Below are 115,343 nucleotides of genomic sequence, written 5' to 3' on the forward strand. Positions count from 1 at the left end.
AACAAACTTTTGTCCAAAAGCTTCTCAGGTTGAATTTTTACCCGTGGCACTTTCTAGCTCGAAAGTATCCCATTAATAGTTTCGCCAAAACACTTACGCTCTATGTTGGCGGAATTTTGATCAAATATAACTAATCTGACGTCCAACACTTACAAAGTTTAAACTTACCTATAAGCCAATACTTCTCAGCTAGCCACAATATTGCGGACTACGTTGCGCAATACACGTAACAAATCCATCAAACATCTCCCCCCTTCGGGGTTTAGACTCGTAAAATGCTCGATTTTTCATCTTGTTAATGTTTCAAAAGTCAGCTGCCTAGCCGAGCATAAACCAAGCTTTCATGGCTTGGTTCGTGTGTCAAATCGCTCTTTCTCTTGAACTCCTTCTTTCTTCTTCCCCCATTAAAGTCAAATGAGTCCTAAAAACACAATATTGCAACCTTAAGACCTATTTCTCACCACCATAGTCTCTACACTCAAGTCTCCAGGCTAGAAAGCACATTAAATGAGGAGAGGGAAGTATGAATTGGAATGTGGCACCAATAATGGCTTTGGTCATTTTTCTGCAAGGATGTGGCGCACAAAATAGCTCGCAAGCCATTGAACAGAAATACACAAATCACGCTTCTAAATTTGCCACTGTTGAAGGCAAACGAGTGCATTATCGAGATGAAGGACAGGGTGAGGTGGTGATTTTATTGCATGGCACTTCGTCATCACTTCACGCGTGGGAGCAATGGACTCAAATCCTCAAACAAGACTATCGCGTCGTACGTATGGACTTACCGGGTTTTGGCTTAACTGGGCATCTGCCTCAAAACCAGTACGAAATCGCTGACGATATTGCCTTTTTAAGTGCCTTTATGAGAGAGATCGACATCGAACAAGCACATTTTGTCGGTAGCTCTTTAGGAGGACGCATAGTTTGGGAATACGGTTTACAACATCCAGAGCAGGTTATAACCCTTACGTTGATAAATGCCTTAGGGTATCCACAAAAATCGTGGCCACCAGGCATTGCGATGGCCCAGTGGCCAGTCATCGACAAAATAATGGAACATGTCACTCCAAGGTTTATGTTCGAAGATGGGCTTAAAGAAGTTTACTTCGACCCGCTACTTGTGGATGCGGCGTTGATTGATCGATACTACGAACTGACTACCTACCAACAAAATCGACAGGGATTCACACGTCGCGTCAAGGCATCGCTGGATCAGGACTCGGATAAGATAACACAAATTGCCAAGCCGACTCTTATTCTGTGGGGGAAGGAAGACCGTTATTTTCCAGCTGAAAATGCGAGAAAGTTTGAGCGTGATATTCGAGGCTCTTATGCTGTAGTGTATGACGACGTTGGACACTTACCGATGGAAGAGGTCCCAGAGCGATCCGCAGAGGCGTTTAAACAGTTTATCTCGAAAGGTAAGCCTTAGGACTAACCTGGTGCCAGCGCTTGAACGCTTTGTAGAAGCTGCTGGTATCTTTAAAACCAAGACGATAGCTCAACTCGGTAACGCTTGGAGGCGGGGTTTGAGTCAGCCAACGGACTGCTAACTGCTTTCTTGTATCATCAAGAATACTCTGGAAAGAGGTATGCTCTCTTTCCAGTTTCCGGTAGAGCGTTTGTCGGCTGAAGTGTAATTGCTGTGCAACCTTGTCTATGCTAAGTAGTTCTCCATTTTCTAGTCCGTTTACTACTATGGTCCTGACTTGCTGCTGGAGAGGCTGGGTTTGCGTTAATGTCTCAAGGTGGCTTTGTGCGGTTTTTGCCATCATCGTTTTCAGATACTCACTACTTGTCGCAATGGGAAGGTTAAGCCATTTCGATTCAAATATCAGCTGGTGATAAGCACTGTTAAATTCAATGGTTTCTCCAAAAACTGGTTGATATTTATCCACATAGTGCGGAGCTAAATACCCAAACTTAGCTATGGTTAGCGGGAAGGAATGGGCACTCAGCATTCTTGCCCACATCACCACTGCACTCATGCTGCGTTCAATGGCGGCTCTAGGGTAATCATGGCGTGATTCAATGGAGAGGGTTAAGCGGCACTGCTGTCCATCGTCATCCACTTGCCAACATTCCGAAGAATTCATCAGAAAAATATTACTTTGGAACGTGTTGAATGCGTCCCTTAACGTCGCGCATTGGCTCACCCAACTCGCGAGCACACCTTTTGATTCATGGGATATAGTTCGCCCAATGATGAGTCCAATTTCGGGCGACGGATGGTGCTGTTCGAGCAGTGACCATAAGGCAACCATTTGGCTTTCTGGAAGCCGATTCGATAGCGATAGCTTAGCGCTATTTTTAATGGCCTCAAGGATTATACCGTTAAGGTGATTAGATGCTTCGACCTGTTTACGCAAAGCGGCAGGCAACAGTGAATAGGCATTTACTAAATCAATGACAGAGGCGAATGAAACGGATTTTTCGATAGTGTTATCTGCCATGAGTGTTACCAAAATCTTAAGTCATAGCTAACTAATATCGCAATTTTCATCGTCTATCAATCTAGAGTGCTTCTAAAAAGTGGTCAGTTCACAACATGTTAGCTGATTGAGGTTATCAACCATTCTCTCAAAGATCGAACTATGTCCGATATTCAAGTTGGGCTAGGGGCGCATTTGCCCCACAAAAGGTTAGGTAAGAGTCACATCATCACAGGTGTCATTTGGGTTTGTAAAACAACGAATCAGAATACGTGCTAAAGGTTTGCTGTTCGGTATTTTTTTGTGTCTGATTAAACAATTTCTTAAATGCCTGTACATAAGCGGAATCAGAAGAATATCCCGATTTGATAGCAATTTCTTGAATGCTCATTTTCGAGCTTAACAACTGCAAAGATAAAACTAGCCTAATGTTTTGTCGCCATTGTGAAAAAGATTGAGAAAACTCTTTCGAGCATAATCGAGACAGCGTGCGTTCAGATGCACCGACTGTTGTCGCCCATTCTTTTAATGTAAACGGTAAATCAGGCTGTTTTTGAAGTTGTGAGAGGCGCGTTTCGGCTTGCCTTTTTAATCGTCGGGTAAAATAAATACAGAACAAGCATAAAACACAGGCGTGACGTTCGGTTTTTAATGGAAGACATTGAAGTCATAGAGAGATAATTAAATTTTTAATTGAATAATTCATTTGCAAATAGAATTAATACTCTAAATAATTCTGTTTATACATGACTCTTTCCCATGAATAAATTGTGACTTTAATTCAAAATAAAAATAAAACCCAACTTGAAGTTGTTACTGTTATTTTAATTTAAACGTCATATTAAAATTTGTTATTTAGATGGGAGTTAGTGTTCGATGAACCTTTTTTAGCGAAATAGACTTCATGGTTAGTATGAGAATTGTTCTTTTTATAGATGCTTTTAGATGAGTGGTTTTGTTTAACTTATTGTAATATTTGGGTTTGTGCGTGGTTTCTTTGTCTGCTAGTTATGCTGACAAGACCTTTTCTTATCCAGCTTAATTTAATCACTCCTCCCTTTTATAAATTAGTTCAACCTAATTTAGTTCATTCTAAGTGCATGGTTTAAAGGGGCCTTACATAATTGTATTTTCCGAAATTTTGGGCTTTATCTCATAATTAAATAAACTTTGATATTTATTCAATAAGTAAAAGTTAAATTCCTTGCTGGTTAATTTCTTGTATAAATTAAGTGTGCTTGCAAGGGTGGGATTAATTTCAAATTGAAGGTTTATTGCAGAAATAAAATAATTAATATAAAACTAAGGAATCAAGTATGTATCTAAGAAAGAGCAGTGCTAAACAGATTCACTCTATTGGATATCGCGCGTTAGGGCTAATAATGCTTTGCTCTGGCTTATTGTTGAATCCAATTTCACAAGCCATGGCTAGTGAGTTCAGTACTGATGCAGTAGCTCAGTCAGAAAGTGAATACTGGAGCACCTATAAGCTAGATATCACAAATACAGGCTCAGATAGCGCAGATATGCGTGAAGCCGTGATCGAATTTTTATTGCCAGTAGCGATTAACGAGATCAACTGGGCGTCGAACCATCTTTCTTACCCATCATGGGAAATCTCTCATACGACGCAAGTGGATGGGGTATTGAACGCCGTGACGTTGACGTTCCCAGAAGGCTCTTGGGTTGATAGTGAGCTGGCCTTAGGTGAATCTGCGGCATTGACTATCTCTTTCGGTGGCGAACTGACAGATCTGAATGCGTTTGAGAATTCTGTTGTGGTGAAAGTGGATGGCGAAGTGGTTCCTCCACCAGAATTTTCACTGGATATTTTAGCGCCTGCTCAAAACTCAGTGGTTTACACAGGTACGAATGTTGACATCATTACGGGTGTCGAAGGTGAGGGTGCAAGCAAACTCGAGTTCTGGGCAAACAGTACCAAATTAGGTGAGCAAAACGTTGTAGAAGGTACAACAGAATACCAACAAGCTTGGCTTCCAAGCGAAGTTGGTGCAGCATCGATCACTGTGATGGCTTTCAATGACAGTGGCGATAAACTCACAGAAAAAGCAGTTCAAGTGACGGTAGAGTCAGAATCGACGGCGCCAAATCCACCTGTGATTGAGTTTATCTCGCCAGACGCAGGCTCTTCTCACCAAAAAGGTGACAGCATCACAATTTCAGCGCATGTAACAGATGCAGATGATGACTTAGCGACGGTTAAGTTCTTCGCTAACGATTCAGAAGTGTGTTCTCTTGATGCGAAAACGACCCAAGATTTCTCTTGTGACTGGACAACGCAAACGGCAGGCTCTACTACGCTTCGTGCGGAAGCAAAAGATGACGAGCAACATGTCTCTAGTAAGAATTTAACCATCACGGTGACAGGTACAAGCACCAGCTGTGGTGACATACCTCAGTACCAAGATGGTGTGGCCTATAAAGTCGGTGATGAAGTCACTAACATTGGCAATATCTACTCATGTACGGTAGCGGGTTGGTGTGGTAACCCTGTATGGACACCTGGAACCGGTCATCCAAGTTATCCTGATGCGTGGAAAGATGCCTGGGATGAAGCGGGTGAGTGTGATCCGAACCCTGTGCCAGTGGTGGACGTTCAATCACCGCAAGATGGACAGAAAATCGCACCTAACCAAGCATTCGAAGTTGTAGTCGATGCATCGGATGATACTGAAGTTGCCCGCGTTGATGTTCAATTGAATGGTCAAGTGGTTGCGACATCAAACACGCCTTCACAAGGCGATACTTACACCATCACGGTGCCTGCCCAAGTTGAAGGCCAATACACATTGACGGTTGTTGCCTACGATGACCAAGGTGCGAGTGCGGAGGCGGCGCCAATTTCTTTAGCGATTACCGATAAAGACTTGGTTGTTTCTTTGGCATCTCCTGTTGACGGCTCAAGCTACTTCGAAGGTCGTGCGATTTCGATCAAAGCAGACGCGAAGAGTTACGAAGGCGATATTTCCTCGGTAAGCTTCATCGCGAATGGTAACGAGCTGTTTAAAGACACGGAAGCACCTTATGAATATGAGTGGCTAGGTGCTCAGCAGGGTACATATGCTGTAACGGCGAAAGCGGTAAATACGGACAACCAAGAGCAAACCTCTGCAACGTCTAACATTACGGTCAAAGAAAGCACAGGCGGTGGTGACTTAGTCGATAACCCTGATCGCTCTATCAGTTACCTAACGTCTTGGGGTTTGAATGACTACCAAGAGCTGTTCAACTCAGAAGGTGATGGCTATCTATTGTCATTTGGTAAGTGGGACGCAAGCGGTAACATCACGATCTCTGATGGCATGCTAACACCACCGAATTACAATCCGGACTGGATGCCAACACAGTACCTAGCATGGTCAACGCTCAAGCATGACAATGAAAATGTCACCATGATGGTTGCGTTTGGTGGTCAAACTTACGAAAGCATTTGGTCGGCGATCAGTACGCCTGAAAGCCGTGAATCGGTTGCGAACGGGTTAGTTGATTTGGTACATACACCATTCCCTGTGTACAAAAAGAACCTAAACGCTGAAGAGGTGGAAGGCGAGTGTCTTGCAACACATTCAGACGGCAGCTGTGATTACAGCAAGTACCAGTTAGCGGGTTATGTGCACATTGATGGCCTGGACTTCGACTTTGAGAAAGCGGCGCGAATCACAGACAAAGAGAACCAAGACTTGACGGCTTTGATCAAGCTTATCCGTGAGAAGGTGGGCAATACGAAGGTTCTTTCTCTGACGACTTACCACGTAGGCGCGGATCCTGTTGAATGTATGGATGCAAGCGTGTTTGAAAACTGTTCTTACATTGAAGAGTCTGGCCGTTCATCTCACCACGGTGAAGTGATTGATCTGTTGAAAGCAACCAAGAACGACTTCGATTTCTTTAACGTGATGACATACGACGCGGGTCGAAACTTCTTATATGAAGTCGCGATGGCAAACTACGCTGAGTACATTGGAGACAAGTCGAAGATTGTTTTAGGTAATACGATAAACAGTCAGTGGTCACCAGAGCCAGGTGGTAACTTTGTCGAAACGCGCCAGAACAACCTAGACCGTGCTAAATGGCAGAAAGATAACGGCTACGGTGGCTTTTTTATGTGGGCGCTAGGCTATAACAACCAAAGTGTGAGCATGGCAGAGCAAGTGGATTACTTTAACGACATGATCAGCGTAAGTAAGTAGTACTTACCTTATCACCTACTTGAACGACGGAAGGCGCTTATGCCTTCCGTTATTTGTTCCCCAATCATTCAGAGCCCCAGATTCCCCTTGTGATAAAGGGGTTTAGCCAAAAGCGGTGAATAGTGCTTCATAACACTTCACATCGCATGCCCCCAAAGTGCGTCAGCACGATTTTCCTCGTTGATTTGGATACATGGTTTTCATTACTTGAACTCATGGCCGGAAAAAGTAAAGGGCGTGGACAAATTTAAAAATAAATTAATATAGTTGAAAATCATTGCTTTACATCGCATTTAATCTAAAAAATATATATTCAGGTTTGACCATTATTAGGTTCTATACTTATATAATAATTTCAGTTCTAACTCTAAAGGAGTATTGATGGATATGTTGGGTAAAGATTGCTTATTGCAATTAGTACTTGAACACTTTCAAGAAGATATAGCAAAGTCCGTTAACTTTGTGACTGGTGAAGTTGGAGTGGCATATTCAGACTTACCACATAATCTTGTTTTTTGTGTGAATTTATCGCTTGTCGAAAAAATTTATCCCACTAGCTAACTCGCCTCTTTTTAAATCGAGTAAAACAAAACCTCAAGGTTTAAATATGGTAACTGACAACTTTTTCTATAACGCTGAATTATATAGAGACTACAGTGAGCTTGTGATCGAAAGGCAGATACGGGGGAGTGATTTACTTATTTGTTGTTTAGATACAGGTCAATATTACGATAGTTTTTCATTGGCAATGTTACATTCTTATTACGAACAAAAGACAGAGATGATCTCATCTGGTTTTTGTCGGATTATGTCTTTGGTTGACAACAATAGTTTTAGAAAAATCAACTGTAAAGGGAACTTCAAAGAAAGGTTATTTAGTAACACCCGAGGTGAATTAGCTGAATATCTAGAGTCTAACAAAGTTAAAATGAAGAATAGTCATTTTTCCATCAATCGAAAAATAGAAAATAAAATCACATTTAATAACTTCGACCACGTTAATTTTAATCAGTACAATAGTAGGTTAGATGCGATTGTTATCGCATCATTAACCAATGAGTATCACGATATTGTCCGTAAGTATGCTCAAGACATCCTCATACCCGGAGGGCATGTTTTTATCTGTGATAACTCCCATGCACTAGAACTTAAAGGGATGCGGTGTTTGAAAAAAGGGGTTTATGTTCGTGTTTAGACTGATTCTCCTGTGGAAGCTGTCTTTGCAATCAATGGAAGAAATCAGTTCTAGCAGTAGCTGCGTGAGCTACTGCTATTCGTTTTTACGCGTAGGAAACTTCCGCTTTTCAAAGCAAATTCTTGCATCATGCAAGTTTGAATCGGTTAATTGTACACATGAGATTTTCCGAGATACCTCTGAGTTCCCGGCTCGAATTAGCCATTTCGGTAGATTCACTCGACACTAAAGTCGCCATATCACTCAAGCTGGCTACGTTACGGTTTATTTCGTTCACGGTGAGTGTTTGCTCTTCAGCAGCAGTTGCAATGTGTTGCGCCATACCTTCGATCTTATTAACTTGCTTGTTACTCTCGTCAATCTTGCATCCTGCCTGCGCTGATAGCTCTGAGGCTTTATTCGCTTTATCAACCCCTTGATGCATTACTGTAACGACATTTTCAGCGCCAACTTGCAACTTTTCTATAATATTTTGAATCTCAAGTGTGGACTCCTGAGTACGTTGAGACAGGGTTCTTACTTCATCTGCTACCACAGCAAAGCCCCGACCATGATCACCAGCCCTAGCGGCTTCAATGGCGGCGTTGAGTGCTAAGAGGTTTGTCTGTTCTGCGACTCCTCGAATAACTTCTAGAACCGTATCCACATTTTTTGCATCAAGCGCCAGCTTCTGGACTGCTTGTCCTGCAGAGGTAATGACTTCCGCCATTTCGTTAGCTTCTATCACATTATTTTGAATAATTGAGGAACTCTTCTGTGTCTCCTGCGCTGCAAACCGACTTGCTTCATTTGCTTCAACGGTTCGCCCAGCAACTTCCTCAACGGTAGCAAGCATTTCTGTCATGGCTGTCGCAAGCATATCCACGTCGTTTCTTTGCTGGTTAAGGCTATTATCTATTTGGTGTACCGAATCAGTGAGTTGCGTTGCCGACGCTGATACTTGAGTCCCAATTCCCTGAATCCCGAGCATCATTGATTGAATAGACTCTACAAACTGATTGAAATAACGAGCCAAGAAAATCAGTTCTTTGCTCCCTTCTTCGGGAATACGTTGCGTTAGATCGCCTTCACCTTTTGATAATGCTTTCATCGCAGCCAAAGTACGATTTATTGGGAGAGTGATGGTTTTGATGAAGTAACCAACGATCAGTGAGAGAACCGTTAAAATGCCTATTGCATAACCTATCGATGTCATCTCAGCTCGGTGAGTCGTCGCTTGTAAGGCCACCATATTTACACCAGAACCAACCATCCATCCCCAAGGCTCTAACATTATTGCATAACTGGTTTTTGGCTCTAGCGTTTGTTTGTTCGGGTTTTTCCAATGATAATCAATGAATCCACCACCATTTTTCGAAATGCTGTACATCTCTCTGACAAAATATTTACCCTTACTATCTTGAAGGTCCATAATATTTTTTCCTAAAAGAGAGGGGACGCCTGTAGCTATTTGCTTTCCTTCTCGATCACCTACGAAGATATAATTCCCACCATCAAATCGCATATTTGAGATGGTTTCCAATGCGCGTGCACGTGCTTCCTCTTCACTTAATTTCCCTATTGCACTTTGATTTTCATAATGCTTAATAACGCTAACGGCGCTTTGAACTAGAATTTTCACCCCTTTTTGATAACTCTCACGTACATGTTGGCGTGAGCCGTCTATATTTAAAATGGTATTTGCAAGTAAAGCGATTGCAAACAAAGCGAGAATCGCCCAAACTCTAATAGCAATCGATACGTTTTTAACTTCTTTAATTATCATGGATTTATCCCCTAACCAAAAATTCACCAACGCAAGACAAAGGTTTTATGTTAAATTAGAACCAGAATATCTTAATTTTTATATTGTAAAATTAGCACATAAAAATCATTTAGTTTGGGGTAGGATGTAAATTAAAGAGTTTTTTTGATTGATGATAGATTGAATAATTAAACTGGCTGATTATTAAGTTAATAAAATATATTTAAAAATAGAAGTTATTTAAATTGAAATATATGATTATTAGCTTCATCATAGCCGAATGTGCTTTGGTAGGTTGATATAAATCCCCTATATTTTCAGTGATTTAAATTTGTTTTACTTAATCAAACTAGATTTTTAAACCCATGCGTCACACAAATGGCTACGGCGCTATTTCTCCTTACAAAATCTCTCTTAGCATCCAATTCAACAAACACCTTTCTCATACATGTAATTGTCACCTTCAAGATGGCCCTGAGCTGTCGCAGTTTTAGAGTGGGCCAATCAATGCATTTTTAATATGTGTAATGTTTCATTTCTCGCATGTAACTCACAGACAAATCTCAAAGAAAAGGTACTCTAGTAAGTCCATGTGTTCGGCGAGTATTTTTGCATGCGTAAGCTCAAAATGGACACTTATTGCTTTGAAACTAGTGAGCTAAAGGACAGCTTGGTGGTTCCTTTAGGCTTGGCAAAGTTGGTTGTGACACTCTTACCCAAGAACATATCGTCTAAATTTGACGAAAACGGGGAGTAATTAGAAGCATTAGTTAACGCATTAAAAGACGCAAAGGCCGAAGGCATTTTACTTGAGTTGAAAGATGATGAAAGCCAAGAGCGCATTGTGTTTTCAGTGGCTTGATTGGCTAATCAATAATAAGCAATTCGACACGCTTGGTATGTGAAGTATGTATATGTTAAGTGTTGTGTTCAGTTGGTTTCAGAGGAATAAATGAAAGAGTTTAAGGTTAAGGGGGAGCAACGCGATACTCAGGTATCATGATCTTCCCGGTTCGGAAGTGCCTATTATTTTTATACATGGTATTGGCTGTGCTTCCTCGTTTGATTATCCGGCCGTTGCGGCTAGTGATTGGTTGCTTCCTCATCGGCGCATTCTTGTTGATTTGTTAGGTTCTGGGTTTAGTGATAAACCTGAGGACTTCGATTATTCCATCTGTAGCCACGCGGCTTATCTTGAGGCGTTTATTCAATCTTTGTGTTTGGATAAGTTTGTTATCTACGGTCACAGCATGGGTGGCGCTGTGTCGGTTGTGTTGGCTGAAAAAGTTCAACCACAACTGCAGGCCTTGGTGTTGAGTGAGGCCAATCTTGATTCCGGTGGCGGGTTCTTTAGCAAGAAGATTGCGAGCTACACCGAGCTTGAATATGCCAATCACGGTCACGCCCAGATAGTGCAACACAGCATCGATGACCAAAATACTCAATGGGCTGCCAGTTTAGCCGTGAATTCAGCGATAGGTACACACAGGCAAGCCGTGTCCTTGATAGAAGGGCAACTCCCGAGTTGGCGTGATAGGTTGTATTCTCTGAACGTAAACAGAACTTATATATTTGGTAGTGAATCTTTACCTGACCGCGATACAGAAGAGCTGAGTAACCACGATATAGCGATCAGCGTTGTTTCTGATGCTGGGCATTCAATGGCGTGGGAAAACGCCGATGGGCTAGCTGAAGCTATTAAGCGAGCGATACTAATAACCTAATCAGTAATTCAAGTAGACATGGTGTGTCCGGTGTGATTGAGCACCACATAAGTGTGGCAGATCCTCGGTAGGGGGAATCCATGTCATTCGTTAGATTACTTTCAAGCATCATAGTAAGGATTATATTTTGGAAGAAGTACAAGAAAAATGGATTTGTGGTTTCTGGACGAGAATCGGAGCCTTGTTTATTGACACAATATTTTTAGGTGTATTGGGGTATGTTGTCGGCTTATTTCTAGAAGATGTTTTCGTCCAGCTTGGTGAGTGGGGAAGGTTGATTGGCTTTGTTGTGTCAATTACATATTTTGGTGTAATGAATAGCTCTTTATTAAATGGCCAGACAATAGGGAAAAAGCTTCTAAATATAAGAGTTGTTGACTCATGCAATTCAACTATCAGCCTACCGAAGTCCTTTTTGAGGTATAGCTTCCTTGCCGTTCCATTTTCTCTGAATGGAACACAAATTACTAACGAAGCAGTAATCCCATATTTAATGTACCTCTTATCGTTTATCGTATTTGGTGGCTTATGCTCAATTACTTACTTATATATTTTTAATCGCGTAACCCGACAGTCATTACATGATCTTGCCGTAGGCACTTATGTCGTAAATGCAGAGGCTAGTTCTGAAGAGTTGCCATCAGTCTGGAGACCTCACTTAGTGGTGGTTACCGGCTTATTTGTTACTGCGATCCTTGTCCCCGCTCTTACTTCTGACTTAACTGAATCAGAATCGTTCAAGGGACTGTTAGTAACACAGAAAGCAATCAATAATAATGAGTCAGTAAAATATGCAGGGGTCACAGAAGGTTCAACAACTTTTGCTTCATCAAAGTCTGGCAGTAAAACAACGACATATGTGAAAGCTCAAGCTTTTCTTTATAAAGATAGTGTTCGAGATTCAGAGATCGCAAAGCAACTAGTCCAAACTATAATTTATACTTACCCAGAGTCACTAAATAAAAACTTGATTAAAGTAACTCTTACCTACGGTTATGATATTGGTATTGCTTCAAAGTGGAATAGTTATAACTACAAGTTTAATCCGCAAGAACTCAAAAGTTCGGAGTAATCGTCATCTAACAAGGCTTTAAATTTTGTTCAAATGATAGCTTCGGTGCAATTAGGTACTGCACAATTGTGGAAGATCCTCCGAAAGGGGATCCCTGTCATTCGTTATAGCTCAACGATAGTCTAAGGAATCAGATGCACAAAATGCAAATAGGTTTAGTCATGGCCTGCATGACCACCCTTGGTTATATGATGGGGAGTGGTTTTAGTTCAGTAGAACAACACACAACCTCTCAAGGTGAAGGTTTCCCTATATTTGAAGTTGAAGTAGCTAAACCTTTTCCAGTCGTACCTTTGAAAAACTTCAATATTGCTACTGATAGTCCAGTTACTAATTTTCGAGTGCCTTTAGAGATAGATACTGACTCAAAGCTTAGTTTTGTATCAGACTACGAAGTTACAATAGACAATGGCTCTGGATTGGTGGGTCGAGTTAAAGTCGAGCGAGGTTTTATCAGTAAGAGTGAATGCATTTCAGCTTTAGGCTATTTGGTTGACAAGTTTCAGGAGTATTATCCAGCATTTCAGATTGAAGCTGGTAAATCGAGCTACTCTAAAACCGTTGGAGATTTGCGAGTCGGTGCTTCATGTTTAGTTTATGAAAGCTCCCCATACGTTTCGTTAGAGTATTACTTCGAAAGTAACTCTGTTGCAGATAACATTCTTAAAGCTTTTACCCGAGGATAAAGAGCTATAACAAACGTTTAATAATCAAGCTAAACACAAAGGTCGCCAGTAACAGGCGCCCTTTGTGTTAGTTGGCAACGCTGTAAGTGTCGTAGTCGCGCAGTAAGAATAGTGCGATACAGGCTGCGAGCATTGGCCAAGAGGCAAAGAACAGTAGGTTGTTGAACGGGTCCATGTATTTTCCAAAAGAGGCGAAAGTTGAGCCTGCGTGCAGGACCAAAACCGCACCGTAGGTGTACTTTTTCCACATGCCGACGACGAATGCGCCTAAAAATCCAAGCTGAGCGACACCCAGCGCCATCATCGCATTGTTCGACACGTCGATGCCGTAAAAGCCGAACAGTACTTTTGTCGCGTGTTCAGGCACAAGGATCTTATCCAAGCCCCAGAACAAGAAGACTATAAAAATGCCGATTCTCAGCAGTAGTAGGCTGGTCGCCAGTTTGGTTTGAAGTGTCTTTTCCATGGTATTCCTTTTAATGTACTCAAGATGCGATGAAGTTAAATGTCCATCAAAGGAGACCCATGGTCGTTGGTTTTTCTTTCGCTATTTTTCAATGCTTTATGTAACAAGGAATGTCTTGTTGACTCCTTAGTATATGACATGCTGTTTTTATTTTATGGTACTATTCACCCAAATAATCATTAATGGATATGTAACGTGAAAAAATACCTACTATTATCGCTTTCGGTTTTAATTTTGGCTGGTTGTGGAGCCCCTCGTTACACAGGGAGCGCGATTCCAGAACCTACGACTGAAGTGGATGTTGTGATTGTTAAAGACGCTGAAACACGTGAAGGGTTCTTAAATACCATGGAAACGTGGCTGCAAGATAACGATTATACTTACACCGTCGTACCAGATAAGTCGCAGCACGATCTTGATAAGCTAACATTGGAGTATGAAGGCCATTGGGGCTGGGACTTAGCCTTGTTCTTAAAGCAAGCGGAGATCAATGCTTATCAGAACGGGCAAAGAGTAGGTGAAGTAGAGTTTAAAGTTCCATATACGGCTAACCCGAATAAGTTCGGTAATGCATCTAAGCGTATTGGTTTTATGATGGATACGGTGTTTGGTAAGAAAACCGCTGAAGAAGCGACGAAAGCGGCCAATTCATCAGATTCAAAAGCGACGAACTAGCCTAATTAGCTGACTAACTCACCCCTTTGTTCGCTTTCTATTTCTCTTTAAGCTCTGTTCGAACAGACGAAGCCGTTGCTTTTACAGTTACGGCTTCACATTGTTCGTATTAATTAAAGCTTTTGTCTGAAGTGATATCTTACTCATTTCGCTTGGTATTCAGGGCCTGGTATCAATAAACTTTGTTAGCTTTGCTTCTTCTCATTTCGAGCCAGCCAGATGAGTGGCAGTATGATCATCGCTGTGCCAATCGCCATTGCAATATCAGGCATTTCACCAAACCAGACCAACCCAACTCCCACCGCTCCGAGTAAGCCGCTGTATTCAGCACTGGCGATTTTATTGCTTTCTGCCGACCGGTAAGTGACGACACATATCGCCGCGTAGATGAGGATAAAACCGCTTGAACCTGCGGCAGTGATAAGTGGTGACCAATTCCATTCACGGCCTTCCCAAATGGCGAGCCCAAGTGATGCCGGAACGCCCGCTAAGTTGGTTAACAGCAACGTTTGTGCGACGGTTTGGTGCTTGGGAAGTTTGCGGATTAATAAGTTATTGCTGGCAATGGTTAACGCCACGATAAGCGCAGCAATGGCCGCCCAATCGATCTCTGTCGGGCGAATGATGACCAGAACGCCCATAAAGCCGAATATTCCAGCAGCAACAGAGTAGCGGTTGAGTTGTTCTTTGAAAAAGACCAAGGCTAACGGAAGCATCATCAAAGGTGCGGCGTAGAAAATCGCGTTAGCGGTAGCCAATGGCATGGCATTGATGGCAAACACCATAAAGATTGCACCCAGTAACCAGATGTGCGCGCGCAAGGCATGCCATTTTAGCCCGTCGGTGAAGCTCTTTTTACTCACGCCAAAACAAAAAGGCAGAAGGATTAACACGGCAGTTAGTTGTCTGAAGAAGACAAATTGAAAAACAGCAGTGTCTTCGCCTAAGGTTTTAATTAAGGCATCAGAGAAAACCGCAATTAGATTGCCGACAATGAGTAAACTCATTGCCATTCCAACAGACATTGTAGGCATGAAGAAGCTCCTATCATTGACTGACGCGTGTTCAGTGTGAGTTAAAAAGAAAGTGAAGAAGTGTGATGGCGTAATCTTAATGCATAAAATGGTTTCATATATAATGATAAAAATTCACTTAGTATGAGCTGAGCTAATAATGAAATTACCACCATTGAGAGCAGTACAATGTTTCGAGTCAGTCGCTCGTTTTAATAGCTTTTCTCAGGCGGCTATAGCGCTTCATGTTACTCAAAGTGCGGTGAGTCATCAGGTTCGCTTGCTGGAGGAATACTTAGGTGAAACCTTGTTTGTGCGTCAGGGAAGGCGTTTATCGCTCACCCCGATAGGAGAGCGTTACTACGAAGATGTGTCTCATTCATTACAGAATATCGCGCAAGCCAGCTACCAAATCCGCGAAGGTGACAGTGGCAAAATTCGGATTGCAATGTACAGTTCTCTGGCCGTGAAATGGTTGGTACCTAGGCTCGAAAACTTACGCCAACAGCATCCAGAAATCGACTTAACGTTAAGTATGGTAGCCGATGAGCCTGAGTTTTCAGATCAAGTTGCCGACTGCTTTATCACTGCCTACCCGCCTAAGAAAAACTACGTTAGTGACTTCCTATACAAAGAGCAGTTATATCCGTTCTGTAGCCAAAAGGTGTGGCAGAGGATCGAAGATAAACCTTTGCCAGAGGCTCTGTGGGATCAGCAATTACTTTCAGTAAGTTCAATCTTCAAGGATGGCGGTGAAGCGAAAGACTGGATTCAGTGGTGTGAACGCGGTGGCTTCAGCTTGCCAAAGGATGTGAAAATTAGCCAGTTCAGCCACATGGTACTGGCCGCCGAGGCCGTGAAATACCATCAAGGTATTGCGTTCCTGAACGACTACTTTCTTAACGACCAAGATCTTCAACAAAACTTGGTTCGTATCCCAATGCACGATTTGCCGACTGGCGACAACATGTATTTTGTCTACAAAAAATCGAGAGCTAAGCAGTTTGAAATCAAAACGTTAGGCCATTGGCTTAAACAGCAATGTTTTGATTATGAGTAAGCCGTAAACAAGACCCTTATGCTCGCGGTAAGCGTAGACTCGTAGTAAAAAGAGTCTACGCAGGCTGCAATTATCAAACAGTTTAAATTTGCTCACACTCCTGCGTTGATGCCGAAGGCTTCTCAATGCTATCAGACTCAAAATGCTTTTGCTTAAGCAAGCTTAGCGTCAGGTTTATCGGCATCGGCTTATAAAAATAAAAGCCTTGGATATAGTCGACACCTAGCTTAGACAAGATTTTTACTTGTGATTCGTACTCGACACCTTCGACGATGACTTGCATACCTAAGGTTCGTGATAGTTGAAGCATGGATTCGAGTAAAGGGAGACCAAAGCTGGATTCGTCGGAGATGTTTTTCACGAACACCCGGTCGATTTTGAGAATGCTAAACGGGAACTGTCTTACAAAGTCTAATCCGGCGTAGCCTGTACCAAAATCATCAATCGCGATTCTAACGCCCATGTTCGATAGCTTGGTAAGGTTGTCTCTAATTTTGACCATATCGGCATCAGAACATTCACCATCTTCTGTTACTTCAAATACCACCTGCTTGAGGATCTCAGGGTGTCTTTTAAAGATACTGATTACCTTGTTAGAGAAGTTACTGTTGGACACAACGTTGCGACTGATGTTGACGCTGATGTACTTTGATTCGAACTCGTCTTGATTGCTTTTCAGCGTCATTAATACTTTGCGTAGCACGAAGTAAGTTAGCTCCTCAATCAGCCCTAAGCTTTCAGCTAGTGGGATGAAAATAGCAGGGGATACGTTACCTTCAATTGGGTCGTTCCATCGTAATAATGACTCACAGCCAACGATCTCGTTGGTGTTTTGGTTAACGATGGGCTGCATGTGAACATGTAGATGTTTGTTTTTTAGTGCACTTGAAAGCGAATACTCTAAGCTACGTTGGCTCTGTTTCTTATGTTTGACGGAAAGGAGAATAATGGTCGTAATTCCGGCCATCAAAAAGCCAAACCATAAATAGCTCAACATGAAGTGAAGATAATACTGATACCCAATGTATGAGGTGATGGTCAGCGGGTAAATGTTTGATTGTATACGCACCTTGGCTAATGATGAGTCAATGTTAGTAGGGTGGATGTCTCTTTTGATCACTTCAACTTTAGCCTGTATTCCATGGCTGTTAAGGTTTGTTTCGACAATGTCATAGATAAAGTGCGGCGGAATCATCAGGCTCACCCCGGCATCTTCCTTATTCGAGAAAATAAGCATGATGGATTGCACTTGGGTGATGGCCGAATTGGAATACGATAGGGTGGTTAAATTCGGATCGTCATTGAGCCTTTCTCTGATAGTGCTGTAAAGGTGAAACGAAACCTCACCATCGGTGGTCGAACAGTAAAAACGGTTCTGTTTGTTGAATACGGCTGCTTCTTTTACCCAATCGGCATCAAAAACGGTTTGTCGCATCTGTCTAACAATTACATCGCAAGATTGGTCAGGGGTGATGCCTGATAAAAAACGGTCGAACCTCGATTGGATACCTTCAAGTTGTGTTTCGACGAGCTTTGATGTGTCTTGGGTTAAATTCTGATAGTGAGTTGGTGTAAACGGGATAAGCAATGCCATAGAGAAGAAGAAAGAAATGGCAAAGTAGAGCGAAGTCTTGGCAAAATGTTGGTACTTGATATCCATAGTTGGAGAAGCGTTACCGATTGGGTGAGCATTCAATTTAATTTATAAATTTAACGATTGCGTAGCAATAGTAATAATAAATATTGTGAATGCGCGCATGAATTATTGATAAAGATAATATATTTTCCATTTTTACCAGCGAAATCTTGATGTTATCTCGTTTTTTTATTGGTGGGATTGGTGATATTTTGCATTATTCACACGTATAACAAACGCTTATATCCCGATAAATTTTGATGTTATTTGCTTAAAGATCGAAAGAGATTTAAATATAGAGCCATGTTTAATCTAATTAGCTGATATGGTCACAAGTTAAACAAGGTTATAAGGAAATATCATCGAACCGTTCAGGGGTGACAATATTTAGGATGTTTATGAAAAAACTTATATTAGCATTCATAGTCGTGTGCTTCTCATTCTCTGCGTTGGCTGATCAAAGTGCTATCGATTGTGAGAATGCGATGAATACCATCGAGATCAATCAGTGTGCCGCAATTGAGTTGGAATCTGCACAAGCGGAACTGGATAAATACCTTGCAGCCAGCTTTGAGCACAATGCTTATGATGCTGAGCTGGTGGCTTCAATGAAGGAGGCTCAGGAGAGCTGGCAGACGTACATGTTGGCTCATTGTGACTCTGTGTATACCCAATGGCGCGATGGTTCCATTCGAGGGGTTATGACGCTTTCTTGCAAAACCAAACTCACTAAGCAGAGAACACATGAGGTATGGGAAAACTTCTTAACCTATATGGATAGCACGCCCCCCGTTTTACCAGAGCCCAAGCTGATGAAGTAGTTGAGCTGAGATGCTTATGAGAGTGTGCGCTTGCTTCAACCGTTGGCGTTCGCGTAGGCAAGTGAGAGGGGATCAAACGAAATTCGACAAAGAGTACTTTTCTAGAGGAAGTGAACTACTGACATTTAATTTTAAAGGATTGAAGTTCGGTGTCGCGATTTGCTTTGATATTTGGTTCCCAGAAATCATGAGGGCATATCAGTCGGTAGACGTTATTCTCCATCCAGCGAATTTTGGTGGTCATCATAGCTTTGCCATTGCTCAAGCGAGAGCTTTAGAAGAGGGGTGTAATGTCGTGACGTGTAATCGCGTTGGGCAGGATGTGGTAGATGCGTTTTCCGCGACATATTGTGGTGGCAGTAGAGTTTATTCACCAAAAGGTGAGTTAGTGACTCAACTCAGCGACAAGCAATCTTTAGAAAGTGTGAGTATTCAGGATCTGTCTATTGCGCCTCAATACAATGGTGTTGATGTGTTCGATGAAATGCAAGAGATAGCTTCAGTGTTGAGTCGTTAGAATTTCTCGTCTAATGGCGTTTGATCGAAAAGGGCAAGGTTAGATAACCTTGCCCTTTGGTTTAGGAATGACATTTTCTTAAGTCTTATCGTTCATTTGATTAAGACGTTCTAATGAATTGCCGGTTTTCATCCGCTGAGCTTGATGGATATTGACCATGAGGCGATTGAGCAACTTTTGTAGCAGTTCAATATCAGGCAGCTGTTGATTTTTTGCTTGTACTTCTAGCTCCAGTGCTTGTTTAGAAAGCATCTTAAGACCTAAATTTAGAGACATACCTTTAATGGAGTGCAGGGTGCGGCACAATAGCTTCAACTCTTTCGCCAAATAATATTCGATGACTCGATCAACAGACTGTTCAAACTCAATAATGGTTGAATCGATAAGCAAGTTGAACCCTTCTGTGTCGTCTTTCAGTATGTGTATTACCCCTGAATGGCTTATTTCTTCTTCCGTTAATCTCAACGTTTCAATTGGTTTTCGGTGAAGCTCAACGATATTTTCATCATAATTTGAGTCTTTAGTTTCAGTTTGCTTAGGTAATCGATTTGAAAACTGTTGTAGGGCGTCAAAGAAACTCTCTTGCTGCAATGGCTTAGTAAGAATATGGTCAACACCGGCCTGAATAAAATTGTCATGAGCTTCACGAAACACATCTGCTGTGTAGGCGAAAATTAAGGTGTCGAGCTTTAGTTTCTCGCGGATGTATTGAGTTGTCTCGACCCCGTTCATCTCGGGCATGTGATTGTCCATCAAGATAAGGTCATATTGAGTGGTTTTGAGGCGCTCAATCGCAAGCTTACCATTTTTAGCAAGATCGACATGGTGACCTAAGTTTTCACAGAAGCCTTGCGCAACAATGGCATTGATACGGTTATCTTCGACCAATAGGATGTTCATTGAATTACAGGTGAGGTTTTCTGTATTCGTCATCTGTGTCGTACTCTCACCGGTTTTGCCTTCTTGCCACGCAATAGATATAGAGACTTGGAATTTTGTTCCAAGGCCAACTGCGCTGGTTAAGATGATTTCCCCATTCATTAGATTGACAAGGTTCTTAACGATCGCGAGGCCAAGCCCTGTGCCGCCAAACTGTCTAGTTGTTGATGTATCTGCTTGTTCAAATGAGTTAAAAACTTGTTCGTGCTTGTCTTTAGGAATACCAATACCCGTGTCTGTCACGCTGATAATGAGCTGGTTATTTGGTCTATTGAGGTCCGCTTGAATGGACACGTGACCTTCTTTGGTGAACTTAGTCGCGTTCCCCCCCAAGTTGTACATAATTTGGCGCAGCCGAGCACAGTCTCCGATAAGTTGAATATGGGTTGGGATGTTATTTTCGATTAACAAGCGAATGCCTTTCTCGTCTGCTAATGGATTAAGTGCGCTACAGACGGGTTGCATAACTTGGGTAAAATGAAAGGGTGCAAAGTCTAACTCAAGCTTGTTTTCTTGTACTTTAGAGAAGTCGAGAATGTCGTTGAGTATGGTCATTAAGTGGTGGCCAGATTCAAGAATGATGTTGATGTTCTCTTTTGTTTCCGGCTCTTGGGTTTGGCTTGCAATGATCTGAGATATGCCAAGCACTCCATTCATGGGCGTTCGAATCTCGTGACTCATGGTCGACAGAAAATCGCCCTTAGCTTTTACTGCGGCTTCTGCTTTGGTTCGTTCGGCGATTAGCTCCTGATTTTTCGCTCGCATTTCACTGTTATTACTGATCAAATTGGCTGTCATTTTTTGAAAGCTTTGTTTGAGGTGAGCGATTTCGTCTTGGGTGTTTATATTTGAACCCAACTCCAGAGTCGCAGCGCCTTGATCCAAATGGCCAGCGGCAACTTGGTTAGTGGCTTCAAGTAGGGTGTGTAATCTTTGATTAATACGGTTTGACGCCCACGCAGCAACAATCAGAGAAATTAATGTCGAAAAGAGCGTTCCGACTAATAGAGCGTAATCGGTTTGCTTGGCGGAGTTATCAGATTTAACAACACGAACACTGATTAATTGTTCTTCTATTTCGATAAATCGAGCGATTTCACGTCGTATTTGGTCAATCAGTTGCTTTTCCGTTTGCTGCTTGGTGAGTTCTACGACACTCTGCATGTCTGCTTCACCTTTATTAACGAGGTTGCGCTGTAAGATTTCCTCCTCTCCGGATTCTTTGAGCCAAGTTTTATGGATATCGTCAATTCTGTTTAGGCGATCAACTTGAGGTGGATTATCGCTAACTTGAGTAGCAAGGGTTTGAATTTTTTGACGCCACACATCGAGTGCGAGGTGGTAGGGCTCTAAAAAGACAGGGTCTCCTGTGATTAGGTAACCACGTTGTCCTGTTTCCATATCTACGACTAGGTTTAGTAACTCCTGAGCTCGAGCAATGGCTTTGTGAGTATGGACAACCAAGTGGTTGTCTTCGACCATAGATTGGCTGTTTTCATGAACAGAAAAGGAAACAGCAACCATTAAGGTGATAGGAATCAAAAAGCTGACTAATAGCTTTTTCTGTAGGGATATCTTGTCAAACCAACCCGCAATCATAAAACGGCACTCTCCATGTCCATATCGATGTCATGTATTGATAGTGTAGATGACAATTAGTCGTAATGTGTGTAATTAGTAGCTTATTCCGTAATTGCATATTCTAGAGTGTAAGTTTTTGAATATTTGCGGCATTTTAGGGACGAGTAAGTGGCGTTATTATGTTCCAAAAAACAAATAAGCTAGCTTTCAACGGTGTAATGTGTATGGCGAGTACTAAATCGCTTTTACACTGCTTCGTTCAACAAGAGTCGGTTCCAGTTCAACGACTTGCGGGTAAGCGTCTGGAGTTTGTAATCTACTCAAAAGCGTATCCACAGCCGCTTTACCTAAACGATGTTTTGGCTGGTGGACAGTGCTTAACGCGGGTGTCATGTACTTCGACAGGTGGATGTCATCGTAGCCAATGATAGATAGGTCATTTGGAATCGATGTACCATCTTGAGCCGCTGCGTGAATCACGCCCATGGCCATCATGTCGTTACTGACAAACAAGGCTGACGGCATTTCGCCACGAGTTTTCAGTGTCTGATAAGAGTCAAAACCGCCATCACATTCAAAGTTGGATTCAACAATCCAATTTGGGTTGATCTCTAAATTGGCTTCTTCCATCGCTTGCTTGAAGCCTTGATAACGAGAAGAGGCTTGATTGCGGTGAAGTGGGCCGGTGATACAACCAATCTGAGCATGACCGTTATCGATCAAGTGCTTGGTTGCCATGTAGCCACCTTGATGCGAGTTATCTTGGATCTTATCGCTGGCGAACAACATTGGGCCCCAGTCCATAACCACAACTGGTAGCTCTGGGTATCGTTCAAACACATCGATATGTTCACCTTCAAGGGTCGAACACATCAGCATTAAGCCATCGACACGCTTCTGCAGCAAGGTATCGATAGATGACTTCATGCGTTCGCTGTCGCCTTCGGTGTTACACAAGATAAGGTTGTAGCCTTTTTCGTAGCAACGACGTTCTACACCTTTTACTACCTCGCCAAAGAATGGGTTGGTAGAGGTCGTCACGAGCATCCCAAGGGTTTTGGTTTGCTTCATTTTCAAGCTACGAGCCAATGCTGACGGCGCGTAGTTGAGTTCTTTAGCCGCACTGTTAACACGCTCAGCAATCTCTTCACTGACAAAACGTGACTTGTTGATCACATGGCTGACGGTTGAAGTTGAAACCTTTGCTAGCCGAGCGACGTCTTTCATTGTTGCCATAAAAAATCCTTGTGGGAGTAACTTGCCACGTTGCGCGATATTCTGCCCGAAAACAGGGGCTTATGCTTGTTATTTGTTGTTACCGAAATTGAAGGCTAACACCCGTTAACTACGGTTTAGCTCAGGAGTTAAGCCTTCAAATAGGTGTCAAGCTAAGCAGATAATTGCTCTGCTAAAAACGCATCCGTTTCAGCTCTGCTTGGGATTGACGTCTGAGCGCCAAAGCGAGTCACTGAAATTGCAGCCGCAGCGTGAGCAAACTTAATTGCGCGTTCTAATGGCATGTCTTCAAGCAAGCCCGTCACTAATGCGCCATTGAAGGTATCACCAGCAGCCGTGGTATCTGTCGCTTCAACGCGGAAGCCTGCAATTAACTCACCTTCTCCGTTTTTACTCACCCAAACGCCTTTAGCGCCAAGTGTGATCATCACAGTCTTGATGCCTTTAGCATGCAGAGCCAAAGCCGCCTGATGAGCAGATGCGCTGTCGGTTACGGTAACGCCTGTCAATACTTCTGCTTCGGTTTCGTTTGGTGTAATCACATCAACACATGCTAGTAAGGTATCCGACAATGGACGAGCAGGGGCAGGGTTTAGAATCACGCGAGTTTCGCTCTCTTTCGCTACTTTTGCTGCGTATTCAATGCCTTCAATCGGTGTTTCAAGTTGAGTCAGCAGGTACTTGGCTCCGCGAATCTTCTTTAGATGTGGTTCGATTTGGTCGCAAGTCAGCTTGTCATTAGCTTCTGCAGAAAGACAAATGCTGTTTTCGCCCGTTGCAGATACTTGGATCATCGCAATGCCAGTTGGGGTGTTGTTTGCAACGATAACACCGTCGATGTTGATGCCGTCTTTAGCGAAATCTTGACGAATGTTGATGCCAAATGGGTCGTCGCCAACACAGGCGATAAAGCCGATATCTGCGTTTAATCGCGCAGCAGCGACCGCTTGGTTAGCGCCTTTACCGCCAGGGATGACCTGATAGTTACCGCCAATCAAGGTTTCACCCGGACGAGGGAACGAAGGAACTTGCAGTACGTGGTCAGCGTTAACGCTACCTAAAACAATCAGTTGAGTCATGATACGAGCCTTATGATATATCGTATTTGAAAATGCATGGGTCTTTCTCATTACGTTGATTGCTCGCCTTGTTAGCGGCTTATGAGAAACAGCGATGCACTGTCGGTTTTTTTGTATTGAGTCAGTGAGCTAATGAGTTAAGCAAAGCAGGGGATAGGGGCTCCCTGCTTTATATCGTGTTATCTAGTAACTATTACTTAGCGATGATTTTTAGAGGTACTGGTACGTACTCTTCTACTGTTTCGCCTTTCAGTACTTTGTCTGCCATTTCGATACCTAGAGAACCGATTAGGTCAGGCTGTTGTGCAACCGTTGCGCCTAGTAGGCCGCGGTTAACTGCAGCGATGCCGTCGTCTGTGCCATCAAAGCCAACGATCATTACTTCTTTACCTGAAGCTTGAACTGCACGAAGTGCACCCAGTGCCATTTCATCGTTTTGAGCGAATACAGCTTGTACGTCTGGGTTTGCAGCAAGCAAGTTTTCCATTACGTTCAGACCTTTAGTACGGTCGAAATCAGCAGGTTGGCTTGCAAGAAGCTCAAGGTCGCTGCCGTTTACTGCGTTCATGAAGCCTTCACCACGTTCACGAGCTGCTGAAGTACCTGCGATACCTTCAAGTTGGATTACTTTCGCTTTTTCGCCCACTTTTTCCATGATGAAGTGGCCTGCCATTTCGCCACCGATTACGTTATCAGAAGCGATGTGGCTCACTACGTCACCACGGCTTGCGCCACGGTCTAGCGTTAGTACAGGAATGTCTGAGCGGTTAGCAATACGAATAGCGTTAGACACAGCGTCTGAATCCGTTGGGTTAATCAGGATTGCCTTAACACCACGAATGGTTAGATCTTCAATGTTCGAAAGCTCTTTGCTTGGGTCGTTTTGAGAATCCAGAACGATAAGCTTGTAGCCCAGTTCTTCAGCTTTCGCTTCTGCGCCATCTTTCATGGTTACGAAGAATGGGTTGTTCAATGTAGACAGAACGATTGCCATTGTATCTTGCGCCTGTGCAGACACAGATACCGTTGTAGAAAGAAGAGCAGCAGAAATAAGAGTCGCTAATTTTTTCATGGTGTAAGTCCTTTGTGTAGGGTGAGCTAGGAGGTGAGTCCTAGCTCGTAGTTACATTATTTATAGATTCTAATATTTTAAGGTAAAACAAACTGTTACTTTTATTAAACTAGAGTGTTACTGGTATTAACCTAGGATGTGAATAGGTTTTATTTGTTTTTGTTGTCGACCAATACCGCCAGAAGAATAACCACTGCTTTTGCAATCATCTGGTAGTAAGAAGATACGTCTAATAGGTTTAGGGCGTTGTTTAGGAAGCCGATGATCAGTGCACCTATTAATGTGCCCATGATGCGGCCACGACCGCCGGCTAAGCTTGTGCCACCAAGAACCACGGCTGCGATAGCATCTAGCTCATAACCCATACCTGCGGTTGGTTGAGCTGACGACAAACGAGATGCCACGATGATGCCTGCCACTGCTGCTAGCAGACCACAGATTGCGTAAACGCCGATTTTTACTTTGTCTACGTCGATGCCTGATAGGCGAGTTGCTGATTCGTTGCCACCCAGTGCGTAAACGTAGCGACCAAAGCGTGTGTGGTTAAGTAGGTACCATACCGCTGCGAATACCACGACCATGATCCATACTGGAACTGGGATACCCATTGCGTAGCCTGTACCGAACCAAGCGAATGCGTCTGCTGTGTCTGTGAAGCCAGTTGAGATAGGGCGACCATCGGTATAAACCATGGTTACGCCGCGAAGTAGTGTCATGGTTACAAGCGTTGCGATGAAGGCTTGAACCTTACCCTTAGCGATAATCACACCACTGATAGCGCCCAATGCTGCACCAGCTACAAGAGCAGTTGGCACTGCGATCATCACAGGGATTTCCATGCCAATCATGCTGGCTGCGAATGCACCACAAAGTGCCAGTACAGAGCCGACACTTAAGTCGATACCCGCGGTTAGGATAACCAACGTCATACCCACAGCGATGATTGCGTTAACCGAGGTTTGGCGCAGAATGTTTAGGATGTTGTCGACAGTAAAGAAGTTCGGGTTTAAGAAAGAAACGACAACAATCAGGAAGATTAAAGCAATCAATGACTTTTGATCAATCAGCCACTCTTTGCTGATTAACGGTTTCTTCTTTGGCGCTTCAGTTTCAGTTGTTTTGCTCATGGTTTTAGTACTCATGCTGCGTCCTCGTTGATCTTTTTACCGACCGCACACGCCAGTAATAATTCTTGGTTTGCTTCTTTAGCATCAAATTCACCGCTTACACGGCCTTCATGCATCACCATGATGCGGTCACTCATTCCTAACACTTCTGGCATTTCAGATGAGACCAAAATAATGCTCATGCCGTCGGCTTTAAATTTATTAATGAGTTGGTAAATCTCTTTCTTAGCACCGACATCGACACCACGCGTTGGCTCATCGAGAATCAGTACTTTTGGTTTGGTCATCAATCCTTTAGCGATAGCCACTTTCTGTTGGTTACCACCAGAAAGGTTGCCAATGATCTGCTCGCGAGTCGGTGTTTTGATGTTGAATAGCTTGATGAAGTCATCAACTGCAATCACTTCGTCTTTATGTTGGATTTGACCGCTCTTAGTCAGCAGATCCAGTGAACATAGAGACATGTTTTCTTTAACAGAAAGCCCAAGTACTAAGCCATCGCCTTTACGGTCTTCTGAGATGTAAGCAATGCCATTGGCCAAGCCATCTCTCGGGCTTACAGGGTTGATGGTTTTGTTTTCTAGGTTGATGACGCCGCGTTCACTTGGAAGGGCACCGTAAATCACTTTCATCAGTTCGGTACGACCTGCGCCCATCAGCCCAGATACACCCAGGATTTCACCGCGTTTTAGGGTAAAGCTCACGTCATGAACACCAGAACCAGTCAAGCCGATCACTTCAAGGCAGGTTTCACCGTGGCTTTGGCCGATACGTGGATATTGCTCGTCTAACTTACGACCAACCATCATTTCGATTAAGCCATCTTCGTCGGTGTCTTTTACTTCACACTGACCAATGAATTTGCCGTCGCGAAGTACGGTGATGTCGTCGCAAATCTCAAAGATCTCTTTAAGTCGGTGAGATATGTAAACAATGCCGCAGCCTTCATCACGCAGTTCGTTGATCACCTTAAACAGAGACTCAGTTTCAGTATCGGTTAGCGCGTCAGTTGGCTCATCCATGATGATGACCTTTGATTCAAACGAAAGGGCTTTCGCGATCTCTACCATTTGTTGCTCACCAAGGCTCAACTGGCCTAAAAGTGTTTTTGAGCTGTGCTTTACGTTCAGGCGTTTAAGTAGCTTGTCCGCTTCTTGGTACATCTCGCTCCACAAGATGCGACCCATGGTGCCGGTGATTTCACGACCTAAGAAGATGTTTTCGGCGATGGTTAACTCAGGAATCAGATTCAGTTCTTGGTGAATGATGCTAATGCCTGCTTGTTGAGAATCACGCGGCCCTTTAAATGCGGCAGCTTTTCCTTGGTAGGCGATAGTACCGCCGTCCAAGTGATAAATACCTGTCAGCACTTTCATGAGGGTTGATTTACCTGCACCGTTTTCGCCCATTAACGCCATTACGCGTCCTGGGTAAACGTTGAGGCTTGCCTTATCCAGTGCTTTCACACCAGGGAAGGCTTTCTCAATTGAGCTAAGTTCTAAAATGGCTTGAGTCATGTCGGTTCCTTTACTCGGGGCCAGTTATATTTGGTTGTGTCTGTGTATGGTTTAGCTTTTATTAAAAAGTCACGCCAGCTTGGAAAATAACATTTGCGTATGGTGTGCATTCACCAGTACGAATCACTGCGCGGCTGTTATGAGTTCGTTGTTTAAATTCTTCATGAGTGATGTAAGTAATCGAAAGCGGTTTACCGCAACGCGCTTCTTCTGTTTTGATTAAATCAATCAGTGCTGCGTGGTGTTCTGGGCTTACTTTCGCAAACTCTTCCGCAATCACAACGCCTTCGATTTGAGATTCATCCAGCATGGTTTTTACGGTTTGCTGAAAGCTTGGGACACCGTGAGTCAGTGCAAGGTCTATGCGTGTTACGTGGTCTGGAATCGGCAAGCCTGCGTCACAAATCGTGATTTCATCTGTGTGGCCAAGAGTCGCCACTAGGTAAGAGAGTTCAGAGTTTATTAGAGTACTTTTTTTCATATCACGACCTATCGAAAAATAACGTTTGATGGGTTGAGAACAACTCAAGAAAAGTCATCGAAACGTTTCGATAGTGATAATAGTGTTTGATTTATCATTTGCACTATTCACTTTCTTAGAGTGTGATAACGATCATCGAAACGTTTCGATGAGGTGTTTTTTGGTGATCTCAGTCACCGACATTGATTGCATAAACCCTTTTACGTGGCTTCAATTGATAGCGCATATCCAAACTTACTGATGGTAATGATCTGGACGTTTGGCGTTCTCAATCGCGCGAAGACATTGCGTAAGTTATAGACGACGTTTGCAAGGGCATGCGGTGACGAGAGTTGTCCGCCCCAGCACACATCAACAATATGTTCTCTCGAAATCGGCTTTCCCACATTTTCTATCAGTAAGCAGAGCACTGCTAATAGGTGAGGGCGCAAGGTGATTTTATTCCCTTGCTCGTTGGTAATAGTGCGAGCGTCGATATCAATGATTAAGCCGTTGAAGTCTATTGTGTGGTTCATCGTGTTTTTTGATCGTCTTATTCTGAATTGTGGAGATTGAGCGAAATTGGCTGCTTTTGGATCGGATAACTATTTAAGTGTGGTTATTTAAGTGTACGAATGGTCAAAGCGCGCGAATTATGCAGAATCGCATCACTCTTGAAAGTAAGCGTTCGTAAGTCTGCGTGAATAAAATCTAAAAATGGGATGGTTTGAAAATTGAGTGGAAGGTTTTATCTAGAAAAGATGTGTTTTTATTTCTTTATTATTCATGTGTTTATTTTGTTATTACTGATTATGTTGGCTGAAGTTACAAAGTGATTATATTTTTATTTATTTTTTTGTTTTCAGTGAGATTAACCTGCTTGCCAATTCGACGGGGTGTCGGATAACTCTAACAAGATTGTGTAGCAGGGGAAGACGTAGCAATCTTGATTTGAAATAAGTAAGGTCAAGCAGTAATGAACAACAAATATATTTTAAGCATCGCGATGATGTCTGCACTTGTGGCAAATAGTGTAATGGCAGAGGACAATGGTTTCTACTTAGGTGGTGCAATTGGTACAACTGGTATTGATGATGGTGGGCTTTATGAGGGCTCTTCAAGGCCCATTACTGTTGATGCAGAAGATCGAACATACAAGATAATTGCTGGATACCAATTCAATCGCATCGTCGCACTAGAGGCGCAATATACGAATTATGGCGACGTTGTTGCAAAAGATGCATTAACCAAAGATTCTTATACTTGGTCTCCAACTGCATTTTCGATCGTTGCTAATCTAGGTTACACGTTTGACAACGGAATTCGCCCTTTTGGCGTCGTAGGTTTGTCGACGATTGATTTAGACCAGTCGGCTCCGTTGCTTGATGATGATCGTGGTGACGCTATTCGCTATGGTTTCGGAGTTGAGTACACACCAAAACAGGCTGAAAACTTTAGCTTTAGGTTAGGTTATGAAGCGGATGCATTTGCGATTGAGAGCGATTCAGGTTTTGAAAATGATAAAGATCTCGTGATTGATTCATTTTATCTAGGCGCAACATACAACTTTTAAGTTTCACACTTTGTTAAACGGTAAATCGATTTCTAAATGGGGCGTCGGTTGGCTCAATCCGTTTGTCTGAAGTGGAAAAGCCGCAGTGTTTGCTGCGGCTTTTTTATGTCTAACTTAGGCCTCGCGGATATGAGCGGTGACGGAAACGACAGCGTGATCGGTACTGAATTGGTCGTGTTCGAAGCTTGGGTTAATCAGGTGGTGATCGAGCACGGTGTAGTGTGATATTTCCATCAAACTTGAGGAGTTCTGGCAGTCAAATTCGTTCGACATCAATATGTAGTCCAAGACTGAGCCTGATGCGCCGTAATAGTGAGTTGGTTTACGTTGTTCGAGCAAGTCTTCTTCGTGTAATTGATGGTAGAGATCCCAACTGTCTCTCAATCTAAAGTGTGAAAGCCAATGTTGGCTGGTTTCATCTCGATTCAACGAATAGCTCAACAGCCCTCTGAACTCATCGTTAAATAGGGGCTTGTTAAAGTCGCCCATCAATACAACGGGCTGGTTGGTGAGATAGCGTTGATTGGTAATGTATTGGTGTAGCAGTTGAGCTTCTAAACCGCGTTGAACACTCGATAGCCAAGAACCTAGTTGTTCCTGGTGAAGTTTAATCAGTGTATCGCTTTGTGGCTTTTGCTCTGCTGAACTGTCGCTGGGTTCTGCTGGCTCAACTTTTGGCTCAGTTGGGCGTTGTGATTTAAAGTGTACGACATAACAATCGGTTGAGCTTAAGTGAGGTAATTCAATGGTGGCGTGCACTGGCGTGCGGTTGAATGAAAAATTGTCGCTAAGGTTAAAGGCGGCAAGTAGGCTCGAATCCGGTGTGACAGGCTGAACATTTTCAATCGGGTAACGGGAAGCAATACCCACTACAGGGGAGGTGTATAGGTAATCATCTTCAACGTGTGCACTATCGACCACGGCAAAGTAGGGGTAACCGAGCTCATTCATTAGCTGCTGTAAAGATTCTGGGCTGAAGATCTCTTGAAAGCCAATCACATCGCAATCTGTTGAGCGAATCGCCTCAGCAATCCAATGTTGTTTCTTTTGCCATTCATCGAGGCTGTAGATGTTCTCAAAATCATAATAAGCATTCGGCGGCTCAAGGTAGTTCAAAAGGTTGAACGTTGAGAATGTTACTTGGTTTGGTTTGTTCAAGGTTGAATCCTATTGAAATTACTCTTTTAAGGATATCTAAAATATGGAGATATTGTTCGGAATTAGTCAGTTATTTTCATTTGATCTAGCGAAGGTCGTCGCTTTCTGCTTAAATTCTCTCCATTCGACGCGGTTAAGGTGTCGAGTTTAATTTTCTCTACGATCAGTCGGTCGTTTTCTTATGGTTTCACTATGAAAAAATATACCTCTCTCGCTCTTGTATTGTTGAGCACCTTTTTCTCTACATCGTCATTGAGTCAATCCCTTACGCCTGAATCGATTGAGCAAATTGAATCTCGTGTATCGGGACGCATTGGTATTGCTGTTTATGATTCTGCAACTAAGCAAACATGGAGTTATAAGGGCGACGAACGCTTTCCGATGATGAGTACCTTTAAAACCCTGGCTTGTGCGAATCTTCTCTATGACCATGAGAATGAAGGATTAGATTTAGAGTCTAAGGTTGGGGTTAATTCTGATGAGCTTATTGCTTGGTCTCCGGTGACTAAAGCGTTTGTCGGTAAAGAAATCTCACTCAGAGGCGCATGTGCTGCAACCATGGCAATGAGCGACAACACGGCCGCTAATATAGTGTTAGCTAGTATTGGTGGACCTAACGGGTTAACTGAGTTTTTGCGTTCCACGGGAGACAGAAAAACACGCCTTGATCATATCGAACCTGACTTGAACCATGCTCGTCCGGGAGATGAGCGTGATACCACAACACCAAACACTATGGTGAAAACGTTAAATAAATTGTTGTATGGCAGCGCCTTATCAGAAGAATCCAAAGCTCAACTCAAGACTTGGATGATAGATAACAAAGTCTCTGATGGGATGATCCGTTCGATTCTGCCTGATGGTTGGAAGGTTGCCGATAGATCAGGTGCGGGCGCTTATGGCTCACGTGCTATCACGGCTATCGTGTGGAGTGAAAATCGCGCTCCGTTGATCATCAGTATCTCTCTTACGGAAACCGAGTTAACCATTCCAGAGCGTGACACGGTGATTAACGAAATTGGTGAACTTATCTTTGATGAGTACCGCGTTAAATAGTTAGGGCGTGTCGTATTTCTCTAGACTGAACCCGAGTAATTTGTAAATAAACCGTCAGAGATGAAGTGCTGATGGTTTTATTAGTTATTACATGATGTTAGATTTGAACCTATACTTGTTTTAGCGGTGTGCATTCAAAGCCGATTAATCAAGTTGAATATCGAATTCATAACATTTGAAGGGAGAGTCAAATGGGAACAGTTTTCCTAAGCAAAGCCTCGCAGCGCACTCAGTTTTTCAGGTTAAATTTAACTTCATGTGCAGTCATGCTGCCGCTTATTGCTCTATATCCCTCCGTTACACAAGCTTCTGATACCGAAACACCTGCCGTCACCGTAATTGAGACCACTCAACTGGTTGGTTTTGGTGAAGCGAAATATCCAGTCGATTTCACTCACTTTGATTACGTTAATCCCGATGCGCCAAAACTAGGCAAAGTGACCTATGGAAGCATTGGCACCTACGATAGCTTTAATCGATTCGGTTCTCGCGGCGTTGCTGCAAGTTATACCGGAGAGATTTACGATACCTTGATGTTTTCTCCGAGCGACGAGATCGATGCCTATTATCCATTGATCGCCTCAAAGGTTCGCTACGCCAGTGACTTCACTTGGATGGAAATCGATATCAATCCAAAAGCTAAGTTTAATGATGGCGAGCCTATTACGGCTCATGATGTGGCATTCACCTTTAATAAGTTTTCAACCGAGGGTGTGCCTCAATACCGTGTCTATTACAAAGAAATTAAGTCAGTCACCGCGGTTTCTGATTTAGTGGTACGTATTGAGATGGAGAAGCCAAACCGCGAGAAGTTGTTTAGCTTTGCCCAAAGCACTCGTGTATTGCCAGAGCATTATTGGAAAGACAAGAAGCTATCTGAACCTCTAAGTGAACCGCCGGTAGGAAGCGGCCCTTATAAGATCATCAGCTACAAATCTGGTCAAAGCGTGACTTACGGTTTAGATGAAAATTACTGGGCAGCCGACCTGCCTGTTAACGTCGGTCGTAATAACTTCAAAGAAGTACAATACGATTACTACCGTGACGACACAGTAATGCTAGAAGCCTTCAAAGCAGGGGAGTTCGATCTTCGAACCGAAAACTCAGCTAAGTTTTGGGCCAATTCATACACGGGCGCGAACTTCGATAAAGGCTACATCATCAAAGAAGAGATCAACCATGAGAAGCCAGAAACGACGCAAGGCTTCGTCTTCAACATTCAATCTCCTGTGTTCTCTGATCCTAAAGTTCGTGAAGCGTTAACCTACGCGATGGACTTTGAGTGGATGAATAAGAACATGTTCTACGGTCAGTACAAGCGAACTCGTAGTTATTTCCAAAACACCGACTATGAGGCGAAAGGCTTACCAAGCGAAGCTGAAGTAGCGTTGCTGTCTCAGTACAAAGATCAGATTCCTCCGCGAGTGTTTACCGAAGAATTCCAGCCTCCAGTCACCGATGGTAGCGGCCGTATTCGTAGCCAAATGCGTACAGCTTTCAAATTATTGAAGGAAGCGGGTTGGGTTCTGAAAGACAAAGTGATGACCAACGAAAAGACTGGCAAGCCGATGTCGTTTGAGTTGCTGATTTACAGTCCAACCACGGAGCGTATCGCAACACCTGTTCAGAAGAACTTGAAGCGCATGGGTATCGAGATGAAGATCCGTACCATCGATACGACTCAGTATATCAAGCGTCTTCGTGATCGTGATTTCGACATGGTGTCTTCGTCATTTTCTGCCAACCCTTATCCTAGCCCGAACTTAATGATTGTTTGGAACTCTAACTACATTGATTCTACTTACAATACTGCAGGTGTAATGGATCCAGTGGTTGACGCGTTAACAGAACAAATCGCGAGCAACCAACAGAATCCTGAAAAGCTTCTTACTTTAGGTCGTTCACTAGACCGAGTATTACAGTGGAACTTCTACAACATCCCGCAATGGCACGTTGGCGAGTACCGCGTAGCAATGTGGGACAAGTTTGAGCGTCCGGATGTATTGCCTAAATACGATTTAGGCATTGATACATGGTGGATTTCAGAAGAGAAGGCGGTATTGCTTCCTGAAAAACGTCGCTAGGAGTTAGTTAGCATGGCCGCGTATATATTTCGGCGTTTACTATTGGTGATCCCCACGCTGTGGGCGATCATCACCATCAACTTTTTCATCATTCAGATTGCGCCCGGAGGCCCAGTAGAGCAAGCCGTTGCTCAATTAGAAGGGCACAACTCTGGCATCATGGAACGCTTTTCTGGTGGTGGACAAGAAGTTGATTTGAGCGAAAGTGATCAAGCGTCTGCCAGTGGCTATAAAGGCTCACGAGGGCTTGATCCGGAAGTGGTTGAAGAGATCAAAAAGCAGTTTGGTTTTGATAAGCCGATTCATGTTCGCTACTTCGACATGTTGAAAAATTACGCGACCTTTAACTTTGGTGAAAGCCTGTTTAAGGGCGGTAACGTGATTGATTTGATCATTGAGCGTTTACCTGTCTCCATTTCCTTGGGGTTGTGGAGTACGTTAATCATCTATGTGATTTCGATACCCTTAGGCATTATGAAGGCGATACATCACGGTTCTCGCTTTGATATTTGGTCGAGTGCGGTAGTGATTGTCGGTTATGCGGTGCCGGGCTTCCTATTTGCAATAATCCTGATTATTTTGTTCGCGAGTGGTAACTACTTCAGTTGGTTCCCATTGCGTGGCTTGGTGTCGAGTAACTTTGATCAGCTCAACTGGTATCAACAAATTGGCGACTACTTTTGGCACTTAGCCTTACCTATTTTTGCGATGGTCATCGGCGGCTTTGCCACACTCAGTATGCTGACCAAAAACTCCTTCCTTGATGAAATCAATAAGCAATATGTGGTGACCGCAAGAGCGAAAGGTTTGGACGAGAGCAGTATTCTATACAAGCACGTTTTCCGTAACGCGATGTTGATCATTATTGCCGGTTTCCCAAGCGCGTTTATTAGTATTTTCTTCACGGGTTCTATGTTGATTGAAGTGATGTTCTCACTCGAAGGTATCGGTCTGCTTGGTTTTGAATCGACCATTCAACGCGACTATCCCGTGGTGTTCAGCTCTCTCTATATCATGACCTTACTTGGCTTGGTGCTGAGCATTATCTCCGACCTGACGTATACCTGGGTTGATCCTCGAATTGATTTTGAAGCGCGTTAATGGCGAACGAATAACAAGGTATTGATAATAAATGTTTAACAACCCTTTAGCTGAAGCTCGTTGGTTACGTTTTAAAGCAAACAAGCGTGGTTTTATCTCCCTTTGGATATTTACCATTTTGTTTGGACTGAGCCTGTTCGCTGAGATCATCGCTAACGATAAGCCTTTATTGGTTTCTTATGATAATCAGTGGTTTGTGCCTGTTATCAATGAATATGCCGAGACTGAGTTTGGTGGCGAGTTTGAAACTGAAGCCGACTACAAAGACCCGTATGTTATCGAACTCATTGAAGACAGCGGTTACATCGTGTGGCCAATCATTCCGTTTAGCTACGACACGATAAACTTCGATATTTCAGGTGCGGTGCCATCTGAACCTGATTCTGTGAATTGGCTCGGAACCGATGATAAAGGGCGAGATGTATTAGCTCGCATCATTTATGGGTTCCGTATTTCCGTTTTATTTGGTTTTATTCTGACGATTGTATCGAGCGTGATAGGTGTCGTCGTTGGGGCAACCCAAGGCTATTACGGTGGTTGGGTTGATCTATTCGGACAACGCTTCATTGAAGTGTGGTCTGGTATGCCGACCCTGTTCTTGTTGATCATTCTGTCGAGTTTTATAGAGCCGAACTTCTGGTGGCTGCTCGGAATTATGGTGCTGTTCAGTTGGATGAGTTTAGTAGGTATCGTACGAGCGGAATTTTTACGCTGTCGAAACTTTGATTATGTGCGCGCCGCGCAGGCTATGGGCGTTGATGATAAACGCATTATGCTTCGTCACATGCTACCCAACGCGATGGTTGCATCGTTAACCATGATGCCATTTATTCTTTCTGGCTCAGTGACCACATTAACCTCATTAGACTTCTTGGGCTTTGGTCTTCCTGCAGGTTCGCCTTCGTTAGGTGAGCTATTGGCGCAAGGTAAAGCGAACTTACAAGCGCCTTGGCTTGGTATCTCTGCTTTCGTCGTACTTTCACTGATGCTCACGTTACTGGTCTTCGTTGGTGAAGCGGTACGTGATGCCTTCGACCCACATCAACAGAAGTAAGGATAGGTTATGACTTCAAATACAGTTCCTACTTCAGGGTCAACAGCAGAGGCTGCTAATGCATCTCCAGTTCTGACCATAGATAAACTGTCTGTCGGTTTCGGGCGAAAAAACTCGATAGAACAAGTGACACAAGATGTCTCTTTAGAAATATACAAAGGTGAAACGCTCGCGCTAGTGGGTGAGAGTGGTTCCGGTAAATCGGTCACGGCTAATTCGATTTTAAAGCTGTTACCTAAAGGCTCGTCCCACTACCTAAACGGTAAGATCAATTTCTCTGGCACCGATATTCTGAGTTGTTCAGAAAGGCAATTGCGCGGGATTCGTGGTGGTCGCATTGGGATGATCTTCCAAGAACCTATGGTTTCGCTTAATCCACTTCATCGAGTCGGAAAACAATTGGTTGAAACCCTCGCCATTCACCGAGGTATGCGAACCAACAAAGCGCAAGCCTTGGCGATAGAGTGGCTTTCAAAGGTGGGTATTCGTTACCCAGAGCAAAAAATTTCAGCCTATCCACATGAGTTGTCTGGTGGAGAGCGCCAACGCGTGATGATCGCAATGGCACTAATCAACGAACCTGAGCTGCTTATCGCTGACGAGCCGACAACCGCATTGGATGTATCGGTGCAAGCGCAGATCCTCGACCTTCTAAAAGACTTGCAGCAAGAGCTGGGTATGGCGATGCTTTTCATTACTCATGATTTAAGTATCGTTCGTAAGATTGCCGACAGAGTTGCAGTAATGAAAGATGGTCGCTTAGTCGAAAGTAACGACTGTCATACCCTGTTTAATGCGCCAGCTCACCCTTATACGCAAAAGCTGATCAACTCTGACCCGAAAGGTTTGCCTGTTCCTGTATCACCAGATAGCGAGCCTCTACTTAATGTTGACCAACTTCGAGTTTGGTTCCCGATCACGGGTGGCTTATTCAAGCGTACGATTTCGCATGTTAAAGCGGTCACTGATATGGAGTTCACCTTGAAGAAAGGACACTCCATCGGCCTCGTCGGTGAGAGTGGTTCGGGCAAATCGACAACGGGTATGGCGATATTGAAGCTGGTAGAAAGTGAGGGTTCAATTACCTACGCTGACGAACAAATTCAAGGCTTAAATCGACAACAGATGTTGCCGTTTCGAAGCCGTATGCAAGTGGTGTTTCAAGATCCGTTTTCGGCATTGAACCCAAGGATGTCAGTTGCTCAAGTGATTGGCGAAGGTTTGTTAGTGCATCAACAATTGGATGAGAGCGAACTCGACCAACGTATCTGTGACGTTATGAAAGAGGTCGACCTAGACCCTGAGACTCGCCACCGTTACCCAAACGAGTTTTCTGGCGGACAAAGGCAGCGTATTGCAATTGCGCGCGCTCTGATTTTAAAGCCAGAGTTTATCTTGTTAGATGAACCGACGTCGTCACTCGACAGAACGGTTCAAGCTCAAGTGTTGGATTTGCTGAAGTCACTTCAAGAAAAGTATGGCCTGACCTATTTGTTTATTAGCCATGATTTGAATGTCGTGAAATCCCTCTGTCATTACACCATCGTGATGAAAGCGGGTGAGGTGATAGAGAAGGGCGACACTGAGACTTTGTTTGGTAATCCGCAACATGAATATACCAAGCAGTTGGTGAATCTCTCGAACGTTGGTGGTGCTCTATAGCGTAGGTATTAGCACTAAAGCAAATGATGCCCTGATCAATTCAACATGGTCATTTAGTTGTTTTAAGATTACACTGCGACCAATATTCCAGAAGTACATATTTAGGTAGAGGTCACCATGGACCAAGAACATTACGAAGACGCTGATTACGAAGGCCAAGAGCTGGGCGAAGAAGGCGAAGAGATTGAAATTGAAGCCATTGGTATTGATGTTTCATCACAGCCAATTGAGCTCTACAAAGTGTTTAAAATTGCTAACCTAGTGAGTGGTGGCGGTGAAGCTAAACACATCATCTCTGAAGGATACGTAGCGGTAAATGGTGAGCTGGAAACGCGTAAGCGTCGTAAAATGTACGATGGCGACTTCTTTGAATTCAACCAAGAATACTATGTAGTGGTGTGTGATCAGCCAGTACAAGAAGAATCAGACAAGCCGAAAAAGAAAGAAGCGCCTAAAAAAGATAACAAGGCGAAGAAAGGTCAGTCTAAAAAGGATTCTAAGAAGAAAGAGTCTAAGAAAAGCAAAGCTGAAATGCTAAGCGCAAAGGCTGAACCAAAGAAAGAGAAAAAAGAGAAGAAACCGAAAAAGAAAGCGGATACGCCTAAGCCAACACGTGACGATAAAAGCGGCCGTAATTCGATTGAATTCTTCTAAACTATAGTTCTAAGCGACGGCTCTAAACTGCTTTTCTAAAACGAATCTTTTAAAACTATTCGTTTGAACATCAAGCAACGTTAGACCTCGGTTTTACGTTAAGCAGATATCAAAAGGCTCACTAGTTAGTGAGCCTTTTTTGTTGGTGTAATTTAGCTTCCGGCCTAATTTTCTTTTTGATTAGCCACAAACTCCACAAACTCCACAAACTCCACAAACCTATCCCTGAGTGGATTTTCACTCTTCCCATTCCATATCAACCCCACTGGCCAAGTGGCGTATTCACCTTCTAACGCAATGAATTCCACATCGGTGTTACTAATGAACTGAGCACTGTTAGGAACAATGGTGAAGCCGATATTGGCAGAAACCAAGGCAAGCAGGGTGAGAATATCATCGGCTTCTTGCGTTTTTGATAAGTCGATTTTATTCGCAAGACAATATTGTTGAATCTGTCTGTCTAATCCGGGGCCACGATGTTGGGTCAGCTTTAGATAAGGCCATTTCGATAACTCAGAGACGACGAGATTTTTGCTTGGCGCTTGCTTGAGAAGATCTTTGTGTATCGCGACCACAAGTGAATCATTGAACAGCGTTAGGCTTTCTAAATCCGATGATTCTGGTATCCGATTGAAGCTGATATCGAGATCATGGCTCAATAACTCATCTGTTTGTTGCTTGGAAGGTGTGTCATTTAAGGTGACATGAACGTCTGAGTACCGTTGTTTATAAGCTGCAATAAGCTTGGGTGCTTTATGATAAGTAGACACGCCAAAGCCAATGTTCAAATGTCCCTGAGTCCCGTTCACCACAGAGCCTGACAGCTGCTCAAACGCTTGCATTGAATGAACCAAACGTTGGGCTTCTGCCAGTAACGTTTTTCCTGCGTGCGTGAGCTCTGCGCCATTCCTGCCACGAGAAAACAGAGATGCCCCAATGTTGGATTCAAGTCGTTGAATCTTTTTAGTGAGTGCCGATTGAGTGATGTAGAGCTGCTCTGACGCCAAACGGTAATTTCCCGATTTAGCGAGCTGACAAAATGCCTTCAGTAGATCAAATTCCATTCCAAATGCTCATTGAATTGAGAATATGTTTCATTATATGGAATTGAATTGATTTTTTATACTAGGTTCATACCAATCAGATAAAGCAAAGCTTGAGGACGAATCATGAAGAAAGACATCAAAGTAGCGTCGGTTCAATTTAACCACCACGCAGGTGATAAGGCGTATAACTTATCCATTATAGAGCAATATGTTCAAAAGGCTGCGGACAGTGGCGTGGAGATCGTCAGTTTTCCTGAGATGTGCATCACTGGCTACTGGCATGTGTCTGCTTTATCTCGCGATGAAATTGAAGTGCTAGCGGAACCTGTACCGAGCGGTGAATCCACTCAAAAGTTAGTTTCACTGGCAACGCAATTTGGCATGAGCGTTGGCGCGGGCTTGATAGAGCAGGGTACTGATGGCGAGTTATACAACAGCTACGTATTCGCCATGCCAAATGGAGAAGTTCAGAAACATCGAAAACTGCACACCTTTGTTAGCTCTCACATGAGCAGCGGAGACCAATACACGGTGTTCGATACGCCGCATGGTTGCAAAGTTGGTATCTTGATTTGTTGGGATAACAACTTGGTCGAAAATGTCAGGATCACTGCTTTGAAAGGGGCCGATATATTGATTGCGCCACACCAAACGGGCGGTTGTCATTCACGAAGCCCGAATGCGATGAAGCGTATTGACCCAGAGTTATGGTTTAACCGAGATGAAAACCTAGATGCGATTCGTGCTGAAATGCAGGGCAAGAATGGCCGCGAGTGGTTAATGCGTTGGTTGCCTGCAAGAGCGCACGACAACGGTATGTTTGTTGTGTTTAGTAATGGTGTCGGCGTTGATATGGATGAAGTAAGAACAGGCAATGCGATGGTCCTCAGCCCTTATGGTGAAATCATTGCTGAGACCGATAGTGTTGATAACGATATGGTGATTGCTGAGCTAAAAGCAGAAGAGTTAGACATGTGTACTGGTAGACGCTGGATTCGTGGCCGTAAGCCAGAGTTATATCATTCACTCACACAACCTCTTGGTCATGAACTTGATCCGCACCAAGCGCGTTTTGCTGAGAAATAATGGTGTAAACGTTGGTGGAAAAGGATGTACTAGGGACGGTTGAAAGGGAGGGGAAGCTGGAAAGGAGAGGAGGGTTCCTGATGTAGTCTACCCACTTAAATCATGTTTAAGTGGGTAGACTATTTACACATCAAGCATCAAACGTCTGAGTTCTATTCTCAGTGTCGAGTGCGAGAAGAAGTCAGTTCTGATGCGCGAAGCTGAGCAACGGCTTTCGCCAATTCAAGCTGAGCTTGTGCGAAGTTAATGTCTATGTTGCCCTTGTTGATGTTCTCTAGAGCCGCATATTTCGCCTCTTCTGCACGAGCGCGGTCAATGTCTTTACCATGCAAGGCAGTGTCGGCTAACACCGTAACCACATCCGGTTGAACTTCCAGCATCCCACCAGAGACATACAGCACTTGGCCTTCTGATTTAGGGTCCGTGACAAACACGGTTACGCCCGGTTTGATCTTACTGAGAAGCGGAGAGTGACCGGGGCGAATCCCCAGTTCACCGTCAGCGCCAGAAACAGCTAGGGCATACGCTGGACCTGAAAACAGCGTACCTTCCGCACTTACAATATTAAGTTGAAATGTATTATCTGTGATTCCGATAGCCATTGTGCACCTACCTGTTAGAGTGATTTCGCTTTGTTAAGCACTTCGTCGATAGAACCACAGTACAAGAACGCTTGCTCTGGGATATCGTCATATTCACCGCTTAACAGGCCTTTAAAGCCTCTTAGTGTTTCGCTTAGCGGTACAAAGACACCTTTCTGACCAGTAAACACTTCGGCTACGTGGTAAGGCTGAGTTAAGAAACGTTCAATCTTACGAGCGCGAGATACGGTCTGTTTGTCTTCAGTAGACAGCTCATCCATACCAAGAATCGCGATGATGTCTTTTAGCTCTTTGTAGCGTTGCAGTGTTGTTTGTACTTTTTGTGCAATGTCGTAGTGCTCTTGGCCAACCACAAGTGGGTCTAACTGGCGAGAGGTTGAATCCAATGGATCAATCGCAGGGTAGAGGCCCAATGCCGCGATATTACGAGACAGTACAACGGTCGCATCTAAGTGAGCAAAGGTTGTTGCTGGTGATGGATCGGTCAAGTCATCTGCAGGTACGTATACCGCTTGGATAGACGTGATAGAGCCTTGTCTAGTTGAAGTGATACGCTCTTGAAGCACGCCCATCTCTTCAGCTAGTGTTGGTTGGTAACCTACTGCTGAAGGCATACGACCTAGCAGAGCTGATACCTCAGTCCCGGCAAGTGTGTAACGATAAATGTTATCAATGAACAACAGTACATCACGACCTTCATCACGGAAGCGCTCAGCCATAGTCAGGCCCGTAAGTGCTACACGTAGACGGTTTCCCGGTGGCTCGTTCATTTGGCCGTAAACCATGGCTACTTTGTCTAGTACACCCGCTTCTTTCATCTCGTAGTAGAAGTCGTTACCTTCACGAGTACGCTCACCTACACCGGTAAATACAGAAAGACCTGAGTGGGCTTTGGCGATGTTGTTGATAAGCTCCATCATGTTGACGGTTTTACCTACACCAGCACCACCGAACAGACCAATTTTACCACCCTTAGCGAATGGGCAGATAAGGTCGATTACCTTAACGCCTGTTTCTAAAAGCTCAGTGCTGTTTGCTTGTTCTTCATAAGAAGGGGCTTCACGGTGAATCTCGTAGTTCTCTTTCTGACCGATTTCACCACACTCATCGATAGGTTGACCAAGCACGTTCATGATACGGCCTAATGTTTCTTCACCCACAGGAACCGTGATTGGAGAGCCTGTGTTTTCAACCGTTAGGCCACGACGTAAGCCATCTGAAGTACCCATTGCAATACAACGAACGATATTGCTACCCAGTTGTTGCTGTACTTCCAATACTAACGAGCTTGCTTCGTCGCTAGTCACTTTCAATGCATCATAAACGCGTGGGCTGTTGCCGCCGCTGAACTCGACGTCAACCACCGCGCCGATTACTTTAACTATTTTTCCAACACTCATTCTTAAATCCTCAAATTCTGTTCTTAACCCAGTTTTTTCTAGCCCTAGACAGCTTGGGCACCTGAGACTATTTCACTCAGCTCTTGGGTAATGGCAGCCTGACGCGCCTTGTTGTAGACCAACTGCAAGTCATCAATGAGTTGGCCTGCGTTATCAGTCGCCGCTTTCATAGCGACCATTCGGGCTGCTTGCTCACAGGCAATGCTCTCAACAATGCCTTGATACACTTGCGATTCGATGTATCGATGTAACAGTTCTGAGAGTATGTCTTTGGGTGCTTGCTCATAGATGTAGTCCCAACGACGTGCTTTTTTAGGCTCACTACCTTCCCCTGTGTCTGAAGGGTGGGGGAGCAACTGCAAGGTCGTTGGCGCTTGAACCATGGTGTTGACGAACTGGTTGTAAACGAGATACAAGCTATCGATCTTGCCTTCGTTGTAATGCCCCAGCATCGCGTTCACCGTACCTAAGATGTCTTCTAACTTAGGTGTGTCGCCAAGACCTGACGTTTGTGCAATAACGTTGCCGCCGCGGTGGAAGAACGAGATAGCCTTAGATCCCACTAAGGTTGTTTCTACCTCGACTCCCTTGGTGCGCCATTGCTCCATTTCTTCTAACACTTTCTTGAACAAGTTTGAGTTCAAGCCACCACACAAGCCGCGATCGGACGAGATAATGATGTAAGCAACACGCTTAGGTTCACGCTGTTGCAGGTAAGGGTGCTGGTATTCCAGCGAACCCGATGCAACATGAGAGATAACTTTTCGCATGTTCTCGGCGTAGGGGCGAGTTAGCGTCATGTTGTCTTGAACCTTGCGCATCTTACTTGCTGCAACCATTTCCATTGCGCTAGTGATTTTCTGAGTGTTACTAACACTGGCTATCTTGGTGCGAATTTCTTTAGTACTTGCCATAATCTGCTCCTATTTGTTTTGATTTCCAGCTAACAAACCGGAGCACTTACCAAGCTTTCATCCCAACAAAACCTTCTAGGATCTCTTTAAGAGCGCCATCGATTTTGTCGTTGTAATCGCCTGTCGCGTTGATTTTTTCGAACAACGCAGGGTTTTGACCTTTGGCGTAAGCAATCAGCTCTTCTTCAAAACGGGCAATGTTGCTTAGCTCAACACCGACCAAGTAGCCTTTCTCTGCCGCGTAGATAACCGTTGCTTGCTCAGCGACTGACATAGGAGAGTATTGTTTTTGCTTCATTAATTCGGTAACACGCTCACCGTGGTCTAGCTGTTTGCGCGTCATCTCATCTAAGTCAGAAGAGAACTGAGCAAAGGCCGCCAGCTCGCGGTATTGAGCCAATGAAGTACGGATACCACCAGACAGTTTCTTGATGATCTTGCACTGCGCCGCACCACCCACACGAGATACCGAGATACCTGGATCTACTGCAGGACGTAAGCCTGAGTTAAACAATTGGGTTTGAAGGAAAACCTGACCGTCGGTGATTGAGATTACGTTGGTTGGTACAAACGCTGATACGTCACCCGCTTGAGTTTCAATGATAGGAAGCGCCGTTAATGAGCCTGTTTGGCCTTTCACTTCACCGTTAGTGAACTTCTCTACATACTCTGCATTCACTCGTGCTGCACGTTCTAGTAGGCGTGAGTGAAGGTAGAATACGTCGCCAGGGAAGGCTTCACGACCCGGTGGGCGTTTCAATAGCAATGAGATTTGACGGTAAGCAACGGCTTGTTTTGATAGGTCATCATAGATGATCAGTGCATCTTCACCGCGGTCACGGAAGTATTCACCCATGGTGCAACCCGCATAAGGGGCTAGGTATTGAAGCGCTGCAGACTCTGATGCTGACGCCACAACGACGATGGTGTTTTTAAGCGCATCGTGGTCTTCGAGTTTACGAACCACGTTAGCGATAGTGGAGGCTTTTTGGCCAATCGCTACATACACACATTTGATGCCAGAATCTTTCTGATTGATGATCGCATCGATAGCTAACGCTGTTTTACCCGTCTGACGGTCACCGATGATAAGTTCACGTTGACCACGACCGATTGGCACCATGGTATCAACCGCTTTGTAGCCAGTTTGAATAGGTTGATCAACAGACTTACGTTCGATTACACCGGGTGCAATCACTTCTACAGGGTCGAGTCGGTCACAACTCACTGGGCCTTTGCCATCGATTGGCTCGCCTAATGTGTTCACGACACGGCCAAGAAGTCCATTGCCGACGGGTACTTCCAAGATACGACCTGTACCTTTCACTTTCATACCTTCAGAGAGGTCAGTGTAGGGGCCCATAACCACGGCACCTACTGAGTGGGTATCGAGGTTAAGTGCGAGTGCGTATTTACCACCTGGTAGCTCAATCATCTCACCTTGCATAACATCAGCAAGGCCATTGATTGTGATGATGCCATCACGAACTGATACGATAGTGCCTTCATTGCGAGCCTCGGTGCTCACATTAAATTTCGAGATGCGCTCTTTGATTAGATCGCTGATTTCATTTGAATTTAATTGCATAATTGTTACCTATCTCGCGTGAAGTTGATGAGCCAATCGGTCAATTGATGTGTTTAAAGAACCATCGATAACGGTTTCACCCGCTTTGATGACCATTCCACCTACTAACGTGTCATCAATAACCTGCTTCATTTCAACCTGACGCTCTAATTTCTTCTCAAGTGCAGCTGTTAATGACGTAACTTGATCCTGTGTCAGCATTTCAGAACTGGTGACAGTGACAGGCACTACACGTTCATGTTCGTCCTTTAGCTCGCAGAACAATTCAAACAGGTCTCTTACAACAGAAAGACGGCCGTTCTCGGCCAAGACTCTAATAAGATTAATGACGTGGTCATCAACGAGTCCTTGGCAAATATGAATGATGAGGTTTGCCAGCTCTTCTGTTTGGTGTGTAGAAGCCCCTTCAGCTGAAGAAATCTGACTAGCGATCGTTTCTTCTTCCGCGACAGCCACAAGAATGGACAGCATTGAGTGCCACTCTTGTAACTGGTTTTCACCTAAAGCAAATTCAAACGATGCTTTGGCGTAGGGATGAGCAATATTGGTGTAATCTGACATATTGCCTCTCCTTAGAGTTCGCTAATCATTTGGTCAACTAGCGCTCGGTTCGTTGCGGAATCTAGGTTTTTGATAATCAGTTTCTGTGCACTTTGAATCACTGCATCTGCCATATCCGCCTGAAGTTCACGGCGTATCTTTTGGCGTTCGCCTTCTAGCTCAGCTCTACCTTGTTCTAAGATGCGTGCCTTTTCTTGCTCGGCTTCTTGTTGCGCTAAGCTGATGATTTCGTTACGGCGTTTTCGGCCTTGCTCAACCAGTTCAGTCACATCTTTTCTTGCATCTTCGATGAGTTGCGCGCCATTTGATTTTGCTAGTTCTAGCTCTTTCGCAGCGTTCTCTGAGTGGCGTAAACCATCAGCGATTTCTTTTTGGCGCTCGTCTAACATCGCGGTGAGAGGGGGCCATACATATTTCATGCACAGCCAAACAAAAATCACGAATGAGATTGCTTGTCCAAACATGCTTGCATTTAAGTTCATACCTTCCTCACTAAATCTTGATTATGTATAAATCGATCTTTCAAAGCGGTTTGATTAAGCCACGGCGAAGATGATGTATAGACCGATACCAACACCGATCATCGGTACTGCATCCACAAGACCCATCATGATGAAGAATTGAGTACGAAGCATTGGAGTAAGGTCTGGTTGACGCGCAACACCTTCAAGGTATTTACCTGCTAAGTTACCAATACCAGATGCTGCACCTGCTGCACCTAAACCGATCAGTAATGCACCTGCTACATATAAAACTGCGCTTACGATATCCATTTGTATCTCCGAAAATAATTTGTTAGTTAATTTTTTAGTTATTAATTAGTGGTGTTCTTCTGTTGCCATTCCTAAATAAACAACGGTCAGTACCATAAATATAAATGCTTGTAAGAATACGATTAATATGTGGAATAAGGCCCAAGGTACACTCAGTGCCCACTGCATCCACCAAGGCATTAGTGCAATAAGGATGAATATCATCTCGCCTGCATACATATTTCCGAATAATCGTAAGCCTAGTGATATTGGCTTTGAAATTAATGTTATTAATTCAAGAACTAAGTTAACAGGATATAAAAGAGGGTTATCAAATGGCTGAGTAGTTAGCTCTTTGATAAAGCCTTTCAAACCTTTATTTTTAAATGTATAGGTTAACAGTAGAATAAACACACCGAGTGCCATCGACATTGGTATATTTACGTCTGCCGTTGGTAGGTCTCTAAAGTGCTCTAGACCCACAGCTCGAGTTAACCCCGGGATTAAATCAATGGGTAATAGGTCGACTGCATTCATTAACAGCACCCAAACAAAAGTGGTTAATGCCAGTGGTCCTATTAATTTATCTTCCGCTTGAAAAATCTCTTTGACGAGATTATTGACGAAGTCAAAGACAAGCTCGATAAAACATTGAAAACGACCTGGAACGCCGCTAGTGCCACGAGTGGCTACATACCGAAATGCACCGATGAAAAGTAAACCTGTAATCCAAGATACCAACATCGAGTCAATGTTAAACGCCCAGAAACCATCACCTGTAGTTAAGAAGGTTAAGTGATGCTCTATGTATTCGTGAGCGGTAGTTACTTGATCCATACTACGCGTACTCCGATCTATTAGAGGCGGTAATAAACGGTGTTAAGAAGTATCCAACCATAGTAAAGATGTACGCATATAATATTACTGGGTTATCCAATTTGAAAAACTGGAACGCCAAGATAAACATTAAAAACGTATATGTTATTTTTACGACACGACTCATTTGCATTAAGTCACGTAAACTATAATTAGGATTCTTACGCACCTTTAGGCTTGCATATATAAATCCAAACAGCGGTGGCAACATCGCAATTACGATGCCCAAAGCTGATGATTCCATATCTACTTTATTACCAAAAAACACTTCATATAAAACTACACCGATGGCTAATACTATTTGGCAGAGAACAACTCTTTTAGCGGCAACAAGGATGTCGCTACTAATCCCATTAAGCCTCATAATAAAACCTTATGTTAAACAGTGTAAGTTAATATAAAACACAGTTTAAATTTAACTTGTTACTACATTTCACTTGTTAATAACACTTGATTTGCTTTAAAGAAAAACCCTTGCTGGTTTTATATCTCCTGACGAAATTAAACGGATTAAGCTAATTCGCTATCGTTTCGACAAAATATAAATTACGCCTAAAATTATGTGATCAAAACGACAAATATCGACATCAATAATTCCATTTTTGAAAGATATATTTTTCATTTATGAAAGTAATAGTTTTATTACTTTATTCATGAATATTTAAGATGCTTTATCCTCATGAAAAAGAGGGGATTTTTAGGAGGGTTCAGCGAGCGAAATTATCAATTTATGATCTTATCAATTAAGACTATTCAAACACTTAGGTTCATTTTCAAGTTGAACTGCGAAGTGTGGTTTTGGCCATGGTTACGCTTGTTTGAGCCAATGATGGAAGAGCTCTTTGTTCTGGGAAATTAAACGTACGTCGCTCCTTATCAATAAGCGAATAATTTTTATATTGTTGTCAGCTTGTCACTATTTGCGTGCGAGAGAGTGAAAATTCAGCGCCTAAATGTTGATGATATAGGAGTGAAGTGGGGGGATTGGGTTTATGAGAAGCATGGTGCGGAGAAGAAACACCGAGTTTTGAGGAAGTAAATGGCAGCAAAACGCTGCCTAATTTACTCAATCTAGGCTCAGTTATTACTCTTCATAACTGAGGTATTGAATACATAAGTCATGGAAAGCCTGTGCTTGTGGTGAGATCGTACGATCAGACAATCTGAAAATACCAATTTGTCGTTGCAAGGGCGGGTCAATTAACGGAATCCACACCAAGCGGGTTTCATTCGTTGGGAAAGCCAGCTTAGGTAGCGTGGTCACGCCTATCCCGAGCTCTAACACCGAAAACAGCGAGGTAATGTTCTCGACTGAGTATAGGGCTTGTTCGCTGAGCATGCGCGCAGGCGTTGGGTCTAGTAGGGTGCAAGTCCCGTTCCGAATGAAGGGCTGTTTTAACAAAGTTTGCCATTCGATTCCTTCCCGTTGAGAGGCAATAGGGTTGTCTTTGAGGCACACCACACCGATAGGATCAGAAAGTAAAGGCGTGAAGTCGATGCTCTCTTCTTCTAAATGGGAGCTATTGCCGAGGGCAACATCCACCTCGCCAGAGAGTAACCTTGCTTCTACACCTGCCGCATTATCATCAATCAAACTCACTTCTACATTAGGGTACTGCTCACAAAAAGCCCCTAAAACACTGGGGATTAGTTTTGCGGCTACCGAAGGCACGCTCGCTATTCGAACTCTTCCTTGTTGTCCTGCTGCCGCTGCGCGTAGGTCATTGTCTAATGCTTTGTAAACATTCAGGAATTGAATGATTTTTGGCAGGCATATTTCCCCGAAAGGTGTCAGGGTTGATTTGTTGCCTGTTTCAAACAGTGGCTGACCAAGTATTTTTTCTAGCTCTTTTATCGACGTAGAAAGTGCCGCTTGCGAGCGATTTGCGCGGTGAGATGCTGCTCGAAATCCGCCTTCTTCGACCACTAAAACAAAATGTTTTAACTGTTGTAGCTTAATACTCATGGCACTGATCCTTCTCTAGCCCTTGCTATACCTTACTTTTCATAAGGTGATAGATTTTATTTATCAAATGCACAAAATTTACCGTTAGATTTATCATTCGTCAAGGTGCAGTATTTAACCATCTTGAAACATAGTTGTTACAAAGTTGGATGGAATCGTGAACGCACAAACTAAAAAACACCCAGTAAAAACCGAGCTTTTCGCCTCAAAAGCACCACTAGAGTGGGCAATCGTTAATAACGGCACTCTATACACAGCGCAGATTCCAATTGATGAAACTGGCGCAGTAGTAGAGGGCGGTATTGAAGCGCAAACGCGTCAGACTTTTAACAACCTTGTTCATACATTGGAGTGTGCTGGCGAATCTATGGATTCAGTGCTGCAAGTTCTGATCTACGTGACAGACCGTGAATACCTAAAAACGGTAAACAGCGTATACGGAGAATACTTCAATGCACCTTATCCAAACCGTGCTGCGGTCGTCGTTGCAGGGTTAGCAAGAGAAGAAATGTTGGTTGAGTTCGTGGTTTATGCATCAGCATCTCAACCTGAATAATTCGACTGTGAACTAAGGCTATTTGCGGATCAAAACTCTTTTGAATTAAAGCGGTTTATTGATACAAGCGGTCGGGTTCATTTCAGATACAAAATGTACGACTTATTTTAGCAATTAATTACCTGAATATTAACAGTTTATTAATTAACCAAATGGTTGCCAGACTCAACCGCAACCTAACCGTTACAAGGACAGAATGATGACTCAATTACAGAATGTTCAAGCAGAAAGCGCACTTTACATTGGCGGCGAATGGCAAGCTGGTGTAAGCACCGTTGCGAACATTAACCCATCAGATATTTCTGAAAACATCGGTAACTTTGCACAAGCAAGCGCAGAGCAAGTTCAACAAGCGATTTCAGCGGCAAAACACGCTCAACCAGAGTGGGAAAAAACGCCGATTGAACGCAAGCAAGCGGTACTTCAAGCGATTGGTGATGAGCTGATTGCACGTTGTGATGAACTAGGCACACTACTTTCGCGTGAAGAGGGTAAGCCTTTTGCTGAAGGTCGTGGTGAGATTTACCGTGCAGGACAGTTCTTCCAATACTTTGCGGCTGAAGTGCTTCGTCAAATTGGTGACAACGCGGACTCAGTACGCCCTGGCGTTTCTGTTGAAGTGACTCGTGAAGCGGTTGGTGTTATCGGCATCATCTCTCCTTGGAACTTCCCGACAGCAACGGCTGCTTGGAAAATCGCTCCAGCACTGGCTTTCGGTAACAGCGTTATCTGGAAACCAGCAAACCTAACACCAGCAAGTGCGGTTGCGCTTACTGAGATAATCCACCGTCAAGGTATCCCTGCAGGTACGTTCAACCTTGTTTTGGGTAGCGGTTCAACAGTGGGTGATGCACTGATCAACTCTAAAGAAGTGAACGGTGTGAGCTTTACTGGTTCGGTTGATACGGGGCGTAAAGTAGCAGCCGCTACCGCACCAAACTTCGTTCGTTGCCAACTAGAAATGGGCAGTAAGAACGCACTTGTTGTTGCTGACGATGCTGATATCCAAACAGCAGTTGATGCAACTATCGCAGGTTCATTCTCTGGCGCAGGTCAAAAATGTACAGCATCTTCTCGTCTAGTGGTTATGGACGGCATTCACGACCAATACGTTGAAGCACTGATTAAGCGTATGAGCGAGCTGAAAGTGGGTCACGCACTAGAAGAAGGCGTGTTCATGGGGCCGGTAGTTGACGGTAACCAACTTGAAGCAAACCTAGGCTGGGTTGAGAAAGCGCGTCAAAGTGGCGGTGAGCTGGCATTTGGTGGTGAACGCTTGAGCATGCAACACGAAGGTTTTTACATGTCTCCAACGCTGTTCTTAAACACTAAGAACGATTGGGAAGTGAACCAAGAGGAAGTGTTCGCACCAATGGCAAGCGTGATTCGTGTGGCTGACCTAGAAGAAGCTATCGCGACGACCAACGATACTCGCTTTGGTCTAACAGGCGGCATCATTACTCAGAGCCTACGTACTAGCGCAATGTTCAAGCAACAAGCGCAAACAGGTTGTGTGATGGTGAACCTACCAACAGCAGGCACGGATTACCACGTACCGTTTGGCGGCCGTAAAGAGTCTAGCTTCGGTCCTCGTGAGCAAGGTCAATACGCGAAAGAGTTCTACACAGTGGTTAAGACGGCTTACCAGCGTCCTTACTAGATAGATCTCTATTAATTGACGTTCTATTAATGAAAAGTGGCCTGATTCACAGAGTCAGGCCAACATTCAAACCAAAACAGCAAACGAACTTAGACAAGTGATTTAACCCATTTTTGAAAACATGTTACTTGAGCGTGTTTTCAAAACCGAGCTAGAACACTGAGCTTTCAATAGGAGTGGTTATGTACCAGCAACGGATTGTTATAGATGGATTGCAATACTGCAATTGGAATAGAGAATACTTCCAAACACTAAAGGCGAGCGGCATTACAGCAGTTCACGCTACCGCGGTTTACCATGAGACAGCTCGTGAAACCTTATCTCGCTTTGCAGAGTGGAACTTAAGATTCGAGCAGAACGCAGACCTTATTATGCCGATTCACTCAATGGCTGATGTTGAGACTGCAAAAGCGACCGGTAAAGTCGGTATTTTCCTTGGTGCTCAAAACTGTTCTCCAATCGACGATGAGATCGGTCTTATCGAAGTGATGCGTAAGCAAGGTCTTTTGATCATGCAACTGACGTACAACAACCAGAGCTTACTGGCGACAGGTTGCTACGAGAAGAACGACACTGGTATTACTCGCTTTGGTAAACAAGCCATCGAAGAGATGAACCGAGTGGGCATGATCATCGATATGTCTCACAGTGCCGAGCGCTCAACACTTGAAGCGATTGACTTGTCTTCTCGTCCTATTTGTATCAGTCACGCGAACCCGACGTTCGCTCATGATGCATTACGAAACAAATCAAACGATGTGATTAAAGCCCTAACCGCACGCGGTGGCTTAATCGGATTCAGCTTATACCCATTCCACCTACCAAATGGCAGCCAATGTACATTGGAAGACTTTTGCCAGATGGTTGCGACTACCGCTGACATGGTCGGCGTAGAGCACCTTGGTATTGGCAGTGACCTATGCTTAAACCAACCTCAAGCCGTTCTTGAGTGGATGAGAAATGGTCGTTGGTCTAAAGCTATGGACTACGGTGAAGGCTCTGCGAACAACTCAGGTTGGCCAGATGCGTTGCGTTGGTTCTGTGGTAGTGCGGGTATGGAAAATATTTATAACGGATTGATGCGTCATGGTTTCAGCGAGTCTGAAGCTGGGCAAGTCTTGGGAGAAAACTGGTTTAACTTCTTGAAAGATGGCCTAGAGCCTCAAACCAAGGGTTAACGATTTCTCGCAAGCCATCATCGAATTAGCAGCCTTCTCACAAACGTTCAATTAGCAAGTGCTGCTTAAACCAATTTCACTATTCAAAAGGAACAACGGTCTATTTCGCAACGCGGTAACCCAAACATGGATTAGCCTGCCCAACACAAAAAACAATAGGGCAGGTGTTAAATACACCCTTGTAGTCATCATTCAAATGACAGCTGCAAAGAAACCTCTGGAGTCAGAGTATGTCTGATTTAACCAATAGCGTGAAATCTTCAAGCTTAAATGCGGGTCAAGCACACACAACAAGCAACACAAACGGGTCTGAGTCTACATCAGATAAATTAGGTCTATCCAACCCAGCACTTTGGTACAGCGGCGGCTTTATCGCTCTGTTCGTGGCACTTGCTCTATTTGATGGCGAGCTGTTATCAAGCCTAGTAAACGCTGGCTTTGCATGGTCTGTTAAAGTATTCGGTCCTTACTGGCAAATGCTTCTTCTTCTGACTTTTCTTATTGGTCTTGGCCTTGCGGCAGGGCGAACAGGCAAGGTTATCCTAGGCGGCATCGCTAAACCTGAAATGGATGGTTTCCGTTGGATGGCGATCATCTTCTGTACGCTACTGGCAGGCGGCGGCGTATTTTGGGCAGCAGCAGAGCCTATTGCTCACTACGTTAGCCCGCCACCATTGTACGGCGCACAAGAAAACGCACAGCAAGGCGCGGTGAATGCGTTATCGCAATCCTTCATGCACTGGGGTTTCTTAGCATGGGCTATCGTCGGCAGCTTAACGTCTATCGTGGTTATGCACCTTCACTACGACAAAGGCTTGCCGCTTAAACCTCGTATTTTGCTTTACCCAGTATTGGGTGAGCGTGCACTGAAAGGCCACACAGGCGCATTGATTGATGCATGTTGTATTGTCGCAGTAGCGGCGGGCACCATTGGTCCTATCGGCTTCTTAGGCTTGCAAGTGAGCTACGCACTGAACGCACTGTTTGATATTCCAGATGGTTTCACAACACAGCTGATCATCATTCTGTTCGCTATCGTTTTATACACATTATCGGCATTAAGTGGTCTTAACCGCGGGATGCAAATGCTAAGCCGTTACAACGTAATCTTGGCAATGGCATTGATGGTCTACATCCTGATCTTTGGTCCAACGAACTTTATCTTCAATGGCTACATTCAAGGTGTAGGCAGCATGATTGATAACTTCATCCCAATGGCGACTTACCGTGGTGACGAAGGTTGGTTGAGCTGGTGGACAGTATTCTTCTGGGGCTGGTTTCTAGGTTACGGCCCAATGATGGCAATCTTCATCGCTCGTATCTCACGCGGTCGTAGTATACGCCAATTGGTATCAACCATTAGCCTTATCGCACCGTTTGTTACTTGCTTCTGGTTCACGATTGTTGGTGGCTCTGGTCTTGCGTTCGAAATCGCAGATCCGGGTAGCGTAAGTAAGGCATTTGAAGGCTTTAACTTACCAGGCGCACTACTAGCTGTGACTCAGCAATTACCAATGCCAATGCTGATATCTATTTTGTTCTTGATCTTAACAACGATCTTCATCGTAACGACTGGTGACTCAATGACTTACACCATCAGTGTAGTTATCAGTGGTGAGACAGAACCCAATGCAATTATTCGTACCTTCTGGGGTGTGATGATGGGGGTAACAGCGTTAATTCTGATTTCCCTAGGTTCTGGCGGTATTTCAGCGCTGCAATCCTTCATTGTTATCACCGCGGTACCGGTTTCCTTAATCTTGCTGCCATCACTTTGGAACGCGCCTCAAATCGCAATCAAGATGGCAAAAGAGCAGGGGCTGTAATAATAAGGCTCTGTAAGAAACTGATTAAATAAGAACAAATCAGCCTTTGAAAGAAGGCTGATGCAAAATTCCGAAAGGAACAAAAAACCGTACTGGTGAAGATACATCGGGCGGCACGTATTTAGGTCAATTGATCTAGTCAGGACAAAATAATAAGGGGTGAGCTCGCTTGCCCCAAATAACGTGAAAGCTAACCAACACACTGTAAAAACGAATGCTTCAAATGATGGCAACGATCGGTTCTGAATGGCTAGCAAAATCCTATAACTATAAGGTGGTGAGCAAATGGATGCACATCGTTCTACCTACACTGAATCAGCACTACGTGACGCGACTGTCGTCATGGCACCGGAAAGGCTAGGTGCGATGCACCAAACACGCATCAGCTTCGTTAGAACTCTGATTCGTAAAATGGCTCAGCAAGAATGGAAAGTGACGAAACATGAGTGGCAATTAGACGCTCAAGGTTTTGGTCATGTTATCTATAAGCTTGCGACGCCAAACCATGTTTATCATTTGGTTGTTTTCTGCGATGAGATTGCAGATGACGAACGAAATGACCGTGTAATTGCTGAAAAGTGGGACGTAACGTTTGCGCTTGTTCTTGGTGATGTTGATGTCGCCCTACTTGAAAGACTTCGTGCGAACGTACCGCTTCAAGAAGCAGGCCGTAATCCAAATAACGTGCTTGTGTTGGCGCGTGCAAACAAAAGTGTACGTGTGTTTGAACACATCGTGAGTCACTTGGCTAAAGGTGTTCAACCAACGCCAAAAGAGCTGGCTGAAGTGGGTTACATCCTGCGAACGACAGCGGTATACGGTAATGGCAAATTTGGCATTGCTGACTTTAAAATCTTAGAGAAAAATGAAGATTTTAATCAGTCGTTTAGTGCGCAAATGTGTGCGGTTTATATGCTGCGTGAGTTCAGCCTAGATTGGGTTCATTACCTAGCCGAGCAACAGGGCGGTGAACAAGCGATTACCTTGCATAGAGGATTACAGCGTTACCTTGGTGTTGGTAATGCGACTGGTTTAGGCATGGCGCCATACCTTATTAACCACCCGAGTATTGTCGATCAGTGGATGACAACACGTGAGCATGCATTGGCTGACGTGTTAGCTAGTCACACGGATACAGCACTGATTGAACCGTTACGCGCTTTGATGAACAAAGCTGTGTGTCATTTAGAACAAGTCGTTACCATCAATGAAAACCAGCAAGAGTTGAACAAAGTAGCGGTTGATGAATTAAAACACGCAGAGCAATCGCTAGAAGTGTTTGTCAGCCAATGTGATACGTGGGCACAGTTAGTTGAACAATCTAAGCACATGAGTATGGAAGCCCAAGAAATCCTTATCTCATGCTTGATGGAATTGTACCCAGAATTAGTGGACGCCCATCAAGAGCAAATGAATTGCAGCGAAACACTGTCGCTTCCAAGTGGTAAAAAGATTCAAGACCTTTTGGTTGTGTTAGAAGAAAAGTACCGTTGGGCTATCACGACCGACTTTACTAAAGCCGAAAACAACTACTGGTTCTGGTACCGCTCTCAAGATAAAGAAGAACCAAGACTCGGTGTTCGAGGTGAAGAGCTAGGCGAAGAGCGTGAACTGCCGTTGGATATAGGCCGTCAAGCTTACCGTTTGTACCATGCTTTATTGCAGTTTGCGCCAGAGCTTTCATTGGCTGAGTTCCTTGTTAAGCAGCCACAGCATCGTGCTATTGCACGTCGTGTATGGACGCTAGGCAACAAAGCGATGGGCGACATTCAAATGAATGTGCTGCACCAAGATTCGCCACCAATGCACTTGCTGCGTTGCAAGCTTGCGATGTTTGGTGCGACTAAGTTTGATCCTCGCTCAGACCGTTGGGTACGAGTGACGTTTTTCCAAGGTGCGCCACTGCTTGATGAAATTCATCAGGACGAATGGGTGTTCCCAGTATTACCTAGTGAAGCGGAGCTCGCTGATTCACAAAAAGCTACTACACATATCAATGCTCAACATGGAGGTAAATCGTTATGATCGTTTCTCACAATGAACTGGTAGCGGCCGTCAATAAAGCCTTTCTGGGTATGCGCCGTACATGTGGTGAAGCCGATGTGATAGCGAACATGGTGGCAGATTTACAAATGGTGGGGTTGGATGGTGTTCGTCATTTTAACAATGCGAGCAACTTCATTGGGTTAGAAGACGATTGCCCAGTGGACATTCAAGTGCTTAGTGATAACACGGTTGAAGTTGACCTGCACAAGGCAAGTTTAGCGTGCCACCTACCTGTGGTGATGGATTACGCGATTGAAAAAATGGTCGGCAAGAAGACGCTGAAAATTGAGTTAAACAACTGTCATAACCGCTGGCTAGCGTACAGCGAGCTTGTGAAACTGGCGGCGAAGGGCATCGCGTGTACTGCACGTTGGGATAATGGCTCCAACCCTAAGAGCACTTTGTATGTGCTTAACCGTGGTTGCGTTGCACCAGAATTGTTTTTATCAGATTTGCCTCTGGCATCGGACGATCATATCCACAATATGACCATCGAGCTTTCCGTCCAGGATTTCGATATCGAACGTTTGTCAGATGGCTACCAAACACACATTGAATCGGAAGCGCTTTTTAAAACTCAAGAGAAGGCGTGGAACGAGGGCATTGAAGTTGACGATGGAGAGTGGGGCGCGTTGAAAGAAACGGCCACGGCGATCCTTGTTGAAAACAGCCAACGTTCAATTCAAGGTGCAGGTGAGCTAGAAGCTTCTTAGCTTTATTTTATAGAGCTTTAGTTTATAGATATTTAGCTTATAGAAACTGAGCCTATAAATCCTGAGCTTATTGAATTTATAAACCTCATTTACAACAGATAAAACCAAAGAGCTTAACGTATCCTCACCTCGTTAAGCTCTTTTTATTTGTGTTCTACTTTTGTTCTTCCTCTCAATAGGTCACACCTTAAACTCTCAGTTTTGACACAAGTTGTCACGCGTTGAAGGTTAATTGAACGATTAGATGAAGTACCTTCACAATCATGTTAAACAAACGGTTTCTTTTACAAGCCACTATGCGTATCTTGCTAACTAAAGGTGCCATCGGGCGCCGTTTTTATTCGTACCGATGACATTAGAATCAGATAAAAAGGAATGAAGCGTGCAAGCTAACTTTATTGATGGAACCACCCTGTATCGTCAGCACTCTTTTGAGTTGCCACTCGATTACCAAGCAAAAGATGGACAACAGATCCAAGTCTTCGCACGTGAGCTGGTTGATCTCGCTAAGGATTCGCAAGAACTGCCGTGGTTGATCTACTTTCAAGGTGGACCGGGCTTCCCGTCGCCACGAGTCAGCGGTCAATCGGGTTGGCTAAAGCGTGCATTGCAAAACTACCGTGTGCTGCTTCTTGACCAACGTGGTACAGGCAACAGCACGGTGATCAGCCACGAAACATTGGCTCATTTGTCTCCTGAACAACAAGCTGAATACCTATCGCATTTCAGAGCAGACAACATCGTGCGTGACGCGGAAGCGATTCGTGAGCAGTTCGGTGTTAAACAATGGTCGACGATTGGCCAGAGCTTTGGTGGTTTCTGTACACTTAGCTACTTGTCGCTGTTCCCACAAAGCTTACAGCGTTGTTATGTCACGGGCGGTATTCCGTCTATCGAGCGCGAAGCTGATGATGTGTATCGAGCAACCTACAAGCGTGTAGAAGACAAAAACAGAGCCTTCTTTGCTCAGTTCCCACAAGTGCAAGCTATGTGTCGTGAGATCTCTGATTACCTGCTTAACAACGACGTGAGACTGCCAAACGGTCAGGTGTTTACGGTTGAACAGTTCCAATTGATTGGTATTAACCTTGGTGGCGGTGAAGCAAACCTTCCTATGTACTTCACACTAGAGAGTGCGTTTGTTGAAGTGAACGGTAACAAGCAGCTGAGCTACAGCTTCCTAAATCAAATGCAGCAAGAGCAGGGCTACCTAACAAACCCTATTTACGCGATTCTGCATGAATCGATTTACTGCCAAGGCACAGCGTCTAACTGGTCGGCACATCGCGTGCGTGAGCAGTATCCGCATTTCAACTATCAATCGGGCAGTGAATTTTGGTTTACTGGCGAAATGGTTTATCCATGGATGTTCGACCAATTAGAAACACTGAAGCCACTGCGTGAAGCGGCGAACATGCTGGCTGAAAAGTCGGACTGGGGCACTTTGTACAACGCAGAACAGCTAAGTAAGAATACGGTTCCAATGGCGTGTGCGGTTTACGCGGATGACATGTACGTTGAGTTGGATTACAGCCGTGAAACACTGGCGAATATTCCAAATTCGAAAGCGTGGATTACTAATGAATATGAACACAATGGTTTGCGAGTGGATGGTGAACGAATCGTCGATAAGCTAATGACGATGGTTGATGCATTAGAAAACTTGCCAAAATAATCAAATTCTCTGCGTAGGTCATCTACGTTAGAAGTTATCTAAGTTAGAAACAAGGCACGCCAGAAACAAGAAAACGCTGCATCCGTGCAGCGTTTTTTTTATGTCATCAAACTCTGTTTTTACTTTGTATCGTATTGATTACTAAAGCGAGTAAAACAGAGAATTTAAGAACCGGGAGGGATAGTTCCTAAACTCATTATGGTTGGATGACGATATCTTGATTTTCAGTAGTCGATAAGCTGGCGCGGTTCTGTTCGATGAGCTGCGCCGCATAAGAGGGAGTCACAGCTTGAATTTCGCCTTTTGAACGAATCGTTAATGCTTCCCACGCATGATCACGATATTTGCCTGTCTGTGTATATTCAATAAGTACTCTCATGATTCTTCCGTCCGATGTGTGGTTAACGTGCTACTAACATTAGCGCCATTATTGAGGTTACACACCTGTTAAAAATGGAACATAAGATTAACCAAATGAGAATGCGAGCAACTTGAAAATTGCAGCGACTTGGACTTATTGTAAAGAGCCATACTTATCGTAAACAGCTGCATTTATCGTTAATAGCCATACTTATCGTAAACAGCTGCATTTATCGTTAATAGCCGTACTTATCGTAAATAGCGTGTATAAAAAAACGCTGCACAACGGCAGCGTTAAAATGGAGATAGGTTGAAGCTAGGTTAGCTGTTTTCTAAACCAACAATCTTGCGTGCAGACATGACTGCACTATCCAAATCGGTCAATCTACCAGCACTTGCTGGACCTAGAACTGATGAATACAAAGCCAACTGCTTCTCAAATGATAAATCTAATTGGTTATATAGATTTTGGCGGATTTGAGCGTGTTGCTGTGGCTTTGCGCTCGACAGGCCTTCCAACGTATCGTAGATGAGTGTAGTTGTATCCATATCTGTCCTTCGTACATCTTTGAAAAATTTTGCACATTATGCACTTGGTGTCATCTTTGTTCTGCGAGATTGATCGCATTATGTGCAGATCTGCTTAATTGTGTAATCAGTTAGTTATAATTGTGTTGTCTGACGCCACTGCGTACAAGAGGACCGAAAATGAAAAGGAGGCACATTGGCCTCCTTTGGTTTATTGCAATTCACTGTCTAAATGATATGTCCACTATCGGATGTTGATGGTGTTATCTCTGCGGTCATACATGTCCGGCGTGGTATGTAAGCCACCTGCGTAACCTGCAGCTTCAAGTGTTTCTCTTACCTCACGAACATGCTCTGCGGTGACTGGTTCTTGCCTATCTCCAAGATGCAATCGCACGAAGGTAATCAACTCAGCCAGTCTCTGATCCGACAATACATCCTCAAAACTTGCCATCGGCATGAAGTTTCGATCTTTGTCGAGATAGGTGGGTTGTAGGCCACGTACGGTTACCGCAATGGTGTTGAATGGGTCGCTGTGCATGATAATACCGTTATTCAATAGAGTAGGGGCGATAGGGTCGCGACCCTTGCCATCATCACCATGACACGCCCCACAGGTTTGACGATACGTGGTGTAAATTTCAGCTGCGTAAGACTCTTCATCAAAGCCTTGAGGCTGTAACGGCACGGCATCGCTGCTAATGGTGTTGTTGATATCACCGCTCAGCAAGTAGTAGGACATAGACTCAATATCTTCACGTGTCATCAAGCTTAGGCTGTTTTTCACTACATCAGCCATACCCGCAAAAGCCGTACCTTTATCTGAGTGACCTGTGTGTAAGAAATCGGTGAGTGTTTTCTCATCCCAGCCGTCGATATAGAGCTCATTTGCGGTGATGTCAGGTGCGTTCCAACCGTCGATTAAGTTACCTTGGAAAATACGTTCTGGTATCAGTGCTTGGGCAATGTTTCGTGGCGTATGGCACTCCGAACAGTGACCAAGCCCTGCGACCCAATATTTGCCTTGTTGCCACTTATCGACATCCTCAATTTCTCCTTTAAGTTCCTCTGGTACTTCGTAATCAATAGGGTCGGTATCCATGAATACGATGTTCCAGCCAAGCAAACCTAAGCGAATATTGGATGGAAACATCATGCTGTTGTCATCATTGCGTCGTGGCACGGCGGTGATTGACTGCATGTATTCCCATAAATCGACCATGTCTTGATCGGTGAGGTATTGATAAGAGGTGTAAGGCATTGCAGGGTACAAGTAACCGTTCTTACCTTTACCCGCAACTAACGCGGCTCGGAAATCATCGAAGTCATAAGTCCCAATACCTTCGGTGGTGTGTGGGGTTATGTTGGTTGAATACACGGTGCCGAAAGGTGTCACGAACGGTAAGCCGCCAGCAAAGGGTTCACCACCTTCTGCACTGTGACAAGCCACACAGTCACCGGCATAAGCGAGATATTCTCCGCGCTCAACAGATGATGCTTTCAAACTCGCGAGCCTTTGTTGCTCTACTTCACCAGCGTGTCGGATATAAGCCCCAAGCGCGAGTATTTCGTTCTCGCTGAGCTGATCATCAAACGCAGGCATTAGATTATTCAAACCGTAATTGATGGTGTGCTGAATCTCTTCAATACTGCCCCCGTGCAGCCAAGTATCATCGGAAAGGTCAGGTACTCCAATCGCTGGGTTGGCGACCGTACCATCGGCATGGCAAGACGAACAATATTTGACGAATAAGGTCTTACCGAGTTCGACCTTAACCTCAGGCACATCGGTATGACGCTGGTTAAGAGACGCTAGATAGTAAGATACCTTTGCCACTTCATCCGGGCGCATGATTTCGCTCCAACCTGGCATCGCACCATTTCGCCCTTTGGCAATGGAATGGATCACAGCCTCATCACTACCGCCATATAACCAATCTTGGTCGATAAGGTTAGGGAAGTGTTTCTGGCCTTGTGCATTGTCTCGGTGACACGCCGCACAGTGAGTTTGGAATAGTATCTGACCGCTGTTCACGATCTCAGGAACTGCAGCTAATCCCTCTAACGTGGTTTCACTGGTTTGTGCAAATTGCTCATTGAGAGTGGTGGATGGTGAACTGAGCTTGTCATCGCTCTGCTCCCAATCGACTAAGCCTTTCCACTCACCAAGCCCAGGGTAGAGCAACAAGTAGCCTGCAGAGAGTAAGAAGGCTACCGCATAACTGACAAACAGCAGTTTAGGTGGCGGCGCGTCTTTCTCTTCAATGCCATCAAAGGTGCCAATGGTGTGGTCGTGATCGGCCTTGTGATTGCTACGCCAGTATTTAACGACAACAGACACCATCAGAACAAAGAAAATTAAGGTTAATAATACCGCCCATAGATTCCAAAATGTGCTCATTGTGATACCTCCTGTGACGTATCTTTACCAAGGCTTTGAAGGTAACGAATTAGCGCTTCACCTTTGGTTTTGCCTCTTACTTGCAATCTCGCATCGCCAATCTCTTTGTCGGTATAAGGCACACCCAGCGTGCGCAAGGCTTCCATTTTGGCGCTGATATCATCTCCAGTCAGAGTTTGCTCAAACAGCCACGGGTAAGAGGGCATGATAGAGGTAGGGACAACTCTGCGAGGGTTCACGAGGTGAATGACATGCCATTGGTCAGAATACTTTCTACCTAAATTGGTTAAGTCTGGGCCTGTACGCTTTGAACCCCATAAGTTTGGAAACTCATAGATATCATCCGCTTCTTTATTCGGGCGACCATTACGTTTCACTTCTGGTTCTAGAGGGCGAACCATCTGAGTGTGACAAACATGGCAGCCTTCGCTGATGTAGATATCTCGACCTGCTAACTCAATAGGTGTCAGAGGCATCGCTAAGCTGCCTTTGGCAATATCATCTCCACGGACAATGCTTGGTACTACCCAAACTAATAAAGAGAAGGAGGCGACAACAACGGTGGTCAAAATTAAAATGACGATTGAATGTGTAAAGTCTTTACTCATCACTTAAGCCCCCTCATTAATGGTGTGTTTAGCGTCATGTACGGTTGGCATACGAGCCGTTTTGTACAAGTTGAATGCCATTAAGAACAATCCAAGTACAAACAGCGCACCGCCAAAGAAACGCATGAATAGCCAAGGTGCTTTAAAGTCCATAGCTTCTACAAAACTGTAAATCAGTTCGCCATTTTCATTTTGAGCGAGCCACATATAACCCTCACCGATGCCTGCGATCCAAAGTGCTATTGCATAGATGGCGACGCCAGCATGAGCGAGCCAAAAGTGCCATTTAATCAGTCGTCGCGACCAAAGGTCGGTTTGGCCCCATAAGCGTGGAATGAAATAGTAAAAAACCGCTATCCCTGACATCCCAACCCATCCAAGAGCTGCGGAATGTACGTGTCCTATGATCCACTCGGTGTTGTGTGCCACCATGTTGAACCAACGAATGGCAAGCAGTGGACCTTCGAATGTCGCCAAACAGTAGTAAAGAATCGCTGAGAAAAAGAATAAAAGAATGTAGTCGGATTTCAGCTTTTCCTTGTTTTGTAAAAGGGTCATTGCGCTATTGAACGCACCGGCCCAAGAAGGGAGCCATAGGATTAATGACATCACGATACCGATGTTCTGAATCCATATAGGAACGGAAGAATAAACTAAATGGTGCGTTCCGGCCCATGTGTAGAAGCCAACCAAGCCCCAGAAATGGATCACAGACAAACGGTACGAATAGATAGGTCGATCCGCCGCTTTGGGTATGAAATAGTAATTCATACCAATCACACCAGCGGTCAGTAAGAAACCGACGGCATTATGTCCCCACCACCACTGAACAATTGCATCTTGAGCCCCAGCAAATACAGAGTAGGACTTCATCGCCAACACTGGTATCGCGAGGTTGTTGACGATGAAAATCATGGCAACGACGATAATGAAAGCAGCAAAGAACCAGTTTGCCACAAAGATATGGCTGACCTTCCGCTTAGCAAGGGTGCCAAAGAACAACACCGCATAAAGCACCCAAACCAGCACAATCATTAAGTCGATTGGCCATTCAAGCTCCGCATACTCTTTTGAAGTAGTGTGGCCTGCGGGTAAGGAAATGACTGCAAGCAACAGGATGAATTGCCAGCCCCAAAATACCATCCATGAAAGGCTTTTATTGAACAAGTCACAATGGCCCGTTCGTTGGGCAATGTACAATGAGGTCCCCATCAAGATATTCACGACGAAGCCGTAAATCACTCCTGATGTATGTAGCGGACGCAGTCGACCAAATTGGAAGTATTGAGAATCAAAGTTTAAGACTGGCCAATATAATTGCGCGGCGAGGATCACGCCGATGATCATACCTACAATCGCCCACACTAAGGATGCGACGATGAAGTACTTCACGACCTTAATGCTGTATTGCGTTGTCACTTGTTCCATAACAAGGCTCCTTGCCTAGGGGTTTTGAACCGCTGACTTAATTTGAATCGCCGATTTCGCTCGAATCGTTACCAAGCATTGAATAGAAATAGGAAATGTCGCGGATATCTTGGTCTGAAAGCGTGTCGGCTTGTTGCTGCATGAGAATCGCTAAACCACTGGTTCTTTCTCGAGTCTGGTAATCTTTCAGTGAAGAGATTAGGTAACCCACTTTTTGGCCGCGGAGGTTGGGGTAAGGGTCTTGTGTAGAAACACCATCAACGCCATGACAGGTCATACACACTTTGGCTTTTTGCTTACCCAATTCGAATTGCTCTTGATCAACTTCAGCAGAAACAGGAAACATGACCAGCGTCATTACTAAGGTAGAAAGTGTCGTCATGGGGTTAAATTTTCGCTTGTATAAACTCATTATCGATTCCCTTGATTAAGAAGTGAGTAAGCTTTCTAAGAGCGACGCTCGATATCGGCTGGCGTAATATGAAGCGACAGATACCAGTTAAACAGGCTCTTAAAACTGCTTACGTTCGATTAAAGGTTATGCAGCGACAGGCATTCTCGCTACTTGCTGACTCATTTTTATTGTCAATTTTATTGGTCACTACGTATTCAGTGGCTGGATTGGATTACTCAAGGTGTTTAAAAAGCAGAGATTTCTACTAAATAAACGTGAGCCAATGATTATCTGGGAAGGAGCAAAGGTTGTGTTCGCGCTGGATTATAAGGTTGAAATGTTATTTAGTCAGGGTTGAGTTGTACGAATGAAAAATAAGGCAATGTCTAAGCAAGTCAAATGCCTAATATGGACTAAACTCAGATGAGTGACCTTTTTAAAACGGAGTTTAAAATGAGAACTGCACTGTTGTTCATGCTTTCATTGTGTTCATTTTCTATTTTCGCTACATCGCAACTCACCGTATTTGACCATCTAGGTCAAAAGCACCAGTTAAGCCGAGAGCAACTGTTACAACTTCCCCAACAAGAGATTATTACATCATTACCTTGGGTGGATGGAGAGCTAGTCTATAGCGGAGTGACCTTGCAAACAGTACTTGAAACCATGGACTTACCTATTGCATCTCAGGTAACTTTCGTAGCATTGAATGACTATAAAATTGCGGTGCCCAAGGAAGATTTTTACGATTACCAACCGATCATTGCGATAAAACAAAATGGTCAATTTATGTCGGTTAGAGATAAAGGGCCCTATTGGTTGATATATCCATTGTCTTCGACGCCTGATATTGATAATACAGACTTCCATGCCAAGATGATCTGGCAGATACGCGATATCCACCTATAGAGGTTCTCTATGAAAAAGCTGTTGTCGTTGACTGCCATTAAGGTCGTCGTGTTATCTTTGGCTGCGGTGGTGCTCACCGTTAATATTTACAGTGTCACTCGCATTAACGACATCAACAAAAGCTTTTCGACTCGACAAAATGAAGCCACCTGGTTTGTTTTCCAGTTAGTAAAGGAATATGCCAATTTTCTGATGGTAAGTCGTTCCGAAACTATCGATTACGATGAGTTATGGCTAGCGTACGATATTACGTGGAGTCGTTTTGATATATTGATTAACAGCACTGAATCTTCCAACTTCATTAAGTCAGCAAACTTTAAGCCTTATTTCACTTCGGAGTTTGATAAATTTAAGAGCTTGGAATCCTCGATAAAATTGGTCAGTGAAGGATTATTACCCAAGGAGTCATTACAGAAAAAGGTCGATATTTGCTACCACACACTTGTAGATTTTATTAACGACAAGTTTCGCTTACAAAGCCCTGTGATTGAAGAAAATACTTCAATGGTTGATAACTTAGTTACCGTCCATCGAATCAGTAGCGTGTTTCTAGTTGCTATCTTGCTGATTACCGGGGTTATTTTCTATGTGGATTTCTCTATCAAAAGAAAACTCTACTCTACGGATTTTATTACAGGGTTTCGTAATCGAATCTCATTGATGAAATTTGTGAAGAATAGCTACTCGAAAGACAACAACTTTGATCTCTATTTTGTCCGAATCAGAAACCTTACTGAAATTAATCAAAAATATGGTCTTGAATATGGCGATCTTGTAGTGAGTTCGGCAGCTAAGTCTCTGACTGCTAAGATACCAGAAAGCACCATTTCGTTTCGCAGTAGCGGAAGCCAGTTTTTATTTTTTATTCCTGACCATTTGTACGCGAGTGATGAAATTCAGGAGGAATTTAACGACGTGCTCAGTGATTACATCTCGGCAGGTAACCTAGAGTTGATGATTGACGCCGTAGTCAGGCATAAGAGAAACATAAGCTCCAAAGATATGATGGAGTTACTGACCTCGATGCAAGGCTAAGCTTCTTATATGGCTTAGTCTCGTTTTTATCCCTCCCTACTGATACCTCATCTTATTGGTACTTGTATGTCTACGTTAAGAGTCTTAATAAAGCTGACCAAGCTAAATTTATTAGCTTGGTCAGCTTAGCTTACGTACTAACTTGTTACCCTCATTAATATGTTGGCTTATGAGCCAGAAGAGGGCTTCATTTATTTATTCGGGCTTGTCTATAGGAACTGTTAGTTCAAGCGTATCGGTGAGTCTGTGCTTATTGCAGGAGGTTTATTCAGATGATAATGAAGCAGAGGTTTGGCCATGGTTGTTAAGTCATCGAGCTTACCGAAACACGACTATTGTTTTTGATTTAGTGACACAACCCTTTCGCAAGAGTTTGGTTCTAAAAGCGATTGTTGGTCTAGAATGGCTTGTGGATTATGGTCACGGACAAATTCAATAAACTCAATGTAAGTTAACGGTTGGCTGAATAAATAGCCCTGAATGAGGTCGCAGTTGGCTTTTCGAAGAAGATGATACTGTTCAAGAGATTCGACTCCTTCACCTACAACGAAGGTGTTACAAGAGTGTCCTAAGTTAACCATGGATTCGACCATCTTGCGGTCAGCCTTATCGTCGACGATATTATCGATAAAGCTCTTATCAATTTTAAGTTCGTCAACAGGGTAATGGAGAAGTTGGTTAAATGCTGTGTAACCCGTACCGAAGTCGTCAAGGGAAACTTTTAAACCTAAGCTTCTGATACTCTCAATGGTCTGCACCGTAAGTTTGCTGCTTTTAACGTAGCTGGTTTCGGTAATCTCTATAATGATATTGCAAGGCGGAACTTTATAACGCTCGAGTACCTTCCGAACATTGTCGGCAAAGTTACGGTTGTAGAGCTCCATCGCCGAGATGTTAATGGACAAGGTGCCACTGTATTGGTGAATATCTGAAAGCTCTTTATAACTCTTGATTGCGGAACTAATGACCCACATGTCGAGTTTGGATATCAAATTACTTTTCTCTGCGACTGGAATGAACTCATCTGGTCCTGCCTTTATATCAAATAGAGCTGGGCAGCGAATCAGACATTCTGCTCCGTCAATCTGAAGTGTTTTAGCATTGAAAATAGGCATAAAGCGAAGTTCAAAGTTGTCGCTCTCGCAGCACTCCAATAGTCTTTTTTCGATAACATCATGCCTTTCAAGTGAGTGGAGTAACTCTTCGCCATAAACAATCCTGCTCTCCCCATCGCTGTGATTCTTAGCATTAATCAACATAGCATCAATACATCGGTGCCATACCTCTTCAAATTTGGGGGTGTCGACAGGCAGAACACCCGTTGCAATCGAGAGCCTAAAACCATAGTAATCGAGGAAAGTCGTTCCCGTAAGAGTGTGGTTAATGTTCTCAATTTCTTCGTTTATTGACTGATGATCACCTATTTCTAATATGGCAATGAACTGGTTTCCTCCCAACCTTGCTACTGAATAGTCGCTGCAACTAAAGCCAAAAGAGGATTGTTGGTTCTGTAAGGTTTCTCTTAGTACTTTGGCTAGACTAACGAGCACATTGTCACCCACTTTAGCGCCATATAAATCATTGATTTTACGGAAGTCGATAATATCCCAACAAACCAAGTAACAGTGTGGGCGCATTGAACTTTTTATACGTACATCTAGGTGTCGAATGAACGAGCGTCGGTTGGCCAACTTTGTTAATTGATCGAACTCAGCTTCAAATTTCAATTCCGTTAGTGAATCAATGTAAGCGTTCTTAAGACCATCGATCTCACTTTGACCAGATGAGCGTTTGAAATATCTAAGTTTGAGTCCGCCAATGGAGATCTCGTGTAACAAGTCTTTCAGTGGGCGAACTAATTGATAGCGGACGACCATGTGTACGATGAGCATGATTATGAATAATGTTGTCAAGCAACCAAGTAAGGTCTTCTGAGCGATAATGGACTTTTCTTGATTGAATTTTTTTTCGCGGATATTAACTTGGGCAAGGAAGTGACGGCTGTTCATCTCAACTTTGATACGGTCTTTGGCTTGTTCAAACGACTTGATGACGAACTGCGTATTTTCGATATGTTCTGTGTTTGATGACGGTTCAATTAGTAGTTGCATGTTGTCATCATCGTTGTATTTGTTGAGCAAATTAGACAACTGTTTTAATGGTCCGTCTGCAATTAATATATATCGATTTAGACTGTTGTTCGCGCGCTTGTCTTGCGGGACTAAATAAGGGTCGATCGCGGTAACGTAAGCATATCTAAGCTCACCACTCACAGAGATATAAGAGAAACCTTCATAAGACAGCTCGTTTCTATTGATTAACGAGGTATAGATATCGAAGACTTTTTCATAGATGTTATCTGGGATTTTTAATCCCTCGAAAGGGTCTGATCGTAAAGTAGAAAGCGTTAATTTGAATTTAGGATTTACGACATAGATATTACGTTGACCAAATTGATTAACATGACTTTGGTTTAAGACTCGAAGTACTCTTTTCTCTAATAGAGATAGGGTGGTGTAGTCACCAGGGTTTTGAATATATCTCAAGAACTGTAGGGATGAACCAATATCTTTTACTAGTAAAGATAGGCCAAGTTGTTCGTACTCAGCGGCCACTAGAGCGGTGTTCACGTCGGACTGAACTTCGTCTAAGTACATATGTTTTACGTGGTTGGAGGCTAAGTTATAAGTAACCATCCCGCCCATTGCAAACACGAACAATAACGTGGGAATGAGTACAAAATAGAGCTTCTTTAATACTGACATTAATTATCTTAGACTGTCGACAATGCGGTTACGAATTTGAATACTATTGGGTTCGAGTTGTTCATATAGATGGCTACGCTCTAATACCTCTTTGCTAGGGAAAAGCTCAGGATCATTCTGATATTCTGGAGTGGTCAGGGCTTTTGCTTTTGAACTTGGAGTCGCAAACCATGACCCCATCGCGTTTTGAGCGGCGATCTCGGGTTGAGTTAAGAATGATAGAATTGTTATCGCTTGTGGAGATAGCTCACCGTTGTTAATTGCTGCAATACACTCCAACCATAACGTGGTGCCCTCCTGAGGGACAATATAGGTCCATGAGGCATTAGGGTCGGCATCATTCAGTACATAGCTGTCACCGGAGTAGCCGTAGGCGAGATCTATATCTGCGAGACGTTCAGGTTGGTGGGTATAGTCAATGACGTATTCGCTACTTTCTATATGAGGCTTTTGTGCTTGCAGAGTCTTGTAAGCTATGCGTAGTTCTTGCTCGTTATTAGTGAATGGATCAAACCCATTTGCTAGCAACGCGGTACCCACTAGATCGGTTGGTTCGTAATACATACTTATGCGACCACTGCTGTTCGTGTCTGGTTCAAGAAGAGCTTTCCAAGAGGTAGGAGGGTTTAATTTGTCACTTCGATATAAGATTCCCGTCGTTCCCCAAGCATAGGGGATGCCATACTCGCCACATCCTTCGACCCACCTTGAATCGATGTTATCCGTAATGGATTGTTGTAACTCACTGAGGTTGTGAAACAGGTTCTGCTTGGCTAACGCATTGAGCTTTACACTTTCTATAATCACTAGCTCAAATGCGCCCCGACGTTCGCTTAATAGCACTTCATCTCTGATCGACTCGTCAGAAAAAAACTGCTGTTTCAAATAAATGCCGTACGTGTCGCTTAGTTCGGTCACGACGCTATCGGATAGAAATTCATCCCAATTGTAGAGATAAATCTCATCCTGTTGGCTAAAGGCAGTGCCAGTTAAAAAAGATGATGACGCAAGAACTGAAATATAAAATGCTTTCACTGACGGATTCCTTTCCTACTTTGCTTAACTAAATCGTAGCCCAAATTTTGCGACATAGCTCAAATTTAGGTCTCTAATTTCACTTCAACATCACGCAATGCATCCAGGTGGAAAAATCCTATAACCTAATTGGAGCCAAAAGTAAGCTTTAGCACAACATCACTACGTTAAATCAAGGGGATATCAACCCTTGACCGATGAAAACACGGGATTTGTTTGGTTATTAGGTTACTAGTAAATATATATTCAACTACTTGAGCATTTTTTCGTTATTTATGCAATAGTAGGGCATTAATTGAACGATAAGGAGGTTGGTTTATGGATGCAGATTTAGTTGGAATTTTTGTTACCGTGGCGATTGCTCACTTTTTGGCGCTATTAAGCCCAGGACCAGATTTTGTGATTGTGGTGAAGAGTGCTGTTCGAAATAAGGGAAAAAAAGCCCTAGGCGTTGCATTCGGTATTGCCAGTGCGAATGCGGTTTACATTGCTTTGTGCCTAGTTGGCGTAGGCTCGATTTTGGCAGCATCCGTTTCTATTATGATTGCACTCAAGATAATTGGTGGAGTGTTTCTTGTTTATCTTGCAGTGCAAGCCATAAGAGCGAAGAAATGTAATTACAATAATATGGATGTTACCGAAGGAGATAGCTTCAACCAAACGACTTTTTTTAAAGAATTCCTCACCGGTTTTCTATCTGGAATCCTTAATCCTAAAAACCTATTGTTCTATTTGAGCTTATTCACGGTGGTATTGAACAAAGATATTGGCTTCATGTTTAAGTTTGGGCTAGGTATTTGGATGACGGTGGTTGTCTTTATATGGGATGCGGCGATCATCTTCCTGTTATCTGCGCCCAAAGTACGTCAAGAGTTTACGCGTGTTGCTTACTATATTGATAAAGTGACAGGAGTAATGCTAGGCCTACTTGGTTTGACCATTGTGAAATCTGCGCTAGTACGTCAATAGGTTCAATTTGAGTCATCATTGCTGAGTAACTTCACGTTTGTGGCACGATACAATGCTTATGTGCCGCGAATGTGCGTATGTTTCCTACCTTGTCTGATACGTTTTATCTAGTGCTTGCCCGATATTAAACCTTCTGCTTCATCCACCAATTCTTTTCATAACTCTTTGTTTATCTTTCCTTACTCTTCAAATAACTATTAATAAAATTTCTGTTGAAGACTTGTAGCACAGTGTATTTGTGCTTATTGTAGGCAAAATATTTATCCGATCTCAAAGCTAGGAAACATTGTGAATTTAGAGATATATCAAGTGGATTCGTTCACAACTCAAGCTTTTAAAGGAAACCCCGCAGGGGTCTGTATTTCCAAAGAGCCATTGGGTGAGTCGTTAATGTTTTCAATTGCTGAAGAGATGGCTGTATCCGAAACGGCTTTTTTGTCACTTAACACTATGACACTTAAATGGTTCACTCCAGAAGTAGAAGTGAAGCTGTGTGGGCACGGTACACTGGCAACCGTTCATGTGATGAAAGAGCAAGGTCTGCTCAACACAGGGGATAGGGTCATATTTAATACCTTATCTGGGGAGTTGTCTGCCGCAGTTTGTGAATCGTCTATTGAGCTTGATTTCCCTAGTACACAGTTATCATTGTTTACTGAGCCCAACCTCATGTTGCTCGAACATCTTGGTTTAGAGTCGAACCAAGTCGTTTCATTCCGAGAGTTTGATTCCAAGCAGCTAATCGAAGTGTCTGACGAGCGAGTGCTACTGGGCCTTTCACCAAATTTTGATGCTTTAAAAGGTATTAAAGGGCGAGGCGTTGTCGTGACAGCGCTTTCATCGAATACTGAGCTTGATTTTGTTTCTCGTTATTTTGCACCATGGGTTGGGGTAAATGAAGATCCTGTGACAGGGTCGGCGCATTGTGCATTGACGCAGCACTGGGCAGAAAAGCTAAACAAAAGCAGCTTCAGTGCGTATCAGGCGTCTCGTCGTGGTGGCTATATGTCGACAGAGCTATTAGCTAATGGGCGAATAAAGCTAATCGGTTCTGCGACCACTGTGATTAGTGGTGTGTTGAAGATTTAAAGCGTTATTGGCTGTATCTGTTTGAGCGCATCAAGCGAGTTCGTTCGATGATTGATTGAATGAAGCGGCTAAAGCGTAAGTTATTATTGAAGGAATCACTGTGTCAGCGTTTTATCTATCTCAAGTCTTAGTCGCCATTGCGATTTGCTTCGATCTTCTGTCATTCCAGTTCAAGGAAAGGAAGAAAATCGTCACTTGTCTGTTCTTTGCCGGTGTGCTTATTTCGAGTCACTTTATTCTACTCGAGCAATGGACAGCGGCGAGCCTAATGACGATTGCCACCATTCGCTATTTGACGAGCGTATTTTCTACCTCGTCTAAGTTTAAATATTTATTCTGTTCGATGTCGGTGGTCGCAACGGCCGTGACTTATTCGGGGCTGACTAGCGTACTGAGTTGCTTTGCTTCCGTATTTCAAACCTTCGCTGCGTTTAATAAGGATGACCGCCGCTTAAGAGAATTGATGATCATCGGCACCAGTTTTTGGTTGGTTCACAATTATTTAGTTGGCTCGCCAACAGCGGTTCTTATGGAAGCGCTGTTTATTTGCAGCAACTTGGTGGGTTATTACCGTTTTTACTTCAAAAAGAATGCGATAGCTTAGAGTTTGAATCTGTTGCTACGCAATAAAGTACACCGCATGACGATTATTCAAGATTTAGGAGAGCTCGATGCCAAATATCTACGCTGATATCCCTTCGTCGCTGCCCAATGAGATGTTCAACGCTCTCATTAGTAACGAGAATATTCGAATTGAGCGAATTCTGTCACATGGACACAGTTCACCAGAAGAGGGGTGGTACAACCAAGATGAGAATGAATGGGTAATGGTGCTCGAAGGTCAAGGCGTCATCGAGTTTGAAGATGGACGTGTTGTTACCTTGTCTAAAGGGGATTACATCAACATTGCTGGGAGAGAAAAGCATAAGGTGGTTGGTACGGTGGAAAACGTTGTGACGATCTGGTTGGCTGTATTTTATCGTTGAATCTCTTTGTTCTAGAATCGACTCATTTAGAGAGCGCTTAGGGGCAATACGGTACTTGTCCAATACACTAAATACATGAAAGGATTATGTCGTGGTTAGAATTAGAAATTACCAACCTAGTGATAACAAAGCGTTATGGGAGATTTATTTTCATACCGTCCGTAACATCAACGTTCGCGATTACTCTCAAGAACAAGTCGAGGCTTGGGCACCAAGTGATTTTGATTCGGAACTGTGGGACAAATGTCTTCGCCGTATACAGCCCTTTGTGGCCGAGTTAGACGGGCGCGTTGTTGGCTATACTGACTTGCAACCCAATGGCTTGATTGACCATTTTTTCTGTCACCATGAATATCAAGGAAAGGGGGTAGGAAGAGCTTTGATGGAGCATGTATTTTCAGTCGGCAGAGTTCGCGGTGTTTCTCGATACTTCTCAGAGGTGAGTATTACCGCCAGACCTTTCTATGAACATCTTGGATTCAAGGTTGTGAATGAGCAAGAAGTTGACATGCGAGGCGTAAAACTGACGAATTACGTGATGGAGAAAGTAATCTAATAGCCTGAGCTAACTATCAATAGTGTTGGCGGCTTCGAGTTATGTGCATCTTTATTGGTCTAATCTAAACTAATAAAGACTACATGGAGTGTGGCTCATGAATATTGTACTTAGTAATAAGATCCTCGTCTTAATTTCCTCTCTCTCATTGGCGGCAGGGGTACTGGCCTTGAAGTTCGGCTTCGAAGGGTTATTCCCGATCTTTGTCGTCGTTATTTCTTTCTTTTCTGTCGTTATCAATCTGTATGTGCTGTGTATCAGTCGAGAAGACAAAGATGTCTCCGATTCCTATCAATAAACGAATACAGCTCGTCCCGAAGCATTAACCAAAGGGTTTGAAAAACATAAGAAATAACCGACATGAATGACCGGATTTTATTTCTCATAATTCTCAAATTTGCGACATTTGTTGGTGGGTTTTTTTACCATGTTCTTAAGAACTTTTTCCGGGTTGCATATAGTATGCAGGCTGATTTAGTTTAATTAAGGAATCCAAGTGGGAATAGAAGCTTTGGCGTTTGTAATGGACGCTTTAATCACGGCATGTTGCATGTACATTGCGTCGAAAATGTCATTCGTTGTTGCCGACTTTAAATCCCTCCTTACCATCGCTGTTATCGTTGCTCTAGCGTCGTTGATTCCAACTGTAGGGTGGGCTCTCGGGTTGATCCTTTTTGTATTCCTTCTCGGGAAGGCAACACACGCGAGTATTGGTGACTGTATTTGGGTAGTGGTGTTTACCAAGGTCGTGTCGATGGCGGCTTTTTTGATATTCGGACGTTTGTTTGTCTAGCTGTACACGCAAAAGAAAGTTCGCCTTCTTTGATGACGAAACTCAGTTATCTCTAAACACGAAAAGGGTGCGAACGAGTCACACCCTTTAAAGAATTTTTGAAGGCTTATTACTGGCTTTACCCATTGATTATTTTGGTAGCAGTACCGCATCAATAACATGGATGACACCATTGCTTGCTTCAACGTCTGGCATCACGACTTTAGCTTTGTTGATCATCACACTGCCATGATCAATCCCTACCATTACAGCTTCACCTTGGACTGTGACTGCACTGTTCAGTTTCATTACTTCAGCCGCCATAATTTTCCCAGGTACGACATGATAAGTCAGTACTGCGACTAACTTGTCTTTATTCTCTGGTTTCAACAGCATATCGACCGTTCCCTCTGGCAATGCTGCAAAAGCCTCATCGGTTGGAGCAAAAACGGTAAATGGTCCGTCGCCTTTCAATGTATCTACTAAGCCTGCTGCTTTTACCGCCGCAACTAGGGTGGTGAACGAGCCGTTTTCTGCTGCCACATCAACGATGTCTTTCTTCATACCGTGATGATTCGCGTGAGCGAAAGCTGTGAAAAGAAGTGTTGCGAACAGTACTGACAGGGTTTTGCTTAAGTGATTAAACATATTGTAGTCCTTTGAGTTTGTCTGTTATTTCCGAGAGGTATTACGAAAGCCTAAAAGCGATAGATCAACTTATTGCACCCTCGTGACACTTACTTCAACTGCCAAAGTCATCAGATGGATAAAAAATCCATGTTAAATACTTGTTGTAATTGCATTTTGATACTTATAGTTAGTGGGTGATTATTCAAGTAATGGATGTGAATATGAGGTTTGCTTTACCAGTTGTATTTTCTGCATTGGCTTCAATGCCTGCTTACAGTGGCCTTGCTCCAAATGAAGGTTTCAGCGGTAACTTCAGTGTTTTGGCCGGTTTCTACTCTGACAGTAGTAATTTGAGTACTGAACAAGATTCGAATCAAGCAACCAACACTGAGGAAGGGAATAGCGAAAAGCAAGGGTTACTCGGCTTTTTGGGTACCGTTCAATATACTTTTGGTGAATCGCTGACTCACCAAGTATATGCGGGTACGACACGAGAGGATATTGCAACAGGTACCATCGCGTTTGAGATTGGTTACAGACATCAACTTTCCGGTGGCACCATATTGGATTTTTCTGTTCTTCCTACGCTTATCTCAGGTAAGGCTTGGTCTGATCCTTACGCGGTTGGCGTTAATCGAAACGAAACCGATGTGAAAGGTAATGTTGGGCGATTGCAAATGACTAACATCGGCGGCACTGGTTTTCGAACGGATTTCGCGATTGGTGAATCAGACGTAGATGATGAGCTGTCAGGGAGTTCACTAAACTTATCTGCTGAAGAGATAGCACTGCTCGATAGGGAGCGAACTTATGTGTATGCCAAGGTAGGGTATCCCTTCATCTTGCCTAATCAAGCTGGTGTGTTCGTTCCATCTATGGTGTATTTCAATTCAGATGCGGAGGGTGGTGCACTGAGCTTTGATAGCTACGGTATTGAACTGAATTACGCTAAGAGAATTGGTCGCCATGGTTTTGTGGTCACATTAGATGCCAGTGATCGTCAGTATGATGAAGCAAATCCGATTTATGAAAAAACTCGTGAAGAGAACGAATATGGCGCCTTCTTAGCATACGAGTTTGGCGGCTTGATGGGATATGAAGATTGGTCATTGATTACTTTACTTGGTTTAAGAAGCATAGATTCAAACATCGACTTCTATAATTCTGAACAGGTACTCGCGAGCGTCGGTGTCGACTATAAGTTCTAAAGATTAGATATTCCGAAGCTTTGTATAACGCTAAGATTTCGTTGGGTTTATTATCTGTTTAATTATTTCGAGCACTTATAATCTTTAAGGTTGTAGGTGCTCGTTGCTATCCGTAGTATGAAAGTCGTTCAGTTAAAAAGATCAGATAGTAAGGAAGCGCTTTGGAAATACAAATTAGACATCTAGAACTCACAGACAACCAAGATATTTTTGATATTTATCGCCATCCATCAGTATCAGAAAACACCTCTCAAAAGCCTTTCCTCAGCTCTGATCAAGTGGAGCGACTGTTTGGTCACTCCGACCATTTCACTTTAGTTGCGGAAGTATCCGGTAAAGTAGTGGGCCATATTACTTTATTCATGACCAGCAAGGTAAGAGACAGGCACTGCGCTGGTCTTGGTATTGCTATTCACCCGGATATGCATGGTAAAGGGGTCGGTAAGGCGTTAATGCAAGAAGCGATCAATCAGGCGGATAACTGGCTTAACCTCGTGCGTCTTGAGTTAGAGGTTCATGCTGACAACCACGCCGCTATTGCTTTGTATGAACGTGTAGGTTTTCAGTTAGAAGGCACAAAAAGGCTCAGTACGTTCAAAGGCGGTAAGTACATCGATATGTTACTAATGTCGAGAATACGACCAGATTACCTTTGAAGGCGAAGTGACTCTATATAACTGAAGCAGTTGAAGTAAGATATTAATTAACAGGGTTATTTTAATAAAACCCTCAAATTTTATTTGCTGAGGGTTTTGTGTTTATAAGCATTCGTCACTATCAGATTTGTTGATAAGATCGCTATGGATTATCGATGCCAAAGCCATTTCGCAGTGCAAACTGAATCAGTTCGGTATGGTTGTCGAGTTCCAAAATATCCAACATGCGGTATTTGTGTGACTCAATGGTTCTAGGGCTTAAAAAGAGGATCTCAGCACATTGCTTTGCGGTATAACCTTGTGCCAGTTGAGTCAGAACCGCACACTGCCTTTTGGTCAGCAATAATAGTTTTTCACTCTCGTTAATATTATTGGTTTCATCGCTGGTGACACTACGCGTCATTTTGGAATGCTGCCAAAAACAGAGCCAGATATCACTCAGCAATTTGATTCGCTTCATGTCAGCCTCTTCAATTGGCTTATCGTAACGATTGAACCGTGAGAAGCCGATAGCTCCCCACTGCTGGCCAAACAACGAAAGGCTTACAATCCCATGCCAATGAGCACCTTCTTCATAAAGTACACGTAACGGGTCGAGTTTATGGTTCTTTAGTGTTTCTTCAGGGAACAACTGCCAACACTCTTTTGAACGTAAAAGCTTAAGGTAGTCAAGATAATTGCCTTTTAGAAAGCGTTCCATTTCAAGCGGTGGAGTATCTGTTTGGGATACGGAAATACTTTTTCCTGTATCCAGAAGAATCATTGAGTTTGGAAATAGGGTAAGTCTGTCGAGCTTAAACCAAGCGAGCGCTTCTCTTGCCAGTAAGAAAAAAGTGCTATCGAAATCTTTGGGCTGGCATGCAGTCAAAGTTTTGGTTTGGTGAGAGAGGAGATCCTCAAAGCTCGCGAATAGGTTGTGTTTCATATCGACCGTCTTTTATGGTTTTAGACAAAATAGCGGCAATAACTAAAGTGTGTCAATCTAATATTAGAATGTCGTTCTGAATAAGGTGTGGCGAGTATTCTTAAATGCTACTGAGTAATTTATTAGTTTTATCGAGAAACGATTAGTGAAATTCACACTGAACTCTGTATAGTAGCAACCGTTTGCTTCGTATAACCCCAATGATATGGTTTGGGGGTCTCTACCAGCTCCCGCAAAGTGCTGATTACGAAGGGTTTAGAACACAATTGTGTTCTTACTCTTTGTAATAGCGTTCAAGAAAACCTCCTGTCTATTATTCAGAGTAAGTGCACACCTAAAATCCATAGTAGGTGAAATATGAACGCATTTATTCAAGGGCTTCCAAAAGTAGAGTTGCATTTACACATTGAAGGCTCACTCGAACCTGAGTTGCTTTTTCAACTCGCTCAACGCAACGGCATTGAGCTACCTTACTCATCCCCAGAGCAGTTAAGGCGCGCATACCAATTTGATGACTTGCAGTCGTTTCTGGATATCTATTATCAAGGTGCAGATGCGCTTCGCACTGAACAAGATTTCTATGACCTAACATGGGCGTACTTAGAGCGTTGTAAGGCTGATAATGTTATTCACACCGAAATCTTCTTTGATCCTCAGACACATACTGATCGTGGTATTGCATTCGACACGGTCATTAACGGTATTCATCGTGCACTTCAACAGGGGCAAAAAGAGCTGGGTATTACCTCTCAAATTATCGCTTGTTTCTTGCGTCACCTGACTGAAGAGCGCGCCATTCAAACGTTCGCCGATGTGTTAAAACATCAAGATAAGATCGTCGGGGTTGGGTTGGATTCTTCTGAATTAGGACATCCACCAGAGAAGTTCAAACGTGTATTCCAACAAGCGAAACAAGCGGGTTTCTTAACTGTGGCACATGCAGGGGAAGAAGGTCCTGCTCAAAACATTGTGGATACGATTGAAATGCTCAGCGTGAGTCGAGTGGATCATGGTGTGCAATGCATGACAGATGACGCTTTAATCGTCGAATTGATTGAGACTAAAATGCCGCTGACCGTGTGTCCATTGTCTAACATCAAATTACGAGTGTTTGATGTAATGGAAGAGCACAACATTGTCGAGCTGTTGAGAAAGGGTGTCGCTGTAACCATAAACTCTGATGATCCAGCGTACTTTGGTGGCTACATGTTGGATAACTTCAACGCAGTGAGGCAATCTCATGAGATGACGCAGAAAGAACTGGCACAGTTTACTTTGAATGCGATTGACGCGAGCTTTATCGAAGAGTCATTGAAGCAGCAATATCGTGAGCGTGTTCAAGACTACCTTTCTAAAGCCGATTCTGAATAGTCTCTAGTTTAGACTTCGGCTATAAAAACTCTGTAGCTTAGAGTCTTATAACGACCGACATATGTTGGTCGTTTTTATATTGCTTCTACGCAATTTTTAGGTGAGAAGTAACCTAACTGACTAAGAGGTATGATTTTATTTTGCTAAAAACATCTCCTCTAGCTGTAATGAACTACCTTTAGAAGGAGTGCAAAATGCAGCACTAACGCTGTATAACGTGAACATAGCGATTGTCGGAGGAGGAATACACCGTTGTTAGACCCAACAATCAGTGAACAAATTGAGTGGCCATGTGAATTGCCGCAAGAATTGATCGATAGCTTAATCGAGATTGCTGTTTTAAAAACGAGTGTTCATAGCCTGGAAATTACCAAGAAATTCCAAAATCTGCCTGGCGTTTTCTATATTCTGAGTGGTTCTGCAGGAATCTGTTTTTCTACTGAGAATATGAAAAGCATATCCGGTGGTGTGATTGGAAGAGGAGATTGGCTAGGTGCTTTGTCTATTCATGCTGACTACAACCTCTTTGCTGTGGCTGAGGAGGTCGAGCCTATTACCATGGTACTGTTTCCTGCCAAGAAGGTGTTAGCGCTTGCCGAAGAGCAGTGCATGGTATTCAAATGGTTGTTGCATAGTGGGACCAAAGCACAATCTATTTGGATGCAAGCTTACTTATCCTCGATTCATGAAAAAGAACAGAAAACCATTTACGTCTTGTTGGAGCTTGCTGCACGCCAAACCAATATAGCAGGTGCGACCGTGAGTATAAATATCTCACAAACTCAATTGAGTACCATTACAGGGATCTCGAGACCCAGGTTGAATGAGGTGCTTAAAGGTATTGAGCAACAGGGCTTAGTGAAGATAGAGAGAGGGAAGGTGTTCATCACTGATGCTGAGGGTTTGTATGAGCGTATTTCACCAATGAATTTGATGATGCGCGATCCTGTCGCTGAGATTAAAGCGTGAATCTCTAACAGCACAGCTAACCTTTGGATGATTGGATCTTCAGTGATAAATCAATATCACATGAAAAAATTATGCACAGTGTTCTTTTAGGAACATACACCACAAGAGAATATCTATAATGTTCACTCTAGATTTATAAATTGAATTAGAGCGGAATAGAATTGTTATGAAAATGGCTGTACTGGAATATAAAGTATTGGGACTTGGTGAATGGATTAAAACAAGAATTTCTAGCCGCTGTGCATACTTACTGGCTGAAGAGTATAAAGCGCTAGGATGGCCAACCAGAGTGGATGGCAAAGTGGTATCCACTGAGTCTGCTTAATCTATACGAGCCTAAAGTACCTAGATGAAGACAAAAAAGAAGCTGGCAGTGTGCCAGCTTCTTTCATTTTTAAATTAAGACAGTTGAGTTACTTGTTCACGTAGTCTTTGAATTTCTGCTTTGTTTCAGCATCTGCTTTTTCGTACCAGAAATACAACATCTCTTCAGCTGTATTTGCTGCATTTCCGTCAATCTTTGCTGGAAGCGTTACTGGCTGTACGACAGCTGCTGCTGCGCCCGCACTAGCACCTACTGTAAGTGCAGCGATGCCACCTTTCTGGTTGTATTCTTTCGCTTCTTGCGGGTACTTACGACCAATCTGCATGCCATCTTTGATAAGTTTGTCTTGCTTAACACTGATTGCATTTTGGTTTTCATCAACCAGTTTCCAATCTAAGTTTTGAAGGCCTTTTTTCGCTTCGTTGGTGTTACGGAACTTAGGCATATCGAACGTCAATGCTGTGTCTGTCGCATCAAAAGTAGCAATAATCGTATCGCTATCGACAAACTCGCGGTCGTTACCTTGGCTGAAAGCAAGTTGATATTTGAAAACGATTTGGTTTACGCCGTCTGGCACGGTGATCGTTTTGCTTGAAGAGAAAAAGCCACCCTCAAGAGCAGGCTTAGCTTCGTTAACCGCTAAGACTTCGACTAAAGCATCTGCGCTAGAAGGAACTTCAATTGTTACGTCAGCGAACGCGTGTGGTGCTGCGATAATTGTGGAAAGCAGCGCGATGGATTTTAATGTTTTCATAATCATACAGTTGTTTATGGGCAGTTGAATTACAATCGCATGGTAAGAACTCCAATTCAAGTCATGTCATAAGGATTTGAAAAAATTTGCGAAATCTTAACGCAACGGTCATATATTAAGGTTCACATTGACTAGTGTGAGTTTTTATTTTTGAAAAATGAGAGGGTAGGTTGGGTGTGAATTATACTAGTTGGCGGTTCGCGTCTTATGTTATTTGTATTGGATACTAAAAAGCCGCGGTCACTGCATTCAGTCACCACGGCTTCGTTATTACATTTTTAATCTAGAGTAGCTTATTTAGCTTGTGCTGCTGCAGCTTCTAGTTGCTTAAGTTTACCTTGAAGCATGTAAGCATTCTGGTTGAAGTTACCAGGGTTCAGTACTTGGCTGTTCTGCATTGGGTAGTCAGGTAGTGTGTTCATAAATTCTTGTACTTTGCCGCCTACTGGTACGAATAGCCACATGTTGTCTGCCATCCAACGCAGGTACATGCCAGACTCGTGTGGTGCTTTTTCGAATGGGTCTGCACGTAGGTGAACGACTTGAGGCCAGTTTGGTTGGAAACGCACTGCATCTGTGATGTTACCGTCCATTACAGCGAACGAAATCTTGAAGTCATTCCAACGTACCGCGTTTAACTCAGCGTTAGCAGAGAAGTAAAGCATGCTATCACGAGGGCCTTTCTCTTCTTTACCTTGGAAGTAAGGCAGGAAGTTGTAACCATCTAGGTGTACACGCCAGTTTTTACCGTTGTAAGTCGCACCTTTATCAGAAGCCAGCTTCTCAACCACTTTATCATCACCAGCTGCTGCTAGTAGAGTCGGAATCCAGTCTTGGTGACTCATGATGTCGTTGATCTTAGTTCCCGGCTTGATTGTACCAGGCCAGCGAACTAGCTGAGGAACACGCATACCGCCTTCGTAAGTTGTACCTTTCTCACCGTGGAAGTAAGTCGCACCGCCATCAGGCCAAGATACGGTTTCTGCACCGTTATCAGTAGAGTAGATGACGATGGTGTTGTCTGCGATCTTAAGCTCATCAAGCTTGTCTAGTAGGATACCTACTTGGTCATCGTGCTCTAACATGCCGTCAGCGTAAATGCTGATACCCGATGCGCCTTGGTATTTTTCTTGTAGACGAGTCCACACGTGCATACGTGTTGTGTTGTGCCAAATGAAGAATGGTTTGTCCGCTTTCACTGCTTTTTCCATGAAGGCTAGAGATTCTTCTAGGAACTCTTCATCCGCGTGCTCCATACGTTTACGCGTCATAGGGCCAGTATCTTCAATCTTACCGTCAGAAGTTGATTTGATTACACCACGAGGCCCAAAGTTCTTACGGAACTCAGGATCTTTAGGGTAGTAGTATGTTTCTGGCTCTTCTTCTGCATTCAGGTGGTATAGGTTACCGAAGAACTGGTCAAAACCGTGGTTCGTTGGAAGGTGTTTATCTTGGTCACCCATGTGGTTCTTACCGAACTGAGCAGTCATGTAGCCCTGTTCTTTAAGAAGGTCTGCGATAGTTGGAGCCCAATCTGGGATACCGTGATCAGAACCTGGCATACCGATAGTTAATAGACCTGTACGGAAAGGTTCTTGACCCGTTAGGAATGCAGCACGACCAGCAGTACACGATTGTTGACCGTAGTGGTCAGTAAATAGTGCGCCTTCGTTAGCTATACGGTCGATGTTAGGTGTTTCGTAACCCATCATACCGTTGTTGTATGCACTGATGTTGAATACACCAATGTCATCACCCCAGATAGCAAGAATGTTTGGTTTTTCTGCTGCCGTTGCCGCTGAAGAAGCTGCTAATAAGCCAACACCTAATGCTAGTTTATTAATTTTAGTACCCATAAGGACTCCGATTCACTTTAAAGATTAATGCGTTAGAGCAACACATCGATGAATAAATGTTATTCCCAAAATTCCGCTTCGTCCTTTTATAGTGCTTATAACCAATCGTTATGATGCTCAGTTAACCCATTGATCAATATCATTTTTAGTGGGTTGAATGAATAAGTCCTTAGTTTGTATGTGTGATCCTTATCATGTTTGTTGGCGTTAACCTTATCGATGATTCCGGTGTCCATATCTCAATAAAAATGACAAATAGATTAATAGTTTAGCGAATCTCGCGATCGTTCAAAAAATGGACTATACGTTGTAGGGCAGGATGCAAATAACTTACGAAGAGGTTTCTATGACAGCGAAATATGGCGCTAAACGTCGATTAGCGATTTTGGGTACAGCAATGATGGCCGCGTCTAGCGCCACTTTTGCGGCAGAAAAGCCAAATATATTGGTCATTTGGGGGGACGATATTGGTCAATCCAATGTGAGTGCATACACCTTCGGTCTCATGGGTTACAAAACCCCGAATATTGATAGCATCGCCAAAGAAGGCATGATGTTTACCGATTACTACGCAGAGCAATCTTGTACCGCAGGTCGCTCTACGTTCATTACAGGTCAAAGTGTACTGAGAACAGGCTTAAGTAAAGTAGGCTTGCCAGGTGCAGATATTGGCCTTCAAGCAGAAGATGCAACCATTGCTGAATTGCTTAAACCTATGGGTTACATGACAGGTCAATTTGGTAAAAACCACCTTGGCGATAAAGATGAATTTCTTCCAACAGCGCACGGGTTTGACGAATTTTTTGGCAACCTTTATCACCTAAATGCTGAAGAAGAACCAGAAAATGAAGATTACCCAACCGACCCAGAGTTTCGTAAGAAGTTTGGCCCGCGTGGTGTTATCAAATCATTTGCTGACGGCAAGATTGAAGATACGGGCCCATTAACACGTAAGCGTATGGAAACCGTTGACGAAGAAACGCTCGATGCCGCGCTTGATTTTATGGATCGCGCAGTGAAAGCCGATAAGCCATTCTTCGTTTGGTGGAACGCAACACGTATGCACTTCAGAACTCATGTGAAAGCGGATAGTAAGGGTGTGACGGGCGTTGGTAACTACGCTGATGGTATGGTTGAACACGACCGCCACGTTGGACAGTTACTGAAACAAGTCGACGAATTGGGTATCAAAGACAACACGATTGTTTTCTACTCAACGGATAATGGTCCACACATGAACTCTTGGCCTGATGCCGGTACAACGCCGTTCCGTGGTGAGAAAAACACCAACTGGGAAGGCGCATACCGTGTACCAGCAATGGTTCGTTGGCCTGGTAAGATTGAACCGGGCAGCGTTTCTAACGAAATTATGCACCACATGGACTGGATGCCAACCTTCGTAGCAGCCGCTGGTGATGATCAAATCAAAGAGAAGCTGCTGAAAGGTCATACTGCGGGTGATAAAACGTTTAAGGTTCACCTAGACGGATATAACTTCCTTCCTTACCTAACCGGTGAAGAAGAAAAAGGTCGTCGTCATGAAGTATTCTACTTTACCGATGATGGTGATTTAGCGGCTCTTCGTTACAACCAATGGAAAGCGGTGTTCATGGAGCAGCGTGCAACGGGTACGATGCAGATTTGGTCAGAACCGTTCGTGACGTTACGTCTTCCTAAGCTGTTTAACCTCCGTATGGACCCATACGAAAACGCAGATATCACATCGAATACTTACTATGATTGGTTGTTAGACCATGCTTATATGTTCGTTCCTGCACAAGCGTATGTTGGCAAGTTCCTAGAAACCTTTGCTGAATATCCACCACGCCAAAAAGCAGCAAGCTTTAGCTTGGATCAGGTTATGGAAAAACTTCAAGAGAACCATAACAAGTAAGCTTTGGTTTGTTGAAACTGATAGCTTAATGAAACTGGTAACACAAGAGAGCTCCTAGGAGCTCTTTTTTTATGCGCATACCGATGAGTAAATACCAGTCGTGAATATGAATCACAACTATCGTGCTCGCTGCCACTAAATAATTGTAAATTCATTGTTTTTGCGTCTACCTTATTAAGCATAAGGATGTATAAAAACAAGGAATGTTATGTCTGCATGGTTGTGCTTGCTAGTGAACGGATTGAAACACCAGCGAGTTGCAGTATTATCCGCAATGTTATCTTTACCCGTGTTGTCGATACTTAGTTTCCACACGCATGCCAATGAACAGGCTTTATCAGAAGCTTCGCATGCGAGCTCTCAAGCGACGTATGTCGGATCTGAAGCTTGTATTGACTGTCACAGTGTGGAAGTGGAAGCATGGCAAGGTTCTCATCACGACATGGCGATGAAGCATGCCACCGAAGATTCCGTTCTCGGTGATTTCAATAACCAAACCATCACCCATCAAGGAAAGCCTAATCGCTTTTTCCGCAAAGGTGATGAATTCTGGGTAAACATTGAAGGGCCTGATGGTCAATTCAAAGATTACAAAATCAGCTATACCTTTGCCTTTGAACCTCTGCAACAGTACATGGTTGAGTTTGAAGACGGACGCGTGCAGTTGATTCCTTTCGCTTGGGATTCTCGAGATAAGAGTGAAGGCGGTCAACGCTGGTTTCACCTTTATCCTGATACCACCAACACGGATGAATTCTACTGGACCAATAGCGGTCAAAACTGGAACTTCATGTGTGCTGATTGCCATTCAACGAACCTAGAAAAGAACTACGATAGCGCGAGTAATACCTACGACACCACATGGTCGGAGATTAATGTCGGTTGTGAAGCGTGTCATGGCCCTGCGAGTGAGCACGTTGAACAAGCCCAGCAAACAAATAACCAGCAAACCGCAGCCAAAGGGGGAAAAAATGCCCATGTCTCGGCGCATTACGGCTTTGACCGCGATTTGTCGAAGTCGGTGAAGGAGTGGATCTATCAAGAGGGTAATTCAACACTGCAACCAAAAGACATCATTCATACCAATCAAGTTCAAACCTGTGCTCAGTGCCATAGCCGACGCACTCAGTTGAATGAAACAGGCGACCACGTTAACGGGTCTTTCTTTGATAAGTATCGTCTAAGTTTGATTACTCCTGAGCTTTACCATAACGATGGTCAAATCTACGATGAAGATTACGTTTACGGCTCCTTCTTGCAATCAGTGATGGCAGAGAAAGGCGTTACTTGTACTAACTGTCACGATCCTCATACTGCAGAACTGAAAATTGCCGAAGAAGCCGTGTGTAGCCAGTGTCACATTGCTTCTGAATACACACCTGAAAAGCACACATTCCATGAAGCCAATACCGAAGTTTCACAATGTACCACTTGTCACATGCCAGAAACGACTTACATGGAAGTCGATCCAAGGCGTGACCACAGCTGGCATATTCCACGTCCAGATATTAGCCAACACATTAAAACACCGAACGTGTGTACGAGCTGTCATGAAGACCAAATTGATCAATGGGCCGATCAGCAAATTGGTAAGTGGTTCCCAGATTCTAAGTATCGTAACCAGCAACACTTTGCTGTTGCCTTTTATGCGGATTCAATCGGGCATAGAGGTGCAGAAGATGCACTGGCGTATTCAGCTCAAGACTCAAGTTTAAGTAATATCATTCGTGCTTCGAGTTTAGAACGTTTAGGTGGCAACACGGGCAAGAACACGCTTATCTCATTAGCGAGAGCGGTGAAACACGATGATGAAATGATCCGCTTGGGTGTGGTGCAAGGCTCGTCTGGCTTCCCATTCACTGATCGCTGGCAGATTCTAGAGCCATTATTGAAAGACCCTGTATTGTCGATTCGATCAGAAACCGCAGGCGCGCTAGTACGTTACTGGGGAGAAATGAATCCGCTGCAGAAAGACCAAATCAAGCCTGCATTGGAAGAGTACATTGAGATACAACAATTTAATGCCGACAGAGGATTTGGCCGCACAAATTTAGGTAACGTTTACCGCGATTTAGGTCAGCACGATAAAGCGATTGAGTTCTATCAAGGTGCAATCGAAATCGAGCCTTATTTCGAAAACAGCTACGCCAATTTAGCGGATTTGTATCGAGCGCAAGGTAACGAAGCAAAAACGTTGTCGACGTTGAAGCAAGGCATTGAAGCTCAGCCTAAATCGAGTGTATTGCCATACAGCACAGGATTGTCTCTGCTTCGTGTGAAAGATTACGAACAAGCAACGGACTACCTTAAACAAGCCGCTGAAACTGCGCAAACCGACCCACAATATTGGTATGTGTACGGATTGGCTTTAGAGAAATCGGATGTGCTTGCGGCAAGTCAATCACTGCACAAGGCTTACCAATTTAGCCGCAACCCACAGCACCTGTATGCCCAGTGTGAAGTGTTGGCGCGAAACAGCCATTTACCGGGCGTACCAAAGGCGTTTGAGCAGTGTATTTCATCATTGAGCAAAGTAGCACCGCCGGAAGCCATTAACCAATTGAAATCTAGGTTTAAATAAAGCGATGAGGTGAGCTTGGCTATCGTGCTTGCTGCTTATTCCGCTTGTAACCAATTATCACGTTTATAACTGTTTATCATGTGTATAACTAATAGTTATGGGGCTTGTGAGTAGGATGTACGCAGCCAGATTGAATTAAGGGAAGACCTATGAACCATGCGCAACAAGCAATAAACCAACTGATTGAACAAACAGAAAAAAGTGTTATCGGTCAGAGCCACGTCGTTCGGGCTCTGGTGATAGGGTTATTGACTAATGGACATGTGCTTCTTGAGGGGCTTCCCGGTACTGCGAAAACTCGCTCAGTAAAATCGCTGGCGAATCTACTGAACACCAGTTTTGGTCGAATTCAGTTTACTCCTGACCTGCTGCCGTCAGATGTGACGGGTACGGAGGTGTATCAAGAGCTTGATGGAAAGCCTCAGTTGCACTTTCAACCGGGTCCTATTTTCAACAGTATTGTTTTAGCCGATGAAGTGAACCGCGCTCCTGCAAAGGTACAAGCGGCTCTGCTTGAAGCCATGGCGGAAGGGACGATTACGGTGGGTGGTCAAACTCATATCCTACCTGATCTATTCATGGTGCTCGCTACGCAAAACCCAGTTGAGCAAGAAGGTACGTATCCACTGCCTGAAGCACAGATGGACCGTTTCATTATGAAAGTCACGGTCGACTATCCAGAAGATGAAGCTGAACGCGACATCATTCGACTGGTGCGCAGTGAAGAGTTGGGTAGCGAAACGAGTTCAAAATTAGTCACTCCACAACATATTGAACCTGAATTGGTGCTTGAAGCGCGCCGCCAACTTCCAGACATTGCCGTTTCCGATTTAGTTGAGAACTACATCGTGGCTTTGGTAATGGCGACACGAAAACCTGAGCGTTATCCAGAATCAGACTTATCGAAATGGATTGAAATTGGTTCAAGTCCTCGTGCTTCTATTTCATTGGATAAATGTGCTCGCGCCTATGCGTGGCTGCAAGGGCGTGACCACGTCACGTTAGACGATGTGCGTGCCATGTTACCAACCGTATTAGGCCACCGATTCTCGTTGTCTTACGATGCATTAGCCGATGGTGTTGACCATCAAAGAGTGGTTGAAGAACTGCTTGATAATGTTGAGATCGGATAACTAGGGGGCGTCATGGCGAAGCCAACACAAGCTCCTAAACCGCAAGGCCTTGATCCTCGACTGTACTGTGACTATTCAAGGTTAGTGCGAATTCAGGCTCAAGCTGAGTCATTTTCACTGTTACCTCATTTAAAAGCGGGCAGCGTACTTTCGGGCAGACATAACTCTTTGTTCCGTGGTCGTGGTTTGAACTTCGAAGAATTACGTCATTACCAATTGGGTGATGATATCCGTAATCTCGATTGGAAAGTTACGATGCGAACGGGTAAGCCGCATGTTCGTAGCTATACCGAAGAGAAAGACCGTAATGTGATGATCTGTGTCGATCAGCGCAGTTCGATGTTTTTTGCTTCTCAAAACACCATGAAATCCGTTGTAGCCGCCGAAGTGGCGGCACTGTGTGGGTGGCGAGTGCTTAAAGATGGTGACCGTGTTGGTTTCGTTTTAGCCTCGCACCAAAAGCTCTTTCATACCAAAGCACAGCGCTCACAGTCTGATTTGCTCGCTCAACTTAAACACCTTACTAAAGCGAATCAAAGTTTAGCCGTGAGTGTGAGTGACAGCGAGTGTGTCGGGTTCAGTCAATGGATTGAACTGATCAAACGAATGAGATTAAAACAGTCGACCTTAATCTTTATTAGTGATTGGCGAGATTGCCAAGAACAACACCTTGATCGCCTTAAGCAACTGCAACAACACAACGATATCTTAGCTATTATGGTCACCGATCCCTTAGAACAATCACTGCCTCATGATCTTGCTAGCGCGAACTGGGTGGTGGGGGATGGTCGTTTTCAGCTCAATTTAGATAGCCAATCTAAGGTTAACCTCGCAAGTGAAAGCCTTTCCCAAAAAGCGGAACTCCAAAAACAATCGCTTGCTAAATTGATGGCGATGAAAAACCTTCCTTATATCGAACTAGACACGTCAGGCAATCACATATCACAGCTGCAAAAGCTGGTGGGAGGGCGCTAATGACTGTTGAACATACGCCTCCAAGTACTTACATCCTTCGCGACCTATATGATGTCGCCATTCCCGAGAGCGTGAGCTGGATGCCGCAAACCATTGGTTGGAAGATCCTCGGCGTTATTCTGTTATTGGTCGCTATCTGTCTGGCTTATCGTTTGGCGCAGAGATGGTGGAATAATCGTTATCGTAAAGAAGCACTTAAAGAGCTCATGATATTGGATGCAAGAGACAAGAACTCTACCGAACGAACCTTCAAGGTACTGAAAGTGGTGCTTCGTTACCTAGACAGCAGCAATGCAAAGCTGTTTGGCCAAGCATATGTGAACCGTTTGAACGCTTATCTGCCTGTTGACGTTAACGAGAGTAAAAATAGCAATGCTTTCTTTGCCGATGAAGTTTCGGGACTATGGATGCAGAGTTTAATCGACCCTAAGGTGCGTTTGAGCTTTGAACAGCGTTTAGAGGTGATTCAAACAGCGATGATGTGGCTAAAGCTTCATAAACCGGATGTACAAGTAACGTTTGAGGGGCAAGATAATGTTTGATGCTTTATCTGCAAGCTTCGAATTTGCGCACCCATTGTGGTTTATCGCGTTACCTCTGCCGTTGTTGGTCTACTTTGCCGTACCAGCTTATCGAACTAAGCAAATGGCGATTAAGGTGCCATTTTTTCGAGAATTGGTTGAAGCTATTGGGGAAGCGCCGTCAGAAGGGGCAAGCCAGCTAACACCAAGCTGGTGGCAACGAACCACGCTCATTATTACTTGGGTATTAGTGGTGTGCGCGCTCGCTAAACCAACCATTCTTGGTGAGCCGCAAGTTCGCGAACAATTAGGTCGTGACGTGATGGTAGTGGTCGATTTATCTGGCTCAATGGCAGAACAAGACTTTACCTCTAAGCGGGGCGATAAAATATCTCGTTTGGACGCGACCAAAGAAGTGCTGGCTGATTTTGCGACTACACGAAAAGGGGATCGACTCGGTTTGATTCTTTTTGGTGATGCAGCGTTTGTACAAACACCGTTTACAGCTGACCAAGATGTCTGGCTTGAACTGCTTAATCAAACCGATGTCGCGATGGCAGGGCAAAGCACGCACTTAGGTGATGCAATTGGCTTGGCGATTAAGGTGTTTGAACAAAGCGAAAAGCAGAGTGCTGCGGTTCAAGATTCAAGTATTGATGCGAACGTGAAAGAGAAAGTTGTGATTGTACTAACTGATGGCAATGACACAGGAAGCTTTGTCGAGCCTATCGATGCCGCAAAAGTTGCAAAGGCTAAAGGCGTTCGTATTCACGTTATCGCCATGGGTGATCCCCAAACCGTGGGAGAAGTGGCATTGGATATGGAAACCATCAAACGTGTGGCGCAAGAATCCGGTGGTGAAGCCTTTGAAGCGCTTAACCGCGATGAACTGACTAAAGCCTACGCTCAAATCGGTGAACTAGAGCCTCAGCTGTACGAGAGTACGACTTATCGTCCTAAACAGGGATTACATCATTATTTGATGGCCATTGTCGTAGTGATGTATCTGACTGCGTTTAGCTTAGCGACGATACGCCGAAGATCGCTGCTCGCTTCTTCGGCTAAGAATTTGAAAGGAGAGAGTGATGCCTGATTCTCTCACGATACAACAGTTCTTTACTCAGTTTCATTTTATCCGACCTTTGTGGTTGTTGGCATTTATTCCGATGTTCTTCTTGTTATGGGTTCGTTGGAGAGAAGAGACCAAACCAACGTGGAAAGACATTCTACCTGCACACCTACGTGATGCATTGACCATTGGCGAAACAGGCTGGCGTAAGCAGTTACCATTGAAGCTATTGGTGGTGATTGTAACTATCGCCATCATTATCTGTTCTGGCCCAACATGGCAGCGTGAGGCTTCGCCTTTTGGTGAAGACAAAGCGTCGATGTTGGTTGTGCTCGATAATAGTGAATCTATGCTAGCTAAAGATTTGCCTCCAAGTCGCTTGGAGCGATCTAAGCAGAAAATTAGAGACTTATTGGCCGCGCGCAAAGGCGGTAATACTGGCTTAGTGGTTTACGCAGGCAGCGCACACGTCGCGATGCCCGTCACGCAAGACAGCAAGGTATTCGAACCGTTTCTGGCGGCTATCACACCCGATATCATGCCGGTATCAGGTAAGTCAGCAGAAGAAGCACTGCCACTGATTAATCAGCAACTGTCTGGTGAGTTAGGCTCTTCTGTACTGTTGGTATCAGATGGTGTAAATCCAAGCACCATTAGGGCGTACGAGAGTTTCTTTAATGACAATCCGTATCAGTTGCTCATTCTAGCCGCAGGAAACCGTAATGTGGTGAGCGATAACCCTGTCGACCTAGATTCACTGCGTAACTTAGCGAATAAGACAGGTGGTCGAGTGATCGAGGTGACCGTTGATAACTCCGATATCCAACAACTCAATCAAGCGGTTGAAAGAAACATGCAACTGAATGGTGAGTCTTCAATGCCTTGGAAAGACATGGGATATGGCCTGCTTATTCCAATGGCAATCATCATGTTGTTGTGGTTCAGAAAAGGGTGGTTGGTACAGTGGTGTGTCGTTGGTCTAGTGATTTCAGGTAGCATCTATTCACCAAGCACTTTGGCGAAAACAGTCAATTTAACTGCTGAGAAACCAGTCGTGGTGGAGCCGCTTACAGCTTGGGATAAAACAGCTCAATGGTGGTGGGACTTATGGCTAACGCCTGATCAACAAGGGCAACGTTTATTGAATCAGAAGGAATATCTTGAAGCGGCCAAGCATTTTAAGGATCCAATGAGAAAGGGCGCGGCTTATTACTATGCTCGTGATTTTAAGTTAGCTCACAGTGCATTTTTGCAAACCAAAACTGACCTTGGCTTATACAATGCAGCCAGTGCGTTAGCCAGACAGCGTGAATACCTTGCGGCACGAGACCTTTTGAAATCATTAAGCGAGAAAGAGGATCTGTCACCAGAACTAAGAACGGATGTGGAGAACAACCTTGCTGTGCTTAGTGGAATTGTCGAAGAGGTAAACCGAACCAGTGAAAGCCAGTCTGGAACCACAGATGGCCCTGAGGAGTCTTTAGAACTCGAAGACGATCAGCCTCGAACGGGAGATGGAGCTGAAGAAGAAACGGTAGCGGAATTGATGCTTAAGGAAACGCTTAATGCCAATGAAATCTTAGGCAGCCAAGAGCTTGCCGACAAGTGGTTAAAACGCGTTGAAGCGGATCCTAAGTTCTTCTTGAAGTCCAAGTTCCAAATTCAGTTAAGAGATCCTGCACCTTCCATCGAACAGTCTTCAAAACAGGAGCAAACACAATGAGTCGAGTTGATTTAACTCTTGCAGTGCTTCTAGAAAAAGCAGGGCGCTCGGAGTCTTTTAGACTAACGAAGGCCTTGTTTGTGTCGCTAGTTCTACTGTTTAGCACTGCTTTTTCTACACTTGCTTCTGCGGCTGATATTTATGACCTGCAGAGGACTGGCGATGTCGAATTGATCGCTTGGGTCGGAGAAAAACCGAAGTCTGGCGACAAGATTACGCCTACGAAAGTTAGCGTTAATGAACAAGTGATTCTGAACATTGAGGTGGCGACACCGCGTTGGCTAACTGGGGGAACCCGAATTGGCAGCATCGAAATCCCGAATGTTATTGCTAAGCAGCGCAACCAGCTGGCGACGAACTACACGGAACGAGTGGGCGGCACAACATGGTCACGCCAACGCTGGGAAGTGACGCTTTATCCGATGACTTCGGGCGAATTCGTCATTCCTACTGTGCCTGTTCGAATTCAAGTGTCAGCGCCTGATGGTTCAAACGTTGGTGGCACACTTTATACGCAACCCATTAAGTTTGAAGCTTCATTACCTTCAGGTTTGTTAAGTGATGAATCGCCTTGGTTTTCTGCGACCGACGTGGATGTTGAACAGCAATGGCAGCGTTCGAATGAAGACTTGAAAGTTGGCGATGCGGTTACACGCACCGTGACGATCAAAGCCAAAGACAGTTTGTCTGTGTTACTGCCAGATGTGTTGTCCAATGAAGCGACTCAGCAATATCAAGCTTACCCACAGCCTAATCGTTTAGACGATACACAAGAGCGTGGTGATTACCGTTCTAGCCGCATCGAAGAAACGGTTTATGTAATTCAACAAGGTGGCGAATTTACCTTGCCAGATTTCTCATTTCAGTGGTGGGACAGTAAGAATCAACGTCTTGAAAGTGTTGTCATAAAAGGTGAGGTGTTTGAAGCCAAGCACACGCTCCAATCTTTCATCAAGGCTTATATGTCGGTCTTTATCAGCGTAGGTTTGGCATTAGTGTTGTGCGTTGCGCTATTTGTTTCTTTGATGCGCTATTACAAGAACCGACCAACACCGAGTTGGTTGGTATTCCGTCGTTTGCTCAAGCAAGGTAATTGGTCTGCATTGAGAACCTTTATCTATCGAGAGTTACGAACTGAAACGACTCAGTTAGAACTGGGTAAAGTGAAACTTGGTAAATTGAATGGACAAAAACGTTGGGTGGAAGACAGCGAAGCGCTCCAACAAGGGCGTGAAGATAAAAACGTATTTACTCGCTTGTGGAGAGAGTTACGTAGCCTGCCCAGTACTCAAACAGACTCAAGGCATTCTCGTTCGATTTTCGCCCGCTTGAAAATCCCTAAAGCCTTGCCAGACTTAAAAGATAGAACTAAGTAGCAAACTTTAGTTATTCGCATCGAACATAATCGGCAGGTTCTCTACTATGGGGAACCTGCTTCTTTAATATGGAACTGTATGAAAAGTACCGAACTAAATCTAATTCCTATATTTGTTGCTATCTATGAAGAACAGAACTTATCTAGGGCTGCTAATCGCATGGATATAAGCCAACCAGCAGTGAGTAAAGCACTTGCAAGGTTGAGAGATATCTATGATGAGCCATTGTTTCACCGCACCACATCAGGCGTAGAGCCAACCACATTCGCTATTGATATCTACCCTGCAATGGCCGCTGCGCTTAAAAACTTTACGTCTACCTTATCCGCATCAAGAGACTTCGATCCTAAAACCTCAGGCCGCGTGTTTTCTATTGCCTGCGTCTCGGCGGCTAGCTATGAAATGATGCCAAGAGTGATGCAGTTAATCAGCCAGGTTGCACCCGGTATCGCACTCGAAGTTCACCCTCTGTTTACGGAAGATTACGAGTCTGATTTAAGGCTCCAAAGACACGATGTGATTGTCGATATGACGCCAAAAGGAAGAACCATGCTTAAGCATGAGGTGATTTCTACAGAGGAGCTGGTCGTGGTGTGTAGTAGTGATCACCCTACTGTTGGCGATACAATCGATATGGAACAGTTCTTAGCACTCGAACATGTGGTGGTCTCTAGGTGGCATGCGCGCAAAAGCTTATTGAGCTCTGAACACTACAGTGATCTAGAGAAACGTAGAATAGTCTATCGTGCTGCAGGTGTTGTTGAGATGCTTCCTGTTATCGAAGGCTCTGAGTACATCGGTGTAATGCCTATTTCATCGGTGCGTTGTTTTGCTGAAAAGTACGCGGTCAAAACACTGCCATTACCCTTCGAGTTGGAAGACCTGGAGATGTGTATGATTTGGCATCCAAGCCGTACTAATGAACCAAGCCATAAGTGGTTACGAGCTAAGATCAAAGCAGCAGCAAAAGAGTTATCAAGTTAGCCTATACAAGGACATAGCCATTGAAAGCATTCGCGCGATTTTAAATGGAAAGAAAGCCAACACAGTGGCACTTTGACTATAGGTAAAAGCTGCTTTACTGGTGCGATCTTTGAAGTTGCTTTTTGTTACGGCTGCTTGGCCGGTAGGGCAGCCCGAAGGCTACACTTATTCAGTCAAAAATCTGTGAAGGAACTTAACTCACTGAAACTTAATTAACTTAAGGAACAGACACTAAGCCTCTTTTTGGCTCTGCTCAGAGTTAAGCAAGAAGTAAGACACCCAATCATCAGTCGGCAACGGCCTTGCAAAGAAATAGCCTTGCGCGTATTTACAACCTATTTGGCGCAGAGTCTTTACGTGGTTCTGCGTTTCAAGCCCTTCGGCAATCACCGAGAAATTCAGAATTTGTGCAAGCTTTAATACAGCACATGTGATCTCGTAATCGACCTTGGATGAGTTAATGTCTTCAATAAAGCTTCGGTCGAGTTTGACGCAATCAGCAGATAGATTCTTCAATACCGACAGCGATGAATAGCCTGTACCAAAGTCATCAATCGCAATCTTATAACCCTTCGAGTGAAGTACCTCTATGGTTCTTGAGCAGGTTTCGAAATCTCGCATCATGTCTCTTTCAGTGATTTCAAGAAGCAGTTGATGTGGCTGGCAATCTGTTTCATCCAGTATCACTTGTAGCTGCTCTGCGAGGTCAGTCATATAGAACATTCTTGCTGAGAAGTTGATAGAGAAAATCACACCTTGTAGGTCGATACCTGAGCGTTGCCATTCGGTGATCAGGTTGGCAACCTTCTTAAATACCCACTTATCGATGTCGATAATAAGATCGCTTTTCTCTGCGACTTCAAGAAAATCGATAGGTGGAAGCAATCCAAGTTTGGGGTGACGCCAGCGAATGAGAGCCTCGGCTCCGATGATGTCTTGAGAATCCAAGTCGACTTTTGGTTGGAAGAAGACTTCCAGTTCGTCGTTTGCAATGGCTTGATGAAGCCCCATGTTTGTTTCAATTAAGTCATTGACTTCATGGGTCATTTCATCAGCATAGACTCTGTATTGATCTCTACCGTTACGTTTTGCGTGATACATAGCGGTGTCTGCGTTTCTAATTAAGGTTTCACGATCTAAGCCGTGAGTAGGGTACTCACATACCCCAATACTTGCTGAAACGAAGATAGAGTTATCATCAATATAGTAAGGCTTTCTTAATGCTTGGTTTAGGCGATCAGCGATGGGTTCACCTTCTTCTAAACCAACGTTCGAATACACAACCAAGAACTCGTCGCCGCCCATTCTAGCCACAAACCCCTTATCTCCGACGAGATTGCTAAGGATGTCAGAAACGTTAACCAGCAAGTTGTCTCCAGGTGCGTGACCTAACGAATCATTGATCGTTTTGAACTCATCAATATCGAGATAAAACAATAAAAAGGGCGCTTGGTTCTCGCTTGAGATCTTAATTTCTTTATCTAACTGCTTGGTTGCTAACAATCTATTAGCCAAATTAGTCAACGGATCGTGATGTGCTAGAAAGTCGAAGTTCTTCTTCTCTTCAGTGAGGTCGAGATAGGCCTCAGACAGCCTTGAAGCCATGTCGTTATAGGCTTTTTCCAAGTGAGACCACTCGTCACTTCTGCCCAAATTGATAGGATTCTTGAGGCTACCGGATTCTAAACGGTCGAAGCCATGTCTCAGCGCATTGAGCGGTTGTCGAATATGATGTCTCACCACGTGGTTAACCAGCAACATCGACAACACGACGGCTGAAAAGCTAATAACAATGGCGTTCAGTCTTGATAGACCAATCTCTTTTTCAAGCTGGTCGGTTAGTGCTAAGGCTTGGCTCTGTACGCGTGACTCTGTGTTTTCTACCATCTCTAACAAGTCACCTTGCGCCTCTAATAGCGAAGCCATCACCAACCAACGTTGTTCCAGATTAGCGCGAATCCGTTTTAACGCGGCGTTGTATCGCTTCACGGTACGGTGGATTCGTTTCTTCTCTGCGATAACCACAGCCGTTCCTATATCAACATTTTCTAAGTGGAGTAAGAAGATATCGAGCTCTTTCTCGACCTCGATAAGCAGTACTTTCTCCGTTTCTGGCGTGATGCGGCTGTGAATGTCACCGACCATTTTTCCTGAGGTGAGAAACGACTCTCGTAGCATGTTGATGAGATCTAATTCATTGTTATAACGGATGAAATTAGGTTGGTCTAAGTGCCTAAGCTTGCTGTCGGCTATCGCAAATTCGAGTTGATTAAGTTGCTCGGCTAATGCAGCATCGATTTGATTGGTTTGCTTGAGGATTCGATTCAGTGCTAGCGAACTGCCTAAGAAACGATGGAAGTTATCGATAAAGGCATCGATCTTTTGCGAGAAACCTTCGTTGGTCGACAAATCTCTCAAGCGTTGCAGTTGGAAATCAACGTTGAATGCTTCCTCAGACAAGGTGGTTTCACTGAACAGAAAGGTTTGCTCCAGTAACTTCACACGAGAGGTTAATGTAAATACGCGACGACTGATTTCAGAGTTAACAATCAGATCTGACACGTGTGTTGAGGTTTCCGTTTTGAGCGTCGACTCGACGTAATAGAGTGAGCGGATCACCATGATGACCGCAAGGCTCACAATCAAAAGCGAAACCAGATTCGAAATAATGAGCCTTTGGGTGATGTTGATCTGAGGTAGTTTCATTGCGGCTTCCAAATTTTCAGATACGCTTCACGGTAGCCATTTTTAGGGTCATAGATGCCTTTGTCTGACTGGCTAATAAGCTCTTCAACATTAACCGGTGTAACGAGGTGTACAGGGGCAGAGTAGCCACTAGGAGGCATTTGATTGAAGGCTCGGTTGAGCTCGTCAACAATCTGCCAACCTTGTAAATATAAGGGCTCAGGAACGGTTGCCAGTTGGAATTGTCCGCTATAGATTCTTTTGTAGGCCGCTTTGCTGCCATCACCTGCAGATATGTTCCGCGGGATCATTTTTAACTCTTCAAGGCTCGACTCCAAAGAAGGTATCGCATAGTCGATGTACAAGTCGTTTATGGCCAATATGTGAGTGATTTTATCGTCGTACTTGTTATCAAGGTCTTTCAATGTCGCGGGCATTTGCTCAGCAATTTTGTCTAAAGGCAGGTAGTTGAGCTCAAGGACATCACAATTGCTGCAACGCTTGATGGTGTTAACCATGGCGTTGGCTTTGATCATCGCGATTTCATAATTAGGGTCGGTAAACACCACGGTCTTAGCTTGACCCTTGGAGTTGACGATGGCGAGCAGGGCTGCTACCTCAGCCACATCAAGCGGGTCAGTAGTGATGTTGGTGTATAAGCCGATCTCTGGGTTTCCGCCAACAAGCTCCGTCGCGTGCCATCCGATGACAACAATCCCGAGATCTTCTGCTTGTTTCAAAATGGTTTTGTGACGAACCGCGTCAATGCCACCTAAAACAATGGCATCGGGTTCAAAACCGATTGCTTTTCGGATCGCGGCACCTTGACGCACTTCAGAACCCAAACCATCAATGAACCTAAGGTGCCAATTGATGTTAGAGATGGCTTCAGATATGCCTTTGCCAACGCCATATACGCCACCATTACGTAAATCAGACGCGACGAAAATAACGTTCTTTTCATGACGCACTGCTGGACCTTGTGTTGGACCATCCCAGGTTCGTTGGTTGGAAACCGCACGCATCACTTTTTCTTCTGCGTAATGGAAGAAATTGTTCTCAGGATTACCCGCAAAACTCGGTGAGTTGCAAGTAGTAGCGAGCAACAAACTCGCAAAATACACTGTTTTATTCATAAGGGTTATAAAACGCTTTAAATTATTATCGCTATATATTTATAATATTGTTAATAAACATTCAAACATTTGGTAACAGTTATGCCGGGTCAAATTTATAAAAACGTATTACCAGCCCTACTGACAGCTTGTTTTATCCTTCCTTTTGACGTATACGCTGATGGGGTAAGGTCGGACTCAGATGTAAAGAAACTCGAAAAATTTCAAGAGACTGTGAGTGGCGAGCCGATTTCGTTAGCACCAATGTCGGTTGAGAAACCGGTCAGAATTGCCCTAATTTACCCAAGTGCAGATATTTCTGACTTTTGGAGACGAAATTACACTGCATTGAAGGAAAGGTTGATCGCTTTAGAGTTGCCATTCGAGATCAGCGAGTTTACCTCAAGACAAATTGAGCACTCTTTGCAGACTCAATATACGGATCAAGTGTTGAATGCTGACACACCTTATGACTTCGTGATTTTTGGCCCTTCTGAACTGGGAATACAAGCTCAGAACATTCAAAAGCTATCGGCTTCGACAGAATTCAAAACCTTTATTTGGGCATTTCACACGCCAAATGAACAATGGAAACATCAACCAGACAGTTGGTTTGACTTCTCAAGTGCAATGGGCGCGGAAGTGCTGTGTGACCATGTGGTGCAAGAGTTGGGGAGTGAAGTCGAGTTCTCTGCCAATCGCGGGATCCCGGGAATCACGGACACTCAACGTTCACAAGGCTTCATTGATTGCGTGGAAGAGAAAGGTGACTGGTTAACGGTTTATGAGCATTTTGGGCAATATCAAAAAATAGGCGGCGCAGACGGGATCCGATTAGTGCTAGGTAACTTCCCTGAGGTGACCATGGTTCATAATGCCAATACGGCGATGACCATGGGGGCGGTCGATGCGTTAAACCAAGCTGATATGTTGTCTGAGATCTATGTAACGGGTTGGGGCGGCACAGCGATAGAGATCGAGAAGATTCGCTCTGATGAGTTAGATGCAACACCAATGCGCATGAGTGATGACCTTGGTGTAGCGACTGCTGAAGCGATCAAGTTTCATTTAGAAGAGAGAGAAGCTGAAGTTCCGCTGGTATATTTAGGTCGTATCACGGTTGTGCACAATAAGATGAATGACGACCAGTTGAACCAACTCACCAGAGAAGCGTTTCGTTACTCAGGAAAGAATTAAGCACGATTCAATCTATCCTGCATGATAAAAAGAGCCGCTTATTCAGTTTAATCAGAATAAGCGGCTCTTTTTTATGTTAGAGACTCTGTGAGCATGTTTGGTTCACAAACCTAATAATTGTGATTAGTCAGTAATCTCTTCTAGCACTTGCCCAATCGAACCACTTGGTTGAGTGATTCCGAGTTTGTTCGAAAGCGTCGGTGCAATATCGTATGGTGTGATTGGACGTGAAACCTTCTTAGCGTCCACATCATAACCTGCGAAAATCACTGGCACGTGCGTGTCGTATTTCCAAGGGGAACCATGAGTCGAGGCAATTTGCAGGCCTTCCATATCGTTAATGTAGCTACGCGGATCAAATACCACATACACATCGCCTGAACGAGCGGGGTGGTAGTTGTTTTTGATGAGCTGCATCACATGAGTGTCAGGGACTCGGTTTGCTGCAATATCACTGCTTGATACCGCAAACGCAACGCCTTTCAATTTGGCAATTTCATCAGCAATAGCTTCTTGTACCTTAGCCAGATCCAGTTTCTTCTGAGCGATTAAGTCGTGATTAAGATAGATATAAGGCTGAGCGTACAAACGAATTGCGTCTTTGGTTAAGCCAAAATCATCTTTTAATCGTTTCTCTACACCACTCGATAGTAGTGCGTCTTTGTCGAAGTACTGAGCTTGACTGAAACCTAGAGCATTTGCCGCAGGTGAAGATTCAGGAACACCGTGATCGGCAGACAAGACGATTAAGGTGTTCTCTAACCCAACTTGGTTGTCGACGGTTTTGAAAAGCTTAGCGAGAGTCTTATCAAGTCGGATAAGGTTGTCTTCTGTTTCTAGGCTTTCAGGGCCATAAAGGTGTACCACGTAGTCGTTTGATGAGAAACTCACTGACAGATAATCAGTCACGTCACCTTGACCAAGCTTCTCTTGCATCAACAAGGTGCTAGCGAAGTTTTCCGTGATCTCGTCACCAGCAGGGCTCACGGTTAGCGTTGTGCTGTAGTACTTGTAGCTTGCCGGGCCGTATGGGTGAGGGAAGGTGCGTTGGAAATCACCGAGTTTCACTTTGTGTTCGGTATCATTTTCTTGCAACGTGTATTTATCACGCGGTAATGAGAGCTCCCACTTTTGTTTGGAATACTGAGCAGCAATCGCTTTCTCGTTCCAGCGTGATACCCAGTCTGGATACTCGTCGTAGTAATAGTTACTCGTGACGAATTCAGATTGTGCTTTGGAGAACCAGAAGGCTTTACCACTGTGTCCTGCCAATGAGATAGCACCGCGGTCTTTCACTGATACGCCGAACACTTTTGATTTGCCACTATTGGAAATCGTCAGCTCGTCACCAAAAGTGGTGGCGAGTATTGGCTCCGGAGAACGACCGTCACCTTGCGCTGTCTTCTGTGTTGGGTCAATCTCGGTGGCTTTGTCGACACCCGCGCCAGAAGTCAGCATTTTGTAGTTGCCATCTTCTACGTTATACACCAAGCGTTCTTCGCTACGGTCATACCAAACGTTACCTACCATACCATGTACGCTAGGTGGAGCGCCTGTTGCAAGCGACACATGGCCAACAATGGTTTCTGTGTTGCCGTGTTGGTAGTTCGCATTGGTGTAATAAGTACCGTCATCCATTAAGTAGCGAAAGCCACCTTCACCAAAATTATGCTTGTATCGTTCAATGAGGTCAGCGCGTAGACCATCAACCGTGATTTGAAGGACAAGGTCTGGCTTTTCTGCAGCCGATGCAGGAAGAGCGCAGAGTAACGCGAGTGTAAGTCCTGAAAGCTTGGTGTATTGCATAGGGTTTCCTTATTCACTGTTGCCGTAGCGTTCTAACGTGTGGTCAGATTTTTAACGTTGAGATAGGGTTATTCACGTATCTAGTTCGTATCTTTAACCAACCGCAGTCCCATGTCCGACATGGTGATGGATTGGCTTGCGAAATCACGACGGTAACTTTCCGATTCATTTTCGTCATAAGCAAAACTGCCACCGCGAACAGACTTGTGCGATAAGCCTACGTCGCTGTGTTTAGCGTTATTTGGATTGTCTGTTGGCCCGAATCTGTAGAAGGTGTCATCGAAAGCATCAATGACAAATTCACCAACGTTTCCTGTCATGTCATATAAGCCTAGTTCATTTGGCTTTTTTAACCCTACAGGATGCGCGCTATTTTTCGAATTTGCTGAGTACCACGCAACATCATCTAAGTTGTTGGAACCACTGTAAGTATAGCCTTTGCTTTTGTTGCCACCCTTCGCTGCAAATTCCCATTCCGCTTCAGTCGGTAGGCGGTATTCTTCACCCGTTAATTCATTCAACTGCTCAACGAAATAGTTCGCTTGTTGCCAGCTAAGGTTATTGACCGGAACTTGTGGGTTTTGGAAATAACTGAGAGATGAACCCATCACCGATTCAAACAATTCTTGAGTCACCTCAAACTTCGCAATGTAGAAACTATCTACAGTTACTTCACGGGCTGGTCGTTCTGCTTTGGTCGCTTCCGGGTTGTTTGAACCCATGGTGAATGTTCCGCCTTCAACCAACACCATCTCTTGGTCAATTTTTTGAGCGATAGGGTGTGTAGGCACGCTTGCACAGCCGCTTAGGAAAATAGTCATGGTGACGCCGCTAACTGCTGCTAAATGTTTGTAATTGATAAATTTCATCACGTGCCTCAAATGTTCGAAATAGGGTGTGATTCTAACGTTTTTGGTCATTCCTATTGGTTATAAAGGGTATAACATGCCACTGACTTAATTCGGAATTATGATGGGAACAAGACACTAAGATAGGTAGGTAAATCATGCACATTACTCAAGGTCCACAATATAACGGTAAAGCGTCTAAGCGCCTGCATGTTATGGCTAAGCCGATTGGCGCAGCGTGCAACATTGACTGTAAATATTGTTATTACCTAAGTAAGCAAGATTTGTTGGAGTACAAGAAAGGCAGTTCTCCAAGAATGGATGATGAGACGCTAGAGACTTACATCCGACAATACATCGAAGGTCAAAATACGCCTGAAATTATCTTCTCATGGCAGGGCGGCGAACCGACTATGTTAGGTTTGGCTTATTTTGAGCGTGTGGTTGAGCTACAGAAAAAGTATCAGCCTGAAGGTGTGTTAATTTCAAATGACCTACAAACTAATGGCACATTATTGAATGACGATTGGGGTCGATTCTTAGCAAAGAACAACTTCCTGATCGGTTTAAGTATTGATGGCCCTGAAATGCTGCACAACGCTTACCGTACCAACCGCGCGGGTCGTGGCACATTCAAACAAGTGATGGCTGCTGTCGAGCTGTTGCACAAACACCAAGTTAAATTCGCCACGCTTACCTGTGTGAATAACCTGACCAGTCAAAACGCATTAGAAGTGTATCGCTTCTTACGTGACGTGGTGAAGTCTCCACAAATGCAGTTTATTCCTATCGTAGAACAGAAAACCTTTAGAACCGTTGCGCCGCAAACCTCTCAAGTCAGTGAGCAACTCAAGCAAGGTGACAAGCGTCTTATCCCGGGTCATAAAGATTCGATCATGGAATCATGGTGTGTATCGGACTTAGCGTGGGGCAACTTCTTGATTGCGGTGTTTGATGAGTGGGCGAAGCAAGACATCGGTAAAGTGTTTGTTCAGTATCTTGAAGCGAGCTTAGAAACGTGGATTGGTCGCCCGAACCCGCTTTGTACCCTGAATGAGATTTGCGGTAAAGGCTTAGCGATGGAGCCAAACGGCGATGTGTTCTCTTGTGACCACTATGTTTACCCTGAATATAAAATTGGCAACATCCATCACGAGAAGCTTGATGACCTAGCATACAGCGCACCACAACAAAAATTTGGTTTCGCTAAATCACGCACACTGACCAGTCAGTGTCAGCAATGTGACTACAAGTTTGCTTGTCATGGTGAATGCCCTAAAAACCGCTTTATCAAAACTCGTGCGGGTGAGCCGGGATTGAACTATTTATGCGCGGGCTGGCACAAGTTCTTTTCTCATGTTGATAAATCGATGGCGTATATCGCGCGTGCGATGAGACACCCCGTTGCTCATGGTAAGTACAGTGATTCTGTGATGATGGCGCGTCGAGCAGAACTGGCAAAACAAACGACGTTTGAGACAAAGTTTTAAGTCAAGTTCTAGGTTTAGAGTTATCGATCCTAACGAAATTTAATCAGATATGAGTCTAGGGACGGGCTAAGTTCTCCAACTTAAGGTAATACTATGATCAAGAAGAGTTTAGCGACAGCGGTTGCTTTATTGGTTTCAACGTCCGCATTGTTATCAACGTCAGCAATCGCAGCCAATGGCGTTCAACAAATCGTTGATGCACCAGCACAAAATATCAATCAAGTGCTTGAAATGACGGACACTCAAACCCGTATTCAACAGTTGTCTTACATGGCACAAGATCAAAACCAGTCTATCGAAAACCGTACTGGTGCGCTGCAAGAATTGGCAGCTTACCCAAGCCAAAACGCGCTGGTGGCTGTTGCTAGAGGCATAAAAGATCAAAACCCTGAAGTTCGTGAAGCGGCAGTGATCGGTTCTGAACCTTACCAACTTGAGCATCGGTGGGCATTGGTTTCACCACTGTTAAAAGACACCGATACCATGGTTCGTCACACGGCAACGTCAAATCTGATTCGTGACTTTAATACCTTAGATGAACAACAAAAAGGACAAATCGAGCCACCAGTAAAAGAGCTTATCAGTTTCCTAGAGACGCAAGAATCAGAAAAGTACCAATTATTGTTTGCTGATGTACTTCGCTGGCACAACGAGTGGGATAAGGCAGAAACGGTTTATCTAGAACTCATCAAAACGCATCAAAAAGAGCCACAAGTTTGGTTAAGTTACGCTGATAATTTCCGAGCGCAGAAAAAAGACCAACAAGCGGTCGATGTATTGGATCGCGGCTTGCAACATGTACCCGACTACGCAGCTCTACATTACTCTAAATCATTAACTTTGGTTCGATTAGAAGAGAAGGGCGCCGCAGCAAAAGAGATTGAAGTTGCTGCTGAGTTAGCGAAAGACAACAGCTATTACTGGTACCTCAATGGTGTATTGCAAGAAGATCTCGATATCGACAAGTCGACAAAGTCATTTGAAAAGGCGTATTTGATTTCTGGCGCTCCAGAGCAACTCTACGCTGTGTGTGATATTTACGTTCGTTACGGCGATGAAAAAACGGATGAATGTTTGACTGAGCTTAGTAAAGTCGCACCTGACTATGTGATTGAACAGTTGAAAGAGAAGCGAGTAGCGCCAAGTTCGTAGTAATTGCGTTAATCGATAAACTAAAGTGAGTTATTGAAAAGCCAGTCGAAATGTTCGACTGGCTTTTTGCATATGGAAATGATTTTAAAATGTGTGGTTAGAGCAAGAGATAAATCAGAGGCGTTAAATTGGGTGAGCTTAGTGACTCACCCATAAAACTAATTATTCGCCTATTGAGCTGGATGCTCGACGACGGTCTGTTGCACCGTAGATCTTGCCATCTTTGACTTCAATTGCGTTACCACCTTGCTTGAGTATCGAATACCCAGTGCTGCTTACGTATGGGTTTGTCGCACTTACCATAAACTTCTCGCCACTTTCGTCGGACGTTATTGGAAAAGGGTTTGGTTCAGCCGCGAAACTGACTGCTGAAACCAAGCTTAAAGATAAAGTCGCTATTCGCATGCGTTCTCCGTTTAAGGTGTCTGTTTATTCGCTCTAAGGCTGACCGAATAAAAAAGAGGAAGTTCTGTAGCCTGTTGCCTTCTTACACGATACTGACGATGTTGACAGAGTTACTAAATTGTAGGGCATATGGAGAATTTAATTATTGGGGTGATCGTTTGAATCAGCGTTTTTATATTTTTCAACTCGACACAAAGCCTATGGATTACAAGCATCCCCAAATAGGGTGCGAGTAATGCTCCTAATAAACATTAAGTTTTAAACAGGTTATTAAGTTTGAGGTTGAGTTGTATTTGATAAAGTTAAAAATTAAAACTCATGATTTATATGGTTATTTTTTGATTGCTACAATCTATAAACAATATTTACATATTTATCACTATTTTCATATTGACCGATTGAATAACTGGTCAGATCTGTTATTGTTCGGAAAAATACTAGTGCGGTTTGTCATACTGTTTAGCAAGGAAGCTTATGTTTACACTATCGATTAAGAATCGAATTTTGGCGCTATGTTTAGTGTCGTTAGTCGGGTTTATTAGTATTCTATTTGTCGGTGGGGATACGCTCACTAGCAATACCAAGCAGGTTAATAGAATTGACCAAGTCACTTATCCCGTCATGAATTCTGCTTCGCTAAATAGTGTTTTGATCTCTCAATTAGCAGAGCGCTTTAATTTAGCGGTCACTCTTGGTGATGAAGAGATCTTGGAGATGAATAAGCAAACGCTTACTGCGATTCAAAGTAACTTCAATATTCAAATTTCATTGGACCCGTCTTTACAAGGTTCGTCAGCACTTCTACAAAATCAAACCAATCAATATTTCGATCTGGCTTATCGTATCGCGCAAGGTATGATTGACGAAGAGATTAGTCTTAGTGAGGCGGGTCGTCTCGCAAAGCAAAGCACTGCAATCTTAGAAGAGCTCACTACGGGGATGAGTGAGTTTTCGTCGGCTCGTCAGTCAGAGTTTGAGAACGCAGTACAAGAGTTAGAATCAAATAACAAAACAGCTAACCAAATCATGAGTATTTCAGGTGCATTAGCCATGCTTGCAATGTGTATCTTTGGATGGTTCGTGGTGAAAGGAATACGCAAAGATTTAGCAAATATCAGTGACAAAATGCGCGATATTGCGGAAGGGGATGGTGATTTAACGGTTCGCTTACAACACGAGAAAAACGACGAACTAAAACCACTCGTTGAATCATTCAATAGTTTTGTTTCTCATCTACAACAAAATGTAACGCATACAATCGAGAACGTCACTCAATTGGACACTATTTCTAGCGCTTTGGTGAGCTCTAGTCAGGTCACGAACGAACTTTCGACCAAACAACATCTTTCTATTGAAGAAGTATCTAGCTCATTAAATCAGTTGTTTGTTGCTGTTAGAGAGATTGCGACCAACGCGAATGATGCTTCGACTTCAGCTTCGAGTGCCAGTGAGCAGGCGACTCTAGGAGAGCAGCAGGTTAAAAGTACCATTTTAGCCGTGCAAGAACTGACGCACGATGTAGGTAATGCTTCACAAGTGGTTAAGCAGTTGAATGACAATACTCAAAGTGCCGGCTCTATCTTAGAGGCGATCAGCGCTATTGCTGAACAGACTAATTTACTCGCGCTTAATGCTGCAATTGAAGCGGCGCGCGCGGGTGAACAAGGTCGTGGCTTTGCTGTGGTTGCTGATGAAGTTAGAACGTTAGCATCAAGAACACAAACGTCGACACAAGAAATCCAATCTGTACTTTTACAGCTACAAGAACAAGCAAAAACAGCCTCTACAATCATTTCGGATAGTGTGACGAAAGCTGAAACCTGCGTAGAAAAGTCACTTGTTGCTGAAAATTCACTACAAAAAATCACTTCTGAGATCACTGAAATCAGTCAGCGAAACGAAAGTATTGCCGCTGCAACTGAAGAGCAGGAGCAAACCTCAACTCGTATAGAAACTTTTGTCGAAGAAATTAGAAAAATGGCAGAAGGTACAAGCAACAGTGTTAAACAAGTCGACGCAGTTGCCCAAAATATTCAAGAAGTTACTCGTAACATATCAATATTAACTGGCCATTTTAAGGTGAGTTAAGCCCCCTAGAATCATTCCTTCTCTCTTTCTGGCTATGCCTCAAGGAGGGCGGGAGTATGCCCAAAATTTGGGTTAATTACATAAAAACAAGAAACAACATAACAAATTGGAGTTAGTTATGAAGAAGACAGTGGTTGCTGCCCTAGTAAGTATGGCGTTTGGAGCAAATGCTGCAAATATGGATAACCTTCGTATTAGTGGATTTGGTTCTGTAGGTATCGGTAAGTCAGATAACGCAATCGGTTATGCTGGCTACACGGACGAAAAATTGGATTGGGAGCAAGAAACACTAGCGGGCTTGCAGTTTGATTTTCAAGTTAACGAGCGAGCGAAGTTTGTGACCCAAATTGTTGCAAACAGCCGTTATGACTATGAACCAAAAATTGAAATGGCTTACGCCTCTTATGATTTTGATTCATTTACCGCTCGTGCAGGTAAGCTGCGTTTACCTCTGTTTTTCTACTCTGACTACACCGATCTTGGTTACGCATATCCTATGATCAGACCCTCTCAAGAATTGTATGAAAACATTGTTTTGAAGGGTTACACGGGTGCTGATTTATTGATTCCAATTGAGCTTGAAGACTCAAGCATTCTTCTTCAGCCAGTAGTGGGTATTGGCACTATTGATGAAGATGACTCAATTGTGGGTGAAGTGAAACTGGATAAATTATTCGGTATCAGTGCTAACTGGAACGTAGATGACTTTACCTTCCGTGGTTCATATTTTGTTGCTGAATCTAACCCATCTTGTGATTTCCAAAGTTCACAAGATCCGTACTGTCAGCTAGGCGCATTGCTAGATGGCCAAGATGGCCAGTTTATCTCACTTGGTGCTCAATATGACAATGGTGATCTTTTGGTTAACGTAGAAGCTGCAGACGTCCAATTGGAAGGGCAGTTTTACGACTATCAATCGGTGTCTGGCTTGGTCGGCTATCGAGTCAATGAATTTACACCTTACGTTTCTGTTGGTTGGGTTGAAACTACTGATAACGAAGATCGTGAAAATATGACAAGCACAGCCATCAAAGAGTCGATGAATTACGAGCGCCTTTCTTACTCTGTCGGTAGCCGCTGGGATTTTGCCAAGAATATGTCTTTGAAAGCAGATGTCACTTATGTGGATTACCGAGATACAAGCGGTGGCTTCCAAAGTAATGTTGAGACAACGGTGGATCCAAGAGTTGCGACTGGTAACTACCTTGAAGACAGCTCTATTGTTTATTCAGCACGTCTTGATTTCGTATTCTAAGGAGGCAACATGAAAAGTTTACTGGCAGCAATAACTATAGCGGTTCTTTCATTTAATGCTTCTGCAGGAATGGTCGTTATTGGTAACAATGCAGGTGTTGATTCATTATCAAAATCTGATGTTAAAAAACTCTTTATGGGTAAAAAGAGCAAACTATCAAATGGAACGAAAGCACAAATTGTCGAACTGGCTGATGGTTCTGAGGGGCGACTCGCCTTTCACGAGGTAGCGACAGGGCGCAGTGAATCACAGCTTCAATCAGCTTGGTCACGACTGGTCTTTACAGGTAAAGCCGAAGCTCCTATTCAGGTCGCTGACTATAGTGCCGCAATTACAACGGTAGCTTCTAAAACTAACGCTATCGGATATGTTGATGAAACGGCAGTGACAGGTGACGTGAAGGTTCTCTTTAAATACTGATCCGTTGTTACTTATTCATCATAAAAAAGCCCAAGATTACGTGAGTACCTTGGGCTTTGATTTGAATGACGATTGAATTCTAGGTTAGAAAACGAAACTCAACATGATTGTGTAAAGGACGGCATCTTTGTCATCAAAGCCAGTGAGCGCGTTAAAATCTTCGACAAACGCACCGTTTGACTTGCGAGCTTCGAAGTATTGCACTTCACCATTGATAGACACGTTTGGTAGCACGTCGTAATCAACACCAATTAAATAGCTGTTACCTGTTAGATGTTCATTAGAGTCAAACTCTGCTCCGTAAACGACGTATGGAGTGAATAAATCTAGTCTATAGCCCAAACTAGCGTATATCGAGGACGAGAAGTCACTGATTTGTCCTTCACTTGCAAGCACCGCTTGACCTAATTCATACTCAGTACCTAAGGACCAAAGTTGAATGTGTTGGTTGTCTTGTTTGCTACTGAATGGAGCTGTTATCGAAGTTCCAGGGATTGTAATCGTGCCAGAAACGGTTTGATCAAAATTGGAGTCGAGGAATGATAAGTTCCAACGATAGTTTTCACCGCTCAATTGAAGATTGGCACCGAACATTCGGTTGGTTTCAAATTCCAGCTCTGTACTCGAATTAAAGTCGACTTTGTTTTTGTCTTTTACACCGAAGAAAGGTGAGAGCAATAGCGTTGCTTCATCACTGACATCATGAGTCCAGCTCACTTTTATGCCGTTGAAAGCTGTGATTCCGAGAACGCTGTTATACACCTCTGTCGGTGGCCTTGCTGTCATATAGGCTTGGCCTACATAGTAGTACTCAGAGGCAAGGAATAGTGGCAGTCGCAATCGACCAACGCTTACATCAAAGTCATTAAATTCATAGCCTAAATAAGCCCACTCTAGCTGCGGTTCACTCCAGTCATATTGGGGTGGCTTGACAACTTGCACGGAAGCTTTGAATGAGTTGTAGAAGTAATCGAGTTGAACACCAAATGTGGTATCGCAGTCGTAACAGCTCTCATCAGTAAAACCGCGGTTGATGATCAATGGATTATCGTTATCCGATGTTGCCCAAGATGTTGAACCAAAACCACTTAAAGATAAATTATCGGTAAGTTCAATAATGGCAAAGGCCGGAGAGGCAATCGAAGCACATAGCACTAACGTAATTATTTTTTTCATATTATTTCTCCGAACTTATAACGTAGAGAATGTTGGCATTTTGAGGAACCGAAGAGAGTGGGGAGTAACCAATACGGTTTGGTTTTTCGTCTAGCCAGTCGACTAAACTGTCGGTTGAAGCCGTTTTGATTTCTCTTGGATAACGAGCTTTTCCTGAAAAAGATAAGCCAGCCCAGTGTGCGTTCATTTGAGCGGCGTTCTTCCCAAGTAGAAGCTGATAAAATGCCTCTCTTTCGGCGCTGTTTTCAGGCCAATCAGAGAGTTCTACACGCTTGCCGTTGAGACGTTTGGTTTTACCTCGATATAGCTTTCTCGCTTTGTTGATTGATATCTCTTCAAACCCTGAGTCTAAAGAGAATATGGCGTATTCTTCTGCAGCATGAGCGGGGCTGAGAAGAAGTAAGCTTCCAAACAACCCTACCACTGCTGGTAACAGCGCTCTGCTCGAGAGCGTTTTAATTGTTTTGATCCAATTCATTGGTTTCTCCTAACAAGTCGCACTTTCTATTTGGTGGAATAGTTTTTCTTTTCTTACGGGCTTCGCTACGTACCCATCCATTCCGGAATCAAAGCACTTTTGAATATCATCATCGATAACACTGGCGGTTAACGCGATAATAGGAGTCTTGCTTAAGCCTAGGTTTTTCTCGTGTTCTCGAATCTCCTTAGTGGCGGTGAAGCCATCCATCACCGGCATCATGCAGTCCATTAAAATAATGTCGAAACTGCTGTCATTCCGATACATATCAACGGCGATTTGCCCGTTGTCTGCAATTTCAAAGGCGTAACCGGCCTTTTTGAGCATGACTGAAGCAACTTTCTGGTTTACGCGATTGTCTTCAACCAAAAGGATCTTCTCAGATTTGCTTGGCACAAAGTTAGGCTCAGCTTGCTCTGGTAATGTTTTCTTGGCTGTTTGTGCACTATGAATAGGAGTAACGGTTGAACTTGTTGATGCTGCTGGCGCGTTATGTGTAACTGGCAGTGGCATTGCTTCTACAGCCGCAAGCACTTTCTCCTTCAACATCTCGAACTTGAATGGTTTTGGTACATAATCATCCATACCTACGTCGAAACACTTTTGAATATCGTCATCAATCACACTGGCGGTGAGGGCGATAATAGGGATGCGGCGCGTGGCGCCAGTTTCTTTTTCAAATCGTCGGATGTTGCTTGTTGCGTTGAAGCCATCCATTACTGGCATCATGCAATCCATGAGTATCGCAGCGTAATGAGGGTTGGCGGTGAACATGTCGATGGCCTCTTGACCATTATTCGCAAACTCGAATTCAAAACCACTTTTACCGACGTGGAGTCCAGCAATTTTTTGGTTGATCTTGTTGTCTTCGACGATGAGGATTTTGTGTTGGATGGTCGTAGTTTGTTGGTTGGCTTCTGACAATTCAGCTAAACCTTGCGTATCACAGAGCTCAACCGCTTTAATCAAACGTAATCCAAGTAGGGGCTGCGATACCTGAGCAGTAACGCTGTTACCGATGTCAGCTGGCTCACTTAAGAAAGAACGAATCAAACAGATAGTGATGCCGTTTTGGTGCAGCTTATCTAAATCAGTGGTGTAGTAATTGGCTTGGAACGCGTCATCTTCAGCAAAAATTACGGTGATTGGTTTATTGTGTTTTTGAGTTACGAGCTGTTGTGTGATCGTAGCTGTGTTACTCACTTGCTGAGTAACCTTCAAGCCGTAAAGGTTAAGATCCCATTCTATGCGTTTAGAGAGCATGTTCTCGTTACCTAGAACATATATGTCAGCTGTTGCTGTGCTTGGTTTCGGTAGCATAATATCGACGGGTAATTCTAAGTCGAAGTAGAAACAGCTGCCTTCGCCCTTGACGGAGTCGAGCTGAATCTGGCCACCCATCAGTTCAACCAACTGTGTGCTAATGGCTAGGCCAAGACCAGTACCTCCGAATTGACGTGTGGTTGAATCATCTTCTTGAGCAAAGGGTTCGAATATTTGTTTCTGTTGTTGTTTGTCGATCCCAATACCGGTGTCTCGTACAGCAAATCTAAGGGTGACACTATTTTCTGACTTGTCGAGTGTTTGAATTGATAGGGTGACACCGCCTTCTGCAGTAAACTTCACCGCATTAGACATGAAGTTCATTAGGATCTGTCTTAAGCGGTGATCGTCAATCATCACACGAGCAGGTGTGTCAGGGCTGATATCAACGTTGACTGAAATTTTTTGTTCTTTCGCTTTTGGCGCCACAATAGAGGCGATGTCGTATATCGATTCTCTAACGGATGCTGAGTGTGGACTGATCATTAGCATGCCAGATTCAATCTTAGAGAAGTCCAAGATGTCGTTGATTAGGCTCAGTAGCAGTTGGGACGAGGTCTCAATCGTATCAACATAATCGCGTTGGGTCGGTGTGAGAGGGGTGTCTGCAAGAATCTCAGAAATACCAATAACGCCATTGAGTGGGGTACGAATTTCATGAGACATATTAGCTAAGAAGCTACTTTTCGCTTTGCTGGCCTGTATTGCGTGATCTTTCGCTTGTTCGGCGTCCTCTTTGGCTCTCTCAGCGTCTTCTTTGGCTAGTGTTAGTTTCTCTTTAGCGAGCTCTCGCTCGATGGTCAATCGTTTAACTTGTTGAGCAAATAGGCTGAGCTCATCTTTACCCTGAATTAGTTTGTCTAAAGAAGGGCGCTGTTCAGCGTTTTCGCTTTTTAAGAAAGCCAACACCAAATTGAGGTTGTTGGTTACTTGTCTCGCTAAACTTAAGGTTAGCCCCATGACCATGGCTGCGAGCAGGGCAACGATGGAGATAAACAGTGTTCGTTGCACTTGCGCATCTGAGATCGCTTGCTCAACTTCTTGTTGGAACTCTTGCTTGATAACATTACCGAGGCTTTGTAATAAGCTGAGTCGAGCACTCATCGCCTCTAACCCAACAGAAACCTCTTGGGGTGTCAGTTGGCTAATGGCGTTTAGATCAAGCAGTGCGTTTCTGATCTCTTGGCTCTGAGCAAACACGTCGTTTCTAAATACCTCAACCATCAATGACACTTGATGTTCGTTGGCATTCAACGATACAAAGCGTTCGAGGAACAGTTGCTGTCTTTCACTCAAGGTTTCGATCTGTTCAGCAAGTTCTGGGTCGTACTCTTGGCTAGTTTGGAATATCTCAATCAGTGAAGTGCCCAGTTTGAACTCTTCGTTCGACCAGAACATCAACCATTCGAGTTGTTGTAATGCGGTGAGATGTTGTTGAATTTCGCGCTTGGTATTTTCGAATGGGACTTTTTCTATCTCAAGCAACAGTTGCTTGTATAAATCACTCTGCCATTCAAGAGCGTCCAACTTATCGTAAGTGTCAGTCGCTTCCATCGTGGATAGGGTCGCTTCACTGAAGTCAGCCACCAGTTGATTCATATCATCCGAAGCGTCTAAAAAAATGATGGGTGACAGCGTTTTTAATTCTGCCTTTACTTGGCTGCTTTGCGTCGCGAATTCTTCAGGGCTAGAAGCCAGAGTGCTCCGATATAAGACCGAAATATCTTGAAGATACACAGATAACTGATTGGTTCGTTCAAAATCGGTTAACTGAGTCGTTAAAATATATGCTTGTCTGCCTGCTAGAAAGAGCAGTAGTGAAATGGGAAGTAGAACTAAGCCAAAGAGTTTATGTTTGACTGAAAGGTTATTCCAGACCGTAATCGCCATATAAGGATCCATCCAACTGTTTTTATATAAAAACAGTAGAATAAAAATGCGGATATGGAAACCTTGAAACGGTAAATTTAATGGAAGTGTGGGAGGGGTATAAGTTCTTGTGATTCCACAGCTTATTTTGAAATATCTTCTCTTACTAGCAACTTATAGCGATTGTCAGTCGGTTTA

General features: G+C 43.9%; 97 protein-coding genes, 4 pseudogenes and 1 riboswitch. Of the genes and pseudogenes, 55 read left to right on the forward strand and 46 right to left on the reverse strand.

Annotation, left to right across the window (positions count from 1 at the left end; genetic code table 11):
- Nucleotides 1–523 precede the first annotated feature (523 nt).
- A complete protein-coding gene (locus BCV39_RS13930; RefSeq protein ID WP_102431680.1) occupies nt 524–1,435 on the forward strand; it encodes an alpha/beta hydrolase in 912 nt (303 codons plus the stop codon).
- On the opposite strand, the gene BCV39_RS13935 is transcribed toward BCV39_RS13930, so the two are convergent.
- Both BCV39_RS13935 and BCV39_RS13940 read right to left on the reverse strand, forming a co-directional pair.
- A complete protein-coding gene (locus tag BCV39_RS13935; protein WP_102431681.1) occupies nt 1,413–2,456 on the reverse strand; it encodes an AraC family transcriptional regulator in 1,044 nt (347 codons plus the stop codon). The two genes, BCV39_RS13930 and BCV39_RS13935, sit on opposite strands and share 23 nt — an antisense overlap.
- 254 nt (nt 2,457–2,710) lie before the next feature.
- Nucleotides 2,711–2,997 (reverse strand): annotated as a pseudogene (locus tag BCV39_RS13940) (AraC family transcriptional regulator); the annotation flags it as partial.
- A gap of 754 nt (nt 2,998–3,751) precedes the next feature.
- Here BCV39_RS13940 and BCV39_RS13945 point away from each other — a divergent pair.
- The 3 genes from BCV39_RS13945 to BCV39_RS13955 all read left to right on the forward strand — a co-directional run bounded on the left by BCV39_RS13945 (nt 3,752) and on the right by BCV39_RS13955 (nt 7,841).
- Entirely contained in the window at nt 3,752–6,646 is a 2,895-nt protein-coding gene (locus BCV39_RS13945; protein WP_102431668.1) for an Ig-like domain-containing protein, read from the forward strand.
- Between the two features lie 381 nt (nt 6,647–7,027).
- Complete coding sequence (locus BCV39_RS13950) at nt 7,028–7,207, forward strand: hypothetical protein (RefSeq protein ID WP_102431307.1); 180 nt, start codon at nt 7,028–7,030, stop codon at nt 7,205–7,207.
- Nucleotides 7,208–7,253: 46 nt separating this feature from the next.
- Nucleotides 7,254–7,841 carry an SAM-dependent methyltransferase gene (locus BCV39_RS13955; RefSeq protein ID WP_102431308.1) on the forward strand — a complete coding sequence of 196 codons (588 nt, stop codon included), beginning with the start codon at nt 7,254–7,256 and terminating at the stop codon, nt 7,839–7,841.
- Nucleotides 7,842–7,968: 127 nt separating this feature from the next.
- Here the strand turns inward: BCV39_RS13955 and BCV39_RS13960 are convergent, their stop codons facing one another.
- The gene (locus BCV39_RS13960) at nt 7,969–9,606 is read right to left on the reverse strand and encodes a methyl-accepting chemotaxis protein (RefSeq protein ID WP_102431309.1); all 1,638 of its coding nucleotides are present in this window, start codon (nt 9,604–9,606) and stop codon (nt 7,969–7,971) included.
- A 998-nt stretch (nt 9,607–10,604) separates the two neighbouring features.
- Between BCV39_RS13960 and BCV39_RS13970 the strand changes: the two genes are divergently transcribed.
- The 3 genes from BCV39_RS13970 to BCV39_RS13980 all read left to right on the forward strand — a co-directional run bounded on the left by BCV39_RS13970 (nt 10,605) and on the right by BCV39_RS13980 (nt 13,067).
- Entirely contained in the window at nt 10,605–11,309 is a 705-nt protein-coding gene (locus BCV39_RS13970) for an alpha/beta hydrolase (protein ID WP_241902321.1), read from the forward strand.
- A 127-nt stretch (nt 11,310–11,436) separates the two neighbouring features.
- Nucleotides 11,437–12,381: an RDD family protein gene (locus BCV39_RS13975; RefSeq protein WP_102433573.1), complete on the forward strand. Its 945-nt coding sequence runs from the start codon at nt 11,437–11,439 to the stop codon at nt 12,379–12,381.
- Nucleotides 12,382–12,515: 134 nt separating this feature from the next.
- The gene (locus BCV39_RS13980) at nt 12,516–13,067 is read left to right on the forward strand and encodes a hypothetical protein (protein ID WP_102433574.1); all 552 of its coding nucleotides are present in this window, start codon (nt 12,516–12,518) and stop codon (nt 13,065–13,067) included.
- Nucleotides 13,068–13,134: 67 nt separating this feature from the next.
- Here the strand turns inward: BCV39_RS13980 and BCV39_RS13985 are convergent, their stop codons facing one another.
- A complete protein-coding gene (locus BCV39_RS13985; RefSeq protein WP_102433575.1) occupies nt 13,135–13,533 on the reverse strand; it encodes a hypothetical protein in 399 nt (132 codons plus the stop codon).
- 195 nt (nt 13,534–13,728) lie between these two features.
- Between BCV39_RS13985 and BCV39_RS13990 the strand changes: the two genes are divergently transcribed.
- The gene (locus BCV39_RS13990) at nt 13,729–14,208 is read left to right on the forward strand and encodes an Sbal_3080 family lipoprotein (protein ID WP_057621948.1); all 480 of its coding nucleotides are present in this window, start codon (nt 13,729–13,731) and stop codon (nt 14,206–14,208) included.
- 185 nt (nt 14,209–14,393) lie between these two features.
- Here the strand turns inward: BCV39_RS13990 and BCV39_RS13995 are convergent, their stop codons facing one another.
- Nucleotides 14,394–15,242, reverse strand: a complete 849-nt coding sequence (locus tag BCV39_RS13995; RefSeq protein ID WP_102433576.1) for a DMT family transporter — start codon at nt 15,240–15,242, stop codon at nt 14,394–14,396.
- 139 nt (nt 15,243–15,381) lie between these two features.
- On the opposite strand from BCV39_RS13995, the gene BCV39_RS14000 reads away from it, so the two are divergent.
- A complete protein-coding gene (locus tag BCV39_RS14000; protein WP_102433577.1) occupies nt 15,382–16,281 on the forward strand; it encodes a LysR substrate-binding domain-containing protein in 900 nt (299 codons plus the stop codon).
- Between the two features lie 82 nt (nt 16,282–16,363).
- Here the strand turns inward: BCV39_RS14000 and BCV39_RS14005 are convergent, their stop codons facing one another.
- The gene (locus BCV39_RS14005) at nt 16,364–17,941 is read right to left on the reverse strand and encodes an EAL domain-containing protein (RefSeq protein ID WP_102433578.1); all 1,578 of its coding nucleotides are present in this window, start codon (nt 17,939–17,941) and stop codon (nt 16,364–16,366) included.
- A gap of 374 nt (nt 17,942–18,315) precedes the next feature.
- Between BCV39_RS14005 and BCV39_RS14010 the strand changes: the two genes are divergently transcribed.
- Both BCV39_RS14010 and BCV39_RS14015 read left to right on the forward strand, forming a co-directional pair.
- Nucleotides 18,316–18,738 (forward strand): lysozyme inhibitor LprI family protein, encoded by a 423-nt coding sequence (locus BCV39_RS14010; RefSeq protein ID WP_102433579.1) that lies wholly within the window; start codon nt 18,316–18,318, stop codon nt 18,736–18,738.
- Nucleotides 18,739–18,811: 73 nt separating this feature from the next.
- Nucleotides 18,812–19,255, forward strand: a pseudogene (locus BCV39_RS14015) (carbon-nitrogen hydrolase family protein); the annotation flags it as partial.
- Nucleotides 19,256–19,333: 78 nt separating this feature from the next.
- On the opposite strand, the gene BCV39_RS14020 reads toward BCV39_RS14015, so the two are convergent.
- The 8 genes from BCV39_RS14020 to BCV39_RS14055 form a co-directional block, all read right to left on the reverse strand.
- Entirely contained in the window at nt 19,334–21,793 is a 2,460-nt protein-coding gene (locus BCV39_RS14020; protein WP_102433580.1) for a CHASE3 domain-containing protein, read from the reverse strand.
- A gap of 216 nt (nt 21,794–22,009) precedes the next feature.
- Nucleotides 22,010–23,011: a substrate-binding domain-containing protein gene (locus BCV39_RS14025; protein WP_102433581.1), complete on the reverse strand. Its 1,002-nt coding sequence runs from the start codon at nt 23,009–23,011 to the stop codon at nt 22,010–22,012.
- Between the two features lie 152 nt (nt 23,012–23,163).
- Nucleotides 23,164–24,090, reverse strand: coding sequence for a ribokinase (rbsK, locus tag BCV39_RS14030; protein ID WP_102433582.1), 927 nt, complete (start codon nt 24,088–24,090; stop codon nt 23,164–23,166).
- A 193-nt stretch (nt 24,091–24,283) separates the two neighbouring features.
- The gene (rbsB, locus tag BCV39_RS14035) at nt 24,284–25,162 is read right to left on the reverse strand and encodes a ribose ABC transporter substrate-binding protein RbsB (RefSeq protein WP_102433583.1); all 879 of its coding nucleotides are present in this window, start codon (nt 25,160–25,162) and stop codon (nt 24,284–24,286) included.
- 149 nt (nt 25,163–25,311) lie between these two features.
- Nucleotides 25,312–26,304 (reverse strand): ribose ABC transporter permease, encoded by a 993-nt coding sequence (gene rbsC / locus BCV39_RS14040; RefSeq protein WP_009844905.1) that lies wholly within the window; start codon nt 26,302–26,304, stop codon nt 25,312–25,314.
- Nucleotides 26,301–27,806 (reverse strand): ribose ABC transporter ATP-binding protein RbsA, encoded by a 1,506-nt coding sequence (rbsA, locus tag BCV39_RS14045; protein WP_102433584.1) that lies wholly within the window; start codon nt 27,804–27,806, stop codon nt 26,301–26,303. The genes rbsC and rbsA overlap by 4 nt, the downstream gene beginning before the upstream one ends.
- Before the next feature lie 61 nt (nt 27,807–27,867).
- On the reverse strand, nt 27,868–28,287 hold the full coding sequence (gene rbsD / locus BCV39_RS14050; RefSeq protein ID WP_102433585.1) for a D-ribose pyranase: 420 nt from the start codon (nt 28,285–28,287) through the stop codon (nt 27,868–27,870).
- A 200-nt stretch (nt 28,288–28,487) separates the two neighbouring features.
- A complete protein-coding gene (locus BCV39_RS14055; protein ID WP_057621940.1) occupies nt 28,488–28,802 on the reverse strand; it encodes a winged helix-turn-helix domain-containing protein in 315 nt (104 codons plus the stop codon).
- A 440-nt stretch (nt 28,803–29,242) separates the two neighbouring features.
- Between BCV39_RS14055 and BCV39_RS14060 the strand changes: the two genes are divergently transcribed.
- On the forward strand, nt 29,243–29,839 hold the full coding sequence (locus BCV39_RS14060; protein ID WP_060981484.1) for a porin family protein: 597 nt from the start codon (nt 29,243–29,245) through the stop codon (nt 29,837–29,839).
- A gap of 114 nt (nt 29,840–29,953) precedes the next feature.
- Here the strand turns inward: BCV39_RS14060 and BCV39_RS14065 are convergent, their stop codons facing one another.
- Nucleotides 29,954–30,997 carry an endonuclease/exonuclease/phosphatase family protein gene (locus tag BCV39_RS14065; protein ID WP_102431250.1) on the reverse strand — a complete coding sequence of 348 codons (1,044 nt, stop codon included), beginning with the start codon at nt 30,995–30,997 and terminating at the stop codon, nt 29,954–29,956.
- 192 nt (nt 30,998–31,189) lie between these two features.
- On the opposite strand from BCV39_RS14065, the gene bla reads away from it, so the two are divergent.
- The 6 genes from bla (at nt 31,190) to BCV39_RS14095 (ending at nt 38,608) form a co-directional block, all read left to right on the forward strand.
- Complete coding sequence (gene bla, locus BCV39_RS14070; protein ID WP_102431249.1) at nt 31,190–32,053, forward strand: class A beta-lactamase; 864 nt, start codon at nt 31,190–31,192, stop codon at nt 32,051–32,053.
- 191 nt (nt 32,054–32,244) lie between these two features.
- Nucleotides 32,245–34,137, forward strand: coding sequence for an extracellular solute-binding protein (locus BCV39_RS14075; RefSeq protein ID WP_102431248.1), 1,893 nt, complete (start codon nt 32,245–32,247; stop codon nt 34,135–34,137).
- A gap of 12 nt (nt 34,138–34,149) precedes the next feature.
- Nucleotides 34,150–35,238 (forward strand): microcin C ABC transporter permease YejB, encoded by a 1,089-nt coding sequence (locus BCV39_RS14080; RefSeq protein WP_004730359.1) that lies wholly within the window; start codon nt 34,150–34,152, stop codon nt 35,236–35,238.
- A 31-nt stretch (nt 35,239–35,269) separates the two neighbouring features.
- Nucleotides 35,270–36,292 carry an ABC transporter permease gene (locus BCV39_RS14085; protein ID WP_048608646.1) on the forward strand — a complete coding sequence of 341 codons (1,023 nt, stop codon included), beginning with the start codon at nt 35,270–35,272 and terminating at the stop codon, nt 36,290–36,292.
- Between the two features lie 9 nt (nt 36,293–36,301).
- Nucleotides 36,302–37,954, forward strand: coding sequence for a microcin C ABC transporter ATP-binding protein YejF (gene yejF, locus BCV39_RS14090; RefSeq protein WP_102431247.1), 1,653 nt, complete (start codon nt 36,302–36,304; stop codon nt 37,952–37,954).
- 117 nt (nt 37,955–38,071) lie between these two features.
- Nucleotides 38,072–38,608 carry an RNA-binding S4 domain-containing protein gene (locus BCV39_RS14095; RefSeq protein WP_102431246.1) on the forward strand — a complete coding sequence of 179 codons (537 nt, stop codon included), beginning with the start codon at nt 38,072–38,074 and terminating at the stop codon, nt 38,606–38,608.
- 164 nt (nt 38,609–38,772) lie between these two features.
- Here the strand turns inward: BCV39_RS14095 and BCV39_RS14100 are convergent, their stop codons facing one another.
- On the reverse strand, nt 38,773–39,672 hold the full coding sequence (locus tag BCV39_RS14100) for a LysR family transcriptional regulator (RefSeq protein WP_102431245.1): 900 nt from the start codon (nt 39,670–39,672) through the stop codon (nt 38,773–38,775).
- Nucleotides 39,673–39,777: 105 nt separating this feature from the next.
- Here BCV39_RS14100 and BCV39_RS14105 point away from each other — a divergent pair, with 105 nt between their 5' ends.
- Nucleotides 39,778–40,740 (forward strand): nitrilase family protein, encoded by a 963-nt coding sequence (locus BCV39_RS14105; protein ID WP_102431244.1) that lies wholly within the window; start codon nt 39,778–39,780, stop codon nt 40,738–40,740.
- A 158-nt stretch (nt 40,741–40,898) separates the two neighbouring features.
- Here the strand turns inward: BCV39_RS14105 and BCV39_RS14110 are convergent, their stop codons facing one another.
- From BCV39_RS14110 to BCV39_RS14160, 10 genes are all read right to left on the reverse strand, one after another.
- The gene (locus BCV39_RS14110; protein ID WP_048660327.1) at nt 40,899–41,342 is read right to left on the reverse strand and encodes a F0F1 ATP synthase subunit epsilon; all 444 of its coding nucleotides are present in this window, start codon (nt 41,340–41,342) and stop codon (nt 40,899–40,901) included.
- Between the two features lie 14 nt (nt 41,343–41,356).
- Nucleotides 41,357–42,742 carry a F0F1 ATP synthase subunit beta gene (gene atpD, locus BCV39_RS14115; RefSeq protein WP_019820615.1) on the reverse strand — a complete coding sequence of 462 codons (1,386 nt, stop codon included), beginning with the start codon at nt 42,740–42,742 and terminating at the stop codon, nt 41,357–41,359.
- Between the two features lie 44 nt (nt 42,743–42,786).
- Entirely contained in the window at nt 42,787–43,656 is an 870-nt protein-coding gene (gene atpG, locus BCV39_RS14120; protein WP_102431243.1) for a F0F1 ATP synthase subunit gamma, read from the reverse strand.
- Nucleotides 43,657–43,702: 46 nt separating this feature from the next.
- On the reverse strand, nt 43,703–45,244 hold the full coding sequence (gene atpA, locus BCV39_RS14125) for a F0F1 ATP synthase subunit alpha (RefSeq protein WP_102431242.1): 1,542 nt from the start codon (nt 45,242–45,244) through the stop codon (nt 43,703–43,705).
- Nucleotides 45,245–45,253: 9 nt separating this feature from the next.
- Entirely contained in the window at nt 45,254–45,805 is a 552-nt protein-coding gene (locus BCV39_RS14130) for a F0F1 ATP synthase subunit delta (protein WP_048608584.1), read from the reverse strand.
- Between the two features lie 11 nt (nt 45,806–45,816).
- Nucleotides 45,817–46,287: a F0F1 ATP synthase subunit B gene (locus tag BCV39_RS14135; RefSeq protein WP_102431241.1), complete on the reverse strand. Its 471-nt coding sequence runs from the start codon at nt 46,285–46,287 to the stop codon at nt 45,817–45,819.
- Between the two features lie 54 nt (nt 46,288–46,341).
- Nucleotides 46,342–46,578: a F0F1 ATP synthase subunit C gene (gene atpE, locus BCV39_RS14140; RefSeq protein WP_004730405.1), complete on the reverse strand. Its 237-nt coding sequence runs from the start codon at nt 46,576–46,578 to the stop codon at nt 46,342–46,344.
- Nucleotides 46,579–46,623: 45 nt separating this feature from the next.
- Nucleotides 46,624–47,394: a F0F1 ATP synthase subunit A gene (gene atpB / locus BCV39_RS14145; protein WP_048608583.1), complete on the reverse strand. Its 771-nt coding sequence runs from the start codon at nt 47,392–47,394 to the stop codon at nt 46,624–46,626.
- Between the two features lies 1 nt (nt 47,395).
- Nucleotides 47,396–47,797 carry an ATP synthase subunit I gene (locus BCV39_RS14150; protein WP_048608582.1) on the reverse strand — a complete coding sequence of 134 codons (402 nt, stop codon included), beginning with the start codon at nt 47,795–47,797 and terminating at the stop codon, nt 47,396–47,398.
- A gap of 720 nt (nt 47,798–48,517) precedes the next feature.
- Entirely contained in the window at nt 48,518–49,399 is an 882-nt protein-coding gene (locus tag BCV39_RS14160; RefSeq protein WP_048608581.1) for a LysR family transcriptional regulator, read from the reverse strand.
- A gap of 157 nt (nt 49,400–49,556) precedes the next feature.
- Here BCV39_RS14160 and BCV39_RS14165 point away from each other — a divergent pair, with 157 nt between their 5' ends.
- The 7 genes and pseudogenes from BCV39_RS14165 (at nt 49,557) to BCV39_RS14200 (ending at nt 59,053) form a co-directional block, all read left to right on the forward strand.
- A complete protein-coding gene (locus tag BCV39_RS14165; protein WP_004730412.1) occupies nt 49,557–49,955 on the forward strand; it encodes a RidA family protein in 399 nt (132 codons plus the stop codon).
- A gap of 199 nt (nt 49,956–50,154) precedes the next feature.
- Entirely contained in the window at nt 50,155–51,615 is a 1,461-nt protein-coding gene (locus BCV39_RS14170) for an aldehyde dehydrogenase family protein (protein ID WP_048668871.1), read from the forward strand.
- A gap of 182 nt (nt 51,616–51,797) precedes the next feature.
- Nucleotides 51,798–52,793 (forward strand): membrane dipeptidase, encoded by a 996-nt coding sequence (locus tag BCV39_RS14175; RefSeq protein ID WP_102431239.1) that lies wholly within the window; start codon nt 51,798–51,800, stop codon nt 52,791–52,793.
- A 230-nt stretch (nt 52,794–53,023) separates the two neighbouring features.
- Nucleotides 53,024–54,619, forward strand: coding sequence for a BCCT family transporter (locus BCV39_RS14185; protein WP_048660322.1), 1,596 nt, complete (start codon nt 53,024–53,026; stop codon nt 54,617–54,619).
- Nucleotides 54,620–54,842: 223 nt separating this feature from the next.
- Nucleotides 54,843–56,644 (forward strand): annotated as a pseudogene (locus BCV39_RS14190) (hypothetical protein).
- Nucleotides 56,641–57,378, forward strand: a complete 738-nt coding sequence (locus tag BCV39_RS14195; protein WP_048660319.1) for a DUF3726 domain-containing protein — start codon at nt 56,641–56,643, stop codon at nt 57,376–57,378. The pseudogene BCV39_RS14190 and the gene BCV39_RS14195 overlap by 4 nt, the downstream one beginning before the upstream one ends.
- Nucleotides 57,379–57,760: 382 nt before the next feature.
- Complete coding sequence (locus BCV39_RS14200) at nt 57,761–59,053, forward strand: alpha/beta fold hydrolase (RefSeq protein ID WP_102431237.1); 1,293 nt, start codon at nt 57,761–57,763, stop codon at nt 59,051–59,053.
- A gap of 196 nt (nt 59,054–59,249) precedes the next feature.
- Here the strand turns inward: BCV39_RS14200 and BCV39_RS14205 are convergent, their stop codons facing one another.
- From BCV39_RS14205 to BCV39_RS14230, 6 genes are all read right to left on the reverse strand, one after another.
- Nucleotides 59,250–59,432, reverse strand: a complete 183-nt coding sequence (locus BCV39_RS14205) for a hypothetical protein (protein ID WP_004730424.1) — start codon at nt 59,430–59,432, stop codon at nt 59,250–59,252.
- Nucleotides 59,433–59,734: 302 nt separating this feature from the next.
- Entirely contained in the window at nt 59,735–59,962 is a 228-nt protein-coding gene (locus BCV39_RS14210; RefSeq protein WP_004730426.1) for a PAS factor family protein, read from the reverse strand.
- A gap of 223 nt (nt 59,963–60,185) precedes the next feature.
- The gene (locus tag BCV39_RS14215) at nt 60,186–62,342 is read right to left on the reverse strand and encodes a cytochrome c (RefSeq protein ID WP_102431236.1); all 2,157 of its coding nucleotides are present in this window, start codon (nt 62,340–62,342) and stop codon (nt 60,186–60,188) included.
- The gene (locus BCV39_RS14220; protein ID WP_184957417.1) at nt 62,339–62,953 is read right to left on the reverse strand and encodes a cbb3-type cytochrome c oxidase subunit II; all 615 of its coding nucleotides are present in this window, start codon (nt 62,951–62,953) and stop codon (nt 62,339–62,341) included. Before BCV39_RS14220 ends, BCV39_RS14215 begins: the two co-directional genes overlap by 4 nt.
- Entirely contained in the window at nt 62,954–64,378 is a 1,425-nt protein-coding gene (gene ccoN / locus BCV39_RS14225) for a cytochrome-c oxidase, cbb3-type subunit I (RefSeq protein WP_102431235.1), read from the reverse strand.
- Nucleotides 64,379–64,415: 37 nt separating this feature from the next.
- A complete protein-coding gene (locus BCV39_RS14230) occupies nt 64,416–64,790 on the reverse strand; it encodes a cytochrome c (protein WP_102431234.1) in 375 nt (124 codons plus the stop codon).
- 435 nt (nt 64,791–65,225) lie between these two features.
- On the opposite strand from BCV39_RS14230, the gene BCV39_RS14235 reads away from it, so the two are divergent.
- Together BCV39_RS14235 and BCV39_RS14240 are read left to right on the forward strand one after the other, a co-directional pair.
- Complete coding sequence (locus BCV39_RS14235; RefSeq protein ID WP_102431251.1) at nt 65,226–65,681, forward strand: hypothetical protein; 456 nt, start codon at nt 65,226–65,228, stop codon at nt 65,679–65,681.
- A gap of 9 nt (nt 65,682–65,690) precedes the next feature.
- Nucleotides 65,691–66,716, forward strand: a complete 1,026-nt coding sequence (locus BCV39_RS14240; protein ID WP_102431233.1) for a diguanylate cyclase — start codon at nt 65,691–65,693, stop codon at nt 66,714–66,716.
- A 332-nt stretch (nt 66,717–67,048) separates the two neighbouring features.
- On the opposite strand, the gene BCV39_RS14245 is transcribed toward BCV39_RS14240, so the two are convergent.
- Together BCV39_RS14245 and BCV39_RS14250 are read right to left on the reverse strand one after the other, a co-directional pair.
- Entirely contained in the window at nt 67,049–69,481 is a 2,433-nt protein-coding gene (locus tag BCV39_RS14245) for a bifunctional diguanylate cyclase/phosphodiesterase (RefSeq protein WP_102431232.1), read from the reverse strand.
- A gap of 3 nt (nt 69,482–69,484) precedes the next feature.
- Nucleotides 69,485–70,516, reverse strand: a complete 1,032-nt coding sequence (locus tag BCV39_RS14250; RefSeq protein ID WP_102431231.1) for a spermidine/putrescine ABC transporter substrate-binding protein — start codon at nt 70,514–70,516, stop codon at nt 69,485–69,487.
- Nucleotides 70,517–70,834: 318 nt separating this feature from the next.
- Between BCV39_RS14250 and BCV39_RS14255 the strand changes: the two genes are divergently transcribed.
- The 7 genes from BCV39_RS14255 to BCV39_RS14285 all read left to right on the forward strand — a co-directional run bounded on the left by BCV39_RS14255 (nt 70,835) and on the right by BCV39_RS14285 (nt 74,909).
- Nucleotides 70,835–71,485, forward strand: coding sequence for a LysE family transporter (locus tag BCV39_RS14255; RefSeq protein WP_102431230.1), 651 nt, complete (start codon nt 70,835–70,837; stop codon nt 71,483–71,485).
- Nucleotides 71,486–71,773: 288 nt separating this feature from the next.
- Nucleotides 71,774–72,574, forward strand: a complete 801-nt coding sequence (locus tag BCV39_RS14260; RefSeq protein WP_102431229.1) for a PhzF family phenazine biosynthesis protein — start codon at nt 71,774–71,776, stop codon at nt 72,572–72,574.
- A 100-nt stretch (nt 72,575–72,674) separates the two neighbouring features.
- Nucleotides 72,675–73,178: a YgjV family protein gene (locus BCV39_RS14265; RefSeq protein WP_048660308.1), complete on the forward strand. Its 504-nt coding sequence runs from the start codon at nt 72,675–72,677 to the stop codon at nt 73,176–73,178.
- 67 nt (nt 73,179–73,245) lie between these two features.
- Nucleotides 73,246–73,560 carry a cupin domain-containing protein gene (locus BCV39_RS14270; RefSeq protein ID WP_102431228.1) on the forward strand — a complete coding sequence of 105 codons (315 nt, stop codon included), beginning with the start codon at nt 73,246–73,248 and terminating at the stop codon, nt 73,558–73,560.
- 91 nt (nt 73,561–73,651) lie between these two features.
- Nucleotides 73,652–74,116 (forward strand): GNAT family N-acetyltransferase, encoded by a 465-nt coding sequence (locus tag BCV39_RS14275; RefSeq protein ID WP_048663458.1) that lies wholly within the window; start codon nt 73,652–73,654, stop codon nt 74,114–74,116.
- A 97-nt stretch (nt 74,117–74,213) separates the two neighbouring features.
- Nucleotides 74,214–74,414 (forward strand): hypothetical protein, encoded by a 201-nt coding sequence (locus tag BCV39_RS23070; RefSeq protein ID WP_157933142.1) that lies wholly within the window; start codon nt 74,214–74,216, stop codon nt 74,412–74,414.
- Between the two features lie 198 nt (nt 74,415–74,612).
- Nucleotides 74,613–74,909 carry a hypothetical protein gene (locus tag BCV39_RS14285; protein WP_102431226.1) on the forward strand — a complete coding sequence of 99 codons (297 nt, stop codon included), beginning with the start codon at nt 74,613–74,615 and terminating at the stop codon, nt 74,907–74,909.
- A gap of 129 nt (nt 74,910–75,038) precedes the next feature.
- On the opposite strand, the gene BCV39_RS14290 is transcribed toward BCV39_RS14285, so the two are convergent.
- A complete protein-coding gene (locus tag BCV39_RS14290; RefSeq protein ID WP_048660303.1) occupies nt 75,039–75,536 on the reverse strand; it encodes a fasciclin domain-containing protein in 498 nt (165 codons plus the stop codon).
- A gap of 203 nt (nt 75,537–75,739) precedes the next feature.
- Between BCV39_RS14290 and BCV39_RS14295 the strand changes: the two genes are divergently transcribed.
- Together BCV39_RS14295 and BCV39_RS14300 are read left to right on the forward strand one after the other, a co-directional pair.
- Entirely contained in the window at nt 75,740–76,726 is a 987-nt protein-coding gene (locus BCV39_RS14295; protein WP_102431225.1) for a DUF2860 family protein, read from the forward strand.
- A gap of 161 nt (nt 76,727–76,887) precedes the next feature.
- A complete protein-coding gene (locus BCV39_RS14300) occupies nt 76,888–77,382 on the forward strand; it encodes a GNAT family N-acetyltransferase (protein ID WP_102431224.1) in 495 nt (164 codons plus the stop codon).
- A 142-nt stretch (nt 77,383–77,524) separates the two neighbouring features.
- Here BCV39_RS14300 and BCV39_RS14305 read toward each other — a convergent pair whose 3' ends face one another.
- Entirely contained in the window at nt 77,525–78,307 is a 783-nt protein-coding gene (locus tag BCV39_RS14305; protein ID WP_102431223.1) for a LuxR C-terminal-related transcriptional regulator, read from the reverse strand.
- 167 nt (nt 78,308–78,474) lie between these two features.
- A riboswitch (purine riboswitch) is annotated at nt 78,475–78,574 on the forward strand.
- Nucleotides 78,575–78,664: 90 nt separating this feature from the next.
- On the opposite strand from BCV39_RS14305, the gene BCV39_RS14310 reads away from it, so the two are divergent.
- From BCV39_RS14310 to BCV39_RS23185, 3 genes are all read left to right on the forward strand, one after another.
- The gene (locus tag BCV39_RS14310) at nt 78,665–79,678 is read left to right on the forward strand and encodes an adenosine deaminase (RefSeq protein WP_102431222.1); all 1,014 of its coding nucleotides are present in this window, start codon (nt 78,665–78,667) and stop codon (nt 79,676–79,678) included.
- A 252-nt stretch (nt 79,679–79,930) separates the two neighbouring features.
- Nucleotides 79,931–80,647 carry a Crp/Fnr family transcriptional regulator gene (locus BCV39_RS14315; protein ID WP_102431221.1) on the forward strand — a complete coding sequence of 239 codons (717 nt, stop codon included), beginning with the start codon at nt 79,931–79,933 and terminating at the stop codon, nt 80,645–80,647.
- A gap of 172 nt (nt 80,648–80,819) precedes the next feature.
- The gene (locus BCV39_RS23185) at nt 80,820–80,972 is read left to right on the forward strand and encodes a hypothetical protein (RefSeq protein ID WP_165887216.1); all 153 of its coding nucleotides are present in this window, start codon (nt 80,820–80,822) and stop codon (nt 80,970–80,972) included.
- Between the two features lie 88 nt (nt 80,973–81,060).
- On the opposite strand, the gene BCV39_RS14320 is transcribed toward BCV39_RS23185, so the two are convergent.
- On the reverse strand, nt 81,061–81,726 hold the full coding sequence (locus BCV39_RS14320; RefSeq protein ID WP_048660297.1) for a DUF2057 family protein: 666 nt from the start codon (nt 81,724–81,726) through the stop codon (nt 81,061–81,063).
- A 293-nt stretch (nt 81,727–82,019) separates the two neighbouring features.
- Nucleotides 82,020–83,582, reverse strand: coding sequence for an arylsulfatase (locus tag BCV39_RS14325; protein WP_077681544.1), 1,563 nt, complete (start codon nt 83,580–83,582; stop codon nt 82,020–82,022).
- Nucleotides 83,583–83,928: 346 nt separating this feature from the next.
- On the opposite strand from BCV39_RS14325, the gene BCV39_RS14330 reads away from it, so the two are divergent.
- The 9 genes from BCV39_RS14330 to BCV39_RS14370 all read left to right on the forward strand — a co-directional run bounded on the left by BCV39_RS14330 (nt 83,929) and on the right by BCV39_RS14370 (nt 95,838).
- The gene (locus BCV39_RS14330) at nt 83,929–85,476 is read left to right on the forward strand and encodes an arylsulfatase (protein WP_102431220.1); all 1,548 of its coding nucleotides are present in this window, start codon (nt 83,929–83,931) and stop codon (nt 85,474–85,476) included.
- Between the two features lie 208 nt (nt 85,477–85,684).
- Entirely contained in the window at nt 85,685–88,057 is a 2,373-nt protein-coding gene (locus BCV39_RS14335) for a tetratricopeptide repeat protein (RefSeq protein ID WP_102431219.1), read from the forward strand.
- 149 nt (nt 88,058–88,206) lie between these two features.
- Complete coding sequence (locus tag BCV39_RS14340) at nt 88,207–89,190, forward strand: MoxR family ATPase (protein WP_102431218.1); 984 nt, start codon at nt 88,207–88,209, stop codon at nt 89,188–89,190.
- Nucleotides 89,191–89,202: 12 nt separating this feature from the next.
- Nucleotides 89,203–90,165: a DUF58 domain-containing protein gene (locus tag BCV39_RS14345; protein ID WP_102431217.1), complete on the forward strand. Its 963-nt coding sequence runs from the start codon at nt 89,203–89,205 to the stop codon at nt 90,163–90,165.
- Nucleotides 90,165–90,707 (forward strand): DUF4381 domain-containing protein, encoded by a 543-nt coding sequence (locus tag BCV39_RS14350; protein WP_102431216.1) that lies wholly within the window; start codon nt 90,165–90,167, stop codon nt 90,705–90,707. The genes BCV39_RS14345 and BCV39_RS14350 overlap by 1 nt, the downstream gene beginning before the upstream one ends.
- Entirely contained in the window at nt 90,700–91,779 is a 1,080-nt protein-coding gene (locus tag BCV39_RS14355; protein WP_102431215.1) for a VWA domain-containing protein, read from the forward strand. The genes BCV39_RS14350 and BCV39_RS14355 overlap by 8 nt, the downstream gene beginning before the upstream one ends.
- Nucleotides 91,772–93,478, forward strand: a complete 1,707-nt coding sequence (locus BCV39_RS14360) for a VWA domain-containing protein (RefSeq protein WP_102431214.1) — start codon at nt 91,772–91,774, stop codon at nt 93,476–93,478. The genes BCV39_RS14355 and BCV39_RS14360 overlap by 8 nt, the downstream gene beginning before the upstream one ends.
- Complete coding sequence (locus BCV39_RS14365) at nt 93,475–94,854, forward strand: BatD family protein (RefSeq protein ID WP_102431213.1); 1,380 nt, start codon at nt 93,475–93,477, stop codon at nt 94,852–94,854. The genes BCV39_RS14360 and BCV39_RS14365 overlap by 4 nt, the downstream gene beginning before the upstream one ends.
- A gap of 78 nt (nt 94,855–94,932) precedes the next feature.
- Nucleotides 94,933–95,838, forward strand: a complete 906-nt coding sequence (locus BCV39_RS14370) for a LysR family transcriptional regulator (protein WP_102431212.1) — start codon at nt 94,933–94,935, stop codon at nt 95,836–95,838.
- A gap of 231 nt (nt 95,839–96,069) precedes the next feature.
- Here the strand turns inward: BCV39_RS14370 and BCV39_RS14375 are convergent, their stop codons facing one another.
- Nucleotides 96,070–98,544, reverse strand: a complete 2,475-nt coding sequence (locus BCV39_RS14375) for an EAL domain-containing protein (RefSeq protein WP_102431211.1) — start codon at nt 98,542–98,544, stop codon at nt 96,070–96,072.
- On the reverse strand, nt 98,541–99,659 hold the full coding sequence (locus BCV39_RS14380; protein ID WP_102431210.1) for a substrate-binding domain-containing protein: 1,119 nt from the start codon (nt 99,657–99,659) through the stop codon (nt 98,541–98,543). Before BCV39_RS14380 ends, BCV39_RS14375 begins: the two co-directional genes overlap by 4 nt.
- Nucleotides 99,660–99,740: 81 nt before the next feature.
- Between BCV39_RS14380 and BCV39_RS14385 the strand changes: the two genes are divergently transcribed.
- Nucleotides 99,741–100,835: a substrate-binding domain-containing protein gene (locus BCV39_RS14385; RefSeq protein ID WP_102431209.1), complete on the forward strand. Its 1,095-nt coding sequence runs from the start codon at nt 99,741–99,743 to the stop codon at nt 100,833–100,835.
- Nucleotides 100,836–100,958: 123 nt separating this feature from the next.
- Here the strand turns inward: BCV39_RS14385 and BCV39_RS14390 are convergent, their stop codons facing one another.
- Nucleotides 100,959–102,641: an alkaline phosphatase family protein gene (locus BCV39_RS14390; protein WP_102431208.1), complete on the reverse strand. Its 1,683-nt coding sequence runs from the start codon at nt 102,639–102,641 to the stop codon at nt 100,959–100,961.
- Nucleotides 102,642–102,721: 80 nt separating this feature from the next.
- The gene (locus tag BCV39_RS14395) at nt 102,722–103,510 is read right to left on the reverse strand and encodes an SUMF1/EgtB/PvdO family nonheme iron enzyme (RefSeq protein ID WP_102431207.1); all 789 of its coding nucleotides are present in this window, start codon (nt 103,508–103,510) and stop codon (nt 102,722–102,724) included.
- 137 nt (nt 103,511–103,647) lie between these two features.
- Between BCV39_RS14395 and BCV39_RS14400 the strand changes: the two genes are divergently transcribed.
- Both BCV39_RS14400 and BCV39_RS14405 read left to right on the forward strand, forming a co-directional pair.
- Entirely contained in the window at nt 103,648–104,979 is a 1,332-nt protein-coding gene (locus tag BCV39_RS14400) for an anaerobic sulfatase maturase (protein WP_102431206.1), read from the forward strand.
- A gap of 93 nt (nt 104,980–105,072) precedes the next feature.
- A complete protein-coding gene (locus BCV39_RS14405) occupies nt 105,073–106,131 on the forward strand; it encodes a hypothetical protein (RefSeq protein WP_102431205.1) in 1,059 nt (352 codons plus the stop codon).
- Nucleotides 106,132–106,359: 228 nt separating this feature from the next.
- On the opposite strand, the pseudogene BCV39_RS14410 reads toward BCV39_RS14405, so the two are convergent.
- Nucleotides 106,360–106,536, reverse strand: a pseudogene (locus tag BCV39_RS14410) (gamma-glutamyltransferase); the annotation flags it as partial.
- Nucleotides 106,537–107,157: 621 nt separating this feature from the next.
- Here BCV39_RS14410 and BCV39_RS14415 point away from each other — a divergent pair.
- The 3 genes from BCV39_RS14415 to BCV39_RS14425 all read left to right on the forward strand — a co-directional run bounded on the left by BCV39_RS14415 (nt 107,158) and on the right by BCV39_RS14425 (nt 110,299).
- Entirely contained in the window at nt 107,158–108,624 is a 1,467-nt protein-coding gene (locus tag BCV39_RS14415) for a methyl-accepting chemotaxis protein (RefSeq protein ID WP_102432443.1), read from the forward strand.
- 118 nt (nt 108,625–108,742) lie between these two features.
- The gene (locus BCV39_RS14420; protein ID WP_102432442.1) at nt 108,743–109,879 is read left to right on the forward strand and encodes an outer membrane beta-barrel protein; all 1,137 of its coding nucleotides are present in this window, start codon (nt 108,743–108,745) and stop codon (nt 109,877–109,879) included.
- A 9-nt stretch (nt 109,880–109,888) separates the two neighbouring features.
- The gene (locus BCV39_RS14425) at nt 109,889–110,299 is read left to right on the forward strand and encodes a phosphate ABC transporter substrate-binding protein (RefSeq protein ID WP_102432441.1); all 411 of its coding nucleotides are present in this window, start codon (nt 109,889–109,891) and stop codon (nt 110,297–110,299) included.
- A gap of 84 nt (nt 110,300–110,383) precedes the next feature.
- Here the strand turns inward: BCV39_RS14425 and BCV39_RS14430 are convergent, their stop codons facing one another.
- From BCV39_RS14430 to BCV39_RS14440, 3 genes are read right to left on the reverse strand one after another with little or no spacing between them, the layout of a single operon-like run.
- Nucleotides 110,384–111,475 carry a sulfate ABC transporter permease gene (locus tag BCV39_RS14430; protein ID WP_102432440.1) on the reverse strand — a complete coding sequence of 364 codons (1,092 nt, stop codon included), beginning with the start codon at nt 111,473–111,475 and terminating at the stop codon, nt 110,384–110,386.
- Between the two features lies 1 nt (nt 111,476).
- Complete coding sequence (locus BCV39_RS14435; protein ID WP_102432439.1) at nt 111,477–111,953, reverse strand: hypothetical protein; 477 nt, start codon at nt 111,951–111,953, stop codon at nt 111,477–111,479.
- Between the two features lie 9 nt (nt 111,954–111,962).
- Entirely contained in the window at nt 111,963–115,166 is a 3,204-nt protein-coding gene (locus BCV39_RS14440) for a response regulator (RefSeq protein WP_102432438.1), read from the reverse strand.
- Nucleotides 115,167–115,343: the final 177 nt, after the last annotated feature.

Source organism: Vibrio sp. 10N.286.55.E10, assembly GCF_002872555.1.
Classification (GTDB): domain Bacteria; phylum Pseudomonadota; class Gammaproteobacteria; order Enterobacterales; family Vibrionaceae; genus Vibrio; species Vibrio crassostreae.

Bases quoted from the DNA above. Each gene is read 5' to 3' on its own strand.
- BCV39_RS13930 (WP_102431680.1), top strand. From the start codon at position 524: ATGAATTGGAATGTGGCACCAATAATGGCTTTGGTCATTTTTCTGCAA.
- BCV39_RS13935 (WP_102431681.1), bottom strand. From the start codon at position 2,456: ATGGCAGATAACACTATCGAAAAATCCGTTTCATTCGCCTCTGTCATT.
- BCV39_RS13945 (WP_102431668.1), top strand. From the start codon at position 3,752: ATGTATCTAAGAAAGAGCAGTGCTAAACAGATTCACTCTATTGGATAT.
- BCV39_RS13950 (WP_102431307.1), top strand. From the start codon at position 7,028: ATGGATATGTTGGGTAAAGATTGCTTATTGCAATTAGTACTTGAACAC.
- BCV39_RS13955 (WP_102431308.1), top strand. From the start codon at position 7,254: ATGGTAACTGACAACTTTTTCTATAACGCTGAATTATATAGAGACTAC.
- BCV39_RS13960 (WP_102431309.1), bottom strand. From the start codon at position 9,606: ATGATAATTAAAGAAGTTAAAAACGTATCGATTGCTATTAGAGTTTGG.
- BCV39_RS13980 (WP_102433574.1), top strand. From the start codon at position 12,516: ATGCACAAAATGCAAATAGGTTTAGTCATGGCCTGCATGACCACCCTT.
- BCV39_RS13985 (WP_102433575.1), bottom strand. From the start codon at position 13,533: ATGGAAAAGACACTTCAAACCAAACTGGCGACCAGCCTACTACTGCTG.
- BCV39_RS13995 (WP_102433576.1), bottom strand. From the start codon at position 15,242: ATGCCTACAATGTCTGTTGGAATGGCAATGAGTTTACTCATTGTCGGC.
- BCV39_RS14000 (WP_102433577.1), top strand. From the start codon at position 15,382: ATGAAATTACCACCATTGAGAGCAGTACAATGTTTCGAGTCAGTCGCT.
- BCV39_RS14005 (WP_102433578.1), bottom strand. From the start codon at position 17,941: ATGGATATCAAGTACCAACATTTTGCCAAGACTTCGCTCTACTTTGCC.
- BCV39_RS14010 (WP_102433579.1), top strand. From the start codon at position 18,316: ATGAAAAAACTTATATTAGCATTCATAGTCGTGTGCTTCTCATTCTCT.
- BCV39_RS14020 (WP_102433580.1), bottom strand. From the start codon at position 21,793: ATGATTGCGGGTTGGTTTGACAAGATATCCCTACAGAAAAAGCTATTA.
- BCV39_RS14025 (WP_102433581.1), bottom strand. From the start codon at position 23,011: ATGGCAACAATGAAAGACGTCGCTCGGCTAGCAAAGGTTTCAACTTCA.
- rbsK (WP_102433582.1), bottom strand. From the start codon at position 24,090: ATGACTCAACTGATTGTTTTAGGTAGCGTTAACGCTGACCACGTACTG.
- rbsB (WP_102433583.1), bottom strand. From the start codon at position 25,162: ATGAAAAAATTAGCGACTCTTATTTCTGCTGCTCTTCTTTCTACAACG.
- rbsC (WP_009844905.1), bottom strand. From the start codon at position 26,304: ATGAGTACTAAAACCATGAGCAAAACAACTGAAACTGAAGCGCCAAAG.
- rbsA (WP_102433584.1), bottom strand. From the start codon at position 27,806: ATGACTCAAGCCATTTTAGAACTTAGCTCAATTGAGAAAGCCTTCCCT.
- rbsD (WP_102433585.1), bottom strand. From the start codon at position 28,287: ATGAAAAAAAGTACTCTAATAAACTCTGAACTCTCTTACCTAGTGGCG.
- BCV39_RS14055 (WP_057621940.1), bottom strand. From the start codon at position 28,802: ATGAACCACACAATAGACTTCAACGGCTTAATCATTGATATCGACGCT.
- BCV39_RS14060 (WP_060981484.1), top strand. From the start codon at position 29,243: ATGAACAACAAATATATTTTAAGCATCGCGATGATGTCTGCACTTGTG.
- bla (WP_102431249.1), top strand. From the start codon at position 31,190: ATGAAAAAATATACCTCTCTCGCTCTTGTATTGTTGAGCACCTTTTTC.
- BCV39_RS14075 (WP_102431248.1), top strand. From the start codon at position 32,245: ATGGGAACAGTTTTCCTAAGCAAAGCCTCGCAGCGCACTCAGTTTTTC.
- BCV39_RS14080 (WP_004730359.1), top strand. From the start codon at position 34,150: ATGGCCGCGTATATATTTCGGCGTTTACTATTGGTGATCCCCACGCTG.
- BCV39_RS14085 (WP_048608646.1), top strand. From the start codon at position 35,270: ATGTTTAACAACCCTTTAGCTGAAGCTCGTTGGTTACGTTTTAAAGCA.
- yejF (WP_102431247.1), top strand. From the start codon at position 36,302: ATGACTTCAAATACAGTTCCTACTTCAGGGTCAACAGCAGAGGCTGCT.
- BCV39_RS14095 (WP_102431246.1), top strand. From the start codon at position 38,072: ATGGACCAAGAACATTACGAAGACGCTGATTACGAAGGCCAAGAGCTG.
- BCV39_RS14100 (WP_102431245.1), bottom strand. From the start codon at position 39,672: ATGGAATTTGATCTACTGAAGGCATTTTGTCAGCTCGCTAAATCGGGA.
- BCV39_RS14105 (WP_102431244.1), top strand. From the start codon at position 39,778: ATGAAGAAAGACATCAAAGTAGCGTCGGTTCAATTTAACCACCACGCA.
- BCV39_RS14110 (WP_048660327.1), bottom strand. From the start codon at position 41,342: ATGGCTATCGGAATCACAGATAATACATTTCAACTTAATATTGTAAGT.
- atpD (WP_019820615.1), bottom strand. From the start codon at position 42,742: ATGAGTGTTGGAAAAATAGTTAAAGTAATCGGCGCGGTGGTTGACGTC.
- atpG (WP_102431243.1), bottom strand. From the start codon at position 43,656: ATGGCAAGTACTAAAGAAATTCGCACCAAGATAGCCAGTGTTAGTAAC.
- atpA (WP_102431242.1), bottom strand. From the start codon at position 45,244: ATGCAATTAAATTCAAATGAAATCAGCGATCTAATCAAAGAGCGCATC.
- BCV39_RS14130 (WP_048608584.1), bottom strand. From the start codon at position 45,805: ATGTCAGATTACACCAATATTGCTCATCCCTACGCCAAAGCATCGTTT.
- BCV39_RS14135 (WP_102431241.1), bottom strand. From the start codon at position 46,287: ATGAACTTAAATGCAAGCATGTTTGGACAAGCAATCTCATTCGTGATT.
- atpE (WP_004730405.1), bottom strand. From the start codon at position 46,578: ATGGATATCGTAAGCGCAGTTTTATATGTAGCAGGTGCATTACTGATC.
- atpB (WP_048608583.1), bottom strand. From the start codon at position 47,394: ATGGATCAAGTAACTACCGCTCACGAATACATAGAGCATCACTTAACC.
- BCV39_RS14150 (WP_048608582.1), bottom strand. From the start codon at position 47,797: ATGAGGCTTAATGGGATTAGTAGCGACATCCTTGTTGCCGCTAAAAGA.
- BCV39_RS14160 (WP_048608581.1), bottom strand. From the start codon at position 49,399: ATGAGTATTAAGCTACAACAGTTAAAACATTTTGTTTTAGTGGTCGAA.
- BCV39_RS14170 (WP_048668871.1), top strand. From the start codon at position 50,155: ATGACTCAATTACAGAATGTTCAAGCAGAAAGCGCACTTTACATTGGC.
- BCV39_RS14175 (WP_102431239.1), top strand. From the start codon at position 51,798: ATGTACCAGCAACGGATTGTTATAGATGGATTGCAATACTGCAATTGG.
- BCV39_RS14185 (WP_048660322.1), top strand. From the start codon at position 53,024: ATGTCTGATTTAACCAATAGCGTGAAATCTTCAAGCTTAAATGCGGGT.
- BCV39_RS14195 (WP_048660319.1), top strand. From the start codon at position 56,641: ATGATCGTTTCTCACAATGAACTGGTAGCGGCCGTCAATAAAGCCTTT.
- BCV39_RS14205 (WP_004730424.1), bottom strand. From the start codon at position 59,432: ATGAGAGTACTTATTGAATATACACAGACAGGCAAATATCGTGATCAT.
- BCV39_RS14210 (WP_004730426.1), bottom strand. From the start codon at position 59,962: ATGGATACAACTACACTCATCTACGATACGTTGGAAGGCCTGTCGAGC.
- BCV39_RS14215 (WP_102431236.1), bottom strand. From the start codon at position 62,342: ATGAGCACATTTTGGAATCTATGGGCGGTATTATTAACCTTAATTTTC.
- ccoN (WP_102431235.1), bottom strand. From the start codon at position 64,378: ATGGAACAAGTGACAACGCAATACAGCATTAAGGTCGTGAAGTACTTC.
- BCV39_RS14230 (WP_102431234.1), bottom strand. From the start codon at position 64,790: ATGAGTTTATACAAGCGAAAATTTAACCCCATGACGACACTTTCTACC.
- BCV39_RS14235 (WP_102431251.1), top strand. From the start codon at position 65,226: ATGAGAACTGCACTGTTGTTCATGCTTTCATTGTGTTCATTTTCTATT.
- BCV39_RS14240 (WP_102431233.1), top strand. From the start codon at position 65,691: ATGAAAAAGCTGTTGTCGTTGACTGCCATTAAGGTCGTCGTGTTATCT.
- BCV39_RS14245 (WP_102431232.1), bottom strand. From the start codon at position 69,481: ATGTCAGTATTAAAGAAGCTCTATTTTGTACTCATTCCCACGTTATTG.
- BCV39_RS14255 (WP_102431230.1), top strand. From the start codon at position 70,835: ATGGATGCAGATTTAGTTGGAATTTTTGTTACCGTGGCGATTGCTCAC.
- BCV39_RS14270 (WP_102431228.1), top strand. From the start codon at position 73,246: ATGCCAAATATCTACGCTGATATCCCTTCGTCGCTGCCCAATGAGATG.
- BCV39_RS23070 (WP_157933142.1), top strand. From the start codon at position 74,214: ATGAATATTGTACTTAGTAATAAGATCCTCGTCTTAATTTCCTCTCTC.
- BCV39_RS14290 (WP_048660303.1), bottom strand. From the start codon at position 75,536: ATGTTTAATCACTTAAGCAAAACCCTGTCAGTACTGTTCGCAACACTT.
- BCV39_RS14295 (WP_102431225.1), top strand. From the start codon at position 75,740: ATGAGGTTTGCTTTACCAGTTGTATTTTCTGCATTGGCTTCAATGCCT.
- BCV39_RS14305 (WP_102431223.1), bottom strand. From the start codon at position 78,307: ATGAAACACAACCTATTCGCGAGCTTTGAGGATCTCCTCTCTCACCAA.
- BCV39_RS14310 (WP_102431222.1), top strand. From the start codon at position 78,665: ATGAACGCATTTATTCAAGGGCTTCCAAAAGTAGAGTTGCATTTACAC.
- BCV39_RS23185 (WP_165887216.1), top strand. From the start codon at position 80,820: ATGGCTGTACTGGAATATAAAGTATTGGGACTTGGTGAATGGATTAAA.
- BCV39_RS14320 (WP_048660297.1), bottom strand. From the start codon at position 81,726: ATGAAAACATTAAAATCCATCGCGCTGCTTTCCACAATTATCGCAGCA.
- BCV39_RS14325 (WP_077681544.1), bottom strand. From the start codon at position 83,582: ATGGGTACTAAAATTAATAAACTAGCATTAGGTGTTGGCTTATTAGCA.
- BCV39_RS14330 (WP_102431220.1), top strand. From the start codon at position 83,929: ATGACAGCGAAATATGGCGCTAAACGTCGATTAGCGATTTTGGGTACA.
- BCV39_RS14335 (WP_102431219.1), top strand. From the start codon at position 85,685: ATGTCTGCATGGTTGTGCTTGCTAGTGAACGGATTGAAACACCAGCGA.
- BCV39_RS14340 (WP_102431218.1), top strand. From the start codon at position 88,207: ATGAACCATGCGCAACAAGCAATAAACCAACTGATTGAACAAACAGAA.
- BCV39_RS14345 (WP_102431217.1), top strand. From the start codon at position 89,203: ATGGCGAAGCCAACACAAGCTCCTAAACCGCAAGGCCTTGATCCTCGA.
- BCV39_RS14350 (WP_102431216.1), top strand. From the start codon at position 90,165: ATGACTGTTGAACATACGCCTCCAAGTACTTACATCCTTCGCGACCTA.
- BCV39_RS14355 (WP_102431215.1), top strand. From the start codon at position 90,700: ATGTTTGATGCTTTATCTGCAAGCTTCGAATTTGCGCACCCATTGTGG.
- BCV39_RS14360 (WP_102431214.1), top strand. From the start codon at position 91,772: ATGCCTGATTCTCTCACGATACAACAGTTCTTTACTCAGTTTCATTTT.
- BCV39_RS14365 (WP_102431213.1), top strand. From the start codon at position 93,475: ATGAGTCGAGTTGATTTAACTCTTGCAGTGCTTCTAGAAAAAGCAGGG.
- BCV39_RS14370 (WP_102431212.1), top strand. From the start codon at position 94,933: ATGAAAAGTACCGAACTAAATCTAATTCCTATATTTGTTGCTATCTAT.
- BCV39_RS14375 (WP_102431211.1), bottom strand. From the start codon at position 98,544: ATGAAACTACCTCAGATCAACATCACCCAAAGGCTCATTATTTCGAAT.
- BCV39_RS14380 (WP_102431210.1), bottom strand. From the start codon at position 99,659: ATGAATAAAACAGTGTATTTTGCGAGTTTGTTGCTCGCTACTACTTGC.
- BCV39_RS14385 (WP_102431209.1), top strand. From the start codon at position 99,741: ATGCCGGGTCAAATTTATAAAAACGTATTACCAGCCCTACTGACAGCT.
- BCV39_RS14390 (WP_102431208.1), bottom strand. From the start codon at position 102,641: ATGCAATACACCAAGCTTTCAGGACTTACACTCGCGTTACTCTGCGCT.
- BCV39_RS14395 (WP_102431207.1), bottom strand. From the start codon at position 103,510: ATGAAATTTATCAATTACAAACATTTAGCAGCAGTTAGCGGCGTCACC.
- BCV39_RS14400 (WP_102431206.1), top strand. From the start codon at position 103,648: ATGCACATTACTCAAGGTCCACAATATAACGGTAAAGCGTCTAAGCGC.
- BCV39_RS14405 (WP_102431205.1), top strand. From the start codon at position 105,073: ATGATCAAGAAGAGTTTAGCGACAGCGGTTGCTTTATTGGTTTCAACG.
- BCV39_RS14415 (WP_102432443.1), top strand. From the start codon at position 107,158: ATGAATTCTGCTTCGCTAAATAGTGTTTTGATCTCTCAATTAGCAGAG.
- BCV39_RS14420 (WP_102432442.1), top strand. From the start codon at position 108,743: ATGAAGAAGACAGTGGTTGCTGCCCTAGTAAGTATGGCGTTTGGAGCA.
- BCV39_RS14425 (WP_102432441.1), top strand. From the start codon at position 109,889: ATGAAAAGTTTACTGGCAGCAATAACTATAGCGGTTCTTTCATTTAAT.
- BCV39_RS14430 (WP_102432440.1), bottom strand. From the start codon at position 111,475: ATGAAAAAAATAATTACGTTAGTGCTATGTGCTTCGATTGCCTCTCCG.
- BCV39_RS14435 (WP_102432439.1), bottom strand. From the start codon at position 111,953: ATGAATTGGATCAAAACAATTAAAACGCTCTCGAGCAGAGCGCTGTTA.
- BCV39_RS14440 (WP_102432438.1), bottom strand. From the start codon at position 115,166: ATGGCGATTACGGTCTGGAATAACCTTTCAGTCAAACATAAACTCTTT.